This is a genomic window from Phenylobacterium conjunctum (assembly GCF_042679085.1).
GTDB lineage: Bacteria > Pseudomonadota > Alphaproteobacteria > Caulobacterales > Caulobacteraceae > Phenylobacterium > Phenylobacterium conjunctum.
On record NZ_JBHTLQ010000002.1, the window covers coordinates 1 to 111,519 of the forward strand.

A 111,519-nucleotide genomic window follows, 5' to 3' on the forward strand; every position below is an offset into this window, starting at 1 on the left:
GGCCGGGCCGGCGCCGGAGCCGCGACCTTGGCAGGGGGCGGCGCCGCGGCGGGCGTTTCCGGGGCCATCATCGGCGTGGGCTCAGCCTCAGCCACCGGGGCCGGGGTCGAGAGGGCGGCCGGCGGGGCCGCGGTCGAGGTCATCAGCTCGTCCTTGGGCTTGTCCATCATCGCCCAGGTGAGAACGCCGCCGGCCACCAGCACGGCCGGGACGATGGCCAGGATCAGCGGGTTCGGCCCGCGCTTGGCCTGCCGTTCGCGGGCATAGATCGGTGTGGGATTGAAGGCCGTGGTCTCCAGCTCAGGTTCGTCCCGGGCGAAGTCGGCGGAGGTAAACTTGGGGCTGCCAAAGCCAGTGTATTCAGCGGTCATGTTCAGACCCTCCAGGGTGGTGTCGCAGAGTTCAACGACCACACCGGGCCAACGTTCCAGCATACTTGCCGACAGAACGCGCTGACCTGCGCCAAGCCCAAGCTCTGTATGGGGTTGACGAGCGCGAAAAATTTCAGTCTTACTCAATACGCATTGAGTGTATTCGCCAGTATTCAGGCGAAATCTTGCCACGATGTCGCCGCGATTGCGGTCACGCTTGGGGCTTCAGCTCGGCGATGCTGCGGATGATCCGGTCCGGCCGGATGTCTGAGCCGGGCGGCAGGCCTTCGCCCAGGTGATCGTGCCAGATGGCGTAAAGGCCCAGACGCTGGGGCGCCGCCACCTCCCATTCCAGATTGTCGCCGACCATCCAGGTCTCGTGCGGGGCCACGTCCAGGGTCTGCATGGCGTGGACATAGGCGCGAGGGTCGGGCTTGCCGAAGCCGGCCTCGCCCTCGATCTGGACGTGGTCGAACAGCGGGGCGAGGGCGAACCGCTCGACCTTGGCCCGCTGCGGCGCGGCCGCGCCGTTGGTGACCAGGGCCAGGCGCACGCCGCGCTCGCGGAAGGCGCGGATCGTCTCCAGGGCGCCGGGGAAGAACCTGGCCTGGGCCTCGCGGTGGGCGTGGAAGCGCTCGCCGAACGCGCTGGCGAAATCCTCGGTCAGGGTCGGCGCGGCCAGCCGGGCGAAGCCTTCACGCACCGCCAGCACCCGGCCTTGTGACAGGTTCTGGCGCCAGATCGCCGCCCGCGCCTCGTCGGCCCAGAAGTCGCGGAAGGCGCCTTCCATCACCCCGGCCGCCTGCGCCGGATCCAGACCCTGGAAGGCGTCCGGATACATCTCGATCACCTCCTGCAGGATCAGGCGGCGCGAGCCGAAACCGATGATGGTCTCATCGAGATCGAACAGGATGGCGGCAGGTAGAGCGGTCATGGTTCCAGTCTATCAGGACCGCCCTTGAGTCGGGCGGTGCGGCGTTTGGGTCACTCAAACCCGGGCAGCGTCACGGCGTCGCTTGACCGGCGAACAACTCGCCCCTCAAGGTGTGTCTGCGGAGGGGTTGCATGCGTCTGAAGGCCCGGCTCGAGCGTGAGTGGAAGTTCTTAAAGGGGCTGAACCGCACGCTGACCCGCGTGAAGTCCATCGCGCCGGACAGCCCCAACCTGTTGTGCGACGACCTGGAGGCTGCGGTGGCCAAGCACCGCGATCGGCCCGCCATCACCTTTGAAGGCCGCACGGTCACCTATGGCGAGATGGACGCCATCGCCAACCGTTACGCGCACTGGGCCAAGAGCCTGAACCTGCGCCGCGGCCAGACGGTGGCGCTGTTCATGCCCAACCGGCTCGAATACTTCCCGATCTGGTATGGCCTGTCGAAGGTCGGGGTGGTCACCGCCCTGATCAACAACAATCTGGCCGGCGCGCCCCTGGTCCACTGCCTGAACATCTCCGGCGCCAGCCACGTGATCGTGGATTCCGAGACCTCGCCGATGTTCGAGGGCGTGCGGACCCAGACTGAGAAGCACTTCCAGCAGTGGGTGCTGGGCCCGGCCCACGGCGACCAGCGCGACCTGGTCCAGGCGCTCAAGAGCTGCAGCCAGCTCGCGCCCGACCGCTCGGCGCGGGAGGACATGACCGGCCGCGACACCGCGCTGTTCATCTACACCTCGGGCACCACCGGCCTGCCCAAGGCCGCGCGCATCACCCATGTGCGGGCCCAGCTCTATATGCGCGGCTTCGCCGGCGCGACGGGGGCGACCGAGACCGACCGCATCTATGTGGCCCTGCCGCTCTACCACGCCACTGGCGGGCTTTGCGGCCTGGGCGCGGCGCTGATGAACGGCGGCTCAGTGGTGATCCGCAAGAAGTTCTCGGCCAGCCACTTCTGGCAGGAGGTGACTGAAGAGGCCTGCACCATGTTCGTCTATATCGGCGAGCTGGGCCGCTATCTCGTGAACCAGGAACCGGGCGAGTTCGACACCGCCCACAAGATCAGGCTGGCCTTTGGCAACGGCCTGCGCGGCGACGTCTGGGCCGACCTGAAGACCCGCTTCGCCATTCCCGACGTGCTGGAGTTCTACGGCTCCACCGAAGGCAATGTGTCGATGTTTAACTTCGACGGCCAGGTGGGCGCCATCGGTCGGGCGCCCAAGTACCTGCGCAAGCGGTTCAACATCCGGCTGGTCCAGTTCGATGTGGAGGCCGAGGCGCCGATCCGCTCGCCCAGCGGCTTCTGCATCGAGGCGGGACCCGGACAGATCGGCGAGTGTATCGGCCAGATCGGCTTGGACGCCCGCAGCGAGTTCACCGGCTATGTGGACAAGGCCGCCTCGGACAAGAAGATCCTGCGCGACGTGTTCGAGAAGGGCGACGCCTGGTTCCGCACCGGCGACCTGATGCGGATCGACGCCGACGGCTACTTCTATTTCGTCGACCGGATCGGCGACACCTTCCGCTGGAAGGGCGAGAACGTCTCCACCGGCGAGGTGGCCCAGCAGCTGTCCGCCGCGCCGGGCGTGATCGAGGCCAATGTCTATGGGGTGAGCGTCCCCGGCGCCGACGGCCGCGCCGGCATGGCCGGGATCGTCGCCGAACCGGACTTCGACATCGCCGCCTTCGGCGCCTTCGTGGCCGCCGAACTGCCGACCTTCGCCCAGCCGGTGTTCATCCGCCTGCTGCCCGCCCTTGAGACCACCGGCACCTTCAAGCTGCGCAAGATCGACCTGGTGAACGACGGCTTCGACCCGGCCAAGGTCAAGACGCCCCTGTTCTACAAGGACCCGGCCAAGGGCTATGTGAAGCTGACCAAGGCCGCCTACGCCCGGATCGTCGAGGGCGGCGTCAAGCTTTGACGTCAACATGGACGAAGGGGTTTGGGGCAGGCGGCAAGCCTGGGCGCCGCGCCTTGGTCGGAGAATTTCCGGACGGGGCAACGGTTTGATCTGACTTGAGAAAGAGCGCGTTGGAGGCAGAATAGTTCATATTCTGTTCCGCGCAACGTGATCCTGCTGGTGCTCAGCGGAATAGATTTGGAACCACGAAAAACACGAAAAACACGAACGGGTTGGCGCTGATCCGCCACCCCAAACCCTCGTCATCCTCCGGTCGCCCGAAGGGCGATCCGGGGGACCCAAGGGGCGGCCGGAACATCAGTTTGGGTCCCCCGGATCCTTGCTGGCGCAAGGACCGGAGGATGACGGTGGGGGCCTACCGCGACCGGCCGCGGCCGCTCACCGGCCAGAGGGCGGTCAGGGTTTCGCCGTCGACGACGTGGTAGGTGTCATAGAGGTTCACCGTGGGGTCGCAGTGGGGGGCGGTCAGGGTGACGCGGGCGGCCAGGGCGGGAGCCTCGGCGCCCGGGGGCAGGACCACGGCGCCGTGTTCGTCGCCCATGAAGAAGTACTTTGAGCCCTCGGGGACGCCGGAGGCGATCACCGGCTTGTCGGCGTCGGTGGAGAAGGCCTTGAAGCCAGCATCCACCGTGACCATGGCCGGGGCGGCGTTGGCGCTGACCACGCGGGCGTCGATGTAGAGGCTGGTCTCGTAGGGGCCGATCTCGCCGCAGGCCAGGTACTGGGCGTCCATGAAGACGTAGGAGCCGACCTGGAGCTCGGTGAACAGGCCGAAGTCTGCGTCGATGCGGTGCGTGCCGGTGCCCGAGCCGGTGACGATCTCCGGCGCGCCGCCGGCTTGCGTCAGGGCGGCGATGACGGTGCGCAGATAGGCGGCGCGGTCCTCCATGGCGGCCTTGCGGGCGGCGACGTCTTCGAGGTGCTGCTGGGCGCCGCAATAGAACTGGACGCCTTTATAGGTCAGGCCGGGCTGGGCGCGGATGGCGGCCAGCAGGGCGACGGCGGCCTCGGCGGAGGCGACGCCGGTGCGGCGGATGCCGGGGTCGATGTCGATGACGACATTGAGCGGCTTGCCGGCGGCTTCGCAGGCCTCGCCCAGGGCCGCGGCGTTGTCGGGGTGATCGACCACGCACATCATCTCCTCGACCTTGAGGTTGAGGGCGGCTAGGCGGGCGATGGCTGGCGGCGAGACCACCGGCGAGGTGATGTGCAGGCCCTTGAGCACCCCGCCCTCGGCCAGGGCCTCGGCCTCGCCCAGCTTGGCGCAGCACAGGCCGACAGCGCCGGCCGCGATCTGCAGCTTGGCGATGTCGGCGCTCTTGTGGGTCTTGGCGTGGGGGCGGACCTGCAGGCCCTTGGACGCCGCGAACCGGGCCATTTCGGCGATGTTGCGCTTCAGAGCCGGGGCGTCGATGACCAGGACCGGGGTGTTGAGGTCGGCGCGGGAGCCCTGGCGGCCGATCAGGTGGGCGTGGAGATCTTGGTCGGTCATGTCGGGCTCCGGGTCGTTGGAGGAGTTATGGCCGGTCTCGCCCTGCGGGAGAAGCATTTGACGGCGCGTTCCCTCTCCCCGCCCGCGGGGAGAGGGGGCCGCCTAGTCCTTCAGCACTGCGCGCAGGATGAAGGTGGTGAGTTCGTCGTAGGTGCGGTCGAGGTCGGGGTCGCCGGGGCGGTCCCAGCGGGCGAAGGCGCTGAGCAGGCCCTGGATATTGGCGGTGGCCAGCGCGGTGTCGGCCAGGCCGAAGCGGCCTTCGGCCTTCAGGGCGTCGAGGGTGGAGCGGATCAGGTCGGTGAAGACCGCCTTGCGGGCCTCGACCTCGGCGCGCCTGTCCGGGCTGAGGCCGCTGGTCTCGGAGACCACCATGTGGACGGCGTTGCCTTTCGGCCCCGCGCCGCGGTGAATGTTGGCCAGCTGCAGGCGGATGAGGGTCTCCAGACGCGCGCGGGGATCGGCGATGGCCTGCGCCGGGGCGACCACGTCCTTGGCCGCCAGGTCCAGGCCCCAGGAGATCAGGGTGTAGAGCAGATCCTCCTTGTTCGGGACGAAGTGGTAGAGGCTGGCCTTGTTGATCCCGACCTTCTTGGCGATGTCGCCCATCGAGGTCCCGCCATAGCCGAACTCGGCGAACAGCCGGGCGGCGACGAGATAGATCTGCTCGCGGCGGCCCACCGGCGGCGTGTCCACGGAAAGGCGCTCCATCTGTCCTTGTGCCTGGCCTGAGGGTTTAGCCCGGTTCGCCGGCTTCTGGACAGGCCGGGGGGTGGCTGGTATCGACCTACCGATCGGTAGGGGCGTGCGCAAGCCCACCGACCCGGGAGGACAAGATGAGCCTGATCCGCCGCACACTGGGCCTGCCCCTGGCCTTCGCCGCCCTGGCGAGCCTCCTGATCTCCAGCTGCACCGTCCCGCCGCAGGGCAGGCTCGCATCGCGGCCGGCCTCGCCCAAGCGGCCGAATGTCATCGTCATCCTGGCCGATGACCTGGGCTATGCGGATGTCTCGGCCTATGGGGTCAAGCGCATCCACACCCCGCACATCGACGCCATCGGCGATCAAGGCGTGAAGTTCACCGACGCCTATGCGGCGGCCCCCGTGTGCTCGCCCTCGCGGGCGGGGCTGCAGACCGGGCGCAATCCCGACCGCTATGGGTTTGAGTACAACAACGGCCCGCCGGAGCGGGACGCGCGACTGAACCTGGGACTGGATATCGGCGAGATCACCATCGCCCAGGCCCTGAAGGACCAGGGCTATCACACCGCCCTGATCGGCAAGTGGCACCTGGGCGCCAATCCGGACTTCTATCCGACCAACCGTGGCTATGACGACTTCGTCGGCCTGCTGGCCGGGGCCACCAGCTATATCGACCCGAGCGTTCCGGGCGTGCACGTGGCTGATCCGCCGAACTCGTCCTATCCCAGCAAGGCGGCGCGCTCGCAGCATACGGCGATCTATGAGGGGGCCGAGCGCAAGCTGGTCCACAACGAGACGGAATACCTGACCGACTATTTCGCCCGCCGGGCGGTGGACTATGTCAGCGCGCGGGCCAAGTCGGACCAGCCCTACTTCCTGTACCTGGCGTTCAACGCCCCGCACGACCCGCTGATGGTCACGCAGAAATACTATGACCGCTTCCCGCATATCGCGTCCGAGCAGAACCGCATCTATGCCGGGATGATCTCGGCCCTGGACGATGCGGTGGGCCAGGTGATGGCGGCGGTGAAGGCCTCGGGCGAGGACCGCGACACGCTCGTCTACTTCATGTCGGACAATGGCTGCGCGGCCTATATCGGCGGCCTGTGCGCCTGCGAGCCGCTGCGGGGCGGTAAGCTCAGCCACTATGAGGGCGGCGTGCGGGTGCCGTTCATGGTCCGCTGGCCGGCGGCGATCAAGCCGGGCCAGGTGAACCGCAAGATGGTGTCGAACATGGACATCTTCCCTACCTCGCTGATCGCGGCCGGCGGCGCCCTGCCCAAGGACCGGATCTATGACGGGGTGGACCTGATGCCCTTCCTGTCGGGGCGCAACACGGGCTCGCCGCACGAGGCGCTGATGTGGCGGCGCACGCCCCACGCCTCCATCCGCAAGGGCGACTGGAAGATGTGGAAGAGCACGGATGGCAAGTTCACCCTGCTGTTCAACCTGAAGGCCGACCCGAACGAGACGACGAACCTGGCGACCCGGGAGCCGGCCAAGCTCAAGGAGCTGAACGACGCCTACGAGCAGTGGGCCAAGGATCTGCAGGACCCGAAGTGGCCGTCGCGCCCGGCGATCCAGTACAACGTCTGCGGGACGCCGTTCGAGCTGCCGATCTAGGGACCCTGGGCAGGTGAGCGGGACTTAGGCGCCCGCGCCGCTGCGGCGCCCAAGAGACGGGCGCTTGACCCTCGCGCGGGGCGGCCTACGTATTACGAATTGCTGCAATCGTAATACTGACGTCAGGTCGCCCACATGGAATCCGAAGCCCAGCCCCTGGCGCGTCTCAGCCTCAGCATGCCCGCCGAGCTGCTCGCCCAGCTTGACGCCATGGTGGCCGAGCGCGGCCTGCCCAGCCGCTCGCAGATGATCGCAGAGCTGATCCGGCACGAGCTGGCCGAGCACGGCGAGGACCAGCCGGGCGTGGTGCTGGCCGGCACCATCACCCTGACCTATCGCACCGAGAGCGGCCGGGTGCGCCAGGCCCTGGCCCAGGCCCAGCAGGCCTATCTGCGCGAGGTGATCTCGTCCCAGCACGTCTTCCTGGAGGACGACCAATCGCTGGAGGTGATGCTGGTGCAGGGGCCGTCGGAGCGGCTGCGCGCCCTGTGCGACCAGTTCCGCAAGATCCGCGGCGTGCAGCAGCTGCGCCTGGTGACCACCACCGCCCTCCTGCCGCCCCTGCACGCCCTGTCCCCGGAGCCGTCGCGATGACCACCAACACCGCCGATCCCTATGGCGCCCAGGCGCACGCCCGGGCCATGGCCGGAACCCGGGTGGAGTCCATGCCGACCCTGCCGGCCGGCGCCGCCGATCCCCTGCCGCCCGGTGTCGCGGCCGCCGACATGGTCTGGGAAGAGACGATCGCGCCGGGCGGCTATGCGGCTAAGTCACTGGACCGCGGCGCGCGGATCCGACTGGAGGACGTGGCCGGCGACGCCTGCGCCTCCATGCTGGTGTTCAACGCCGAGCGGCCCATCGAACGGCTGAACGTCGCCGATACGCTGAAGGTGCAGTGGCACGCCTATCTGGGCGCCGGCAAGCTGATCCTGTCCGACATGGGCAAGGTGATGCTGAGCATCCTGGACGACCAGGCCGGCGCCTCGGACGCCTTCTGCGGCGCCTCCAACCAGGCCACCAACGCCGCCCGCTATGGCGTGGGCGACAACTGGGGGCCGCACCCCAATGCGCGGGACCGCTTCAGCCTGGCGCTCGCCAAGTTCGGCCTGGGGCGGCGCGACATCCATCCCTGCATCAACTGGTTCAAGGGCGTGAAAATCGAGGAGGGCGGCGGCATCTCGCCCAAGCTTGGGCCGTTCCCGCCCGGCCGGTCGATCACCCTGCGGGCCGAGATGGACCTGATCGTGGTGTTCGCCAACTGCCCCCACGTGATGGACCCCAGGCCCGACTACACGGTCACGCCGTTGCGGGTCAGCGCCTGGCGCGGGCCGGTGACGCCCATGGACGATCCGATCCGCAATGCGACGCCGGAGGGCCTGCGCGCCTTCCAGAACGTCGAAGCCGACTACAGCCGGTGAGCCTGATGACCGACAAAGCCCTGGACGGCCTGAGCGGCCCGATCACCCTGGACCAGGTGGTCCCGGCCCGCGCGCCCTGGGACGCCATCGTGCGAAGGGGGCAGACCCTGCGCATCGTCGACCTGGAGGGCAACCAGGCGGTGGACTTCCTGATGTATGCGCTCGCCGACGACGCCGAGCGCTATTCGGCCCAGGACACCATGGCCGCGCAGGGGAACATCTTCCTGAAGACCGGCTCCGTTCTCTTGTCCAACGAGGGCCGGGCGATGGCGACGGTGACGGCGACGTCGGTGGCCTATCACGACACCATCGGCGGGGCCTGCTCCTGCGAGAGCAACACGCTGCGCTATGGCCACCACACCAAGAGCCAGCACGCCTGCGTCGAGAACTTCCTGCAGGCCAACGCCCGGCATGGGCGCGGCAAGCGGGACATGGTCTCCAACATCAACTGGTTCATGAACGTGCCGGTGGAGGCGGACGGGGCGCTCGGCATCGTCGACGGCATCTCGGCGCCGGGCCTGTTCGTGGACATGCGCGCGGAGATGGACCTGGTGGCCATCGTCTCCAACTGCCCGCAGATCAACAATCCCTGCAACGGCTTCAACCCGACGCCCGTGCGCATGATCATCGCGGGGTAGGGCGCGTGTTCAAGAAGCTCCTGATCGCCAACCGCGGCGCTATCGCCTGCCGGATCATCCGCACCCTGAAAGCCATGGGGGTGGGGTCGGTCGCGGTCTATTCCGACGCCGACGCCGGCTCGCTGCATGTGTCCCAGGCCGATGAGGCGGTGCGGATCGGGCCGGCGCCCGCGGCCCAGTCCTATCTGGACGTGGACGCCATCCTGGCGGCGGCCAAGGCGACGGGCGCTGAAGCCATCCATCCGGGCTATGGCTTCCTGTCGGAGAACGTGGCCTTCGCTGAGGCCTGCGCGGCGGCGGGGATCGCCTTCATCGGCCCGACCCCGGACAACATTCGCGCCTTCGGCCTGAAGCACACGGCCCGCGACCTGGCCCAGGCGCAGGGCGTGCCGCTCGCGCCTGGCACCGGCCTTTTGACCGACGCTGAAGCTGCGCGCGCGGCGGCGGTGGAGATCGGGTTTCCGGTGATCCTCAAGGCCACGGCCGGTGGCGGCGGAATCGGCATGCGGGTGTGCGAGGACGAGGCGGCGGTGGCCGAAGCCTTCGCGGCGGTGACCCGGCTGGGCGGCTCGAACTTCGCCGATACGGGCGTGTTCCTGGAGCGGTTCGTCCGCCGGGCCCGGCACATCGAGGTGCAGGTGTTCGGCGACGGGGCCGGCAAGGTGGTGGCCCTGGGCGAGCGGGACTGTTCGCTGCAGCGGCGCAATCAGAAGGTCATTGAGGAGACCCCGGCGCCCGGCCTGCCGGCGGCGACCCGCGCGGCCCTGATCGCGGCGGCGACGCGGCTGGCGGAAGCGGCCAGGTATCGCTCGGCCGGGACGGTGGAGTTCCTGTACGACGCCGAGCGCGACGACTTCTTCTTCCTGGAAGTGAACACCCGACTGCAGGTGGAGCACGGGGTGACCGAGCAGGTCACCGGCGTCGACCTTGTGGAATGGATGATCCGGGGCGCGGCGGGCGAGTTCGGCTTCCTGGACAGCTGGTCGGGCGAGGCCAAGGGCGCCTCGATCCAGGCGCGGCTCTATGCCGAGGACCCGGGGCAGGACTATCGGCCCTCGTCCGGCGTGCTGACCCAGGTGTCGTTTCCGAAGAGCGCGCGGGTGGACGGCTGGGTGGCCGATGGCTCGGAGGTCAGCGCCTATTATGACCCGCTGCTGGCCAAGCTGATCGTCACCGCGCCGGATCGGCCGGCGGCGGTGGCGGCCCTGCAGGCGGCGCTGGACGACACACGGCTGGCGGGTCTGGAGACCAATCTGGACTGGTTGCGCCAGGTGGCGCGGTCCGACGCCTTTGTCAGCGGCGAGGTCTCGACCCGGGCCCTGTCGGAGATCAGCTTCACGCCGAAGACCATCCGGGTGTTGAGCGGCGGGCCGTCGACCACGGTGCAGGACTATCCCGGACGGCTGGGCTACTGGGACGTGGGCGTGCCGCCGTCCGGGCCGATGGATGCGCTGGCCTTTCGGCTGGGCAACCGGTTGGTGGGCAATCCGGACGACGCGGCGGGGCTGGAGATCACGGCGCTCGGCCCCACGCTGGCCTTCAACCATGATGCGGTGATCTGCCTGACCGGCGCGGCCTTCGAGGCGCGGCTGGAGGGGGATCTGGTCCCCGCCTACGCCCCTGTCGAGGTGAAGGCCGGCCAGACCCTAAAGATCGGCCGGGTGAGCGGCGCGGGCCTGCGCGGCTATCTGGCGGTGCGCGGCGGGCTGGATGTGCCGGCCTATCTGGGCAGCCGGTCCAGCTTCACGCTGGGCGGGTTCGGTGGTCATGCGGGCCGGGCGCTGGCGGCGGGGGATGTCCTGCACCTGGGCGATGCGGCGGCGGGGCCTGTCGAGCCAGCCCTGGGCGCGGCGGCGCGGCCTAAGCTGTCCAAGGCCTGGCGGATCCGCGTGCTGGCCGGGCCGCACGGCGCGCCGGACTTCTTCACCCCCGACGACATCGCCATGATCGGCGCGGTCGAGTGGAAGGTGCACTACAATTCAAACCGCACCGGCGTGCGCCTGATCGGGCCGAAGCCGGAATGGGCGCGGCGGGATGGCGGCGAGGCGGGGCTGCACCCCTCCAACATCCACGACAACGCCTACGCCATCGGCGCGGTGGACTTCACCGGTGACATGCCGATCATCCTGGGCCCCGACGGCCCGTCCCTGGGCGGGTTTGTCTGCCCCTTCGTGGTGATCCAGGCCGACCTGTGGAAGGTGGGCCAACTCGCGCCGGGCGACACCCTGGTGTTCGAGGTGGTGGATGACGCCGCCGCCAACGCCGCCGAGCGTGACCAGGACGCCCTGGTGAAGACCCTGGCCGCGCCGGTCGCCGCGCCCGGGCTGCTGGACCTGGACCGCGCCAATCCTGTGCTGGGGGTAATCGAGGCCGAGGGCCATCGGCCCCGCGTGGTCTATCGCCGCCAGGGCGACCGGCACCTGCTGGTGGAGTACGGGCCCATCGTCCTGGACCTGGAGCTGCGCTTGAGGGTGCACGCCCTGATGCTGGAGCTGCAGCGGCTGGCCCTGCCGGGGATCCTCGACATCACGCCGGGCATCCGCTCGCTGCAGGTGCACTACGACGCCCGCGTCCTGTCGCAGGCCGAGCTGCTGGCCGCGCTCACCGCCGCCGAGGACCGGCTGGGCGGGCTGGATGATTTCGAGATCCCCAGCCGGGTGGTCTGGCTGCCGCTGTCCTGGAAGGACCCGGCGATCTACGAGACCATCGACAAGTACATGGCCAGCGTCCGCGACGACGCCCCCTGGTGCCCGGACAACATCGAGTTCATCCGCCGGATCAATGGTCTGGCGACCGAAGAGGACGTGCACCGCATCGTCTTCGACGCCCGCTACCTGGTGATGGGCTTAGGCGATGTCTATCTGGGCGCGCCGGTGGCGACGCCGGTCGATCCGCGCCACCGGCTGGTGACCACCAAGTACAACCCGGCCCGGACCTGGACCCCGCCCAACGTCGTGGGGATCGGCGGGGCCTATATGTGCGTCTATGGGATGGAGGGGCCGGGCGGCTATCAGCTGTTCGGACGGACGATCCAGGTGTGGAACACCTATCGCCAGACCGAGGCCTTCACCGACGGCAAGCCCTGGCTGCTGCGGTTCTTCGACCAGATCCGCTTCTTCCCCGTGAGCCACGAGGAGCTGACCGAATGGCGGCGGGACTTCCCGCTGGGCCGGCGGGCCTTGCGGATCGAGGAAGAGACCTTCCGGCTGTCGGACTATCGCAAGATGCTGGCCGACAACGCCGAGAGCATCGCGACCTTCCAGGCCACGCGACAGGCGGCCTTTGACGCCGAGCGCGCCGACTGGGAGGCCAAGGGCGAATTCGCCCGCGTCGAGGCCCTGAGCGCCGACAGCGCCGGGGCCGCCGAGACCGTGGCCATCGAGGCGCCTGAGGGCGCTGAACTCGTCGAAGCGCCCCTGGGCGGCAGCGTCTGGAAGATGTTGGTCCAGGTGGGTGACCGGGTCGAGAAGGGCGCGGTCATCGCCGTGATCGAGGCCATGAAGACCGAGTGCGACGTGGCCAGCCCCAGCGCCGGGGTGGTGCGCCAGGTCTACGCCCAGGAACGCCAGCCCATCGCGCCGGGCGCGCCGATGATCGCCGTGGAGCCCGCATGAGCCCGCGCCCCTCCGTCGTCCGCATCGCCGCCGAGGTCTCGTCCGGCGCCCGGTCCGCCGTCTCCTTCGCCGAGGAGGCCCTGGCGGCCATTGCGGCCTATGACGCCGTCCAGGCCCAGGCCTGGATCTGCCGGGCGGAGCCTGAGGCCGTCCTCGCCCAGGCTCGCGCGGTGGACGCCTGGATTGCGGCCGGAGAGGTGCTGCCCCTGGCCGGCGTGCCGTTCGCGGTGAAGGACAATATCGACGTGGCCGGCTTGCCGACCACGGCGGCCTGTCCGGCCTATGCCTATACGCCGGCGGTCTCGGCCGAGGTGGTGGCGCGGCTGATCGCTGCGGGCGCGATCCTGATGGGCAAGACCAACCTCGACCAGTTCGCCACCGGCCTGGTGGGGGCGCGAAGCCCCTATGGCCAGCCGCGCTGCGTCTACAATCTCGACTATGTCAGCGGCGGGTCGAGCTCGGGCTCGGGCGTCGCGGTGGGGGCGGGGCTGGTGGCCTTTGCGCTGGGCACCGACACAGCCGGCTCGGGCCGGGTGCCCGCAGCGTTCAACGGCCTGATCGGCCTGAAGCCCACCAAGGGCCGGTGGAGCACCAGCGGGGTGATCCCGGCCTGCCGCAGCCTGGACTGCGTGACGGTGATGACCAACGACGTGGCCGACGCGGCCCTGGTGGACCAGGTCGCCGCGGGCTTCGGCGCCGCCGATCCCTATTCTCGGCGGGCGCCGGCCACGCCGCCGGCGAGCCTGGGCGCGAGCTTCCGGTTCGCGGTCCCGCGGGCGGACCAGCTGGTGTTCATGGGCGACGGGGAGGCCGAGGTCTTTTTCGGACAGGCGGTCGAGCGCTTGAAGGCGATGGGCGGCGTGGCGGTGGAGATCGACGTCGAGCCACTCCTGGAGGCGGCCAAACTGCTCTATAGCGGCCCCTGGGTGGCTGAGCGGACGGCGGCCATCGAGGACCTGATCCGCGACAATCCCGGCGCCATCCATCCCACGGTGCGGGCCATCGTCCAGGGCGGGATAGGGGTGACCGGGGTGGAGGCCTTCAAGGGCCAGTACCAGCTGGCCGCCTATGCGCGGGCGGCCGAGGCGGTGTTCGACGCGGCCGAGGTGTTGCTGCTGCCCACTACGCCGACCATCTTCCGCCTGCGGGAGGTGAACGCCGAGCCCTTTGCGCTCAACGGGGCGCTGGGCCTCTACACCAACTTCGTCAACCTGCTGGACATGAGCGCCATCGCCGTGCCGGCGGGCTTCCGCGCCAATGACACCGGCTTTGGCGTCACCCTGATCGGGCCGGCCTGGGCGGACGCCGCCCTGCTCGAGCTCGCCCGCCGCTATGAGGAGATCGCCCCGATGCCCGAGGCCCCCGCGCTCGACACCACCGGCAAGCCGCAGACCGTGAAGCTGGCGGTGGTCGGCGCCCACCTGGCCGGCATGCCCCTGCACTGGCAACTGACCAGCCGTGACGCCCGGCTGGTGGCGCGGACCAAGACCGCTGCGGCCTACAAGCTGTTCGCTATGACCAACACCACGCCGTTCAAGCCGGCCCTGATCCATGTGGGCGAGGGCGGTGGGGCGCTGGAGGTCGAGGTCTATGAGCTCGGCGTCGAGCACTTCGGCAGCTTCGTGGTCGAGGTGCCGGCGCCCCTGGCCATCGGCACGGTGACCCTGGAGGACGGTTCGAGCGTCAAGGGGTTCGTGGCCGAACCGCGGGCCATGGACGGGGCTGAGGACATCACCCACCTGGGCGGCTGGCGGGCCTATATCGCAGGTCTTCCGAAATAGGATTATTGTGCGGCGCAGCATGGCGGGTCTAAGAGTGCGGACCTGACTCACCTGGAGCCGCGCAAATGTCTCTGAAATCAAAGACCGCCGTCGTCACCGGCTCCACCAGCGGCATCGGCCTGGCCTATGCGCGGGCCATGGCGGCGCAGGGCGCCAATGTGATGATCAATGGCTTTGGCGCAGCCGACGCCGTTGAGGCCGAGCGGGCGAAGATCGAGGCCGACTTCGGGGTGCGATGCGCCTATTCCCCCGCTGACATGACCAAGCCGGACGAGATCGCCGCGATGGTCGCCCTGGCCGAGCAGACCTTTGGCTCGGTGGACGTGCTGATCAACAACGCCGGAATCCAGCATGTGGACCCGGTGGAGAACTTCCCGCTGGAGAAGTGGGACCAGATCATCGCCATCAACCTGTCCTCGGCCTTCCACGCCATTCGCGCCGCCCTGCCGGGGATGAAGGCGCGCAAGTGGGGCCGGATCATCTCGACGGCCTCGGCCCACTCGTTGGTCGCCTCGCCGTTCAAGTCGGCCTATGTCACCGCCAAGCACGGCCTGGTCGGCCTGACCAAGACCGTGGCGCTGGAGGCCGCGGCGTTTGGCGTCACCGCCAACTGCATCAGCCCAGGCTATGTCTGGACGCCGCTGGTGGAGAACCAGATCCCCGACACCATGAAGGCTCGCGGCCTGAGCCGGGACGAGGTGATCAACAACGTCCTCCTGGCCGCCCAGCCCACCAAGCAGTTCGTCACCGTCGACCAGGTGGCGGCGATCGCGGTCTTCCTGTGCTCGGACGCGGCGTCCCAGATCACGGGGGCGAACCTGTCGGTGGACGGGGGTTGGACGGCGGCTTGATCGCCAAGCTGCTCCCCCTCTGGGGACGCGCTCAACAATGTCATCCCGGTTTTCGCATCAGCGAAAGACCGGGACCCATAGACACCGATCTAGCCGGAGAACCCTGCGCATATGGGTCCCGGATAAGCGCTACGCGCTTTCCGGGATGACACCCGCAATCTTGGCCACCTCGGGCGGGATCGCCGCGCGCTTCTTTTCGTCCAACGGAAAGTCGTAGACGGCGGTGGAGCCGTAGCGATTGGGGGCTTGCGGGTCGTGGCGGCGCTTGTCGAAGGCCACGACCCGGGAGCCGAGCTTGAAGGCTTCCTTGATGTCGTGGGTGACCATCAGGATGGTCAGCTTGTGTTCGCGCCAGAGCTCCAGGATCAGCTCGTGCATGTCCAGGCGCACGCCGGGGTCCAGGGCGCCGAAGGGCTCGTCCAGCAACAGGATGCGGGGGCGGGTGATCAGGGCCTGGGCGATGGCCAGGCGCTGCTGCATGCCGCCGGACAGGGCGGCGGGATAGGTCTTCAGATTGTGGCCCAGGCCCACCCGGTCGAGCAGGGCGCGGGCCTCGTCGCGGACCTGACGCTTGGCCTTGCCGGAGAGGCGGCCGGTGAGGCGCGCGCCTGAGCACTCTGGGCCGAACATCACGTTCTGCAGGGCGTTGAGGTGCGGGAAGACCGAGTAGCGCTGGAACACCACGCCGCGGTCAGGGCCAGGTTCGGGGGCGAGCGGCTCGCCATCCAGCAGGATGCGGCCGCGGCTGGGCGCCTCCTGACCGAGCGCCAGGCGCAGGAAGGTGGTCTTGCCGGCCCCCGACGGACCGATGATCGAGACGAAGGCGCCGTCCTCGATATCGAGATCGACCTTTTCGAGCACGATCTTGTCGCCGTACTCGACCCAGACATTGCGGAAGGACAGGGCCGACATCAGTGCGCCCTCCGGGGGTGAGCCCAGCCGTAGAAGCCGCGGCTCCAGGCGACGAGGGCGAGGTCCATGATCACCGCCAAGAGGGTGATCCAGACGACGTAGGGCAGGATGATGTCCATCGACAGATAGCGACGGACGAGGAAGATCCGGTAGCCCAGGCCGACATCGGCGGCGATGGCTTCGGCGGAGATCAGATAGACCCAGGCGGGGCAGAGGGAGAGCCGCAGGTTCTCGATCAGGCGGGGCAGGGCCTGGGGCAGGGCGACGCGGATCAGGGTCAGCCAAGCGCCGGCGCCCAGGGTCTGGGCCTTGACGATCTGCTCTTCGGGCAGGGCGCGGACGTGGCCGGCGAGGTCGCGGACCATGACCGGGGTCACGCCCACGAAGATCAGCACAATCTTCGAGACCTCGCCCAGGCCGAAGACGATGAACAGGATCGGCAGGACGGCGATGGGCGGGATCACCGAGATGGTGGCGGTGACGGGCCCAAGACCCGCGTTCACATAGGGAAACAGGCCGATCACCAGGCCGAGGACCAGGGTGGTGGCGGCGGCCAGACCCATGGCGATTCCCAGCCGGCGCAGGCTGGCCTTGGTGTCGGCGACGAGGGGCACCTCGCCGGTGCGCGGGTCGACCTCGAAAGCCATGGTCTGCACGGCTTCCGCCATGGCGGCGGGGATCGGGGTGATCTTGTCGCGGGGGTTTTCCGAGTGGCGGGCGCTGGCCACGCCCAGATAGAGGAGGGCCAGGGCCAGGATCGGCAGCAGGCCCAGGAGGAAGCGGGCGCCGCCCCCCGGCCGGGCGTTCAGCAATCGGCGCATGGGGCGGTCACCACTTCCAGTCTCTAGGGCAGTCTCAGGTTCAGGCTCAGAGCTTGCCGTCGGCGGCGAGCTGGACCCAGGTCGGGTCGTAGCGCAGCTTCACATTGGCCGGGTCGCCGAGGATCTTGCCGCCCGGGAACTCGATGCCGATGTCGTCCACCGACTTCGCGCCCTGGCCGAACAGGCCGATCTGGAAGCTGAACTTGCGCACCCGGTCATTGGCGGTGACCAGATCCGGGCTGGTGGTGGCCGCCAGCGCCATCTTCGGATCGTAGTAGAGGTGAGTGGTCTTCAGCTGGGCCTCGTAGCCGGCCAGGTCGGTGCCCGACAGCTTGGCCATGGCCTCGCGGGCCGCCTTGCCCTCGGCGTCCTGGCGATACATCAGCTGGGTGGTTTCGTACCAGATGCCGGTCAGGGCCTTGACCAGGTTGGGGTTGGCCTTGGCGACCTCGGTGGAGATGACCAGGGTGTCGAGGATCTCGCCCGGGATCTTGGAGGAGTTGAAGACCTCCTTGGCGCCGGCCATCTTCTTGATCTCGGATAGCTGCGGGTTCCAGGGCACGACGGCCTTGGTCTCAGGCGCGGAGAAGGCGGCGACGATGTCGGCGTCGGAGGTGTTGACCACCTTGACGTCGGTGAGCTTCAGGCCGGCGCTCTCCAGGCCGCGGGCCAGGAGGTAGTGCGACACCGAGTTTTCCACCAGGTTCACCGGCCGGCCCTTGATGTCAGCCAGGCTGGCGCCGTTCTTCAGGACGATCCCGTCATTGCCGTCGGAATAGTCGCCGATCATGACGACCGTGGTGTCCTTGCCAGAGGCGGCGGGGATGGTGAGGGCGTCCATGTTTGTGGAGGTCACGCCGTCCAGCTTGCCGGCGGTGAACTGGTTCAGGCTTTCGACGTAGTCGTTGATCTGGACGACCTTGATCTTGACCCCGTACTTGTCGGCCCACTTCTTCACGATGCCGCTCTGCTCGGCATAGGGCCAGGGCATCCAGCCGGCGTAGATGGTCCAGCCGATGGTGTATTCCTTGGCCGCGGCGGCGGCGGGCGCCTGCGCCTTGGTCTCGGCCTTCTGACCGCAGGCCGCCAGCGCCAGGCTGGCGGCGGCGACCGTCGCCGCGACGCGAATTCCGTTAAGCCACTTGGTCATGCTCGTTCCCTCGAAGCGGCGATCGGAGCCCAGCGCCGATCCTCGCGGGTATTACAGACTGTGGAGTTCGTAATATTCCAAGCCGCGCTGCGCCTCCTGGCGCGACACAGCGCGCGGCGCCGGAAAACTACGCACCGAGGCCGGCTGCTGATCGCGCAGGGGTCAATTTCCCGGCGAGGGGCGCGGGCGTGGAAAGGGCGCTTGGGTGTTACGAGCGCCGCCATCCGTAATAATCGCAGCCGTGAAGGAGCCAGGCATGCCCAAGGATTTTCAGGCCTTGCCGGTGGTGGACATCTCCGGCCTGTCCTCCGGCGATCCCGCCGCGCGCCAGGCCTGCGCCGAGGCGCTCGGCCGCGCCGCCCGTGAGGTGGGTTTTCTCTATGTGACCGGGCATGGCCTGGCAGAGGCGCTGTTCGACGACCTGCTGGGCCAGGCCAAGCGGTTCTTCGCCCGGCCGATGGCGGACAAGATGGCCTGCTATATCGGCGGCTCGGTCAATCACTCCGGCTATGTGCCGGAAGGCGAGGAGGTGTTCGCCGACGGCAAGATTGATCGCAAGGAAGCCTTCGACGTGGGCCAGGATCGGCCGGACGCCGACGGGTCCGAGCCGATGACGGGGCCGAACCTGTGGCCGGACGACCCGGCCTTCAAGGCGGCGGCCAGCGCCTATTATGCGGCGGTGGCGGGGCTGGCGCGGCGGCTGTTCGGAGGCTTTGCGCTCGCCCTGGGCCTGCCGCAGGATCACTTCGAGCCGCACCTGACGGCGCCGTCGGCTCAGTTGCGGCTGATCCACTATCCCTTCGACGCCGACGCTCCGCCGGACCAGCAGGGGATCGGGGCGCACACGGACTATGAGTTCTTCACCCTGCTGCGCGGCACCGCGCCGGGGTTGGAGGTGCTGAACGGCGAAGGCGCCTGGATCGACGCTCCGCCGGTGGCGGGCGCCTTCGTGGTCAATATCGGCGACATGCTGGAGGCCTGGACCAACGGGGTGTTCACCGCGACCACCCACCGGGTGCGACGGGTGGCGGAGGAACGCTACAGCTTCCCGTACTTCGCCGCGTGCGACTATGCGACGGTGGTGGAGCCGCAGGCCGCCTTCGTGACGCCGGAGCGTCCGGCGCGCTATCCGCGGCTGGTCTCCGGCGACCACCTGTTCGCCCAGACCGTGAAGACCTTCCAGTACCTGAAGCCCCTGCGCGAGACGGTGGGCCAGACCGCGGCGTTCGGGCGGGTGGAGGGGCGGTAGCTTCCTATACTGTCCGCCCCTCCAGCCAGGGCCAGGTGGACGCGGTGATGCGCCAGGCGCCGTCGGGCCCGATGACGCCGAAGCTTATGCGCATCGACAGGGCGTCGATGGCGGTGGCGCGGTCGCCGGCGGCCAGGGCGGCCTGCACGATCTCGGCCAGGGTGGCGCCGGGGGGCAGGGGGAACTCCCGCTCGGTGATGTCCATGAAATAGCCGCCGGCCCGCACGCGCAGACCGTCCTCGCGCCGCCAGGCCTGAAGGTCACCGCGGCTTTGCGGGTCGCGGCGCCAGATCTCCTGGTAAGGCGTGTGGATCCCGTCCTCGATCATCAGGTCGCCGTCGAGGCGGAAGGCGCCTTCGTCGGGGACGCCGGAGGGCGGCTGGTAGTCCAGGTCGCGGCGCCAGAAACAGACCCCGTCGCCGACGCTGAGCTCGCCCGCGAACCCCTGGACCGCGGCCAGGTCCAGGAGCTCGGCGTCGGAGTAGTCCGCGAAGCAGGTGGCGCCCGGCCGCGCCGGTCGGTCGGCAGGGACGCGGAGATCGGCGTACCAGCTGGAGGTCTGGAGCCACACGACGGTGGTGGTTTCGTCCCGGCCGCCGTCGGGCGTGGTGATCAGCTCGCGGCGCCAAAGGCCGGTGAGGTCGGCGGGGACGGACATCGGATCAGGGCCTCCAGGCGTGCAGCCGACCCTGGCACGCCGTCGCCGCGGCGATGAGCAAAACGGCGCCTGCGAGGCAGGCCTTCGCCTGAATCGCCGTCAGATCGAACAAATGCCAGGCGTCGGCGCTTTTGGGCGTCATTTCGTTTACAGGCGATGATTTGCGTGCACACTCATCCATGTGAAGCGAGATTTGGGCTTCATTTTTTGAAATTGGATTGAAAACCGGCGCGGTGGGCGGCCCAGGGTGGCGGCGGTGACGGGTTTCGGCGCTCTGCGGGGGAAGATGATGAAGATGAAGTCGAAAAGCTTGGCGGCCCTCCTGATGGCCGGGGCCATGGCCCTGCCGGCCGCGGTGGCGCACGCCGAGGCGACGCCGGCCATGCGCGAGGCGGCGACCGCGGGCGTGGACGCCCGGGCCAAGCTCGCCCAGCAGATGGTCGATCAGGTGTTCTCCTACGCCGAGCCGGGCTTCCAGGAGTTCAAGACCTCGGAATATCTGACCGGCATCCTGGAGAAGAACGGCTTCAAGATCACCCGCGGCGTCGCCGGTATCCCCACCGCCTGGACGGCGACCTGGGGCGAGGGCGGACCGCTGGTCTCCCTGGGCAGCGACATCGACGGCCTGCTGGGCCTGTCCCAGTATCCGGGCATCGGCGACATCAAGCCGATGGTCGAGGGCGCGCCGGGCCACGGCGAGGGCCACAATTCCGGCATGCCGCTGATGGTGGTCGCCGCCCTGGCCGCCAAGGACGTGATGGAGAAGAACAAGATCCCGGGCCGGCTGATGCTGTGGCCGGGGGTCGCCGAGGAACTGCTGGCCACCAAGGCCTTCTATGTGCGCGAAGGCATGTTCAAGGGCGTGGACGCCTCGATCTTCGTCCACGTCGGCCGTGATTTCTCCACCGGCTGGGGGCCCGGCGGCAACAATGGCATGGTCTCGGTGGAGTACACCTTCCACGGCAAGACGGCGCACGCGGCGGGCCAGCCCTGGGACGGTCGCAGCGCGCTCGACGCCGTCGAGATCATGGACACCGCCTGGAACTTCCGGCGCGAGCACCTGCCGATCACCCAGCGCTCGCACTATGTGATCACCAATGGCGGCGGCCAGCCGAACATCGTCCCCGGCGTGGCCTCGGTCTGGTATTACTTCCGCGAGAACGACTTCCAGTCGATCCGCAAGCTCTATGAACTCGGCAACAAGATCTCGGAAGCCGCCGCCATGGCGACCGACACGACGGTCGAGCACCACGTCCTGGGCTATGCGGCCCCGAACTATTCCAACCGGCCCCTGGCTGAGGCGGCGTTCAAGAACATCCAGGCGGTCGGCATGCCGCAGTGGAGCGACGCGGACAAGGCCTTCGCCGCCCGGGTGCAGAAGGCCAACGGTTTCAAGCCGACGCCGCTGTCCACAGAGGTGACGCCGCTGTCGACGCCAGAGACCCGCGGGCCGTCCACCGGCGGCGGCTCGGACGACATCGGCGACGTGATGTGGAACGTGCCCACCATCACCATCCGCTATCCGTCGAACATTCCGGGCGCCATCGGCCACAACGTGACCTCGGCCATGGCGATGGCGACGCCCATCGCCCACAAGGGCGTGGTGGTCGGCGCCAAGGCGGTCGCCCTGACCGTGCTGGACATCATGACCACGCCCAAGCTGGTGGCCGACGCGAAGGACTGGTTCCAGAACGTTCAGCTCAAGGACGACAAGTACGATCCGGTGCTGAGCGCGGCCGACAAGCCGGCCATCTGGCTGAACACCGACACGATGTCGAAGCTGCGTGCGAAGATGGAGCCCTTCTACTACAACCCCAAGAAGTACGACACCTATCTCGACCAGCTGGGCATCAAGTATCCAGACGGCACGGTCAAGTAACCGCTCGACCCACACCGTGCCCGGCGTCGACCTTGGTCGGCGCCCTACCGGGGAGGCGCAAGGCCCGCGCCTCCCCGGTTCGATTCCGGGCTCAGCCCGCCGGGTCCTGGAAGACGATGGGCGGCGGGTCCTGGCTCATCACCTGACGCATGACGAAGCTGGAGCGGATCTTGGCCACGTGAGGCAGGGTCGATAGCTCGCTGCGATAGACCCGGTCGTAGTCCTGGAACGACTTCACGTGCAGCATGATCAGGAAGTCGGTGTCGCCGGAGACGAAGCCGCAATAGGAGACCGAGGGGCACTTCACCACCTCGCGCTCGAACTCGATCAGCGCCTTCTCGTTCTGCGAGCTCAGCTCGATGGCGACGAACACCACCACACTGTAGCCGAGCAGCGGCATGTTCAGGTTCGCTGAATAGCTCAGCACCGCCTGACGCTCTTCCAGGCTCTTGCGCCGACGGGCCACTGCGGTGCTGGAAAGATTGATTTTCTCTCCCAACCAGACGTCAGAAGCCCGTCCGTCCGCGCAAAGCTCCTTTAGGATGCGATAATCCACGTCATCCAGGTCGAGCTGTTCCGATTTCGACATTGAACCTCCGTGTCCGTGCATAATTCAGTAGCACATCGGTCTTTTCGACGACGAATTTCCACATTTCGCAAGTCGTTTTCCGGGGCTCCCCTAGTCTTGGACTCGTGAAGGCCGGGAAACGGGCGTCGATCAAGGTCGTCGCCCGGCAGCCGGCCAAGGGGGGAACGCGCAAGACGGACCTGGGCGACGCGAACGCCGGGGTCTTCGGGGCGCGAGTTGGGGATGGCGTCGCTGAACGCGGAGCGGCGGAAAATCCCTTGTACTCAAGATGTTAAGCGACGCGTCGAGGTGAGCTCGGCGCGTGGGGGGTCGCTTAGTCTCTCACAGGACGACGCGGCGAAGAGTAACGGGCGGCCTGGTCCGCCCCTCAACTGAACTCGAGGCCGAGGACAATTATGAGCAACTCGACGAAATTGCAGTTCGCCAACAGCGTGCGGCGCTACGCCCTCGCCACGGCCAGTGTGACCGCCCTTTTGACCAGCGCGCCCCTGGCGCTTGCGGACGACGCGGCGGCCAAGGATCCGGAACTCGAAGAGGTGGTGGTCACCGGCTCGCGCGTGGTGCGCGACGGCTATGACGCGCCGACCCCGGTGAACGTTCTGGGAGCGGACGAAATCAAGGCGGCCGCGGCCCCGAACATCGCTGACTTCGTCAACACCCTGCCTTCGGTGGCGGGCTCGGCCACCGCCGCGAACTCCGCCGGCAGCCTGTCCAACGGCCAGGCCGGGATCAGCGCCCTGAACCTGCGCGCCCTGGGCACCGGCCGGACGCTGGTGCTGTTTGATGGCCAGCGCTCTGTGGTCTCGGCGGCGACGGGCCAGGTGGACACCAACACCTTCCCGCAGGCCCTGATCAGCCGGGTGGAAGTGGTGACCGGCGGCGCGTCCTCGGCCTACGGGTCCGACGCGGTCGGCGGGGTCGTCAACTTCATCCTCGACAAGGACTATACCGGGGTGAAGGCGACCGCCGAATACGGCGAGACCACCTACGGCGACAACGAGAACTGGAAGTTCAACCTGACCGCCGGCGCCAAGTTCGCCGGGGGCCGCGGCCATGTCCTGTTCAGCGGCGAGCGGGTGCGCCAGGACGGCGTGCACTATTACAGCCGCGACTGGAACAAGAGCGGCTACTTCGGGGTGCGCAATCCCGACACCTCGGCCGGCGCGCCCTGGTTCATTGTCTCCAAGAATGTCGGCATCTCGGCCTATACGCCGGGCGGCCTGATCACCAACACGGCGCTCAAGGGCACCTATTTCGGGGTCGGCGGTGCGGTCAACCAGCTGAACTATGGGGCGGTGACCGGCCAGTGGATGATCGGCGGCGACTGGAAGTATTCCTCCAGCGGCATGAATGGCACCAACAGCCTGGCTCCTGACGAGGAGCGCGACAGCCTGTTTGGTCGGGTGAGCTATGAGCTGACCGACCACCTCAGCGTCTTCGGTCAGGCCTCCTACGCCAAGTATTCTGGCCTGTCCTACTACATCAATCCGACCCAGACCGGGATCGTGATCCAGGCCGACAACGCCTACCTGCCGGCGTCGGTGAAGGCCCAGATGACGACCCTGGGCCTGAAGACCTTCACCATGGGGACCAGCAACGCCGACATGCCGGCCTCGGGCTCGAACAATGAGCGCGAGACCTGGCGCTATGTCGCCGGGATCAATGGTGACTTCGAGGCCTTCGGCCTGGCGGTCGACTGGGACGGCTACTACCAGCACGGCAAGACCGAGACCCTGGAGCTCGAGACCCCGACCTGGAACACGGCTCGCCTGACGCTGGCCACTGATGCAGTGGTCAATCCGGCCAACGGCCAGATCGTCTGCCGCTCGACCTTGACCAACCCGACCAACGGCTGCGTGCCGCTGAACCGCTTCGGGGTCGGCGTGGCCAGCCAGGCGGCGCTGAACTACGTGCTCGGCACCCCCTGGCGGACCCAGGAATTCAAGCAGGATGTTGCGGCGGTCAACTTCCGCACGAACAGCATCGAAGGCTGGGCGGGGCCGATCTCCCTGGCGGTGGGCGCCGAGTACCGCAAGGAGAGCATGGACGGCTATGTGCCGACCGAATACCAGGCCAGCGGCTGGAAGTACGGCAACTACAAGGTCACCAAGGGCGACCTGAACGTCAAGGAAGCCTATGTCGAGGTCCTGATCCCGCTGCTCAAGGGCCTGGATCTGAACAGCGCTGGTCGGTACACGGACTATTCCACCTCCGGCGGCGTGAAGACCTGGAAGATCGGCCTGACCTATTCGCCGATCGACGACATCACGTTCCGCGCGTCGCGGTCGCGCGACATCCGCGCCGCCAACATGAGCGAGCTCTATGACAGCGGCACCGCCCGCTCGAACTCGGTCAATATCAACGGCGCCTCGGTGGCCTTCGTGCAGAACCTGCAGGGCAATCCCGCGGCGGCGCCGGAAGTGGCCGACGGCTATGGGGTCGGGATCGTGGTGCAGCCGCGCTTCCTGCCGGGCTTCGCGGCCTCAGTGGACTACTACGACATCAAGGTCGACGGGGTGATCAGCTTCGTCACCGCGCAGCAGACGGCGGATTACTGCACGATCAACAAGATCGCCGCCTACTGCAACAACATGATCTATTCTGGCGGTGTGCTGCAGACGATCAACCTGTACTACGCCAACCTGAACAAGATGATCGCCCGCGGCCTCGACGTGGAGGCCTCCTACCGGGTCAACCTGGCGGATCTCTATGAGCCGCTGGCGGGTGACCTGGCCCTGCGTCTGCAGGCCACCCACTATATCGAGAACGTCACGGACGACGGTGTGACGGCGATCAACCTGGCGGGGGCCAACACCTCCAGCACGCCGGACTGGGTCTACCGCTTCTCGGCGTCCTACAAGCTGGACGACTGGAAGTTCGACCTCACCGCCCGCGGGGTGAGCGACGGTGTGGTCAGCAACGCCTACACCCAGTGCCTCTCGGCCTGCCCGGCCAGCGTCTCGCCCTACTTCACCATCAACGACAACCACGTTGATGGGGCCCTGACCTGGGACCTGGCGGTCAACAAGTCCTTCGAGATCAACAATATGGATCTCGAGACCTACTTCTCGATCAAGAACCTGTTCAACAGCGAACCGGTGCTGGTGGCCAACCCCGCCAACCTGGGGGCCGAGAACACGGTGGGCTATCTGCAGACCAACCGCACCCTCTATGACGTCATGGGCCGGACCTTCCGGTTCGGCGTGCGGATGGAGTTCTAGGCGATTGAAGAGCCGCCCCGGTTCGCCGGGGCGGCTATAGTTCGACCCCAAGCGTAACCCCGGGGGGATTCGATGAGACCAGGACTTCGCCGCGCCATGCTTCGTCCCGCCGTCCTGGCGCTGTTCGCCGCGACGGCGCTGTCGTCCACCGTGGCGGTCGGGGCGCCTGTGACGCCTGCAGCCCCGGCCCCCGCAACCCAAACCCTGTTCGGGGTGAAGTCGGATGCGGCGAGCGGCAAGATCCTCATCACGCTTCCGGCGCCCGGCGCTGACGGCGTGCTGGGTCGCTACATCTACGCCACGGGCCTGCGCACCGGCCTGGGCTCGCCCAATATCCGGCTGGATCGCGGCATGCAGGGGCCTGACCAGCTGGTCGTCTTCCGCCGCTATGGCAAGAAGATCGCGGTCCAGTTCGAGAACCCGACCTACCGCGCCACCGGCGCCAGCGCCGCCGAACAGGCCGCGGCCCGGGACTCCTTCGCCTTCACCACCGTGTGGATGACCGACATCGCCCAGACGGAGGCCGACGGGCGGATCACCATCGACATCGCGCCCTTCCTGACCAAGGACATGATCGGCGTCGCCCAGGAGTTGGCTCAAGGCGGGGCCAAGGGCTATCGGCTGGCGGAAAACCTCAGCACGCCGGATTTCAGCGCGACGGCGGCCTTCCCCGACAATGTCGAGTTCGAGGCCCTGCAGACCTTTCAGACCGACACGCCCGGCGGCGAGGTCGCGCGCCTGGTTCCCGATCCGCGCCAGCTGAGCCTGGTGACCCACCATTCCTTCGTACGCCTGCCAGAGCCTGGCTACACGCAGCGCCTGTTCGATCCGCGCACCGGCGGGTTTTCGACCCCGGTGGTCGATTTCGCCAAGCCGCTGGGGGAGAGCCTCGTCTACCAGCTGGCCAACCGCTTCCGGCTGGAGAAGGTCGATCCGAGCGCGCCGCGCTCCAAGGTCAAGAAGCCGATCATCTTCTATATCGACCCGGCCGCGCCCGAGCCGGTGCGCACCGCGGTGATTGAGGGCGTGGGCTGGTGGTCGCAGGCGTTTGACGCCGCGGGCTTCATCGACGGGTTCCAGGCCAAGCTGCTGCCGCCGGGCGTCGATCCGCGCGACGTGCGCTACAACATGGTCAACTGGAGCAACCGGGCGACGCGGGGCTGGTCCTACGGCCAGGTGATCACCGATCCGCGCACGGGCGAGATCATCAAGGGCAACGTGGTTCTCGGCTCGCTGCGCATGCGCCAGGACATGATCATCTTTGAAAGCCTGGTGGGGACGGATGGGGTCGGCAAGGGCGGACCCAATGATCCGGTGGAGGCGACCCTGGCGCGTCTGCGCCAACTGGGCGCCCACGAGGTCGGCCATGCCCTGGGCTTCATGCACAACTTCGCCGGATCCACCCAGGGCAAGACCTCGGTGATGGACTATCCGGGGCCGCAGATCGACCTGAAGGACGGCAAGCTCGACCTGAGCAACGCCTATGCGGTCGGGATCGGCAGCTGGGACAAGTTCACGGTGGACTGGCTGTATGGCCAGGCCGCGCCGGGTGTTGAGCCCGAGGGCGAGGCCCGCGCCAAGGTGGCCAGGATGGTGGCCGCTGGAACCCGCTACATCACCGATATCGACGGCCGCGCACCGGATACGCCCAATCCCTGGGGCAGCATGTGGGACAACGGCGATGATCCGTCTGCAGAATTAATCCGCATGCTGAGCGTCCGAGGGGTGGCCATCGCCGGCTTCGGCCAGAAAGCGCTCTTGCCCAATGAGCCGGTGGCGGCCCTGCGGCGTCGCTTCGTGCCGGTCTGGCTGCTGCATCGCTACCAGGTGGAGGCGGCGGCCAAGATGGTTGGCGGGATCGACTATGTCTATGCGGTGAAGGGGGATGGAACCCCGCCGGCCCGGCCGGTGGCGGCCGCGACCCAGCGCGCGGCCCTGGACGCCTTGCTCGCCACCCTGTCGGCGGAAATCCTTACGGTTCCGGATGTTCTGGTCGGCGAACTGTCGGCCGGGATCAATGGCGCGCCGGACCGGCAGAGCGATATCGAGGTGATGGACACCGCCAGCGCCGCGGCCTTTGACCCCCTGGTGGCGGCGGATGTGGGCGCGGAGGTGACATTGAACACCCTGCTGGCGCCGGCCCGCCTGACGCGGGTTTACGAGCAGCACCGCCGCGACCCGGCGAATCTTGGTCTGGACGAACTGGTCGATCAGCTGCTGACGAAAACCGTCAGTAGGCGGAATAGCGACCTCGAGCGACGGATCGCCTATCGCACGGTGTTGGCCCTGGCCAAGGCGGCGCATGATCCGGAGACGTCGCCCGACGTGGCCCTCGTGCTGACCGCGCGGCTCGACGCCTTGGCGGCGCAGCTCGCCAAGGGCGGCGACGCCTGGTCCCGCGGCCTTTCGCGCACCCTGTCCGATCCGGATCTCCTGGAGAAGGAACTGGCCAAGGCGCCCCGCGCGCCCTCCGTGCCGCCTGGCATGCCGATCGGCGCGGAGACTGGCTGGATGGACGACGTCATGTGAATTCCGGTCGGCGTTCGCAAACCCGCGGGCACGTCCCCGCCGACAGGAACAGCGGCCCTGGATGAGCTCCCATCCGGGGCCGCGTCTTATTCGGGCTTGCGGAACACCGTGTGGTCGATCCGCTCCAGGGCCAGATCCGCCCCCGCCATGGACTCCGAGTGGCCGACCACCAGGTAGCCCCCCGGCGCCAGGCGGTCGGCGAGCCGCCGTAGAACCCGCGCCTGGATGGCGTGATCGAAATAGATCAGCACGTTGCGACAGAAGATCAGATGGATCGGGTCGCCGACGGGATAGACCGGATCCATCAGGTTGAGCCGGGCGAAGGCCATCTTGGCCCGCAACTCCGGCGCGATCCGCACCAGGGGCCGCCCGTCGGTCGAGACCCGGACATATCGGCGCCGGATGTCAGCGGGAATGGTCTGGGTGAGGGGGGCTTCGAAGATGCCCTGCTGGGCCACCGCCAGGACACGGCTGCAGATGTCGGTGCCCAGCACATGATAGTCGAGGCCGGGCGTGCGGTCGGCGGCGGCCTGCAGCATCATGGCGATCGAATAGGGCTCGGGGCCGGTGGAGCAGGCGGCGCTCCAGGCGCGGATCTTGCGCACCCCGGCCTCCAGCAGGCTGGGCAGCATCTGCTGGCTCATCAACTCGAAGTGCCGGGGTTCGCGGAAGAAGTCGGTCTTGTTGACCGTCGCCGCGTCGATCAGTTCGACCGCCTCCGTCGCCAGGCCGCCCCCCTCCAGCACGAAGGCCAGATAGTCCTCGAGGCTTTTGAAGCCCGCAGTGATGCGCCGCCGCCGCAGGTTGGTCTCAAGCATGATGCGGCGGCTGGGCGGGGTGCGGATGCCGGCGCGCGCCTCGACGAATTGGGCGATCCGCGCAAAGGCGTCCGCGTCCAGCAGGTCAGACGCGGATGGGTCTTCGGCGAAGGGCGGGGTGAGCGCGCCCGTCTGTGGAGGCGTTGCGAATGCGAGCATGGCGTCCCGGCCGCGGATAGGCGGCCTTCCTTAGGCCTCTCTTTGAGGCCGCCGTGCTTAAGCGGAGGTAAGGGTGGGTCGTGGCGCAGCCCCGGGGCGACCCGCAACGGGGGGCGTATGGTTTCCCGGCCTTGTCAGGGCGCGAGGTCAGGCGTCGAAGGCCAGGCCCCGGACGCGGGCGACGTGAAAGTCGCCGCTGACTGACAGCACGATCCAGTCGCCCGGGCGGGCGACTTCCTGGCCCTGGGGTGTGGCCACCTGGATCAGGCCGCTGGGGTCGATCATGGCGCCGCACTCGCCCAGCCACATCTGCAGGGCGCTCCAGTTGCGCGCATCATCGGGCCCCGGCACGCGCAGCGCCGCTCCGTGATCGAATTTCGCCGCTCGTGAACGCCGCATGTCTCGCCTGCCGTAGTCGGGAGACCGATTCGCACCTGAGTCGGTATCGAGGGTCTTAATGGCCGTAAATGAGGTGCGCCGTCCGTCGGCCGCCCGCCGCCGGGATAGATTTTCTGGCGCCCCTGCCAAGTTTAATCCGATATGCCCGATAGGGATAAACGGATTATGTCCCCCTCATGTCCAATCTGGGAGGGGATGCCCACATGAACTCGACCACGAAATCCGCGCGACCCGCGCGCACCGCCTTCCTGGCCTTGCTGTTCGCCAGCGCCGCCTCGTCCGCCCTGGCCGACGCGGCGGCCGACGTCACCAATGTCGAGGAGGTGACCGTCACGGCCCGCCGCCGGGAGGAAACGGTGCAGGAGATCCCGCTGGCCGTGTCGGTGATCGGCGGCAAGCAGATCGATCAGGTTGGCGCCTTCAACGTCAATCGCCTGACCCAGCTCGCGCCGACCCTGCAGTTCTATTCGTCGAACCCGCGCAACACCTCGGTGAATATCCGTGGCCTGGGCGTGCCCTTCGGCCTGACCAGCGACGGCTTCGAGCAGGGCGTCGGGATCTATGTGGACGATGTCTATAACTCGCGGGTGGCCGCGGCGACCTTCGACTTCCTGGACGTGGCCCAGATCGAGGTGCTGCGCGGGCCCCAGGGCACGCTCTACGGCAAGAACACCACGGCCGGCGCCATCAACATCACCACCAACCAGCCGACCTTCGACTTCCAGGCCAAGGGCGAGGTGTCGGTGGGCGATCTGGACTATCGCCAGGTGAAGGCGGCGGTGTCCGGGCCGCTGTCGGAGACGGTCGCGGCCCGTCTGGTGGTCAGCTCCACCAGCCGCCGCGGCACGATCTACAATGTGGCCCGCAAGGTCTGGATCAACGAACAGGACAATCTGGGCGTCCGCGGCCAGCTGCTGTTCCAGCCCAATGACAATCTGAATATCACGCTCAGCGCCGACTACAGCGCCCAGGACGCCGAGTGCTGCGCCCAGATCTATGTGCGCACCGGAGCGACCCAGCGGCCGCTGGCCCGGCAGTACGCCGCCCTGACCACGGCCCTGAACTACGCCGTGCCCAGCACCAATCCCTTTGATCGCCTGACCGACACCGACGTTGACCTCAATGCCGGCAACAAGCTGGGCGGCGCCTCGGCCCGCGTGCTCTGGAACGTCGGACCCGGGACCCTGACCTCGGTCACGGCCTGGCGGTTCTGGGACTGGGAGCCGGTCAATGACCGCGACTTCCTGGGCCTGTCGATCGTCGCCAAGTCGCAGAACCCGTCGCAGCAGGACCAGTACACCCAGGAGCTCCGTTACAACTATACGGGCGAGCGCTTCGACTATGTGGTCGGCGCCTTCGCCTTCCACCAGCGGATCGACACCCAAGGCACCGAGGCCCAAGGCCCGTCCTCCAGCCGCTGGAACCTGACCGGGGCGCTGGCCAGCAATCCGGCGGTGCTGAACGGGCTCGTCGCCTACAACACCCAGTGGCTGAAGAGCACCAGCCTGGCCACCTATGGCCAGCTGAGCTGGAAGGTGACCGACGCCCTGACGATCCAGCCGGGCCTGCGGATCAATTACGACAAGAAGTCGGGCTACTATGAGCGCAAGGTCTTCGACGGCCAGGGCGCCCCGGTGCTCTATGGCCAGACCGACCCGATCAAGGTGGCCCAGCGCGGCATCCTGGCGCCTCAGGTCAGCGCGCCCAGCTTCAGCGACACCAATGTCAGCTACGACCTGACAGTCAGTTACAAGGCCGCGCCCGACGTGCTCGCCTATGCGACCTACGCCAAGACCTTCAAGACCGGCGGTATCAACCAGAACGGCCTGCCGGTGGACGCCGCGGGCAATCCGATCACAGCGGCCGGCGCGATCAAGCCGGAGTCGGTGCAGCACCTGGAAGCGGGCCTGAAGACCCAGTTCTTCGACCGCCGCGCCACCCTGAACGTCTCGCTGTTCCGCACGGAGATCGAGGATTTCCAGGTTACGGTGAGCAACGGGCAGTATGGCGTGCTGCGCGGCTATCTCGCCAACGCCGGCAAGGTGCGCAGCCAGGGCGTCGAGGCCGAGTTCAATGCTCAGCCTACGGAGCGATTCCGCGTTTACGCCAACGGCGCCTATACCGACGCCAAGTACCTTAAGTTCACCGATGCGCCGTGCCCGCCGGAACTGTCGGGCGGCACGACGGCGACCGCGGGCCAGACGCCGAGCGCGCCGGGCGTGGCCGGTGGGATCAGCCCGGGCAACTGCGACATCTCCGGCCAGCGTCTGCCGGGGATCTCCAAGTGGTCGGCGTCCTATGGGGCCGAAGCGAACCTGCCGGTGACCCTGGTCGGGCATGCGGGCGAGGCCTACCTGGCTTTTGACGGCAGCTATCGCTCGGACTTCTCGTCCAACCCGTCGCCCTCGGCCTACACCAATGTGAAGGGCTACGCCCTGGCCAACTTCCGGGCCGGCTTCCGCACGCCGGGCGGGTTCGATGTCTACGCCTGGGCGCGCAACGCCTTTGACGAGGAGTATTTCGAGTTCCTGGCCCTGGGCCCGTCCAACACCGGCCTGGTGGTCGGCCAGCCGGGGGATCCGCGCACCTTCGGGGTGACCCTGAAGGCGGCCTACTGACCCAAGGCGGCGAGGCGGGGAAACAGGCGTTCGGCGTTCTCGCGGGCCACGGCCCGCAGGTCGTCGGGCGTCAGCCCCGCCTCGAGCTGGGCGATGTTGCGGGCGACGCCCATCTCGGGAGTGAAGGGCCAGTCGCTGCCGAACAGGATGTGGTCGAGGGGAGCGAGCGCACGCAGGACCGCCAGGCTGACCGGATGGCCTGAGAGGGCGACGTCGTAGTAGAGCCCCTGCAGCGCCTCGAAGGCTTCCTGCTCGGACACCGGCCTTGGGGTGATGAAGGGCAGATTGGCGAAGGCGGCGATGCGGGCGGCCAGGGAGGGCAGGGCGCCGCCCGCGTGCGGCACGATCACCTTCAGGTCCGGGCAGGTCTGGAGGGTGCGGTTGTAGATCAGGTCGGTGACCGTCCGCGTCGTATCTAGCGGGAACTCCAGCAGCGGCGCGGGCCGGCCGAGGGCCACCGCGTCGAAACAGGCGGGGCTGGTGGGGTGGAGAAAGACGGTCGCCTTGCGCCGGTTGAGCTCGGCGAAGATGGGCGTGAAAAGTTCCGTACCCAGATAATGTCCGTCGACATTGGTCTCCAGGATCACGCCGTCGACGCCAAGCTTGTCGAAGGCGTAGGCGATCTCGGCCAGCGCGGCGTCGATGTCGGGCAAGGGCAGGGTGGCGAAGAAGCCGAACCGCACCGGGTGAGCGCGCACCAGAGCGGCGCCGGCCTCATTGATCTCCCGGACCAAGCCCGGCCGCTCGGCCAGGGGCAGGAAGTGGGCCGAGGGCGAGGACAGGGAGACCATGGCGGTCTCGATCCCCTGGCGGTCCATCATCTCCAGGGCCGCGGCCTCGCTCCAGGCCGGAACGGGCATGCCCCCGTCGACGGTGCGAAGGCCAGCCCGGTTGAGCGCCTCGGCGTAGACCGGCGGCAGGAAGTGCTGGTGGACGTCGATACGCCCGCAGGGGCAGACGCCCATCAGAAGGTGTCCAGGTCGCGGGCGAAGTGGGTCGGGCCTGAATACTCCGCCGCGATCTGGGCGGCCGCGCCAGGTATCTCGGCGTCACGCAGGGCGATGTGGGTGAGGACAAGGGCCTTGGCGCCGCAGCCCTTGGCCAGCTTGCCGACCTCTTCAGGGGCCATGTGCTCCTGGCGGAAGTGAGCCTCGACGATGGGCAGGGCGTAGGCGGGCACGTCCGGGCGCCGGCGGCGGATGTCCTCGATGGCCAGCTTGGGATCCATAATCTCGCTGACCAAAAGGTCAGAGCCCTGGCAGAGCTTGGCCACCTCGGCGCTCGGGCCGGTGTCGCCGGTGAACAGGATCGCGCGGCCCGGCGCCTCGAACCGGTAGGCCACGGACAGGGGACGGCCCTTGGCGGGCAGCGTGTCGTAGTGGCTGTTCTCGATGGCCTTCACCGTGATCTCGCCGACCGGGACACTGGCCCCGGAGGCCAGTTCCACGACGCTCAGGCCGAAGTCGGGGCCGCCTGTGCCCGGCGCCCGCATGGTGCTGACCGCCTGGGTTCCGGGGCCGATGGCGGCGATCAGGTGATCTACGGTCTCCTTCAGGCCGGGCGGGCCATAGAGGGTGAGCGGTGTAGTGTAGCCCGCCTGGTAGCGCAGGCTGAGCAGGCCGAAGAGCCCGCCGGTGTGGTCGAAGTGCAGGTGGCTGATGAAAACGGCCTTCAGGTCGCCAATGGCCACGCCGGCCCGAGCCAACTGGTCCGCGGCGCCGTCGCCGGCGTCGACCAGGATCGCGTCGCCGCCATAGCGGACCAGGCTGGAGGCCTCGAAGCGCTGCGGATTGGGGATCGGGCCGGAGTTGGTGCCAAGGGTGGTGAAGGTCAGCTTCGGCGCCTCCGCCGCGCCCGCCGCCATCGGCAGGGCCAGAGCCCCAGCCAGCATCATCCCCGCCAGGCGTGTCGCACGGCCCATGGTCGCCCCCCTTGGAACACGGGCGTTCGCGCCCTTGGTCCAAGGGGTATCAAAAATGACTAATCAGTCAATGTTTGATCGTCAGCCCTTGAGGATCAGGCCGGAGATGATGTTGCGCTGAACCTCGCTGGAGCCGGCGTAGATCGTCGCCGCGCGGTCGTTGAGGTAGAGCGCGGTGGCGGTCATGGCGTCCGTGGGGCCGACCCCGGACTGAAGGTCCAGGGCGTGCAGGGCGCCCGACTGGTCCGGGGCGGCATAGGCCCCGGCCATGTCCTGGGCGGCTTCATCGACCAGCTGCAAAAGCTCCGTGCCCTGAAGTTTCAGCATCGAGCTGGCCGCGCCAGGGTTTTCGCCCCGCGACAGCTTGGAGACGATGCTGTGCTCTGTGGCCTCCAGGGCGTCGATGGAGGCGGCGAGGCTGGCCAGCCGGGTGCGGACGGGATCTCCCGGGCGGTTGAGGCCGCGATCATCGGCCATCGTCCGCAGACGGGACCACCGGCGGCGCAGGCGCGGCGCGTACTGGCCGCCGCGCTCGTGGCTGAGCAGGAACTTGGCGACGCCCCAGCCCTCGTTCTCCTTGCCGACCAGGGCGGTGACCGGCACGCGAACCTGGTCGAAGAACACCTCGTTGACCTCGTGGTCGCCGGCCAGGGTGATGATCGGTCGGACCGTGATCCCGGGCAGGTCCATGTCGAAGACCAGGAAGCTGATCCCCGCCTGGGGCTTGCCCTCGGTGTTGGTGCGCACCAGGCAGAAGATGCGGTTCGACCAGTGGGCGTGGGTGGTCCAGATCTTCGAGCCGGTGATCACGTAGTGGTCGCCGTCGCGCACCGCCCGGCACTGCAGACTGGCGAGGTCCGAGCCGGAGCCCGGCTCGGAATAGCCCTGGGCCCACCAGTCCTCGCCGGTGGGGATGCGGGGCAGGTAGGCGGCCTTCTGCTCCGGCGTGCCGAAGGCGATCAGAACGGGCCCCAGCATACCGGTGGCGTTGGGAGTTACGGGCGGCGCGTCGGCGGCCACCAGTTCGCTGGCGAAGATGTAGCGCTGGACCACGCTCCAGTCGCAGCCGCCATACTCCACCGGCCAGTTCGGCACGGCCCAGCCGCGGCGGTTGAGGATCGAGAGCCACTTCTGGGCCGGGGGCCGGTCGCAATAGACCCCGGCGCACAGGCGGCCGGCCAAGCGCAGGTCCTCGGTCAATTCGGCGTCGAGAAAGGCGCGCACCTCGTCGCGGAAGGCGAGGTCGGCGGGGCTCAGGTCCAGGCTCATGGGTCAGCCCTTGCGCGCGGCGAAGGCGGCGATGCGGTCGCGCATGTCGGGGCCGACACCCTCGCCGCGATAGACCTCGTGCGCCAGGCCGGCGGGCAGGGGCAGGCCGTCCGTGTGGTCGAGCAGCCGCTTGTTGGCCGCGTGGCTGAAGCTGGAATTGGCGGCGATCTCGGCCACCCAGGCGTCGATCCCGGCCTCGAAGGCGTCGTCGGCGAAGCAGGTGTTGGCCAGGCCCATGGCCTCAGCCTCGCGGCCGGAATAGGTGCGGCAGGTGAACATCATCTCCCGGGCCTTGGCCGAGCCGACGCGGCGCGGCAGGCGCTGGGACAGGCCCCAGACGGGGGTCAGCGCCCACTTGGCGTGGGTGTCGGCGAACTTGGCGCTCTCGGCGGCCAGGATCAGGTCGCCGGAGAGGGCGAGTTCAAGCGCGCCGGTGTAGCAGTGGCCATGGACGGCGGTGATGACGGGCAGGGGCAGGTTTGTGATCCGCTCGATCACCTTGGACTGGTAGTTGGGCTCGGGCAGCTTCTCGCCGGCGGCGATATCGCCGAGGTCGTGGCCGGCCGAAAAGCAGCGCCCGGCGCCGCGCAGCACCACGACGGCGACGCCGGACGGATCGGCGGCGATAGCCTTCACATGGGCGTCGAGGGCCTCGAACACCGGCACGTTCAGGGAGTTCAGCTTGTCCGGCCGGTTGAGGATGAGATGCGCCGCGGCGCCCCGCTGTTCGCGCAAGACCAGGTCCGACATCGCATTCCTCCTATCGTTTGCGCGATAGGAGGACGCTCACCCAAAGGCAGTCAATCGGGGCTTGGCCTTAGGCCAGGTCCGCGTAGCCCGCATAGGAGTGCTTGAGCGAGGCGTGGTTGAGCAACATCTCGCCGACCAGTCGCGCGCCCGTAGCGTCGAAGATCGAGGTCTTCACCCAGTAGGATTCGGTGCGCTTGCTCTCAGCCAGGGCGACGATCTCGCGGCGCAGGACATAGTCCTCGCCCACGAACAGGGGGCCGTCGATCAGCCGGATCTGCTGGTCGGCGAACAGGCCGACGGCCGGACCCTTCACCGGGAACTGGGCCTCGCGGCTGGAGTATTCGGCCAGCACGCTGATCATCTCCAGCGGGATGATGGCCCGGCCCCAGGGCGAGGCCTTGGCGTCCGAGTACCAGGGGGAGTTTTCGGTGATCGCCGCCAGCTTCTGGTTCAGGCTGAAGGGATAGAGGGCGCCCATGTTCTGGTCCGGGTCCATGCGGACCCGCTCGTCCCTGGCGCCGGTCATGCCGACCTTGAGGTCCTCCAGGATCAACAGCTTGCCGGGCGGGCGCAGGGCGGCCATGCGCTGTTCGAGCAGGGTGGGGCCGTCCGCGTCGCCCAGGCTGACGCTGGCCTCCAGCACCGGAGTGCCGTCGGCCTTCTCGGCCCAGGCGCGGGTGGTGGTCGCGCCGTCCTTGGGCAGCTCGACAAAGGCGCGGACGCTTTCGCCCTCAACCACCATGTTCAGATAGTGCGAGGAGATGCAGCCACGCTCGTACCAGGCCTGGCCCCAGATCTTCTCCATCAGCGGCGGGAACAGGCTGAAGTGCGTGGGACCCTCGATGGGGCCGGCCCGGAAGCCCAGCTTCTCGGCCATGGCGTCGTCATGGATGGAGGCGTGGCCGCCGTACTCCTGCTCCTGCAGCATCTGGCGGGGCTGGCGCAGGGGGCCGCAGAGGGCAAGGGGCGTGTCGAAGCTCATCGGTGGGGTCCTATTGGAAGGTGGCCAGCTCAGGGTGCTTGGGCGTGCAGGTGCGATAGAAGGCGGCGAGCTTGGCCATGTCGGCCTCATAGTCGCCCGTGGGCATGACCGCCTCGGCGAGGCCCGCGACCTTGCGCTTGTAGTCCATCATCCCACAGACCATCGGCACGCCGGCGCCCAGGGCGATGTGGTAGAAGCCGGACTTCCATTCCCGGGCGCGGCCGCGGGTGCCTTCCGGCGCGATGGTCAGCATGAACTCGTCGCGGACGGCGAACTCATCGATCATCGCCTGGACCATGTTGTTGGCCTTGGAGCGGTCGATGGGCACCCCGCCCAGCTGGCGCATCATGCCGCCGAACGGCCAGCGGAACAGCGAGGCCTTGCCCATGAAGCTGAGATCCAGGCCCAGCGCCTTGGACGCCCCGATGAAATAGACGAAGTCCCAGTTGCTGGTGTGCGGCGCCGCGATCAGCACGAACTTGCGCGGATGGGGCGCTGAGCCCTCCACCTTCCAGCCTTGCAGCGCGAACCACGTGGACAGGGCCCAACGGACCGTGCCCGCGACCAGGCCCAACTTCGCCATGACGCCTCCACTCCCCAATGAACCGGATCATGGCCCGGCCCGGCGGGAAGGACAAATTGTCTATCACCCTCGTTGGGGAAAGCGCCGCTGCGGCATCTGGCCGGACCGGTCCCGAGGCCTATAGTGCGGCGCCTCAAGTACAGGCCGGAAAACGCCAGGAGTTCCCATGACACAGCGCCCCCTTCACCCCGAGACCCTTGTGCTGCACGCCGGCTGGCGGGCTGATCCGGGCACCGGCGCGGTGGCCCCGCCGATCTTCCAGACCACCTCGTACCAGTTCAATGACGCCGAGCACGCCGCCAACCTGTTCGCCCTGAAAGAAGGCGGCAACATCTATACCCGGCTGGGCAACCCCACGACCGGCATCCTGGAAGCCCGCATCGCGGCGCTGGAAGGCGGCGCGGCGGCGTTGGCCGTGGCCTCGGGCCAGGCGGCCTCGGCCTATTCGATCCAGAACCTGGCCCGGGCGGGCGACAACGTGGTGTCGTCCACCGACCTCTATGGCGGCACCTGGAACCTGTTCGCCAACACCCTGAAGGACATGGGGATCGAGGTCCGCTTCGTGGATCCGTCGGATCCTCAGGCCTTCCTGAAGGCCAGCGATGAGCGCACCCGGGCCTGGTACATGGAGACCCTGCCCAATCCGAAGCTGGTGGTCGCGCCGATGGCCGAGATCGCCGCGCTGGGCCGGCCCCTGGGCATCCCGCTGATCGTCGACAACACCGCGGCCCCGCTGCTCTGCCGGCCCTTCGAACACGGAGCGGCGATCGTGGTCTATTCGACCACCAAGTTCATCGGCGGCCACGGCACCTCGATCGGCGGCATGATCGTCGATGGCGGCAATTTCGACTGGGCCGCGCACCCGCAGCGCCAGCCGAACCTGAACACCCCCGACCCCAGCTATCACGGCGCGGTCTGGAGCGTGGCGGCGGCGCCCATGGGGCCGGTGGCCTATGTGCTGCGCGCCCGCACGGTGCTGCTGCGCGACCTGGGCGCGGCCCTGTCGCCCTTCAACGCCTTCCAGATCCTGCAGGGCCTGGAGACCCTGCCCCTGCGCATGGCCCGCCATTGCGAGAACGCGGTCAAGGTCGCGGCTTTCCTGAAAGGCCGCGATGACGTGACCGCCGTGATCCACCCCTCGGTGCAGACCGGCGTCCAGGCGGAGCGGGCGAACCGCTACCTGAAGGGCGGGCTTGGCGGCCTGCTGGGCTTTGAGCTGAAGGGCGGCCGCGAGGCGGGCCGGAAGTTCATCGACGCGCTCGAGCTATTCTACCACGTGGCCAATATCGGCGACGCGCGCAGCCTGGCGATCCACCCGGCCTCGACCACCCACTCGCAGCTGACGCCGGAAGAGCAGGCGCAGTCGGGCGTGTCGGAAGGCTATGTGCGCCTGTCCATTGGCCTGGAGCACATCGACGACATCCTGGCCGACCTGTCCCAGGCCCTCGACAAGGCCAAGGCCTGACACGAAGACGCCCGCCCCACGGTCTCGCGGGGCGGGCGTCCGGTCTTTGGCGTCGTGCCCGCCTAGACGAACATCTTGTCCAGGCGGCCGCGGACGATCTGCGTCGCCTCGGCGATGATCCGGTCCATCAGTTCCTGAACGGTGGGGATGTCGTGGACCAGGCCCGCGACCATGCCGCAGGACCAGGCGCCGGCGTCCATCGCGCCCTCGGTCATGATCTTCGGGTAGACCCCGGCGACCTCGGTGATGATGTCCTCGAACTTCAGCTGGTCGCCCAGCTCCCGTTCCTTCTGCAGCAGGCGCTCCACGCCGGCGTTGGTCAGCACGCGCTCGGTGTTGCGCAGGGGGCGCATGACCAGGCGGGTGTCGAGCTCGCTGGCGGCGACGATGGCCTGCTTCACGTTTTCATGCACCGGGGCTTCCTTGGTGGCGATGAAGCGGGTGCCCATGTTCATGCCGTCGGCGCCCAGCGACAGGGCCGCCACCAGGCTGCGGCCGTCGGCCATGCCGCCGGAGGCCAGGAAGGGGATCTTCAGTTCTTCGGCCGCACGCGGCAGCAGGATGAAGTTCGGCACGTCGTCCTCGCCCGGGTGACCGCCGCACTCGAAACCGTCCACGCTGACCGCGTCGCAGCCGATGGCCTCGGCCTTCAGAGCGTGGCGGACGCTGGTGCACTTGTGGATCACCTTGATCCCGTTCTCCTTCAGGATCGGCAGCCACTTGGCCGGATTGTTTCCGGCGGTCTCGACGATCTTCACGCCGCCCTTCACGATGGCCTCGACGTAGCCCGGATAGTCGGGCGGGGTGACCGAGGGCAGGAAGGTCAGGTTCACGCCGAAGGGCTTGGAGGTCATCTCCCGGCAGCGGGCGATTTCCTTGGCGAGGTCTTCCGGCGTGCGCTGGGTCAGGCCGGTGATGATGCCCACGCCGCCGGCGTTGGACACGGCTGCGGCCATCTCGGCGAAGCCGACATAGTGCATGCCGCCCTGCATGATCGGGTGCTCGATGCCGAGCATTTCGGTGATGCGGGTCTTGATGGCCATGTGTGCGCGCTCCCTGGTCGCCGCCCGTCGCGGCGGCTCTTGATCCTCTCGGCCTGAACGGCCGGCGGCGCGGATCATAGGGCTTCGCGACAGCGTGACCAGACGGGACGCGACGTCAGCTGCGCCATCGGGCCTGCAAAGGCGCCCGGAAACTGGGCGGCCGCGCGGAACCTCGCCGAGGCTCCAACTTAGGGCTGGACGCCCAATAATGTTATATCATTACGGTAGCGCGTCACTCCGAGGGAGACGTGCGCCCGCATGCTTGTCGAGGTCAGCGATCTTGAGCACAGGATTCGCGGGCGGACCGTGCTCAGCTGTCCCGGCTTCACGGTGGTCGAGGGGCGGCACACCCTGCTGCTGGGGCCCTCCGGCAGTGGCAAGTCGACCCTGCTCAACATCCTGACAGGACTGATCACGCCCACCTCCGGCGAGGTGAACATCGCGGGCGAGCGCTTGTCGGACCTTCGCCCGGGCGGCCGCGACCGGCTGCGCCGCCGCATGATCGGCATCGTGTTCCAGAACCTGAGGCTGATCTCCGCCCTGTCGGTGCGGCAGAACCTGAGCCTCGCCCAGCACATCGCCCTGGGCCGTGACGATCCCGACGCTGTCGGCGCCCTGATCGAGGGGGTCGGCCTGGCGCACCGGGCCGATGCGCGTCCGCGTGAACTGAGCCAGGGCGAGGCCCAGCGGGCGGCCATCGCCCGGGCCCTGTGCGTGCGCCCGAAGATCATTGTCGCCGACGAGCCGACCTCGGCCCTGGACGACGACAACGCCGTGGCCATGTGCGACCTGCTGACCGCGTCGGCCCAGACCACCGGCGCGACGCTGATCATCGCCACCCATGACCGGCGCCTGAAGGACCGCTTCGCCGAAGTGCTTACGCTCAAGCCTCCGGGAGCCGTCCGATGACCCTGGTCGGCCTCGCCTTCGCCTATCTCAGGGATCGGGCGCTCAACACCGCTCTCAACATCCTGCTGCTTACCCTGGGCGTCGGGACCATGGTGATCCTGGTGCTGTTCTCCAGCCAGCTGGGCGCCCGCTTCGAGCGCGACGCCCGCGGCGTCGACCTGGTGGTGGGGGCCAAGGGCTCGCCCCTGCAGCTGATCCTGTCGAGCCTGTACCAGGTGGACGTTCCGACCGGGAACATCCCCCTCTCAACCCTTGCGGCGCTGAGGCGGGATCCGACGGTGGGGCGGGTGATCCCCCTGGCCCAGGGCGACAGCTTTCGCGGCTACCGGATCATCGGCTCGGAGCCGGCCTATATCGACCTCTATGGCGGTCGCCTGGCGGCGGGAAGGATTTGGGCGGCGCCCTATGAGACGGTCATTGGGTCCGAGGTCGCCCGACGCACCGGCGCACGGGTCGGACAGAAGTTTGTCGGCTCACACGGGCTGTCCGAGGGCGGCGCCGAGCATGAGCACACTCCGTTCACGGTGACCGGGATCCTGACCCCCACGGGGACGGTGATGGATCGCCTGATCCTGACCTCGGTGGAGAGTGTCTGGGAGGTCCACGGCCTGGGCCACGCCGAGGGCTCGGCCGAGGCGGATCATGGCCCGGCGGCGCAGAACGCCTCGATCCGGGACCATCAGACCGAGCCCGAGGTGACGGCTCTGCTGGTGCGCTATCGCTCGCCTCTGGCGGCGGTGCGGCTGCCCCGGTTCATCAACGCCCAGACGCAATTGCAGGCCGCGGCGCCCGCTGTTGAGATCACTCGGTTGATGTCGCTGCTGGGCGTGGGGATCGAGGCGGCGCGGGGCTTCGCGGTGCTGCTGATTTTCACCAGCGGCCTATCCATCTTCGTGGCCCTTTACACGGCCCTGCGGCAGCGGGAGGGCGACCTGGCCATGTTGCGGGTCATGGGCGCCGCACCGGCCGCCATCTTCGCGCAGGTCATCCTGGAAGGCCTGGCCTTGGCCACCGCGGGAACAGGGCTTGGTCTCGCCCTGGGCCATGGCGCGCTGGCCCTGGCCGCGCGCGCCTTCAGTCAGCTGGGGGAGATGGGCCTGACCGGGCTCAGCTTCGATCCTGCCGAAATCTACATCGTCCTGGGCGCCCTGGCCCTGGGCGTTATCGCCGCCGCCATCCCGGCCGCGCGCGTCTTCGGCGTCGATATCGCCGACACCCTGCAGAAAGCCCGCTGATGGAGACCCTCTTGGCGCGTCCCCAAGTCTCACCCCTGTTCGCCGGCCTGGCCTTGGTCTTGGCGCTTCTGGCCGATCCGGCGGCCGCCCAGTCCCAGGCCAAGGCCCGCCCGGCCGCGCCGACAGAAAGCGTCTGGAAGCCCGCCGCCACGCCGCCGGGGGGCGTCGCCTGGAGTGTGCTGGAATCCACCAAGGAGATCACCCGCACCGGCAAGGACGGCTTCCTCTACTCCAAGCCGGCCTTCACGCCGGAGGTCCTGGCCCTGAGGGGCAAGTCGATCCGGGTCTCGGGCTATATGATGCCGCTGCAGAACGGGAAGACCCAGACCCACTTCATCCTGCTGGCCTATCCGCCGGACTGTCCGTTCCACCTCAATCCTGCCCCGATGCAGTTCATCGAGGTGAAAACCACCAAGCCGATCGCCTTCGATTATGGCGTCAAGACGATCGAGGGCGCCTTGCTGCTGTCGGGGGAAGACGAGGGCGGGGTGTTTTATCGTATCTATGACGGCAAGCCGTTGTGAGGCGGCGGATGCGAAGGGAGATCGGCATGCGACGCCTTCTTGTGGCGACCCTGGCTCTGGGGGCGACGGCCTATGCGGGCTCGGCCCTGGCCTGTGCGGACTGCGGCGACTACGAGTACGTCCCCGCCCGGGCCTATATGGACTACAGCAGCATGACCCCGGAGCAGCAGCGGCTGGCGGACATCAAGGCCCGCCAGGACGCGGAGACCAAGGCCATGGACGAGGCCCGTGCGACCCTGATGGCCCGCTTCTCCATCGTCCCGGACCCTGATCCTGCGCCGACGGCTGACGTGGCCGCGGCGGGACAGCCGGAATCGCCCGGCGCGCCCTAGGCGCGGCTCCTGGGCGGCTCCCGCCTCGCTACGCTGAGCAGAGCCGCGCCGCACAGGGCCGAGATCAGGGATCCTGCCAGCACGCCGACCTTCACCTCGTTTTGCAGAGCGGGGTTGGGGTAGGCCAGCAGGCCGATGAACAGGCTCATGGTGAAGCCAATGCCGCACAGGAGGGCCACGCCGTAGAGCTGAGCCCAGGATGCGGCGACGGGAAGGTTGGCGAGCCGCAGCTTGATCGCCAGGGCTGATGCGCCAAAGACGCCGACTTGCTTGCCAATGAAGAGACCAAGCGCCACCCCAAGGGTGATGGGCTCCACAAAGACGCTGGCGTTCATGCCGGCGAACGAGACGCCGGCGTTGGCGAAGCCGAACACCGGCACGATCAGGAAAGCCACCCAGGGGCTCAATCCGTGCTCCAGCTTGTGCAGGGGCGAAGTCATGTCGTCCGGGGCGGCCTTGGAGCGGCGCAGGGGGATGGTCATCGCGAGCACGACCCCGGCGACGGTGGCGTGAACGCCGGAGAGCAACACCAGCCACCACAGGGCCGCGCCCAGCACCAGATAGGGCGCAAGGCGGGCGATCCTTAGTCGGTTGAGGCCGATCAACAGCGCGGTGGCCAAGCCGGCGCCGCCGAGCGCCGCGACATTCAGATCCGCCGTGTAGAAGACGGCGATCACCAGCACGGCCACCAGGTCATCGACGATGGCCAGGGTGGCGAGGAAGACCTTCAGGCTTGTCGGCGCCCGCGAGCCCAGCAGAGACAGGACCCCCAAGGCGAAGGCGATGTCGGTGGCCGTCGGGATGGCCCAGCCGCGCAGCGTCTCGGCGTTGTGCGCGTTGACGGCGGCGAAGATCAGACCGGGGACGATCACCCCGCCAGCCGCGGCGATGCACGGCAGGGCCCGGTTGGCCCAGGTGGCGAGCTGCCCGTCCAGGAACTCGCGCTTTATCTCCAGGCCGACGAACAGGAAGAACAGGGCCATCAGCCCGTCATTGATCCAGTGCAAGACGTCGAGCCCGCCCAGGGGCGCGTGGAGTAGTTGGAAGTAGCTGCCGGCCAGCGGTGAGTTGGCGACGAACAGGGCCAGCACGGCTGCGCCCATCAGGAGAATCCCGCCGGCAGCTTCGCTTTCGAGAAACTCGCGCAGGACAGAGGTGCGACGGGGGGATGAGGTCATGGCGCGGGGCTCCGCGCTGGCGGCCCGACCAACGTAAAACCTGACCGGTCCCTGTGACCGAGCACCCTTGGACACCTATGGCATCAGCGGGGCCGGCTCATCAACTGAAACCGAACGCCTTCCAACGGGGCTCAGGATGCGCCATCACGGCGGCAGAACCCTGGGGAGGAACAGATGCGCAAGGTGGTCGGCGAGAGCCTGGAGTCCCTCGCGGCCTACAGAATTGTCGAGGTCGAGCGCCCGGCCTGCGCACCCGGTCAGGTGCTGATCCAGGTCGCCGCCTGCGGGCTGGGCTATGTGGACTCGCTCTTGGCGCTGGGGCGCTACCAGGTGAAGCCGCCGGTCCCGTTCACCCCCGGCCAGGAGGTGGCTGGCGTGATCGCCGAGGTTGGCGAGGGTGTCACGGGCCTGTCGGTCGGCGACCGGGTGATGGCGACCCTGATGGGCGGGCTGTCCGAGGTCGTCGCCGCGCCGGCGGCGGTGGTCAGCAAGACCCCCGACCGGCTGGGCTTTGCGGAGGCCGCGGCCCTGCGGCTGAACTACCTGACGGCCCTGCACGCCCTGACCGACCGCGGCGCGGTGCAGGCGGGCGAGTGGGTGGTGGTGATGGGCGCCGCGGGCGGCCTGGGCGCGGCGGGCGTGCAGCTGGCCAAGCTGTTGGGCGCCAAGGTGGTGGCGGTGGCCTCCAGTCCTGAGAAGCGCGCCTTCTGTGAGGCCCTGGGCGCCGACGCGGTGCTGGACACCGAGCCGGAGGGCTGGCGCGAGCGGCTGAAGGCGGCGTGCGGCGGCGTCGCGCCGGACGTGGTGTTCGATCCCGTGTGCGGGCCGCTGTTCGAGCCGGCCTTCCGGTCGCTGAACTGGCGCGGCCGGCACTTGGTGCTGGGCTTTGTTGGCGGGCCGATCCCGGCGCTCAAGTCCAACCTGACCCTGATGAAGGGCGCGGCCCTGATCGGCGTCGATGTCCGCCAGTTCCAGATCTTTGAGCCCAAGCGCACGGTCGAGCATGTGACCCGCCTGCTGGACTGGACCGCCACCGGCGAACTGGTCCCGCCGGTGGGCTCGCGCTACCCCTTCGAGGCCTTCGGCGAGGCGATGGATTTCGCCCTTACCGGCAAGTCGCTGGGCAAGATCGTGGTGGAGATCACGGGGCGCTCTGACTAGGCTCATCGCCATGTCAGAGGTTCAGAACGTCAGCTTCGGCCGGGTGTCGGTCTATTTCGGCGCCAAGAGCGGCAAGTATCCGGACGGCAACCAGGTGCTGGTGCGCGGCGCCGACACCCGCGTGGCCTTCGACACGCCCCTGGTCTCCAATCATATCGGCGAGGCCCTGACCTCCAGCGAGCTGGTGGTGATGGGCCATGTGCACGAGGACCACATGGCCGGTCTGCACCTGCTGCCCCACGCGCCGGTGCATGTGCACGAGGCCGACTTGCCGGCGGCGCGCAGCTGGGAGGGGTTTGTCGCCGCCATGGGTCTGGACGCGCAGACCAGCGCCTCAAGCCTGGCCATGTTCCAGCGCGACTTCCACTACGCCCCGCGGCCCGACGCGGTGGGCTATGCCGACGGGGCCAGCTGGGACCTGGGCGACGGCAAGATCACCGCCTTCCACATGCCGGGCCACACCGCCGGCCATTGCGTGCTGCTGGTCGAACCGGAGGGCGTCGCCTTCATCGGCGACATCGACCTGACCGGGTTCGGGCCCTACTATGGCGACGCGGGCTCCAGCCTGACCCAGTTCCGTAAGACCCTGGCGCGGCTGCCAGAGATCCCGGCCCAGGTCTGGGTCACCTCGCACCACCGGGGCGTCTATGACGACCGCGAGCGCTTCCTGGCCGACCTGGCGGCCTTTGTGGGCAAGCTGGACGCCCGGGACGAAAAGCTGCTGGGCATGCTGGCCGGGACGCCCAAGACCCTGGCCCAGCTTGTGCGGGAACGGCTGATCTATCCCCCGGGCCATGAGGGCGTCTGGGTGGACAAAGCCGAGGAACGGACCATCTCGCGGCACCTTGAGGAACTGGTCGCCGCCGGTCGCGTCAGGGAAGCCAAACCCGGCCTCTACCTAGCGGCCTGAGGCCTACCAGCGGTTCTCAACCTCCTCGGCGAAGCCGATCAGGTCGCGGACCTGCAGGGTCTCGCCGCCGTCCAGCACGACTGTTCCTGAGAACCGGCCGAACACCTGGTGCTGCACCGAGCGGATCAGCTTGAGGTCGGTGGCCGAGGCGCGGTCGACGATGGGCTCAAAGCTCATCTCGAAGCGGCCGTCATCGCTGGTGAACCGCCAGGGACCGCTGTCGTGCGCGCCCTTGGGCAGGTGGAAGGTGACCTCGCCCAGCTTGTGGGCGACGCCGTCGACGAAGACCATGTTCTCGGTGGCCGCCGCGGTGTCGCCGAAGCCATGGCCGATGTTGAAGCCGAAGCGGCGGCCCTCGTGCAGGCCGGAGGCCGAGCCCCAGTACCAGGTGTTGTCGTAGGTCCAGACGCCCCGGCCCCAGTCGAGCACGCCAAAGGCGCTGTCGGGGGAGAAGCGCTTCACCTGGCCGCCCAGGACCACCTCGCCCTCGGCCCTCAGGCAGTTGATTTTCTGGTTGTAGTAGAAGGCCTTGGGCGCGTTCGGGAAGGGCGTGGCGATGACCATGCGGTCGGTGGGCGTATCGGTCAGAACGATCTCACCCTTCAGGCCCTGTCCGCCACCGAAGCCCGGATCATCGACCACCAGGCGCCGGCCGCCCGCCTCATGGCGAAACGCCAGGGAGATCCCGCCGAAGGCCGCCTCCACGTCGCCCGCATCAGCGCTGGGCGGCAGGCCCATCCGGCCCATGGGAAAGCCCATCATGGCCGCGCCGTTGATCGCCGTCCCCGCTTGGAAATCCATCCAGGCGGTCCCCAAGAACCCCATATAGCCGTTGTCGGCGACGGTCAGGGCCAGGGCGAAATCCGGGGTGTTGACGCAGTAATAGTCCCATTCCTTCAGCCGCCACTTGGGCGCCTTCACGCCCGAACGGCTGTAGCGTTTGACCTCGGCGGTGGCGTAGCCCGGCTCGGCCAGCCGGCCGCGGGCGTCGTGCAGGGGGCCTGGGCTCATCTTGTGCTGCATCGGGGTCTCCCTCGGCGGTGTTGGTAGGCCGATTGGGCGATGGCCGAAAGCCGGTTCAGGCCGGCGGCCGCGTCGGCCGGACCCCGCGCCGCAACTGACTGCGCAGGAACCGGCTGGCGGCGCTGGCGTCGCCATAGCCCAGCCGCTGGGCGAGCTCCGTCAGGGCGGGGCGATGGGCGCCGCGCAGATAGTCCAGGGCTTCACGGCGGCGCACGGCGTCAAGAACGGCGGCGAAACAGAGGCCCTCGGCGGCCAGCCGCCTTTGCAGGGTGCGGGGCTCCACGCCCAGGCTGTGGGCCACCCGGTCCAGGCGCGCCTCGCCGGACCCGAGCAGAGCGGCGACAGCGCGCTCGGCAAGCTCTCCGGCGCCACGGCTCCAGGCCTGATCCATGGCCCAAAGCTGGGCCTCGATCGCTTTACGACCCTGCGGGTCGGCCACCCGCGAGGGGCGGCGGAGGTCTCGCGGCGCCATGACCACGGCGTGCCGCTCGGCGTTGAAGCGCAGGGCGCAGCGAAACAGCCGCCGGTGCGCCTTGAGGTCCGTCGGCGGGGCGTGGGCGAACTCGACCCGCAGCGGCGTCCAGAAGTCTCCCAGCATGCGCCGGACCACCCGGACCGACAGCATCAGGATGCTCTCGGCGAACTGGCTGCTGCCCTGACGGCTGTCGACCATGACCAGGCACCGCAGGACCGCCTCGTCCTCATCCTCCTGGATGTCGCTGGCCAGGGCGCCGTTCTCCAGGTGCATGAAGCGCAGGCCCGCCTCCACCACCTCGGCGACGGTGTCACAGTGGTCGGGCATGCGGCTGAGCGGGCCATAGCCGGCGACATCGGCCCAGGCGGCGAAGGCCGCGCCCAGGTCCGGACGGCCATGGGCGAGGGCGCAGGCCTGCATCAGGTCCACGATCATCCGCGCCGGGACGCGCTCGGCAGGCTGGTCGAGCGCGCGGACCAGGTCGGCGTCGAGATCCTGGGGCGTCCCCAGGCCAAGGCTCTCCATGAAGGCCCTGAACAGGCGAAGCGAACTGGAGTGGGCCAGGGGCTGCATGGGCGGAGACGTGTCGTGATCCGTCAAGAATTCCGCCAGGCATGCCGCCATAGTGGCCTCAGGACAAGCGGCCTCAGAGCCGCGGCGAGATGGGGGAGGGCGCATGAGCCGCCTGTTCGGACCGGCCCGGCAGAACGGGATCGTGGTGCGCGACCTGGACGCGGCCTTGGCCTACTGGACGCAAGTCCTGGGCGTCGGCCCCTTCTTTCGCTTCGATAACCTGCAGAACGCCAGCTTCTTCCAGCGCGAGACCGAACTGCCGGCGCCGGAGATGTCCATCGCGCTCGGCAACTGGGGCGACCTGCAGATCGAGCTGATCTGCCCGCACGGCGACGGCGGCTCCACCTGGCACAACTTCCTGCGCGAGCGGGGCGGCGGGCTGCATCACACCTCGGTCTGGACGCCCGACTTCGACGCCGTAATGGCCCAGGCCAAGGCTCAAGGCCTGGCGCTGGAGGCCCGCGGCCAGGTGCTGGGCGGCGGGCGCTACGCCTACTTGCAGTCCGGGAGCGCCGACCAGCCCCTGCTGGAGGTGGCCGAGGTGACCGAGCCGGTCCGCCAGACCTTCGACTTCATTCGCCAGTGCGCCGTCGATTGGGACGGCGCCGACCCCGTACGCACCCTCGGCTGAGCCGGGGGCGGAGGAGACCAACACATGCTCTTGGACCTGAAGCTGCTGACCCTGGCCGCCGACACCGCCATGGCCAGCCTCGACAATCCCCGCCATCGGGCCATCGCCGCCAACTATCGCCTGCACGCCATGCTGGAGGTGTCTGGGCGTTGGGAGGAGATCTTTACGCCGCAGATGACCGTGGAGCGGCCCTTCTACCGGATCGCCAGCGGCGAGGGGGTGATGGACCTGGACGGGACCGAGGCGGTCCAGAGCTTCTACAAGGGCCTGCACGCCACCGACACGACGGTAATGATCCTGGAGCATGAGCACCTGATCATCGACGACAACGGCTTCGCCTCCGAGGCGCTCTACCACACCTTCATGACCGGGGCGGCGGCCCAGGCTCGCGGCCATGCCGACGCCGATCCGGCCGGGACCTATGTCGAGCAACGCTGGGTCTGCATGATCTGGCCATATGACGACAAGGGCCGGATGATCGGCGAGCGGGTCTATCCCGCGCCCACCGCGACGCTGGTGGAGTGCCCGCGCGCCGATTTCCTGTCCATCGCCGACGCCCGGCGTGTGTTTGATCCGCTGATCGCGCAGGCCCAGGCCCAGCTGGCCGGAGGCTGACCCAGCCCTTTGGAGCGCGATAGCTGAAGGCGATTTCCCTCTTGGCTGACGCGGCGCCAAGGCGCGCATCCTGCTCCCATAACGGGAGGACGCCGGGATGAACCTTGAAGCCACCGCGCAGGACGAGGCTTTCCGCGCCATGGTGCGCGCGTACTTCGCCACTGAGTACCCGCAGGACATCCTGGCCAAGCTCGCCAATGGCCAGACCCTGACCAAGGCCGACCTTCTGGCCTCGCAGCGCGCCCTGGCGGCCAAGGGCTGGATCGCGCCGGGCTGGCCTGAGGCCTACGGCGGGACGGGTTGGACGGTGTCCGAGCGCTTCATCTTCGACGAGGAGCTGGAGCGGGCCGGCGCCCCCAGCGTCTCGCCCATGGGCCTGCTCTATGTGGCGCCGGTGATCTACACCTTCGGGACCCAGGCCCAGAAGGATCGCTGGCTGGACGATATCCTCAGTTCCCGGACGTTCTGGGCCCAGGGCTATTCGGAGCCTGAAGCCGGCTCGGACCTGGCGTCCTTGCGCACCCGCGCCGTGCGTGACGGCGATCATTACATCGTCGACGGGGTGAAGACCTGGACCAGCGACGGGCACTATGCCGACTGGATCTTCTGCCTGGTGCGCACCTCGGACGAGGGCCGCAAGCAGCAGGGCATCACCTTCCTGTGCATGGACATGAAGACGCCGGGCATCGAGGTGAAGCCGATCATCACCATCGACGGCGGCCATCACCTGAACACGGTGACCTTCACGAATGTCCGCGTGCCGGTGGAGAACCGCATCGGCGACGAGGGCCTGGGCTGGACCTATGCCCGCCACCTGTTGGCCCATGAGCGCACCTCCTACGCCCACATCGCCGGTAAGCGTCGCCAGCTGGAAGCCGTGCGGCGCGCCTCAGCCGAGGCGCCCTGGGGCGATGAGCTGACGGAGGCCGGCTCGGCCCTGCGCCGTCGCATCGCCGAGACCGAGATCGACATCCTGTGCCTGGAGATGACGACGCTCAGGGCGCTGGCTCCGCTGTCCAACGGCGAGGCGCCCGGCGACGAGGCCTCGATCATCAAGATCGCCGCGACAGAGACGGCCCAGCAGGTGACCGAGCGCGGCCTGGAGCTGGCCGGCCCCTACGCCCAGCCCTTCTTCGCGGATCGTCACGACGCGGACTGGCGCGCGGGGCTGGAGGATATCCCGGCCTTCGCGGCGCCGGAGACGGCGACCTACTTCTTCACCCGCGCCCAGACCATCTATGGCGGGGCGACGGAGATCCAGAAGACCATCATCGCCCGCCAGCTGGGGCTGTAGCCGCACGGCTGTTGCGGGCCGTCGGTTCGCGGACTACTGCCAACCCATGATCGAGTCGCATCCGTCCGGCGGTTACATCCTGGAAGAGCTCGTCGTCGGCATGACGGCGGAGAAGCGCGTCACCGTGACGGAGGCGCGGATCCAGGCCTTTGCGGAGGCCTCCGACGACTTCAACCCTGTGCATGTGGACGAGGCCTTCGCGGCCAAGACGGCCTATCGGGGTCGGATCGCGCACGGCCTGTTGTCGGCCTCGTTCGGCTCTGCGGTGGTCGGCACCATCCTGCCGGGGGCCGGCGCCATCTATCTGGGCCAGACCCTGAACTTCCATCGGCCGGTGCGGATCGGTGACGAGGTCCTGGCCCAGGTGACCGTCGTCGCCATCGACGAGACCGCCGCCCGGGTCGTCCTGCGCTGCGACGTCTTTTGCGGCGAGCACCTGGTGATGGACGGCGAGGCCACCGTCCGCGTCCCCCGCCGCCGCCGTCCCGCCAAGTCCGCCTGAGCGGTCAGAGACGTCCAAGAGGGCTGTCGCATTTTCGAAGGTTGGGTATAGTCCGCCGGCCCAAACCGGAGGAAGACCATGCCGCGTTCACCTGATTTCCTTGGCGCTGTCGGGATCGGCGTGTCTGACCTTGAAGCCTCGGCGGTGTTCTACGAGACCGCCCTGGGCATGAAACGGGTCCAGACCTTCAAGCTGCCCTATATGGACGAGATCGTGCTCAGCCATGAGGGACGCACGGCGGTGGTGCTGATGCATTGGACCGACGGCTCGGCCCGCAACTATCGCGACGTCCCCGTGAAGCTGGTCTTCTACGTCACCGATCCCACCGCCCGTGCCGCCGCCATCCGCGCCGCCGGCGGCACGACCCAGCTTGAGCCCGCGCCCCAGGCCAGCCTGGGCGGCGCTGTGGTCGGCCTGTGCAAGGACCTCGACGGCTATGTGGTCGAGCTGCTGCAGGCGCCTGCGGCCTAGAGCAGCCCCGGAAACTGGCCGCCATCGAGCAGGATGTTCTGGCCGGTGATGAACCCGGCGTTGGCCCCGCAGAGGAAGGCGGCCATGTCGCCGAACTCCTGGGGTTCGCCGAACCGGCGCGCGGGGATTTGGCTCTTAGCGCGGTCCCGGAAGGCTTCGACATCGCCGCCCTGGGCGAAGCGGGCGTGGTTGGACTTCAGTCGGTCGGTGTCGAACTGACCGGGCAGGACGCTGTTCAGGGTCACGTTGTGGCGGGCCACCTCCCGCGACAGGCCGCCGACGAAGCCGGTCAGGCCCGCGCGGGCGCCGTTTGACAGGCCCAGGATGTGGGCGGGGGCCTTGACCATGTGGCTGGTGATGTTGACCACCCGGCCGAACCGGCGGTCGATCATCCCGTCGATGGTGGCCTGGATCAGGAAGATCGCCGACAGCATGTTGCCGTCTATGGCCTTCAGCCAGTCGTCGCGGGTCCAACTGCGGAAGTCACCGGGCGGCGGGCCGCCGGCGTTGTTGATCAGGATGTCCGGCGCGGGGCAGGCGTCCAGGACCGCGGCCCGGCCAGCCTCGGTGGTCACGTCGGCGACGACGCCGCGCACCTCCGCGCCGGTCTCGGCCGCGATGTCGGAGGCGGCCTTGGCCAGCCGCTCTGGATCGCGGGCCGCGATCACGACGCTCACGCCCTCCCGCGCCAGCGCGACCGCCGTGGCGCGGCCAAGTCCGGCGCTGCCGCCGCAGACGATGGCCTTACGGCCCCTGATGCCCAGGTCCATATGCGTCTCTCCTGATCCCGTTCGTCGTCAGTGCGCGGGGCGCTTGTGGCCCCAGCTGGAGGTTTTGTCGTGGCGGGCGACCCGCCAGGTGGCCTCGTCCACCTCGATGGCGCCCTGGCCGAACTCGACTTCGAACCCCGCCGGGGTCTGCGAATAGAAGGACACCATCTGGTCGTTGGTGTGTCGGCCGAGGCTGGCGGTGATGGGGACGCCGGCCGCGGTGGCTCGCTCCAGAGCGAAGCCGACCGCATCCAGGGTCGGAACCTGGACCATCAGGTGGTGCAACCGCTTGGGCAGCGGGACCGGCATCAGCGCCAGGGTATGGTGGCGCGCATTGCAGTGGAAGAATTCCATGTCGAAGGCGAAGTCCGGGCCTGCCCTCAGGCGGATGATGTCGGACAGCCGAAAGCCCAGCAGGTCCTGGTAAAAGCGCCGGGTGGCCGCCATGTCCTTGGTGGAGAGCACGATATGGCCCAGGCCCTGGTCGCCGGTGACAAAGGCCGGGACGCCCGCCGGGGAGACGAAGGGCGTCTCGGTGCGACAGGTCGGACCGTAGAAGATCTCGACCCCCAGGCCGTCGGGATCGCGGCACGCGACAAGGCCCAGCACACCGCGCGCGGCCAGAAGGGCGGGGTCGGCGGCGTCGATGGTCACGCCGCCCTCAAGCAGCCGCGCGCGAACAGCCTCCAACTCCGCCGGCCCGGCGACCTCGAAGCCGACATAGGCCAGGTCGTCAGCGTCGCCGGTCTCCACAGCGATGCGCCAGTCCAGGTCGTCCAGGCGGTAGCGCCCCGCCGCCTCGCCCGGCATCAGGCCGAGCACGCCGGTGAGAAAGTTGTGGAACGCGGCCGGGTCCTTGACCCGAAGTCCCAGGTAGCCGAGCGAGCCGATGGTCATGGGACCTGCCCTTGTTGGTGTGCGGTGACGGGGGATTGGCCGGCGTCGCGGCCTTCGCGGGCCCGGCGCCAGCGGGCCGGGGTCTCGCCGAACTCGCGCTGGAAGGCGCGCACGAAGGCGGCGGCCGAACTGTAGCCGGCCTCCTCGGCCGCCGCCTCAACGCTGAGGCCGCTCGAGGCCATGCGCCGGGCGATGGCGGTCAGGCGCAGGCGCGAGAAGACGCGGGCGGGCGTTTCGCCGGTCACCAGCTTGAATTCCTCGGCGAAGCGGGTGCGGGACATCCCGGCGGCCTTGGCGATATCCGCCAGGCTCCAGGGCTGGTGCGGCGTCTGCAGGAAGGCGTTGATCGCCCGGATCAGCCGTGGGTGCGGCGGCTCCGCCAGAGGTTCATCCGGGGTGCGGCGGTCGGCGAAGGCGCTGCGGCTGAAGTTGATGGCCATGGTCTCCGCCAGCCGGCGGATCACCAGGCTGCGGTCAATCTGGGCCTCGTCGGCGTACTCGTCCTCCAGCATCTCCACAGTCCGCCAAAGGCGCCGCGAGAGGTCCGGCTGCTCAGCGGCGCTGACGAAAGTCGGACCCCAGACCAGGGACCCGAGGGCCAGGAACTCACTGGGGGCGACCCCCAGGAAGAGATCGACCTCGCAGCCGGGATCGGCGTCGGACACGGCGCGCAGCTCGAAGCCGCTCACCGGCTGGTCGGCCGCCGCGCCTGGGGTGCGGAAGGTGTGGGGGGCGAAGCCGCTCATCGCCACCGCATCGCCGGGCCCCAGCTCGAAGGCGCGGTTCACGGGGAAGTCGGTCTCGAGGCGCAGGCGCCCGCGCCGCACCATGACGCAGTAGGATAGAGCGCCGGCGGCCAGGGCCTTCACCTCGCCGGCCTGGGCGGCGGCGCGGACGAAATAGACGCCGTCCATGCGCACGTCATTTCGGCCGACATCGGAGGTGAGGGCGGCGCTCATCAGGCCCTGTACTTCTCGGCCAGACCGCCGCCCGCGCCGGGCCGGCCGATGCCACGCACGGCGATCCCCGCATCCAGCTTCAGAACCCCGCCGGTGGCCGGCCGACTGTCGCGGCGCGAGGCGAGGAACACATAGCCGCCGGCATAGTCCGCGGCGGCCGGCACAAAGCCGATGGGCATGGCCGCGCCCGCTGTTCCTGGCAGGTCAATGCTGTTGATCGAGGTGTCGGCGAGCCCCAGGGCCGCGGGTCCGCGCAGGTCGGTGTCGATAGGACCAGGCGCCACCCCGTTGACCCGCACGGCGGGGGCGAACTCATAGGCGAGCTGGCGGATCAGACCGACGACGGCGTGCTTGGAGGCGGTGTAGAGCGGCCCCCCGCCGCCAGGATCGAACCCGGCGTTGGAGACCGTGAACACCAAGGCGCCGGACGAGCGCACCAGGGCCGGCAGGGCGGCCTTGGCGAGGTTCAGATAGCCCTTCACGTTGATGTGGAAGAGCTCGTCAAAGGCCGCGTCGATCCGCTCCGGCGGCAGGGCGTCCAGGGCGGTGGAATAGTCCCAGATGCCGGCGTTGCCGATGGCGCAGTCCAGCTTGCCGAACCGCGCCAGGCAGGCGTCGACGGCCCGCTGGTTGTCGCCGATGGCGCGGACGTCGCCGCCGATGGCCTCGATCCGGTCGCCCAGGTCACCCAGCCGCTCGGGCGTGCGGTCCAGGACGGCGACGGAGGCCCCTTCCTCAAGGCAGCGCACGACGATCGCCCGGCCCAGGCCCGAGGCGCCGCCGGTGATCAGGATGACCTGGCCCTGCAACGCGCCCATCTAGAAGATCGTGCTCAGATTGGTGGACTGAATCACCGTGTGGTCCAGGAACAGATGGCGTCGCACCAGGCGGAAGCTGTCGCCGACCCGGCGCAACACGTCCTCACGCCGGCCGATCCAGCTGTCCTGGTCCCGCTCGAGCCGGGTGCGATGGACGTGGAAGGAGGCCTCGAGCGTGATCTCGTCCCCGGCCACCTCCAGGATCCGCACATTGCTGACGAAGTGCCGCGACCGCGAGGGCGGGTCCTCCGACCAGGCCGAGCCCGCCTCCAGCTTCTTCACCCGCATTTCCAGATAGGCCCAGTCGTCGTCGAAATAGGCGACCTCGCCGGGCTTGGTGAATTCGCGGTCGAGATCGGCCGACGTCACCGTGCGGCGCACCGGCATCCAGTAGGTGACATCCTCAGCCATCAAGGCCAGCCAGTCGCGGTAGCGGCGCGCATCGAGCAAGGCCGCCTCGGCGTACAGAAATTGCTCCACCTCGTATTGCAGCAGGGCCCGTTCGGAGAGCGGCGTTTGCGCCCAGCCGGCGGCGGCGTGATCCAGGACGCCCATCAGACCCTCCCCGTCGGCGGCGCCGAATGGTTGGCCTTCAGCTCAGCCCAGTCGCGCGCGCTCATCCATTCGGTCCAGGCGCGGTAGAGCCAGCGCTGGCCGTGCTCGCTGATCAGGCCTTCGATGTAGTGTTCCCCTCCAGCGCCCACCTTGGCCTCGTCGTGGCCCAGGCCCATCTGCAGATTGTGACCAAGGGTGCGACTGGCGACGCCGCGGGACGAGCGGGTGCTCTGGCTCCAGTTCTCGCCGTCGTCCTGTTCCAGGAGGCCGGCGGGACCGAACACGTGGTTCATGCGCCGGATGATCTCGCGCTTGGCCTCCGGCGGCGCGGCCTTGGGAACCAGGGTGTACCACCACAGCTCGGTGTGCGACGGGCCGCGCGGCAGCCGCAGGCACATCTGGGTTCCGCTGATGGTGACCCAAAGGTTCGGGAAGATGTTGGGGTGGCCCTCGCTGCGGACGCCCTCGGGACCCATCAGGTCCGTCGCCGCCCTGGGGCGGATGCGCGGAGCCATGTCGGCCTGGGCGTGGGACAGCTCCATCCGCTGCGCGTCGGTCAGGGCGTTGATCTGGTCCTGGGCGGCGCGGGGGATGCCCGGGCCGCCGATGGCGTGCCCGTACTCGCCCAGCATCACCATCTGGTCCTTCGGAAACTGGATGCGGGCGATGTCCAGGAAGCCGGCCGTATTGGCCGAGGCGTGGCTGTAGGGCACGTGGTACCAGTCGAAGAGGTTGTCGACGGCGATCTTCCAGTTGCAGTCGATGATGTTCTTCTGGACCCCCTCGGCGACCTCGATCTCGCCATGGGCGCAGATCATCCCCAGCCCGGCGCGCCCGGTGACCCCCAGATAGTCGTGCAGGGACGGCGCGTCCTCCGCCAAGGTGGCGAAATAGAAGCCCAGATGGCTTTCAATCCGCGCCTTGGCCAGGCTCAGACGGCTCTTGTCGAGTTCGCCGTGATAGAAGGTGCTCTGGCCCGGCACGCCGATCAGCTCGCCGTCCAGGGCGTAGTTCCAGCCGTGATAGCTGCACACAAATGACTTGGCCCGACCCTGCTCGGCCCGGCACAGGGCGTTGCCGCGATGACGGCATGTGTTCAGCAGCGCGCGGATCTCGCCGTCGGCGCCGCGCACCACGATGACCTGGTCCTCGCCGATGTAGCTGATCAGGTAGTCGCCGGGCGCCTTCAGCTGGCTCTCGTGGCACATGAAGTTCCAGCCGCGGGCGAAAATGCGTTCCAGTTCAAGCTGGTAGAGGCTCTCGTCTGACAGGACCCGGCGATCCAGCCAGCCGGTTTCCGGGTCGAACAGGGCCGTCAGCGTCGCCCTGTCCCACGCCGCAGCGTGTTGCGTTCCATCCGCCATGGCGGCCTCCCGTTCCTGGAAGTCTTGGCGCTTCCGATCGCAAGGAGGCTAGCTCAGCTCCGGGCGGGGGATGAGCCCCGATCGTCCGCGAGAATTGATAATCCGTCCGCCGGGGACGGCCTGATCCTCGGGTTGAGACCGGGCAGGGCCGCTTCCAGGTGAAGGGCGAGGCGCCCCGCCTAGACGGCTACCTGCTTGCGCTGGCGACGAGATCGCCTGTGATATCCGGGATATCAGGGCCGACCAGCCCGGGGTACAGGGCATGGGCTGGCAGGAACATGGCGCACCCGCGCTTGGCCCGGACCGTGTCCAGCGCCTTCTTCTGCTGGTCCTGCGGAAGCCCCTGAAAACGCGCCAGATCGAGGATGCACAAGCCGTGATTGGCGGCGAACTTCACGGCCGGCCTTTTCGGCGGCGGAGCCTTCATGTCCATCTGGACCGCCCGGCCCGCCACCTCGGCCGTGATATCCGGAACGCCCCTCATCCCGAACGTGGCGACGCCACAGTTGCGGGCGTTGAAGGTCTCGATGACCGCAGACTTCAGCATCGCGTCGTAGGCCGGCGCCTGGGTCAAGGCAGGCTTCATGCGGTAGATGGCGTTGTCGGCGTCTTCCATGCTCAGCTGACACACGGTGCGCTTCGCCTCGGCCAGCGGGTCAGAGCCCTGCGCAGCAGGTTTGGACGCCGCGGCCGGTTGCAGGGCCGCGATCACGGCCTCGGTCGCATCCGGCACATCCGGCCCCACAAAGCCGGTCACGAGGGTTTGCTGAGGGATCGCGCTGACGCATCCCACCTTCGACAGGGCGGGCGTCATGGCGGCCTGCAGATCGGACTGAGCCTTGCCGAGCTGTCCGAGGCGCTGATAGTCGAGCCGGCACAGGCCGCGGTTCGCGGCGAACCTGATCTCCGGGGCGTCCAACGGCATGCCGAATTCCTGGACGTTCATCGCCACCATGCGCTTGACGACATCGTCCGTCAGGTCACGGTCGGGAACCTGGGTGGTCCCCTCGAACAGGACGCCGCAGCCGCGCGCGTTGAAGGACGCCTTCAGAGCCGCCGCCACATATTCGCGGAGATAGATCGCGTTGGTGCGCACGCCCGCCGACTGCAAGCGTGACACAAGGCGCGGATCTATGGCGCAGACCGTCCGGGTCGCCTGGATTGGGGTCATGGGCGGCAGGCGCAGTTCGGCCCAGGCGCGGGGTGAAACTGAGAGCGCGGCCAACAGGATCAGCACGGGCATTGCGAGCGATCCGCCCAAAACCTTGGCGCGCGACATTCTGAGATCCCCCCAAACTTCCGCGGAAGCTAGGTGACTGGTTCCGCCCTGTCGAGGCGGGCGGGGCCCGTTGCGGGTTCCAGGGCCGCGTCCGTGACTGGCCGACGGCGTGCAAGCCGCCTAAGCTGCCGTCCGACGCCACGCGCAGGATAGCCGCGGGCCCAAGGGAGGACACCATGACCTACGCGCCCGCGACGCGCGCCTTTTATGACGCCGACAGCCACATCATGGAGCTTCCCGACTTCCTGAAGAAGTACGCGGACCCGGCGCTGAGGGACGAGATTCCGGAAGTCAGCTACTCGGCCTCGATCGTGACCGACGAGGAGGTCGCGGTGATCGTGGGCCAGGGCAGCCGCCACAGCGACGCCCACCGCGCCGAGCAGATCGCGATGGGCGACGAGCTGATCGCCAAGTCCAAGGAAATCCAGGCGCTGGGCGCCTTCGACAGCGAGGATCGGTCCAAGGCGCTCGACCTGTTGGGGTTCACCAAGCAGCTGGTGTTCGCCACCCACAGCCTGCGGATGCCCTTCTCCCCCAGCTCCAAGCTGGAGCCGCGGCTGCGCTATGGCGCGACCCGCGCGCACAACCGGCACATGGCTGACTTCTGCAAGGCCGACAGTCGGATGATCGGCGTCGCCGCGATCCCGCTGGATGAGCCGGAGCTGGCGCTGGCGGAGCTCGACTGGGTGCTGGCCCAGGGGCTCGGCGCCGTCTGGGTGCCGCACCGCGCGCCGCTGGGCCGCTCGCCCGGCCACGTCGATTTCGAGCCCTTCTGGGCGCGCTTGGCCGAGGCCCGGGTTCCGTTTGTGATGCACGTCGGGGGCGCGCCCCTGCAGCAGTCGAAGGCCTGGGAGAACAACGGCCGGGCGCCGGTGAAGGACTGGCTGGGCGGCGGCGAGAACGTGCGGACCAAGGACGCGGCCCTGCAGCATCAGGTGCCGGAAGCCTTCATTAGCATGCTCGTGCTCGACGGCGTGCTGGACCGTCACCCGAACCTGAGGGGCGCGGCGATTGAGCTCGGCGCCGGCTGGGCGCCCGAAATGCTGCGCCGCCTGGACTGGGTCGCGCGCACCTGGGGCCGCAACGACGCGAACCTCCAGGTTCAGAAGCGCAGCCCCTCGCAGCAGATCATCGAGCAGATGGCGTTCACGCCGTTCCCGCTCGAGGACCTGGGCATGATGCTCCAGCAGTCCAGCCCGGATCTCTACCTGTTCTCCAGCGACTACCCGCATATCGAGGGCGGCCGCGATCCGATCGGCAAGTTCGAGCGGCATCTTGAGGGGCAGGACGAGGCGGTGAAGGCGAAGTTCTACACGGAGAACTTCCTGCGCATCGTGCCGGCGGCGGTTTGAGCGGGCGGCTGATTGCGGCGAGTGGTCTCCGAGAGAGCGGAAAAGCCTAGTTCCACGTTTGTTCTTGACGCCTTTTGCGAGCTTTAGAAGAGTATGTCCCGCACAGGATGTGGGGGGCTGCTGTGGGACTATCGATCTCGTGGGTTGCGTCGCGGTGTCTGGATCTGACGGAAATGCTGGACGCCCTTGGTCTCGCGGCGTCTGGCGAGCCCGAGCAGCTATGTCCCGTGCCTGCGCCGGCGCGGTTCGCTGCGTTTGAGCTGGACGGCTGGTGGTTTGTCGTCTCGGAGGACAACAGGTTCGCGAGCCGCGAGCGGGTGGTCGCGGTGTCCCGGGGCGGGGACGCGGTCGGGGCCTATCTGGAAGAACACGTGATGTTCAGCGGCGCCTTCGGCGCTTCTGACGGCGTTCTGGTCTGGTCCGCCCAGCACCACTGCACCTACGGGCTTGAGCATCTGGACGTCTGGGGAGATCCACCCCCGGCGCTGGAGGGCATCCACAAGGGCCTGCTGGAGGAACTGCAGAACAACGGCGGCGCCGACTACGTGTTCGATGCGCCCATCGATCTTGCGGCGAGCCTCTGCGGCTTCAATCCCAACACCTTCGACCGCGATGTCGAGGTGACAGGCCTGAAGGTGGTCCGGAAGGATCTGATGAAGCTGGTCGATCAGCCGCTTTCGGAAGGGGCCGGTCCGCCGCCGGTGGCGAGCGCTGGCGGGACGCGGAAGCGAGGCTTCCTGGCGCGGTTGTTGGGGCGGGGGTGAGGCGGAGCTGAGTCGAGCGCCCACGAAGCGGGTTTGAGACCCATCTCAAACGAGAAACGCCGGAAGTATCGAAGGGGGGTAGGTTGGGTCGTTCCGGGCCGGCTCAAAGGTCTGCCGACTAAGTGGCGGTGGTTGCAGTCGCGCTATAGTTCGTCTCCAACAAACTCCCATGGCCCCCCATGCGTGGTCCGATCGGTTCAGCTAAAGCTCGGGCGGCTCACCGTCCTTGAGCCGACGGTCTTGAGCGTGGAGCAAGCTGTGCAACGCGGGCTCGGGCAGGGCGGCCTGCGCCCGGCTTGAGTTAACTTATCAGCTCCGTCCCCAACCAGGACTATACAATTGCTAGGGCCGAGGTCGGATGCGTATCGGTGCGCTTCGACGTCCTTGCCGAGGCCCGACCAGGCTTCAAGGTGCTTCAGCGCCGCGAGGCTTCTACGCCTCAAATCGTATCCAACGGGATCTTCAGATATCGCCGCCCGTTCCCCTCCGGCTCCGGCAGGTGTCCGGCGCGAATATTGACTTGGATGGACGGCAAGATCAGGCGCGGCGGCGCGAGCTGCTGGTCGCGGCCTTGGCGCAGGGTCACGAATGCGGCCTGGCTCACACCGGCATGGACGTGGACGTTGCCGGCCTTCTGCGCCGCGATGCTGGTCTCCCAGGCATAGGTGTCGCGGCCCGGCGCCTTGTAGTCGTGGCAAAGGAACACGCGGGCCTCGTCCGGCAGGGACAGGATACGCTGTACGGATTGGTAGAGCTGAGCCGCATCGCCGCCCGGAAAGTCGCAGCGGGCGGTGCCGTAGTCCGGCATGAACAGGGTGTCGCCGACAAAGACCGCATCGCCGATCACATAGGTCATGCAGGCCGGCGTATGGCCCGGCGTATGGAGTGCGATCGCCTCTAAGCCGCCGATGCGGAAGGCCTCGCCATCCCCAAACAGGTGATCGAACTGGCTCCCGTCGCGGGCGAAGGTGTCGTCAGCGTTGAACAGGGCGCCGAAGGTCTCCTGGATGCGGGTGATGTCGGCCCCGATGGCGACCTGGCCGCCCAGCGCCGCGCGCAGATACTGCGCGGCCGACAGGTGGTCGGCGTGGGCGTGGGTCTCAAGTTGCCACACCACCTCCAGGCCCTCTCGCCGGACGTAGTCCAGAATACGGTCGGCAGAGGCGTGGGACGTGCGGCCCGCGGCAGGGTCATAATCGAGCACGCTATCGATGATCGCGCAGGCGGACGAGCCTGGATCGCGGACCACGTAGGACACCGTGAAGGTGGCTTCGTCGAAGAAGGCCGCAACCGCCGGCTTGGTCCCTTGCGTCACCGCGATGGCGCGCGTCAGGGCGGGATCGGCATGAGGCATCGGATAGCTCCTAGACTTGCGTACTACATATATCTATATATGCGCAAATACGTATATGCAAGGTGCGCCGATGCTCGACCTTACCAACCCCCTCGTCCTCACCGCCGTGAGCAGCGGCGTCCTGGTGGGCGCCCTCCTGGGCCTGTTTGGCGGTGGTGGCTCCGTGCTGGCGACACCGCTTTTGCTTTATTGGGTGGGGATCAGCGACCCGCATGTCGCCATCGGCACCTCGGCCGCGGCGGTGGCGGTCAATGCGGCCCTGAACCTCGCCGGCCACGCCAAGGGCGGGCGAGTGAAGTGGCCCTGCGCCAGCGTCTTCGCCGTGGCGGGCCTGGCCGGCTCGTTCGCCGGCTCCAGCGTCGCCAAGCTGGTGGGCGGCCAGCAACTCCTGCTGTTCTTCGCCGTCGCCATGGCGGCCATCGCCGTCTCCATGCTGCGCAAGCCCCGCTCGGACGGCGATCCGGGCGTCCACCTCACCCGCGCCCTGACCCTGAAGCTCGCCCCCATGGGGGTCGTGACCGGTTTCGCCGCGGGCTTCTTCGGCATCGGCGGCGGCTTCCTCATCGTCCCAGGACTGATGGCGGCCACAGGCATGACCCTGGCCAACGCCATGGCCTCGTCCCTGGTCTCGGTCTCGTTGTTCGGGGCCTCGACCTCACTCAACTATGCCCTATCGGGACAGGTGAACTGGACGGTGGCGGCCCTGTTCATCGCCGGAGGTTTTGTCGGCGGGCAGGCCGGTGTGCGCGGCGCCGCCTTGCTGGCCGACCGGGCGACCCTGGCGCGACGCGCCTTTGCTGTCCTGGTCTTGGTGGTCGCGGCCTATGTCGCGTGGCGGGCGAGCCACCCGGGCTGAAGCGTGATCTCTTGGGTCGCCAGCGCGCGCATCCCAGGACGGTGACTGGCCAGGATCAATCCTTGTCCCGTCCGGTCCAGATGTGCGCCCAAGGCCGCCACCAGCGCCGCCTCGGTCGCCGGATCCAGCCCCTCGCTGGGCTCATCCAGCACTAGCCAGGGGGCGTCCCGCAGCAGGGCGCGGGCGATCGCCAGGCGCCGGCGCTCGCCGCCAGACAGCAGGTCGCCGCCATCGCCCACCCACGCGCCAAGTCCGCCCGGCGCGCGCCTGACCCGATCCGCCAGTTGGGCGGTCTCCAGAGCCGCCCAGAGCGCCTCGTCAGAAAGCTTAGGCGCCGCCAGCCTCAGATTATCCGCCACGCTGCCGCTGATCGCGCGGCTATCCTGGGCCGCCCAGGCGAACAGGTCCCGGGCCGCGCCCTCGGCCAGGTGTTCAAGGGGCTGGCCGCCCACTGTGATCACCCCAGGTGGCGGGGCGCGAAGGCCGACCATGGCCTCGATCAAGGTGGATTTTCCGCCGCCGGACGGCGCCTGGAGCACAAGTCTGGTCCCCGGCTGCAGCACCTGGCCGAACAGGGCGAGCTGGTCGCCCGCGCGACCCGGCGGCGCTGAGGCCTTAAGCGGGGCCGCCCATTCGTCCAGCCGCGCAAGACCGGCCTTGAGGCCCGGCGCCTGCTCGGCCGCGCGGGTCAGGCCGCCCGCCGTCTCCAGTCCGGCCAAGGCGCCGAGCACGGCGAGCGCTGCGAGCGGCGGGGCGGCGTTCTGAACCGCCAGGGCCACGCTCAAGACGGTCAGAGCGGTCAGCAGAGCCTGCGCCAAGCCCAAAGCGGCCTCGGCCTCGGCGGTCTTCAAAGCAGCCTCCCCGGCTTGGGCGTCGCGCGCCCGGATCGCGGCCCGGGCCGGCTCTGTCAGCCCGAAGCTGCGCAGCTCGGCGGACGCCGCCGCATAGGCCGAGACGGCGTCCTTGAGCGCGCCCACCGCCTCTTGCCGGACCTTGACCGGCCCGGCCAGCCAGCGCGGCGACAACCATCTTGAGGCCGCCAGCAGACCTGCATACCCGGCGCAAAAGGCCAAGGCGGCCAGCGCAGACACCAGGCCGGTCGTCGCCAAGCCGGCCCCAAGGCCGGCTGCGGCCGCCCAGGGGGCCGGGCGGCGGACGATCGCGGTCTCCAGCAGATCAACATCTTGCACCACCCGCGCCGAGGCCTCGCCGGAGGAGAGCCCCAAGGCCTGGCGCGACGGCGCCGCGGCGATCAGCCGAAACAGGGCGGGGCGCAGGCCGGCCAACACCTTGAGGGCCGCCTCATGCGACCAGATCCGCTCGCCGTACCGGCCCGCCGTGCGCACGATCGCCAGGGCGCGGAACCCAGCGCTGGGCAGCAGGTAGTTGAAGGCCTGGACGGCGAGCGGGCCCGCAGCGCCTGCAAACCCGGCCCCGGCCAAGAACCAGCCCGAGACCCCCAATAGCAGGGTGGCCGCCGTGGCCGCCAAGGCGGCGCTGGCGGCGGCGAAGGCGAGGGCGCCGGCGTGGCGGCGAATGAGGGGGCGCAGCAGAGCCTGAGCCTGGCTCATAGGCGCACCAAGGTGTCAGCGGCGGCGGCGAGGTCGGGCGAGTGGGTCGCCACCACCACAGTGCGTGTGCGCGCCGCCTCGCGCAGCAGGGCGATGACGGCGGCTTCGCATTCGGCGTCCAGCTCCGCGGTCGGCTCGTCCAGCACCAGGAGGCCCGAGGGCTTCAGCAGCGCCCGGGCCAGCGCCAGCCGCCGCCGCTCCCCCCCGGAGAGGCCCGAGCCGCGCTCGTCGAGCGGGGTGTCGAGGCCCATTGGCCAGCGCGACAGCGCCTCTGTCAGGCCGACCCGATTGAGCATCGCCAGGGCTTGCTGGCGCTCGAGGGTCGGATCGGCGGCCCGCAGATTGTCGAGGATCGAGCCGGGTGCAAACACTGGCGCTTGGCCGGACCAGGCGATCCGCCCGTCCAGGTCAGGCGAGGCGGCGACCCCGTTGAGCCTGATCTCTCCCGCCGACAGGGGCTCGGCGCCGATCATGGCGCCAAGGAGGGTCGTCTTGCCTGAGCCGCTAGGGCCTAAAATCACGGCCAGGCTCTGGGGCGCGATCTCAGCGTCTACGGGGCCGATCTGCTCTGGGCCAAAGGCGCGGATAGCCCCGGTCATGATGATGTGCGGGGCGGGTAGGGGGGCTCGCGCCTTGGCCACGGGCCTCGCCGGCTCGCCCTCGACCAACCGATGTAGGCGCTCTGCCGCCGCCTCGCCCAACTGCTTTTCGTGATAGGCGGCCGCCAGCCGGCGCAGGGGAGCGTAGAACTCCGGCGCCAGCGCCAAGGCGTAGAGCGCCGCCGCCAAATCGAGCCGCTCCGGCGGTTTGAAGGGCAGCAGGCCCAGAAGGGCGAAGCCGCAATAGACCGCCGTCAGGGCGACGGCGACCGCAGCGAAGAACTCCAGCGCCGCCGACGAGATCAGCGCCACGCGCAGCACCCTCATGGTCCGATGGGCGACGCCGTCCGCGGCCTGGGCCACCTGATCGGCGACCTGGTCCTGTGCGTCGAAGGCCAGGATGATCGGCAGGGCTCGGATGCGATCGACGAACAGGCCAGATAATCGCGCCAGCACCTCCAACTGGTTGGCCGCCGCCTGGCCGGCCGCCCCCCCAGCTAGGGCGAGAACCGCCACCAGCGGCAGGAGCGTCGCGACCAGGATCGCGGCCGAGATCGGGCTGCGGAGGAGGACCGCCAGGGCTATGGCGACGGGAACCAGTCGCGCCTCCAAGGCCGCGGGCGCGAAGCGAGCGTAATAGCCCTGCAGGGCCTCCACCTCGTCGACGCAGGCGGCGATGTCGACGCCGATGGTCTCCTGGGCGCCGCGTCGACGATCCAGCACGCGGGTCACCGCACGGTCGCGGACCGCGGCGCAAATGCGCCTCGCGCGCCGCCCCGCCACCCGCGCCTGACCCCAGGCGGCGACCCCGCGCAGGCCGAGCGCCGCCGCCAGGCCAAGGGCCGCCAAAGCGCCGCCGTTTTCGACCACCAGGCTCGACAGCGCCCAGGCGAAGCCGGTCGAACCGACCACGCCCAGCAGCATGAGCGCGACCAGGGCGGCGGGCCCTTGCGGAGCCGCCCGCGTCCAGTCGTTCAAGGTCTGCGCGCTGGTGGCCACGACGCCCTCATCCATTATATTCGTACTTGCGCAAATTATAATGGAGGAGTAGTCCGGCTATCCTCACCTGTCCATGGGGCGGGTGAATTCCGGAGGACAGGCCATGGAGCTGGGAGTCGTAGAGCTCTCGCGACTGCAGTTCGCTCTGACTGCAATGTATCACTTTCTGTTCGTCCCCCTGACGCTCGGTCTCTCGTTCATGCTCGTCATCATGGAGAGCATCTACGTCATGACCGGGCGCCCGATCTGGCGAACCATCACACGATTCTGGGGCTCGATCTTTGGGATCAACTTCGTGCTGGGGGTCGCGACCGGCCTCACCATGGAGTTCGAGTTCGGGACCAACTGGTCCTACTACTCCCACTATGTCGGCGACATTTTTGGCGCGCCGCTGGCCATTGAAGGCCTGATGGCCTTCTTCCTTGAAGCGACCTTCGTCGGTTTGATGTTCTTTGGCTGGGAACGCCTGTCCCGGCATGGGCACCTGGCCGTGACCTTCTGCGTCGCCCTGGGCTCCAACCTGTCCGCCCTGTGGATCCTGATCGCCAATGGCTGGATGCAAAATCCGGTCGGCGCGGTGTTCAACCCCGACACCATGCGCATGGAGGTCTCGAACTTCCGCGACGTGCTCTTCAATCCGGTCGCCCAGGCCAAGTTCGTCCACACGGTCAGCGCCGGCTACGTCACGGCGGCGGCCTTCGTCATGGGCGTCTCGGCGATCATGTTGCTCAACAAGCGCTGGCCCCGGGTGGCGCGGCGATCGTTCACCGTGGCGGCGGCCTTTGGTCTGGCCTCGGCGCTGTCGGTGGTCGTGCTCGGCGACGAGAGCGGCTACGCCTTGACCGAAAACCAGAAAATGAAGCTCGCTGCGCTCGAGGCCATGTGGGAGACCGAGCCTGCCCCGGCCGGCCTGACGGCGTTCGGCTTCCCGAATCTGCAGACCCACACCACTGAGCACGCGATCCGGATTCCCTATGTCCTGGGCCTGATCGCCACCCGTAGCCTGGACGGCCAGGTGCAGGGGATCATCCCGCTGGTCGCAGACTCCCGGCTGCGCATCGCGAACGGGGTGAAGGCCTATGACGCGCTTGAGCGGATCAAGGCCAACCCAAAGGATGCCGCCGCCCGCGCTGAGTTCGATCTGCGCGCTCGCGACCTCGGCTATGGTCTGCTGCTCAAGCGTTATGTGGCGGATCCCCGCAAGGCCGATGCCGCCCTGATCGACAAGGCGGCCTGGGATACGGTCCCCAACGTGCCGGTGATGTTCTGGATCTTCCGCATCATGGCGGGGATCGGCTTCCTGCAGATCGCCGTGTTCGCCGCCGCCTTCCTGCTGACCACCCTGCGCCGGTGCGAGACCAAATGGATCCTCTATGCGGCGGTGGCGATCATGCCGCTGCCGTGGATCGCGGCCGAATCCGGCTGGCTGCTGGCTGAACTGGGCCGCCAGCCCTGGGCGGTGGACGGCGTGCTGCCCACCTTCCTGGGCGTGTCCAGCCTGACCGTGCCCCAGCTGTGGACCACGATCATCGGCTTCACCCTGCTCTACGGCATCCTCGCCATTGTTGAGGTGGGCCTGATCATCCGCACCATCCGCCGCGGGCCCTACGCCCACCATGAACATCCGGACGCCGCCCCCGCCGCGCCCGCCCTTGCGCCGGCCGAATAGGAGACCCGGTCATGGAACTTCCCCTCGACTATCCAACCTTGCGGGTCATCTGGTGGGCCCTGATGGGGGTCCTGCTCATCGGCTTCGCCATCACGGATGGCTTCGACCTGGGCGTCGCGTCCCTACTGCCCTTCGTCGCCCGCACCGACGCCGAACGTCGGATGGTGATCAACACCATCGGCCCGACCTGGGAGGGCAACCAGGTCTGGTTCATTCTGGGCGGTGGGGCGATCTTCGCGGCCTGGCCCTTTGTCTACGCGGTCAGCTTCTCGGGATTTTACCTGGCGATGTTCGCGGTCCTGGCCTCGCTGATCCTGCGGCCGGTGGGCTTCAAGTACCGCTCGAAGCGCCCCGCGCGGGCCTGGCGGTCCACCTGGGACTGGGCGCTGTTCGTCGGCGGCTTCGCCCCGGCCCTGGTGTTCGGGGTAGCTGTCGGCAACGTGCTGCAAGGCGTGCCCTTCAAGCTCGATGACACCCTGCGCGCCACCTATGAGGGGACCTTCTTCGGCCTCTTCACCCCCTTCACCTTGCTCACGGGCTTGCTGTCGGTGGCCATGCTGGTGACCCACGGCGCCGCCTGGCTGACCCTGAAGGCCGAGATCGGGCCTGTGCGCGACCGGGCGCGGACGATCGGAACCTTGGCCGCGGCAGCGTCGATCGTGCTGTTCCTGGCCGGCGGGGCGTTCGTGGCCTTCGCTGGCCTGGGCTATACGGTCCAGGGTGACAGCCTGGATCTCGCCGGGCCCTCGAATCCGCTGCGGGCGGTCGCAGAGCCCTCCGCTGGGGCGTGGTTGGCCAACTACGGCCGCTTCCCCTGGATGGGGGCGGCGCCCGTCCTGGGCCTCGCCGGGGCGCTCGTCGCCCTGATTGGGATCCGAGCGGGGCGTGAAGCGCCGGCCTTTCTGGGCTCGTCGATCTCCGCCCTGGGCGTCATCTCCACCGTGGGCCTGTCGATGTTCCCCTTCATCCTGCCCAGCAGCATCGATCCGCGCTCGAGCCTGCTGGTCTGGAACGCGTCTTCCAGCCACATGACCCTGTTCATCATGCTGCTGGTGACCTTGGTCTTCCTGCCGATCGTGCTCGCCTACACCGCCTGGGCTTTCAAGGTGATGTGGGGCCGATCCACGACCGGCGCCTTGAACGTCAATCCCGACCTGTACTGAGGAGCTGCTGCGATGTGGTACTTCACCTGGGTTCTCGGTCTCGGCCTCGCGGTCGCCTTCGGCATCCTCAATGGGATGTGGCACGAGTTCTTTCTCTTGGGCGAGGGCGATGACGGCGCGGATGATCCGGACGGCGCATGAGGCCCTAGGCAGGGTCTAGAAGCCTGCTCCGATGGTCGGATCAACAGTTGCAGGGATGTCTAAATCAGGCTCGAAGCCAGAGCCGCCCACCCCGGACCCTGCGGGGCGGGCGCTTCTATTTGCTGGGCTAAGGCCAGGGCGCCTCAGGCGGCGACGAGAGATCCACGGTGAATCTGGGCAAGGGTGTTGAGGACGTTCATCGCGTCCTTGTCGGTGATGCGATAGTAGATGGTTTGCGCGTCGCGCCGGGTGGCGATCAGGCCTTCGGCCCTCATCTTGTACAAGTGTTGGGAGGCGGCGGACTGGGCCAGGCCCGAATGCTCGGCGAGATCCTCTACAGAGGCTTCCCCGTCGACCAGCCGGCACAGGAGCAAGAGGCGTTGCTCGGTGGCAGGTAGCTTCAGGAGCCGGATGGCCTGGCCCACACAAGCTTGCAGCTCGGAAACCACGTCAGAGCACACGTGCTTAGGGGAAGGCGCAGGGATTTACATATTCGCTATGTGGAATATGCGCGCGCGAGGACAAGGCGCCGCCGCCCAAGACCGCGTTCAGACCAGAATCACGAGGTGCTGGGCAGCTATCCCGGCTTGGAGATTAGGTCCTGGCATTCCTCAGAGGCTAGGTCGAGGCGCTATGCGAACTGGTTTGCGCACTCGCGCTTGAGGCGCCTAAGGATCACAGCGACGGCTGTTGAGGCGTCGGCGAACGCCGATCCAGCCCCTAGCATCTGCTCCGCCCGCCCATAGTCTTTCCGGTTGATCATTGTCGCGACGCCGCCGGCCTCACGGTGGAACGTAGCGTGGGCTTCCACGCATGTGCCGAAACTCGTTGACCGGTCGCACTGCTTGCGCCCTTCGCCGTGAAGCCAACGCCCCAGATCACAGTTCCTGTCGGAGCAGATGCTGTCTGCGTCGAGCGTAGTTCGATTGTCGAGCGCGACCCGCAGCTTGACCTTCCAATCCGCGTGCGCGGCCATCGCCTTATCGAAGTCCATCCCAAGCATCCCTGTTGTCTTCCCGGGAAAGATCGCATGCCCCAGCTAAGAATTTGCCCCATGGATATGGCTAAGGCGCGTTCATGGAAGCTTGACCCCTGCCGCGTTGGGGCTCTTGGCCATTGCGTACGCAGAACCGCAACAACTGGTTGCGCCCCCTCGGAAAGGCTTCGATCGCTACGCGCCATGGGGCTAGCGGTTGGATTGCTCGCGCCACGGATCAGAGAATCTCGGATCCGTCAGCAAACCCTGGTCAGTCAGCGCGTTCAGAAAGGCGATCAGCTCCTTTCGCTCCTGCGGCGTCAAGGTGAAGCCCGACAGGAACGAGCTCTTCAGGGGATTTGCCGCCCCGACGCCGGCGTAGGGACCAGATGCGATAGTTCGGCCGCCGGCGGCATAGTGGTCGATGGCCTCGTCCAGCGTCGCGATCGATCCGTCGTGCATGTAGGGCGCGGTCACGGCGACGTTTCTTAGGCTGGGCGTCCGGAAGCGGCCCATGTCCTGTGACCGCCCCGTGATCTCCGCCACGCCCGTGTTGTCCGCCGGATAGGCGCCTTTACCGTCCAGATTGTAGAGGCCGGTGTTGTGGTAGGCGACCTCGCCCACCGGGTTCCTCGTGTGCATGACGGAGTCCGTCATGTGAAGGCCGCTGTGGCAGTGGTGGCACTCCAGTCGTTCGCTGAAGAACAGGGCTTCGCCACGCTGAGCCTCTGCCGACAGGGCGGATGTCTCACCCGCCCGATACCGGTCATAGGGCGAGTTTACCGAGATCACCGTGCGCTCGAAGGCGGCTATGGCGCGGGTGATGGTGCCGAGCGAAACCTCGCCCCGAGCCTCCGGGAAGGCCTTGCGGAACAGCGGCGGATAGCGGGGCTCGGCCATCAGGCGCGCTTGCACCTCGTCGTCCCGTCCGGCGATCCCCAGCTCTACCGGCGCGGCGCCCAGGAGCGGGACGAGGGTCTGGCGCTCCAGGGAAGTCAGCGAGGGATTGGCCCAGGTCAGCACCGGCAGGTAGCCGACGTTGGCGATGGACATGGCGTTGCGGGGTGTGTGTTGGCCCGTCACGCCCACAGACGTGGCTCGACCATCGGTAAATGCCCGCGCCTGTTCGTGGCAGGAGGCGCAGGACATGGTCCCGTCCCGCGACAGCCGCTTATCATAGAACAAGAGCCGGCCGAGCTCGACCTTGGCGTTGGTGGTTGGATTGCCCTTGGGCTCCAGCGGCGCTGGGATCCAGGCCGGCAGGCTATAGTCAAAGCGGCCAGCAACGTAGTCGCCCAACGCCGCTACACCGCCCTGGGCCAGGGAGCCCAGGGCGGCGAAGGCCACAGCGCCGGCCGCGGCGCCGACGATCAGCTGACGCAGCCTCACTCTACCCGGGCCCAGCTTTGGTCCTTAGGCGTCAGGTCGCGGAACGGGACCCCCAGGGCGGGCATGATCGCCGCGCAGTCATCATCGGTCTGCCCCGACATGCACCCGGCCGCCGTGTTGGGGGCGTTGGTGGTGACGTCGGTCGCTTTCAGCAGCTCGGCCAGGTCGAACACCACGGACTGCCGCGCAGGGTCGAAAGCGGCGAACCTGTAGGTTGGCCGGTTCTGGCGGGCGCAGGGCGAGGTGGGGGGCGCGGTGAGCGGCCCGCTAGGGCAATCGGTGCTGCCCAGGTGAATCGAGAAGCCCGATGCGTTCGGGCGTCCGGGAGCGCTGGTCTCGATGTCGATCGTCAAGAACTTGTATCCCGCGCGCCAGGGCCAGGAGAGGGCCGAGAAGTTGAGTGGCGGACCAGCCCGTGTGGTGTCCTGGTGGTTTCGGTCCGCCGGCACGCCGAGGTCGAAGACCAGGCCGACATATCGACCCGGCGCCGCCTTGCCGCGGACTTCGCGGTTGACCGCAGCGTTGCCGTTGCAGTTGCCGGTGGCGTCCTCGAAGTCGAGGAGGGCCGTCTTGTCATCCTGCCAGCGGCCGTCGGAGGCGATGCGCACCGGCGTCTCGCCGCCCTTGGCGTCCACGAGGCGCAGGTTTGACACATAGACCCGGAAGTCCTGAAGAGTGATCGCGGCGCCGGTGGCGCCGATTCCGGAATAGGTCTTCCCGCAGGCGAGAGGTGCAGCGCCCACCTTGGCGGCGAAGCGGACCACGACGTCCTGCTCGGCGGCCGCGGCGGGCGCCGCGGCCAGGGCGAGGCCCAGGGCCGCGCCGGCCGGGAACATGAAGGTTCGAAGGCTCATGGTGCGCTCCCTAGAAGTGGCGGCTGACGCCGAGGCGGAAATTGCGCCCCTGCTCGTAGACATTGGGGTAGGCGGTGGACTGCTTGTAGGCGGCGTACCGCTTGTCAAAGAGGTTGGTCACCCCGGCGTCGAGACGCCACGTCCGGCCCTGAGGCGCCCAGGTGACGAACAGGTCGTGGGTCTCATAGGCGGGGCGACGTCGCAGCAGGGTGGAGTCGTAGTCCTGGGCCTCGACCCACATGGAGCTCCACCGCAGGTCCACGGACGGGCTGAAAGCGTAGGCCAGGGACAAGGTCCACTTGTCCGGCGGCGCGAAGAGGTTGGCGCCGGTCAGCTTGTCGCGCACGCGGATCTGGCTGTAGGCGAGTTGGCCCGAAAAGGCGCCCTGGCTCAGCCCGGCCTGCAATTCGAAGCCTTCCCGCTCAGCCTTTGAGACGTTCTGGTACTGCTGGATGGGGCGGCGACCCAGCACCGGGTTGGTGTAGAAGCCCACCACCACGACGGTGATCAGGTTCTCCACGTCGGCCTTGTAGTAGTCGCCCTGCAGGGTCAGGCGACCCAGGCTCAGGGGCGCGTCGCCGCTCCAGCGCGCGCCGGCGTCCCATTCCTCGGAGATCTCGGGCTTGAGGGCCGGGTTGGGGCGGAAGTTGGCGAAGGCCGTGGGCGTCGAGAGCGATTGATAGAGCTCGTTCACGGCCGGGGCCCGGAAGCCGGAGCCGCGGCTCAGATAGACCATGGCGCCGGAGATCGGCTTCACAGTCACCGCCAGCGACGGCGACATTCGATCGTCGGAGGTGGTCGGCGAGGCGCCGCTCTTCAGCTCGGTTTCGAAGTGGTCATACCGAACCGCGGGCGTCAGCGAGAGCCAGGGGGTCAGGGTGATCTCGTCGCGCAGGAAGCCGCCTAGCGAGGTCTGCTTGCCGTCCGGCGACACCGTGCCTGGCAGGCCGTCGGTCCGCGACTCGATCTGGTCGCGATAGCCGTCAGCCCCCACTGTGACACGATGGCCGAGCGGGCCGGTGGAGAAACGCCAGCTGTCGGCGCCCGAGAAGCCCAGGGTGTCAGTCAGGGTTGAGGTGGACGTCAGGACCGGCGTGACCTTCAGGTTCGGATCCGCGCCGGTCTCCAGGCGCGTGACATAGACGGACAGGTCGAGGGTCTTTTGGCCGTCACTATCAGCGCCGCTGAGGTTCAGCACGGTCTGGCGTTGGGTCGCCCAGTTGTTCTGGAAGTAGGGGAAGGACGCGTCGGCCTGCGGGTTGTTCGGCTGGAAGTCCTCCATGTCGTAGTAGAGGTGGGACAGTTCCGCCCGCAGGTGATCCGTCGCCTGCCATCCGGCCTTCGCCAGCAGGCTCACCGCCTGGCCATCGCCGGGCCGCAGGGTCGTGCCGCCGCCCTGGCGGATCGGACCCCAATCGCCGGTGGTCAGCCCCAGGAAGCCATCGAAGGCGCCCTGGCGGCCGTAGGCTCGGGCCAGGAGCCGGCGCCCCTCGTTGGCTGACTGGCTCTCCGCGCGCAGGTCGGCGCCGAGCTGGTCGCCTTCGGACAACAGGTTTCCGGCATCCAGGGTGGTGAAGGTCAGGGCCCCGCCGATGCCGCCCCCGCCATAGACGGCCGAGGACACGCCTTTCAGCACCTCTGCGCGTGACAGGAAGAACGGCTCCAGGAACAGGGGGGAGGACAGGCCGGGAGAGGCGTTCTGGCGGGCGCCGTCGATCACGGCGACGATCTGGCGGCCTGTGGCGCCTCGGATCGAAGGCATCTCGCCCTGGACCCGCGGGCCGCCGAAGAAGTCGACCCCGGGCAGGCGCTCCAGCACCTCGGGATAGGACACCGCCTGGCGGTCGGCGATGTCACCGGCCGTGATGACGGACACAGGGGCCGGAAGGTCAGCAAGGGGCGTGGGCGCACGGACGGCGGTGACGATCACCCCTTCAAGGTCGACCGGTGCGTCGGCGGCGAGCGCCGCGCCAGCGGAGAGCGCGGCGACGGCGGCGCCGGCCAGCAAACGGGAGGACCAGGTGAAAACACGATCAGACATGATTTAAGCCTTTGAATATACGCTAAATATTCTTTCCGGCCGGGTGGCCGTGAGCGCCCCCGGCGGTGTGACAGCCGCAGGCCGAGGCCTGCGACGCGATGGGATGGGCGATCGGCATCGGGGCCTGCATCGCCAGAAGGGCCCCAACGGCCGCGGCGACGACGATGGTCATCAGACGAAGCATTCTCATCACCGGCCTCCCGCGGCGCCGAAGTTGGACAGGGGCGCGGACGGCGCCTCCCAGGCGGCGCGTCCGCCGCGGCGGGCGCGGGCCAGGGCGTCCGCCATGGCCAGGCCAAAGGCCGCGCGCTCTGCGGGGGACAGCATCTGGGCGATGGGCGTCGTCCTGCGGCGGTGGTGCAGGCTCAAGGACAGGCACCCGTAGTCCGGGTGGTCCTCCCGGGCCAAGCTGGTCCAGGCGGTGGGCAGGGTGTCCTCGCAGATATCCGCGCCCCCGTCGGAGCGGCGGATGGTGATGCCTTCGGGCCGCACGATGACGTCCTCGAAGGCCCGGGCCCGCCGCCGGACCACCAGGAAGGCGAAGGCCAGGATGGCCAGGTCAAGCAGGATGAAAGGGGCCACGGGCCAGAAGCCTCGGGAGACGAAGACAAGGCTGGTGGTCAGGGAGACGAGGGCGAAGGTGGTCAGCGCGGCCGTCTGACCGGCGTCGGTCAGGGAATGGTTTGGTTTCAGGCGCGCATGGAGAAGGACGGGCTCTTGGGCTGAGCCGAGGGCATCGGACATGGAAAAGGCTCCGAACGACGAGGGGACAGGGGCGCAGCCATGCGGCGGCGCCGTTGGGATCGACGTCAGATCAGGAGCGGGGGACCGGTAGCTGGAGGCGGCGGGGCGGCGAGGCCCTGGCCGGGCCGGACCGCGGTGCTATGGAGTCTGGGCGCCGCGACGACCACGAAACGGGCCGGCGCGGGCGGAGCGGCGGAGGCCAGGGGCGGAGCCGCGCCCAGGCCCGCGAAGGCGCAGGGCGCCGGCTTGTGCGCGCCGTGGGCCGGCGCGTTGGGTTGTGGAAGCTTGCTGGCGTCTAGCGCTACGGCCCCCTGCGCGGTGCAGATGACGAGCGCGAACGGCAGGTCGTTCCTGTGGTCGGCCATGTAGCCTTGCGGAACCAGGACGCGCAGGGCGACGGCGAGCAACGCAGCGATCAGCCACGCGCCCCCATTTCGCCCCGAGCTTCTCAGATCGGTCCGCATGCGCCTCCCCTAGGCCTCCTTCGTCATGCTGTCGCTTCAGGGAAATTACGAGGGTCGAACATCAGGGCGCCTTCAGCTGCGAGGCCCGGGCGACGAAGCCTGAAAACATGCCGCGCAGGGGCTCGGCGATCGCTGGGTCGGTGGTGTCGAAGGAGCCGCCCTTAAAGGGGGGTTCCGGATGGTACTCGGCCTGCAGCATCAGGGCCTCGGCGTAGGGGCGGCCGCGCAGGCGCTCCACCACGGCTAAGGCGAAGTCCAACCCGGCCGAGACCCCGGCGCCTGTGATCAGCTTGCCGTCGGTGACAACGCGGGCGTCGACCGGTGTCGCGCCGAAATGACCCAGCATGTCGCGCGCCACCCAGTGAGAGGTAGCCTTGCGCCCACGCAGAAGGCCCGCCGCGCCGAGCACCAGCGAACCGGTGCAGACGCTGGTGACGCAGGTCGCGCGCTGGGCGCGATCGGCCAGGAAGGCCAGGACTGCGGGGTCCTGCGCCACCTGTAAGGTCCCGGTGGTTCCGCCGGGGACGAACAACAGCGTCAGATCGCGCGGACAGTCGGCCATTGTCGTGGTGGGTGCGATGGCCAGGCCAAGGTCGCTAGGGACCGGCGACAGGTCGGAGGTCGAGGTGACGAGGTGGACCCTGGCCCCCATCATGGAGGCGAAGAAATAATGCGGCCCGACCAGGTCCAGGGCGGTGAAGCCCGGATAGAGCAGCATGGCGACCTCCTCGTCACCATGCATGTTCAGCCCCGGCACGGCCATCAGCCGCATGTGCGCCTCGGCGGCGGCGCCGTCGATGTCGCGCAGGTTCGGGGGCGCGGTGGCGGCCATGGCGCGCTCCAGCGACAGGAAGGGGGCCATGGCCGCCAGGGCGGTCATGCCTCCGATGAGGGTCCTACGGTCGGCGGTCATGGGCGTCTCCCGGGTCAGGGTAGGGCGAAGGGATCGGAGCTCGGATCCTCGCTCCACTGATATTCGAGGCTCTTGGCCAGCAGGCGGGCGCGGTCCTTGCCGTACAGCCTGGCGACCACGCCGAGCGCCATGTCGGTTCCGGCCGAGACGCCGGAGGAGGTAACGTACTTGCCATCCTCCACCCAGCGGGCCTTGCGCACCCAGGTGACGCCGGGGTCCTGGTCGGTCGCCAGCTTGAAGAAGGCCTTGTTGGAGGTGGCCTTGTGGCCATGCAGCAAGCCGGCCTTGGCCAGGATGGCCGAGCCGGTGCAGACCGAGGTCATCAGGTCGACGGATTTGTCCTGGGCCCGCAGGAAGTCGAGCAGCCGAGGGTTTTCAAGGGCTTCATAGGTGCCAATGCCGCCCGGGGTCATCAGGATGTCGATCTTGGGCGTAGACGCGAAATCCCGGGTGGCGATGACCTCGACGCCCTGGGCCGAGCGAACGGGCCCAGCCTTCTCGGCGATCATGACGACCTCGAACTCGGGAACATTGGCCCACATCTCCACAGGCCCGAACACGTCCAGCAGCTCGAAGCCGGGATAGAGCACGACCCCCACCACCTTGCGCGCAGGCTGAACCGGAATGGCCAGGGCCGTCGCGGCGCCCGGCCCGGGCTTCACCGCCGGATCGAGGGCGGCGCGCACATAGGCCGCGCGACCCTGGCCGATGAAGGCGGCGTACTCGTCGCGGTTGGAGACGCCGTCCCCGTCCGCATCACCCTCGGCGGCGAAATAGCGGGCCAGGGCCAAGGCCTGGCTGTAGTCGGACTTCAGAGGCGCGCCGAAGGCGGCGGACATGCGGCTGAAGGCCTCGAGGGAGCCATGGCCCAGCATGGCGTAGCCGGCGGCGACCGTGTGCGCCTGGGGATAGGCCTTGGCGAGCTTGGCCATGTCGGCCGTGGCGCTGGCGTCGGCCTGCCGCCATGCGGCCTTCACCGCCGCTCGATCCGGCCCGGCCTTGGCCTGGCCGTCGAGGACCGCGGAGACCAGGGCCATCTCGTCGGCGTCGATCAGGCCGTTGGGCTTGGCCTTGGCGTCGGCGTTGGCGTCGACGCTCTCTGGCTTGAACTTCAGCGACGCCATAGCGGCGTCGAAATCGACCGCCCCGGGCGGCGGGGCCGACCATGCCGCCCGGGGCGATCCCGCGAGCGCCAAGACCGCCACGAGGACGGCGATCCCGCCGGCGCGGACGGATGGGCACGGTACCGCCTTGCCGGGTCTCTGGATGGGAACTTGACGCATCACGGATCTCCTTCCGAAGCGGGCTTCAGAACGCCTTTGAGAGGGTCAGGTAGGCCGACCGGGGTTGCAGGGGGACGACGACCGCACGGGCCAGGTACTGATAGGGCGCATAGCCGTCCTCGCCGGTCAGGTTGACCACCGAGACGGAGACCTTGGCGTAGCCGAAGTCGTAGGAGGCCTGAGCGTCGACCAGGACCGAGCCGTCGGCGACGACGGTGTTCGGCAGGGTCAGTTCGCGATCCGAAACCGCCGTCAGGCCGCCGCCGATCTCCAGGCCCTTCAAGTCGCCGGACTGGAACCGATAGCGGGCCGCCAGGCGCAAGCTGTGCTCCGGTGTGCGGGTCGGACGGTCGCCGACCGGCAAGGTGTTGTCCTTGGTGACCTTGGCGTCGGTGTAGGCGTAGGCCGCCAGGACCGACAGCGCCGGGCTGGGCTCATAGACCATGTCGGCCTCGACCCCGCGGGCGCGCTGCTCGCCGGCCTGGATCGAGGCGAAGGGGTTGGAGGGGTCGGCGGTGATCACATTACGGCGGGTGATCTCATAGGCCGCGACCGTGCCGGTCAGGCCCTTGATCGGCGCCGTCAGCTTCAGCCCGGCTTCATAGGACCGAGACGTCTCGGGCTTGGGATCGGCGACACCAAAGGCGGCCACCAGGCCCTTGAAGCCCTCTGAATAGCCCGCGAAGGCCGATACGCCCTTGGCCAGGCGATAGGTCGCCCCGACCCGCGGCGTCCAGCGGCTCTCCGAGCGCGAGGTGTTCACGAACGGGAAGCCGCCGCTGACATAGAGGCTGCTGATATCGACATTGGTCCAGCGCAGGCCCGCTGTGATGTCCAGGCGTTCGCCGACGGCGATCTGGTCCTGGACGAAGACGGCGGTCGACTTCATGCGGTCGGTCTGGACGTCGCTCAGCACCGGCGGCGCCCCGAACTTCACGTTGGTCGCAGGTGTGGCGTAGTCCACGAAGCCGATGAATCCGAAGCCCAAGGACGCCTGGTACTTGGTCTGGTCGTAATCCACGCCGGCAAGCAGGTTGTGGCGAACCGCGCCCTCGCCAATCTTGCCGTTGATCGTCGCGGAGATGCTGGTCTGACGGACCTGCGACGGCAGATAGGCCGAGGCGAAGGCGTAGGTCGTTCCCGCCAGTGGAATCCCCGTGAAGGGGAAGGAGCCGTATTCGTCGAAGTCGTTGCGGAACCGCCGCACGCTCACCTCGCCGCTCCAGGCGTCGGAGAAGGCATGGGCCAGGGTGGCGGTGACCATGCGGTTTTCGACCGTGGTCTGCGGCGCATCAGGGGCGCCGGCAAAGGTCTCCTTGTCCACCTTGGCGCCCAGCGGACCGGTGAGGGCGTAGGGCAGACCAGAGTATTCCAGCTGCTCCACGCGGGAGTACTGGCCCCGGAGCGTCAGGCGCGTGGCGTCAGTGAAGTCGATCACCGCGGTGGGGTAGATCGAGGTCCGGGTGCTGTTGACCTGTTCCAGGTAGCTGTCGGCGGTCTCGTAGTCGGCCGCCAGGCGCAGGCGGATGCGGCCGCCATTGGCCGGCGCATCGACGGAACCCTGGACGCCTCGGGTGTTGAAGCTGCCCGCGCGCAAGGCGAGGGTGGCTCCGAAGTCAGGCGCCGGATCGACCGAGACGAGGTTGATCAGGCCGGACAGGGGCGCGCCCACGCCGCCGCCATAGAGAGTGCTGGTCGGGCCCTTGGCGACTTCCACGCGGGCCACGTTGACCAGGGTGCCGCTGTCGCTGGCGCTGGCCGGCAGGTTGTAGGTCAGCATGCCGTCGACCAGGTAGGCGGCGTCGAAGCCGCGGATCTTGGGCGACTGCAGGACCAGCTCCATCTGACCCTGGGGCGCGACGCCGGAGACGTTGATCAGGGCGTCGCCGACATTGCGCAGGTCCTGGTCCTCGATGAGGGTCCGGTTGATCGCCTGGATCGACTGCGGGATTTCCTCAATTGGGGTCGCCGTGCGGGTGGCGGACCCGGCGGTGGTGACGGTCACGCCGCGATTGGCGGTGACAACGAGTTCGCTCACCCAGGCGCCGGTGTCTTCGGCGTGGGCGGGAAGCGCGGAAAGCGCGAGCAAGGCGCTGCTGGCCAGCAGTTGAAGCTTCATGTGGAAATCCCCCGGACCCTGTGGGCCGCCGTCTCGGGCTGGTCACGCGCAGGGCGATGTGTCTGTCGGGACGCGCGGTCGTCGAACTTCCGCACGCAAGGCAATGGAAGCCTTCACACGCGTGCGAAGGCTTAGCCCCGGCCGAAAGGCGGGACTCAGACCGACAGAGTAGGGGGACCGGTTGCGGGCGGCGGCGGGGCCGCGAGCCCCTGCCCCGGACGCATTGAGGCCGGCCGGGCGGCAGGGGCCGTAGGGAGGACGAACGGTACGTGGGCCAGCACCGCTGACGGTTCGGGCGGCGCGGTAGCGACACCAAGGCCAGCGAAAGCGCATGGCGCGTGGCCTTGGGGCGCACTGTGATCCTGGTGCGACGGATCCGACTTGACCTTGAGGGCGCCCTCGCCCGTGCAAATCACCAGCGCGAAGGGCTGGTCAGGCGTCGTCATATAGCCTGCGGGGGCGAGAATGCGCAGGCACACAGCCAACATCGCCAGGACGAGCCAGAGCCCCCCAGCCTCGCTGTTGCTGTCTGCAGATCTCCGCATGGCCGAGTCTCTAGCCTAGTTGATAGGCAATGTCTTGGCCCTGCTTCGCCAGCGTCCTGGATCGGGAAACTGCCTACGAGCACAAAGGAAGTGGCGCAGCATCAAAAGGCTAACGGCCCACATCGCTATACCAAGCGTGGTTGGTCGGGACTTGACTGCCTTCGACTCTGCTGGGCGCTAGTACCGTTCTGCAGGCCACTGGCCCCTTCGACTTCCGGCAATGCATATTAGGCGAGGATGACGGGCGTCAGATTTGCGGCCAGAACGGACATTGCCTCTGTGCCGCCAAGTGGACCTAGGGGAGCGATCCGCGCATCTGGGATCACCCGTTGAAGAGCCTCGCCGTGCGGGGTCCAGAAGGACGCCTACAGGCGGAGTGAATGCATTGAGGCAGCCTGCATCTCGCACAGGACTTTGGAGGTGACTGGGTCGCCAGTGCTGCTCCCGCTGCTGTGAGAACGCAGACCAATTTACGGCAGCCACCAGCCTTTGGTCTTGGAAGCCGCCTCATCCGCAATTCTGATCGCCGCCCTGGCGTTAGCTCTGGCGATGCCAACGGCGGCTTCGATGTCCTCAAACGCCCAGGCGTCGAAATACTTGGTGGCGATCTTTGTAAGGTGGTCGGCGTATGTCTCGCGTTTGGCTTTCGTGACCAGCTCGTCCATGACCGCCCGCGCACCCCTAAGCTGGCGGCGAGTTTCGATGGCAAGGAGGAGCATCGGGCCGTCTGGAAGCTCAGGTGCTTTTAGAGCTCGCGACTGCTCAATGAGATCGTCGAAGCGATAGATATCGAAGTCCGCCAGATCCCGAACAAGCTCGTGCCTATGCGCGAAGCTGGCCTACCTGGCGCCTGATCTGCAAGCCGCGATCGTGAACGGCACGCTGCCGCCCGGGGTTACGCTCCAGGGCTTGCTGGCCAAGCCGCTGCCGGTCAGCTGGGCGCGGCAGCGTGTGTTGATCCTGGGGTAGGGGGCCGCAGAGGGGCGTTTCGGCCTTAAAGGCCGAGGTTTCTATAGGGCGACCTGAGGCGAGTTTAATGCAGTTTAGCGCCTCCTATAACTGCGCTCAGGTCGAGTATAATGAGATCTCGCTGGCGTTTAATGGGGCTGGGCCGCGGCGCGCCGTGCAAGCGACCTGTTCCGGTCCTGTTGAGCGCCTGTTCGGTGCGAATTTGCCACCTGTTCTGAGCCTGTTATCGCTCCTGATGTGCGCCTGTTCCTGAGCGGCCGATCAGTCAGCTAAGTCACAGATTAGGCGTGGGAAATCCCGCCTTGGGCGCCATCAGCGCCTGTTCCAAGAAAATGCAAACCGGAGTTTCTGCATACGCTGCAGAGACAGCCGGCTTTTGTCGCCGCGGCAGCCGCGAGAATTGGCGCGCAAATGCGCGGCGCGACACGGATTGGCGTCGACTTTGATGCGGGAATTCAGGGGGTTGGTTGAGGGCTACTAGATCGGAGACAAATTCTGCCGACTAAGTGGCGGTGAGAGAGGGATTCGAACCCTCGATAGAGTTTCCCCTATACACGCGTTCCAGGCGTGCGCCTTCAACCACTCGGCCACCTCACCACACTCCGAAAGGGGGCGGGCCCCTCGCGGAAGGCGCGCAATATACTCAGGGAGCCCGGCGGAGCAAGCGCGCATCTGGGCCTTGGCGGCAGACGGTGCAAAAGGCCGCGCGGGACCCTATATTGGGGCTCGATCCAATCTCGCGTGAAAGGCGGCCGCCCATGCTGTTCGGCAAGAAGTCCCTCGACATGCCCACCCCTGAAGCCGCGCTGAAGGGCCGCCCGATGGCCCTGCCGACCGCGGAGACGCACTTCCTGAACGACCGCCCGCTGAAGGGGCCCTATCCGGAGGGCCTGGAGCTGGCCCAGTTCGCCATGGGCTGCTTCTGGGGCGTCGAGCGCAAGTTCTGGCAGGTCCCGGGCGTGTGGGTGACCGCCGTCGGCTATGTGAACGGCTATACGCCCAACCCGACCTATGAAGAGGTCTGCAGCGGCCGCACCGGCCATACCGAGGCGGTGCTGGTGGTCTATGACCCGGCCCAGGTCACCTACGCCGACCTCTTGAAGGTGTTCTGGGAGAACCATGACCCGACCCAGGGCATGCGCCAGGGCAACGATATCGGCACCCAGTACCGCTCGGGCATCTACGCCTATTCGCCGGAGCAGAAGGCCGCCGCCGAGGCCTCGCGCGACGCCTTCCAGGCGGCGCTGAAGGCGCGCGGCTATGGCGCCATCACCACCGAGATCGGCGATGCGCCCGAGTTCTATTTCGCCGAGGACTATCACCAGCAGTACCTGGCCAAGAACCCGGGCGGCTATTGCGGCATCGGCGGCACCGGCGTGACCTGCCCGATCGGGGTCGGCGTCGAGGCGTGACGCCGCAGGCCTTCAAGGCGGCCGCCCTGGCCCTGCCCGCCGCCACCCACGTGGTGCAGTGGGGTGGGGCCGATGTGTTCAAGGTGGGCGGCAAGATCTTCGCCATCCTGGGCCTGGGCGGCGCCTTCTCAATCAAGGTCAGCGATCTCGCCTACGAGATCCTGATCGAGACGGGGCAGGCGCGCCCGGCGCCCTATCTGGCGCGGGCTAAATGGGTCGCGTTTGAAGACATGGATGATCTCGACGCCGCCGAGGTGGAGGGCTGGCTGGCCAACGCCCACGCCCTGATCGCCGCCAAGCTGACCCGCGCGGCGCGACGGGAGTTGGGGCTCTAGCCCTTGGCCTGGCCTTCCAGCAGGCGGCGGATGTCGGCGATGGCGCCGGCCGCCTTTGACTTGCGCTGCCGGCTGAGCAGCAGGGCCACGGCGCCCAGGGTGGCGGCGATGAAGGCCCAAGGGCCGAACAGCCAGGCCGCCGCGGCCAGGGAGAAGTAGTAGCCGCGCACCCCGGCGTTGAACGAGGACAGGGCCGGGTTGATCAGGCGCGACGCCGCCTCGCCATAGGCCGCCTCGAACGCGGGATCCTGGCTGTCGGGCGCCGCGCCGACGGCGGCGATGCAGTAGTTCATCTGGCGGATCGACCAGATGAAATCCAGCAGGCCCCGGGCCAGGGCGACCAGCACCAGGGCGATCTGGCCCTCGAACAGCAGGCGCGAGGAGGTCTTGATCACCAAGAGGCTGGAGGCCGAGCGGAAGGTCTGCTCGCCGCCGAACAGGGCGCCCGCCGCCGCCGCGATCAGGATCAGGTTGGACGAGGCGAAGAACGAGGCCGAGTTGAGGGCGTGGCCCAGCAGCTGGCCGTCCATGAACCGGTTCTCGCGCACCGCCATGTTGCGCATCCAGGCGCCCCGGATCACCGTCATGTCGGTGTTGATGTGGCCCTTGCCCCGCGAGGCCGCCTTCAGGAGCGGCTCATAGGCCAGCCACACCGCCAGGAACAGGATCAGGGCGGTGAGGTCGAGGGCCGACAGGGGCAGGTGTCCGAGGCGCAAGGCGGTCAGTCCTCCGCGATCAGGCTGTGCCGGTTGGTGTTCTTGAGCGTCAGGGTGATCAGGAAGGCGATCGCCATCACCGCCGCCACATAGATGTAGAAGCCGCTCTCATGGCCGGCCTGCTTGAACTTCAGGGCCGCGAACTCCGCCGAGCCGCCGAAGATGGAGTTGGCGAGCGCGTAGGGCAGGGCGACGCCGAGGGCGCGGATATGGGCCGGGAACAACTCGGCCTTCAGGACCGCGTTGACCGCGGTGTAGCCCGACAGGATGGCCAGCAGCAGGATGATCAGCATGGCGGCGGCGACCGCGTCATGGGTCACGGCGATCTGGCTCATCACCGGATAGGTGGCCAGGGCCCCGGCCGCGAAGGCGAACATCAGGGTGGTCTTGCGCCCGATCCGGTCGGACAGGGCGCCATAGAGCGGCTGGATCAGCATATAGGCGACCAGGGAGGCGGCGCTGATCCCGGTGGCCGCGTCCTTGGTGAAGCCGGCGGTGTTGACCAGGAACTTCTGCATGTAGGTCGTGTAGGCGTAGAAGGCCAAGGAGCCGGCCGAGGTCAGGCCGAAGATGGTCCAGGTCTCGCGCGGATAGGTCAGGAACAGGGACAGGGTCGGCGGATGCTTCTCCGTCGCCGCGCCGGCCTTCTGAACGGCCAGGAATGAAGCGCTCTCGTGCAGGCCGCGGCGGATCCAGAACACCACGATGGCCAGGGCGCCGCCGATGACGAAGGGGATGCGCCAGGCCCAGGCCTCCAGCGCTTCCTTGGGCAAGAGGGCCTGCAGCACGATCAACACCGCCAGGGCGGTGAGCTGGCCCATGATCAGGGTCATGAACTGGAAGCTCGACCAGAAGCCACGGTTCTGCTTGCCCGCCACCTCGGACATGTAGGTGGCGCTGGCGCCGTACTCGCCGCCCAGGGACAGGCCCTGGACCAGGCGCGCGGCCAAGAGGGCGAAGGGCGCGGCGGCGCCGATGACGCTGTAGTCGGGCATGATGGCGATGGCGAAGGAGCCCGCGCACATCATGGCCACCGACAGGGACAATGCCGCGCGCCGGCCGGCCCGGTCGGCGTAGAGGCCCATCAGCCAGGCGCCGATGGGCCGGGCCAGGAAGCCGGCCCAGAACACCCCCGCCGTGCCCAGCAGCTGGGCCGTGCGGTCCCCGGCGGGGAAGAAGTGCTTGGCGAAATAGAGGGCGAAGGACGAGTAGGCGAACCAGTCGTACCACTCGACCAGATTGCCCGCCGAGCCGCCCAGGATGGCCTTGGCCCGCTGGACGGGGGTCAGGCCCGGAGCCTGAGCCTCGATAGGCAGTTCGCCGCCCGCTTCTGTCGCCGTCATCCTGTCCCCCCGGTTTGAGGCGCAAACCTAGACCGGGCCGGGCGTCGGGCGAAAGGGCCGGGCGCCTATATCCGCCCCATCAGCACGAGGATGAGCACAATCACCAGCACCAGGCCGACGCCGCCGGACGGGAAATAGCCCCAGGACCGGGAATAGCCCCAGCTGGGCAGGGCCCCGACAAGGGCCAGGACGAGGATGATGAGCAGGATGGTCCCGAGCGACATGGCGTTCCTCCGCGCCGGGCGACGGGCCCGGCTTCGGACGACTGAACGGCGACCGCCTCGGGGCGGTTCCGCTTGCTACTCGGCGACGTCGGCGGTGTGCAGGGTCTGGTCGGCGGCGCGCACGCCCATGCCGTACATGAAGCCGATGAAGGCGCCCTTGACCCGCGGCAGCAGCAGCAGGGTCGCCGTGGCCAGGGGGATCAGGGCGGCCGGGACCATGATGACCGGCGGCGTCTGCCAGATCACCGGGAACAGCAGCACCGGCGCGACCAGCAGGTGCCCGACGATCAGGATGGTGAAATAGGCCGGGCCGTCATCGGCCGGATACTGGGCCAGAGCATGCCGACAAGATGGGCAGGTCGGCTCGACCTTGAGGTAGCGCCAGAACAGCTTGGCCTCGCCGCAATTGGGGCAGCGACCCTTGAATCCGCGGGTCATGGCCTTGGAGAGGCTGGGTTTTTCGGAACTCGACATGGCGGCTATATGCTCATTCCTGGAGACGGGCGGAAGGGTGACCCGCCGTCGCATGCGCGGAAATTGCGGCCTTACCTAGCGCGACCGCTGTGCGAACAACTGTAGAACGAAACCGACGTCGGTTCTATCCCCAACCGGGCGAGCCCGAGTTCAGCGCTTGGCGTCCTCGGCGGTGCCGGTGACGGCGCGGCCGGCGGCCGTGATGTCCCGGCCGACCCCGGCCACGGTGTTGCAGGCGCTGGTCAGAAGCCCCAGGGCGGCGACGGTGAGGATCACGAGCTTGCGCATCAAAGGCTCCCGAACGGGTTGAGAATGACCTGACCTAAGGTCGAGCTTGGGGCGCTTTTTTGGCGCCCTTCCGCGCGGCCGGCAATCCTCGAACCGGTCTCAGGCCGCCGCCTTGCGGGACGCGGGGTTCGAGAACTCCATGACCCCGTCTTCGACCTTGGAGTACTTCAGGTTCATCAGGTCGAGCGCGTAGTTCTGGTCCAGCCGCCAGGGCGCCTTGGTCCCCTGCTTGGGGAAGCTGGCCATGGCCCGCTGCACATAGCCCGAGGAGAAGTCGAGCCACGGCTCCTCGCCGATGGTCGGGTCGGTGTTGCGCGGGGTGGCCTGGCGCAGGCCGGTGCGGTCCATGTGATTGAGCAGCCGGCAGACATAGCCGCAGGTCAGGTCACATTTCAGGGTCCAGGAGGCGTTGGTGTAGCCGAAGGACGAGGCGAGGTTCGGCACGTCGGAATACATCATGCCCTTGTAGGACAGGGTCCGGGCCGGCTCGACCGCCTTGCCGTCGACGCTGAGCGCCAGGCCGTTCAGCGGCTTCAGCACCAGGCCGGTGGCGGTGACGATGACGTCGGCCTCAAGGCTCTCGCCCGACTTCAGCCGTATGCCCTCGGGGCCGAAGCTCTCGATGTGGTCGGTGACCACGCTGGCCGCGCCCGACTTCAGCGCCTGGAACATGTCGGCGTCCGGCACCAGGCACAGGCGCTGGTCCCAGGGATTGTAGTTGGGGGTGAAGTGGGTCCCGACGTCGAAGTCCGGGCCGAGTTGTTCGCGGACCATGTCCAGCAGGCGCTTCTTGACCACCTCGGGCTTCTTGCGGGCGGTGTTGTAGAAGTAGAGGCCGAACAGCACGTTGCGCCAGCGGATGATCGAATAGGCCAGCTTGGCCGGCAGCTTGGCGCGCAGCCAGTTGGCGAAGGCGTCCTCGGCCGGGCGCGACACCACATAGGTCGGCGAGCGCTGCAGCATGGTGACGTGGGCGGCGGTCTTGGCCATCTCCGGCACCAGGGTCACCGCCGTGGCGCCCGAGCCGATCACCACCACCTTCTTGCCGGTGTAGTCCAGGTCGCTGGGCCAGTTCTGCGGGTGGACGATGCGGCCCTTGAAGGTCTCGGCGCCCGGGAAGTCCGGGGTGTAGCCGCCGTCATAGGAATAGTAGCCGCCACACAGGAACAGGAAGTTGCAGGTGAAGGTCCGGGTCTGGCCGTCCTGTTCGGCGGTCACCGTCCAGGCGGCGTCCGGGGTGGACCAGGCGGCTGACAGCACCTTGTGGCCATAGCGGATGTGCGGATCGATCCCGTGTTCGCGGGCGGTCTCGCGCACATAGTTCAGGATCGAGGGGCCGTCGGCGATGGCCTTGGCCTGGGTCCACGGCTTGAACGCATAGCCCAGGGTGTACATGTCGCTGTCCGAGCGGATGCCGGGATAGCGGAACAGATCCCAGGTGCCGCCGATGGCGTCGCGGCCTTCCAGGATCGCATAGGTCTTGCCTGGGCACTGGGTCTGCAGGTGCACCGCCGCGCCGATGCCCGACAGGCCCGCGCCGACGATGACCACGTCGAAGTGTTCCATGTTTCCGTCCCCCTGTCGGCGTCTCACGAACGCCGTCTCCTACCCATGACGTAAGGTCGGGCGGGGGGCAAGGCCTGGGTTATCAGCGATCAGGTGCGACACATCTTCCAGTTTACCAATTCCTGCGAGGCGCCGAGCTAGGCTGTAGGACATGCAACGCCGCTCCCAGCCCCTGCAGCCCAAGATCCAGGCCCTCGACGCCACGGCGTTCGAAACCATGGTGCGCCTGCACGAAGCCTTCCTGGCCGGACGGCCCGGCGCCATGCGCGCCCTGCCGCGCTATGTCGTGGCGCACAAGATGCGCTGCGAGGGGCGGCTGTTGATGGAGGCGGACTTCACCGGCGCCGACCTGACCGGCTCGATCTTCATCGGCGGCGACCTCAGCCGGGCGGCCTTCTATTGCGCGACCCTGGCCAAGTGCGACTTCCGCAACGCCCGGCTCACCCGCGCCGACCTGCGCGGCTCCAGCTTCGCTGGCGCCAAGCTGGGGGGCGCGGTGCTGGACGAGGCCGACCTGCGCGCCGCCGAGCTGTGCGTCGTCGACGACAGCGGCGGCCTGCGCCGGCTGGGCGCGGGGGCCAGCTTCACCGGCGCCAGTCTGAACGGCGCGCGCCTGGACGAGGTGGTCGGCCACGCGGTGGACTTCTCCAACTGCTCCCTGCGCGGCGCGCGGCTGCGCAACGCCAACCTGAAGAACGCCAACTTCGCCGACGCTAACCTGGCCGGCGCCGACCTGATGGGCGCCAAGCTGGCCGGCGCCAACCTCAGCGGCGCGATCCTGAGCGGTGTGGACGTGACCCGGCTGGGCCTTTCGGCCCAGGCCCTGGCGGCGTGCGTGGTCGATCCGACCCCGGCGGCGATCGCCCGGGTGGCCGAGATCCGCGAGGAGCTGAACCAGGGCGAACTCTGGGCCAAGACCGACGGCGCCAAGGGCCGTCCCGCCCGGCTCGACGGCGCCGACCTGCGCCCGGCCGAGGGCTGCTTCCGCAAGCGGGTGCTGGCCGGCTTCACGGCCAAGAACCTGATGGCCATCGGGGTCGACTTTTCGTTGGCCCAACTTCAGGGCGCGAACTTCGACGGCGCGGACCTGCGGGGCGCGGACTTCACCGGCGCCGACCTGCGCGGCGCAAGCTTCAAGGGCGCCAAACTCTCCCACGCCCGGTTCGTGAACGCCGACCTTGGGGCTCTGCCCCTTTCCGGCGGCGCCTCGCGGGCGATCAGCTTCGAAGGCGCGAGCCTCGACGGCACCGGCCTGATCCGCAAGCGTCCCGTGGCCGACGCGGACCGGCTGGAAATCTAGACGGGCGGTCTAGATCAGGCGGCCGGCGACAGGCTGTCGGCGGACATCAGCTGCTCGATCTGGTCGGCGGTGACTGGCCGGCTGAACAGGTAGCCCTGGATCTCCGAGCATCCCGCGGCCGCCAGGCGTTCGCGCTGGTCCGTGGTCTCGACGCCCTCGGCGATGACCGCCAGCTTCAGAGCCCGCGCCAGCTTGACGATCGCGCCGACCACGGCCTCGGACTCCAGGTCCACGCCCAGGTTGGCGATGAAGGAGCGGTCGATCTTGATCTTGCTGATCGGGTAGCGCTGCAGATAGCTCAGGCTGGAATAGCCGGTACCGAAGTCGTCCAGGGCCAGGGAGAAGCCCATCTGGCGCAGCCGGCGCAGGGTGTCGTGGGTGGAGGGATCGTCGCCCAGCAGGATCCCCTCGGTGATCTCCAGCTCGAACTGACGCGGATCGACGCCGTATTCTTCCACCAGCTCACCCAGGCGCAGCACGAAGTCGGCCAGGCGCAGCTGGTTGGCTGAGACGTTGATCGCGATCTTCAGCCCGGTCCAGCGGCGGCTGTCCTCGAAGGCGCGGCGCAGGGTGAACATGCCGAGTTCGACGATCAGGCCGCACTCCTCGGCGATCGGCACGAAGAAGGCCGGCGAGACGTCGCCGCGCAGCGGGTGGCGCCAGCGCACCAGGGCCTCGACCCCGGTCATGACGCCGTGACGATTGACCTGGGGCTGATAGGCCATCTCCAGGGCGTCGCGGGCCAGGGCTTCCCGCAGGTCGGACTCCAGGGCGCGGCGGGTCTTGATGGCCGCGTCCATCTCGATCTCGAAGAAGCAGTACTGGGACTTGCCGTTCTCCTTGGCGCGATAGAGCGCCAGGTCGGCGTGGCGCAGGGCCTCGGCCGGGTCGGTGTCCGGGTCGGTGCAGACGGTCACGCCGATGGAGCAGCCGGTGAACACCCGCATGCCTTCCAGGTCGAAGGGCTCGGACAGGGCTTCCAGCAGTCGGGCGGCCAGGGCCGAGGCGTGGGCGGCGCCCGCGTCGGTCTGGACGATGGCGAACTCGTCCCCGCCCAGGCGGGCGAAGGTGTCGGTCCCGCGGCACTGGGCGGCGAGGCGCTTGGCGGCCTCCTGGATCAGCTGGTCGCCGACATGGTGGCCGAAGGTGTCATTGACCTCCTTGAACCGGTCCAGGTCGATGCAGTGCACGGCGACCGGCGGGGCGTGCCGGCGCAGCTGGTCGAGGGCGCGGCCCAGGCGGTCAAAGAACAGCACCCGGTTCGGCAGGCCGGTGAGGGAGTCGTAGTAGGCCAGGTGGGCGGCGCGCGCCTCGCTGGCCACCAGGCCTTGCGCGGCGGTGCGGGCCCGGCGGTAGAGGAACAGCGCTCCGGCGGCCAGGGCGAAGACTACGGCCAGGATCGGGGCCACCAGTTCGCGCAACAGGTTGAAGCCGGGTGTCTGGGGCTTCCAGTCCAAGGTGGCGACGGCCTGCCCGCGGTCATTGCGCAGGGGCATGTGCGCCTCATCCGGTTCCGCCGAGGCGTCGCCGTTGTGGACATGCAGGTCGTCCAGCATGAAGCGGCGGGCGAAGGCGGCCACGAAAGCCTGGTCCAGCGGCATGCCCGAGATCAGGATCGGCGCCTTGTCGTCAGGCAGGGCGGAGCCGAAGTCGGGCTGCACCAGGGTGGCGGTGAGGATGAAGGGGCCATAGTCGTTGGCCGAGATGGCGCTGGCCTGGATCGGCTCGCCAAGGATGTGGCCATGGCTCGCGGCTTCGCCGGCGCGGACCTTGGCGGCCAGACGGTCGGCGTCGATCTTGAACTGCCTGTACACACCGAGCTGGTGTTGCTTGCCCCGGATCGCCGCGAACACCGGGTGATCCTCGTCGTCCAGGATGAAGGCCGCGCTGAAGCCGTTGGACTTGTACAGGTACTCGCCGATGTTCTCCCTGGCCCACTGCTGATCCAGGCTGTGGTCGAGGTGGATGATCGCCTCGTCCCAGACGACCTGGGGCAGGACCTGCTTGGCGACTTCCTCGATGCGGCCGGCGAGGCCGTTGCGGACCACGGCCTCTTCACGCGCCTTGGCGGAGAGGTCGAACTCCTTGACCAGGCTGAACACGGCCACGACCAGCAGCGCCATGGCCAGGAAGGCCAGGCACACCAGGGGCCAGAACATGTCGCCCTTGAGGAGTTTACGGGTCATTGCAGCGTCCGGGGGAGTCCTGTCGTCCCCGCGGACATACCGTCGCCACGCTTAAGCCTTCCTGGCCTGACGTGGTTGAAATCAGATGAATCTCAATAGATCGCCCAGATTGGGCAGGTTCGAATCTGGTCTTGTTGAGCAAGCGACGGAGAAACGCGCCGTTTACTCAACTTGAACTCAGACTGAGTGCAGCGAAATCAATCGCTGTCCATCTTCAGGGCGGCGATGAAGGCTTCCTGCGGGATCTCCACCTTGCCGAACTGCCGCATGCGCTTCTTGCCTTCCTTCTGCTTGTCCAGAAGCTTGCGCTTGCGGCTGGCGTCGCCGCCATAGCACTTGGCGGTCACGTCCTTGCGCAGGGCCCGCACGGTTTCCCGGGCGACGATCCGGCCGCCGATGGCCGCCTGGATCGGGATCTGGAACATGTGCGGCGGGATCAGCTCCTTCATCTTCTCGACCATGCCGCGGCCGCGGGCTTCGGCCCGGGTGCGGTGGACCAGCATGGAGAGCGCATCCACGGGCTCGGCGTTGACCAGGATCGACATCTTCACGAGGTCGCCCTCGCGGTACTCCTCGATCTGGTAGTCGAAGCTCGCATAGCCCTTCGAGATCGACTTCAGACGATCATAGAAGTCGAAGACGACTTCATTGAGCGGCAGGTCGTAGACCACCATGGCGCGGCTGCCGACATAGGACAGCTCGCGCTGGTCGCCGCGGCGGTCCTGGCACAGCTTGATGATCGAGCCGAGATATTCGTCCGGGGTGAAGATGGTGGCCTTGATCCAGGGCTCGGAGATGCTCTCGATCTTCACCGGGTCGGGCAGGTCGGCCGGGTTGTGCAGCTCGATCTCGTCGCCGTTGGTCAGCTTGATCTTGTAGACGACCGAAGGCGCCGTCGCGATCAGGTCCAGGTCGAACTCGCGGCTCAGCCGCTCCTGGATGATCTCCAGGTGCAGCAGGCCCAGGAACCCGCAGCGGAAGCCGAAGCCGAGCGCCGCGCTGGTCTCCATCTCGTAGCTGAACGAGGCGTCGTTCAGGCGCAGGCGGCCGATGGCGGCGCGCAGGTCCTCGAAGTCGGCGGCGTCCACCGGGAACAGGCCGCAGAACACAACCGGCTGCACGTCGCGGAAGCCGGTCAGGGGCGCGTCGGTGGGGCGGCGCTCGTCGGTGATGGTGTCGCCGACTGCGGCGTGGGCCACTTCCTTGATCGAGGCGGTGATGAAGCCGACCTCGCCGGGACCCAGCTCGGCCACCTCGGTCTGCTTGGGCCGGAACACCCCCAGACGGTCAATCTGGTACTGGGCGCCGGTCTGCATCATCTTGACCTTCTGGCCCACCTTCAGGACCCCGTCGAAGACGCGGACCAGCACGACCACGCCCAGGTACTGGTCGTACCAGGCGTCGACCAGCAGGGCCTTGAGCGGCGCATTGGGGTCGCCCTTGGGCGCCGGGAGACGCTTGACGATGGCCTCGAGCACTTCGTGGATGCCGATGCCGGACTTGGCGGAGCACTCCACCGCCTCCGAGGCGTCCAGGCCGATGACATCCTCGATCTGCTGGCGCACCCGGTCGGGTTCGGCGGCCGGCAGGTCGATCTTGTTCAGGACCGGCACGATCTCGTGGTTGTTGTCGATGGCCTGGTAGACATTGGCCAGGGTCTGGGCCTCGACCCCCTGGCTGGCGTCCACCACCAGGATCGACCCCTCGCAGGCGGCCAGCGACCGGCTGACCTCATAGGCGAAGTCCACGTGGCCGGGGGTGTCCATCAGGTTCAGGACATAGGTCTCGCCATCGTCGGCCTTGTAGTCCAGGCGGACCGTCTGGGCCTTGATGGTGATCCCGCGCTCACGCTCGATGTCCATGTTGTCGAGGACCTGTTCGGTCATCTCGCGCTTGGTCAGGCCGCCGGTCTCCTGGATCAGGCGATCAGACAGGGTCGACTTGCCGTGGTCGATGTGAGCCACGATCGAGAAGTTGCGGATGTGGGAGAGAGGCGTCGTCATGCTGGCCTGCCTCTAGCACATTCCCACCGTTTCGCGAGCCGCCTCGCCTTGAAAGGCGCGCTAGGTCGCATTAGAACAAATGTGGAACAAATGATGGTGTGGTCCATGAGGCCGAAGCGGGCGCTTGCGAAGCGTATGCGGCGTGGCCCCACGAGCCAGGAAGCTCGGCTTTGGGACCTGCTTCGCGACCGTAGGCTTGCCGGCCTGAAGTTCCGACGCCAGGTCCCGCTTGGGCCATACGTCGTCGACTTCCTCTCCTTCCACCGCCGCCTCGTTGTGGAGGTCAACGGTCCCTTCCACGGAGACGATTCCGCCCGCGACGCCTGGCTTGGCAGCCAAGGCTTCCGGGTCCTGAGATTCGCCACCCGCCAAGTGGCCGAGGCGACGGAGACGGTGCTTGAGGCCATTCGCACAGCCGCTGAAGCGCCGCTCCTCGTCCCTTCTCCCCTTATGGGAGAAGGTGGCGGCGAAGCTGACGGATGAGGGGTCGCACAGCCCAGTTCAGGCTTGGTTTGAGATGGTCGGCGAGGTTTGAGAAACCCCTCATCCGACCTGGCTCCGCCAGGCCACCTTCTCCCACAAGGGGAGAAGGACCCTCGCGCGGAGAAGTCATGGTTAAGCCGCCGTTAAGCTGAGCGCCGCAATGAAGTCCAGAAGGGATGGGACGTATTCGCCCAAGCTTCCAGGAGTCTTCGCCATGGACCGCCGCACCCTGATCCTGTCCGGTATCGCGACCCTCGGCGCCGCGGGCGCCGCCAGCGCCCAGCCCGCGCCTTCCGGCCAGACCAACATGCCGATCGCCGGGCCGACCCCGCCGCCGGTGACGCCCACCCCGGCCTATGCCGCCAATCCGCCGGCCGAGACCTTCAGCCGCGAGGAGATCGTCAACAACGTCTCCGACTTCCTGGGCGTCACCGCCGAGACCGCGGGCGGCGCCGTGGAGCGGGTGTTCAAGGACAATGGCCGGCCCACCGCCTACATCGCCGGCGAAGAGGCCTCGGGCGCCGTCGCGCTTGGTCTGCGCTATGGCCGCGGCCTGCTCTACATGAAGGGCAAGCCGCCGGTGGAGATCTGGTGGCAGGGCCCTTCGGTGGGCTGGGACGTGGGCGGCAACGCCAGCCGGGTCTTCACCCTCTGCTATAACCTCCAATACCCGGACGCGATCTTCCAGCGGTTCCCGGGCGTGGACGGCTCGGCCTATTTCATCGGCGGCCTGGGCGTGAACTACCAGCGCGCCAACGACATCATCCTGGCCCCGATCCGCGCCGGCGTCGGCATGCGCCTGGGCGCCAATGTGGGCTACCTGTCCTACAGCCGCCAGCGTCACTGGTGGCCCTTCTAGGGCCTGTCAGTGCTTCTCGGTCTTGGAGGCGAGCAGGTCCATCAGGGCCATCAGCACGCCTGAAACCACGAAGGTCAGGTGGATGCCGACCAGCCAGGCCAGGTGGACATTGTCCACGGCCTCGCCCTCGGCGGTCTTCATGAAGGCCTTGAGCAGGGCGATGGCCGAGATCGCCACGATGGAGGCGATCAGCTTCATCTTCAGACCGGCGAAATCCACCGTGCCCATCCAGCTCGGCCGGTCCTCATGGTCGCCGGTGTCGATCTTGGAGACGAAGTTCTCGTAGCCCGAGAAGATGACGATCAGCAGCAGGTTACCGGCCAGGGACAGGTCGATCAGGGTCAGGGCCATCAGGATGGCCTCGTCCGGGCTCATCGAGGCCGCATGGCTGAACTCGGTCCAGGCCTCGCGGGCGAAGACCATGACCATGACCACCAGAGCGGCCACCAGTCCCAGATAGAAGGGCGCCATCAGCCAGCGGGACCGGAACAGCAGGGTCTCGAAGTGCCGTTCCAGGGCGGGCTTGTGGGCGTGGGCGGCGGAAGCGGGGGGCTTGGTCATGCCCCCCACTGTTGTCGAGCTCAATCAGCCGATCAAGCCAAGCTTTCTTAGCGCGGCGCCATGCGGATGGCGCCGTCCAGGCGGACGTCTTCGCCGTTGAAGTAGCCGTTGGTGATCATGGTCTCGGCCAGCTGGGCGTATTCTTCCGGCTGACCCAGGCGCTTGGGATGCGGCACCTGGGCGCCGAGGGCCGCCTTCACCGCTTCGGGCGCGCGGGCCAAGAGCGGGGTGTCGAAGATGCCGGGCAGGATGGTGTTGACCCGGATCGCTTCGCTGGACAGGTCGCGGGCGACGGTCAGGGTCAGGCCGACGATGCCGGCCTTGGAGGCCGTATAGGCCGCCTGGCCGATCTGGCCGTCTTCAGCGGCCACTGAGGCGGTGTTGACGATGGCGCCGCGGTCGCCGTCCGGCAGGACGTCCAGGGTCAGCATGCCCGCCGCCGACTTGGTGATGCAGCGGAAGGTGCCGATCAGGTTGACCTGGATGATCCGCTCGAAGTTCTCCAGCGGATATTCCTTGATCTCGCGGGTCTCCTTGTCGCGGCTGACGGTCTTCACCGAGCCGCCGACGCCGGCGCAGTTGACCAGGATGCGCTCCTGGCCGTTGGCGGCGCGGGCCTTGGCGAAGGCGGCGTCGACCTCGTCGCTGGAGGTGACATTGACCTTGCAGAAGACCCCGCCCAGTTCCTTGGCCAGGGCCTCGCCCAGCTCTTCATTGAGGTCGAACAGGGCGACCTTGACGCCATGGCTGGCCAGCCTGCGGGCCGTGGCCGCGCCGAGGCCGGAGGCGCCGCCGGTGATGACAGCGGAGATGGAGGAGTCGAGTTTCATGGGGCCGCTCGCTTGAGTGTGACTGGCGCGGGACCAAACACGCTTTCGGTCCCGCGCCAAGATTCACGCAGCGGCAGCAGGTCTAGCCCCGCAGCTTGCCGCCGACGGTCTTCTCCACGGCGGCGACGATCTTGGCGGACAGGGCCTCGATCTCGGCGTCAGTGAGGGTCTTGTCCTTGGGCTGCAGCACCACCTCGACGGCCAGGGACTTGAAGCCCTCCGGCACGCCTTGGCCCTTGTAGACGTCGAACACCCGGGCCTCGCGGATCAGGGCCTTGTCGACGCCCAGGATCGGGCGCGACAGGTCGCCGGCCGCCACCTTGTCCTCGACCAGGAAGGCGAAGTCGCGGGAAAGCGGCATCAGGGCCGAAAGCTCCAGCGCCGGCTTGGTCTTGGTGGCCTTGCGCTTGGGCTCGGGCAGGACGTCGAGATTGATCTCGAACCCATAGACCGGACCCTCGACGTCCAGCGCCTTGAGGATGCGCGGGTGCAGTTCGCCGAACTCGGCCACCACGGTCTTGGGGCCAAGCTGCAGGCGGGCCGAACGGCCCGGATGCCACCAGTCGGCGTTGGAGCCTTGCGCGGTCTGAAGCGGCGGGGCGCCCAGTTCGTCCAGCAGGGCGACGAGGTCGGCCTTCAGCTCGAAGAGGGCGTCAGACCCCGCGCCCGCCCAGTGCCGCGGCGGATGCGGCGCCAGGATGGCGGCGATGGTGGTCACCTGGTCCTCGGGCTGGTCGCCGCGATAGAGCGGGCCGATCTCGAACAGGGCCACGTCGGCGAAGCCGCGGCGGGCGTTGCGGCCAGCCGCCTCGATCAGGTTCGGCAGGGCCGAGGGCCGCATGCAGTCCAGGTCCGAGGCGATCGGGTTGGTGATCACCAGCTGCGGCTGGCCGCCGCCGAACAGGGCCGCCTTGGCCTGGCTGGTGAAGCTCCAGGTGATGGTCTCGCCATAGCCGCGCGCGGCCAGGGCCCGGCGGGCGGTGCGCACGCGGGTCTGGCGGACGGTCAGCACGCCGCCGGCGGGGCGGGCGATCTCCGGAAGCGCGGTGGCGGGCAGGGCGCCATAGCCCTCGATGCGCGCCACTTCCTCCACCAGGTCGGCCTTGCCTTCCACGTCGCGGCGCCAGGACGGCGGCGTGACCTGGGCGGCCTCCACCTTGAAGCCGAGGTCGGCCAGGATCTGGTCGATCCGCTCAGGCCCGATCTCCAGGCCCGACAGCTGACGCACGTAAGCTCGGTCGAAGGCGATGGGGCCGGGGGCTTCCGGCGCCTGGCCCACATAGACCAGCTCGGAAGGCTCGCCGCCGCAGAGCTCCAGGATCAGCTTGGTGGCCAGCTCGACGCCGGGCTCCAGGCTGTCCGGATCGACCGTGCGGGCGAAGCGGTACTGGGCGTCGGAGGTGATGCCGGTGGCGCGGCCGGTCTGGGCCGTGCGGATCGGGTCGAACCAGGCGCTTTCCACGAAGACGTCGGTGGTCGCGTCCGAGCAGCCGGTGGACTCGCCGCCCATCACGCCGCCCAGGCCGATGGCGCCCGAGCCGTCGGCGATGACGCAGATCTCCGGGGTGATCTCGTAGGTCTTGCCGTCGAGGGCGAGCACACTTTCGCCCTCGCGGCCCAGGCGGGCCTCCAGGAAACCGCCGGTCAGCTTGGCGGCGTCATAGACGTGCAGCGGCCGGGCGCGGTCGTAGGAGATCAGGTTGGTGACGTCGACCAGGGCGTTGATCGAGCGCAGGCCGACGCTCTGCAGGCGCTGCTGCAGCCAGGCCGGCGACGGCCCGTTCTTCACGCCCTTGATCAGCCGGCCGGCGAAGGCCGGGCAGGCGCCGCTGTCGTCCAGCTTGACCGAGACGGGCGAGGCGAACTTGCCGGGCACGGGCGCGACCGAGATGTCCTTCAGCTTGCCCAGGCCCGCCGCGGCCAGGTCGCGGGCGATGCCCACGACGCCCAGCCAGTCGGGACGGTTCGGGGTGACCTCGAAGTCGATGACGGCTTCCAGGCCCAGCGCGTCGGCGACCGAGGTCCCGACCGCCAGGGTGTCCGGCAGCTCCATGATGCCGTCGCTTTCGGTGGCGACTTCCAGCTCGGAGGCCGAGCAGAGCATGCCGTTGGACACGACGCCGCGCACCGGCTTCTCCACCAGGGTCACGCCCAGGCCGGGCACGAAGGCGCCGATGGGGGCGTAGATCGTGGTCAGGCCGGCCCGCGCATTCGGGGCGCCGCAGACGATTTCCTTGCGGCCGTCGCGGGTGTCGACCTGGCAGACGCGCAGGCGGTCGGCGTTGGGGTGCTGGACGGCCTCGACGATCTTGGCGACCGAGAAGGCGGCGAGCTTGGAGGCGGGATCCTCCACATGCTCGACCTCAAGGCCGGCCATGGTCATGGCGTCGACCACTTGTTGAACGGTGGCGGTGGTGTCCAGGTGCTCGCGGAGCCAGGAGAGGGTGAACTTCATGATCTCGTCTCCGCTCAGCTCAGGCCCGAGGCCTGGTTGGGGGCCTGGAAGGCCGAGAAGCCGTAGTGGTCCAGCCAGCGGACGTCGGAGGCGAACATGTCGCGCAGGTCCGGCATGCCGTACTTCAGGACACCGAGCCGATCCACGCCGCAGCCGAAGGCGAAGCCCTGCCAGACGTCAGGGTCCAGGCCGCAGTTGCGCAGCACGTTGGGGTGCACCATCCCGCAGCCCAGGATCTCCAGCCAGTCCTCGCCCTGGCCGATCTTCACCTCGCCGCCGGAGCGGTCGCACTTCACGTCCATCTCGGCGCTGGGCTCGGTGAACGGGAAGTGGTGGGGGCGGAAGCGGGTCTCGACCGCGTCGGTCTCGAAGAACCGGGCGATGAAGGTCTCCAGCGTCCACTTCAGGTGACCCATGTGGATGTTCTTGTCGATCACCAGGCCTTCGATCTGGTGGAACATCGGGGTGTGGGTCTGGTCCGAGTCCTTGCGGAAGGTGCGGCCCGGCACGATGACGCGGATCGGCGGCTCCTGGCCGGCGGCGATCCAGGAGGGCAGCTTCTCGTTGGTCTTGTGCATCACCCGCACTTGCACAGGGCTGGTGTGGGTGCGCAGCACCTTGCGCTCGCCGCTCTCGTCGGCGGGCAGGAAGAAGGTGTCGTGCATCTCCCGCGCCGGGTGCTTGGGCGGGAAGTTCAGCGCGGTGAAGTTGTTGAAGTCGGTCTCGATGTCCGGGCCTTCGGCGACGGAGAAGCCCATCTCGGCGAAGACCGCGATCATCTCGTCCATCACCTGCATGGTGGGATGGACACCGCCCTTGCGGCGGGGGGCGGCGGGCAGGGTCAGGTCGACCCGCTCGGCGGCCAGGCGGGCGTCGAGCTCGGCGGTCTCCAGGTCCGCCTTGCGGGCCGCAATGGCGCCCTGCAGGCGGTCGCGCAGGCCGTTGATCCTGGGGCCTTGTTCGCGGCGCTCGTCGGGGCTCATGCCGCCCAGGGACTTGAGCAGCTCGGAGATGGAGCCGGACTTGCCCAGGGCCGCGACGCGCACGGCCTCCAGGGCGGTGAGATCAGCGGCGCCGGCGACGGCGGCCGAGAGGTCGGCTTCGAGTTTGGTCAGATCGGTCATGGCCGGTGTCGTTTAGAGGGGTGAAACGGGCGCGGAAAGAGGACAGCAAAAAGCCCTCCGGCGGTTCGGCCGGAGGGCTCTGCAAAGCGAGGGAGCTGGAGGCTCCCGCGACCTTTAGGCCAGCGCGGCGCGAACCTTGTCGGCGATGGCCTTGAAAGCGGTCGGATCGGCGCCGGCGATGTCGGCGAGGACCTTGCGGTCCATTTCGATCCCGGCCTTATCAAGGCCGAAGATAAACTGCGAATAGGTGAAGCCTTCCAGACGGGCGGCCGCGTTGATCCGCTGGATCCACAGCGAGCGGAAGTTCCGCTTGCGGACCTTGCGGTCGCGGTACGCGTATTGGCCGGCCTTATCGACGGCGGCCTTGGCGGTCCGGATGGTGTTCTTGCGGCGGCCATAGAAACCCTTGGCCTGCTCCAGAACCTTCTTGTGCTTGGCGTGGGCGACGACGCCCCGTTTCACGCGAGCCATGTGTCAGTACTCCCGGTTCAGAGGCCGTAGGGCAGGTAGGTCTTGATGATCTTGGCGTCAGCCTCGCTCATCACCTTCGTGCCGCGGTTTTGGCGGATGTACTTGGCGTTGTGGCTGATCAGGCGGTGGCGCTTGCCGGCGACGCCGGCCTTCAGCTTGCCCGTAGCCGTCATCTTGAAGCGCTTCTTGGCGCCAGACTTCGTCTTCAGTTTCGGCATTTCACGTCGGAGCGGTTAGGCCCCGTCCTCTGGAGTATTGATGAGCCGCCCTGGCATGCCTTTGGCCAGACGGCTCCGAAGGGGCGGGTGCTTACGCGAAACACCCGCCGATGGCAAGGCTGCTCGCCTAATGTCCCATGGCCATGGGCGGTGGCGCGTCGTCCCGCTGTGGCGCCCGCCGGACAGCGGACAGGGCCAGCAGGATGGCCGGCGCCACCACCAGGGCCCCCAGGATGAAGGGCCCGTCGCGGACCACCGGCACCACCAGCCCGGCGCAGGTCGGTCCCACCACGCGGGCCAGGGCTCCCATGGCGTTGTTCAGACCCAGGATCTGACCCTGCCGATGCGGGTCGGCGGTGCGCGAGATGATCGCGCCCACGTTCGGGAAGGCCACCGACTGGGCGGCGGCGGTGACGCACATCAGGGCGATGGTCATCGGGCCGCCCACCGAGACCACCTGCAGGGCGGCGGCGATCGCCGTCACCCCCATGCCGATGGCCAGCATCGTGCCCTCGCCATAGCGTTCGGACAGCCGACCGGTGACCATGGTCTGGAAGAAGAAGGCCGTCGCCCCGGTGAAGGCGAAGCAGATGGCGATGTCGCGCGGACCCCAGCCGAAGCGGGCCTGGGACCACAGGCCGAACTGGCTTTCGATGCCGGTGAACGCAAAGCCCACCAGGAAGGTCAGCAGCATCATGCGGCCGATCACCGGATGGCTGGTGGCCTCGCCGATGGCGGCCCAGCGGCTGGGGCGGTGGCTGATGCCCTCTTCCCGGACCCGGCTTTCCTTGATGATCAAGGTGATGGCGATGACGCACAGCAGGGCCAGGCCCGAGGCGATGAACAGGGGGATTCGGAAGCCCGCCGGCCCCATGTTCTCGTGAGCGAAGAAACCGCCGACCGAGGGGCCGATGATCAGGCCCACGTTCCAGGCCGCGCCCTGGTAGGACATCTGGCGCGCGCGCTTCTCCGGCGGGGTCACGTCGGCGATATAGCCCTGGACCACGGCCCCGTTGCCGGCGGCGAGGCCCCCGACCAGCCGAATGAAGAAGGCCACCCAGATATTGGGCGCAAAGGCCAGCGCCAGGTAGCAGAGGCAGTTGCCCATGATGGTCGAGATCAGGAGCGGCTTGCGGCCATAGCGGTCGGAAAGCCGGCCCCAGAAGGGCTCGCCAAAGAAGGCCCCCACGGAATAGGCGCCGAAGATCAGGCCGATCTGCCAGGGCTGGGCGTTGAAGGATTTGGCGTAGAAGGGCAGCAGCGGGACAATGATCCCGAAGCCCAACATATTGATAAAAATGACGGCGATCAGCGACGCCGCCGCAAAGCGGGGCGCTGGGGCCTTATACGGCTCGGAGTCAGACATAATACCCCCGGTGTTAAGCGCGGCCGGGGGGCAGGGCAAGCGATGGTTGCGCCCGGATCGTGCGACCCGGGCGCGCGCCGAAGACCCTTAGAAGCGCTGGGCGCCGTCCAGGCGGATGGTCGTGCCGTTCAGGAAGTCGTTCTCGACGATATGAGCGGCCAGGATGCCGTACTCGTCGGGATCGCCCATGCGGCGCGGGTTGGGGACCATGGGGCCCCAGTGGGCCTGGGCCTGTTCGTCCGTCATCCGCGAGGAATAGGCGAAGGTCAGGAAGGTGCCGGGGGCGATGGCCATGGCGCGGATGCCCAGCGGCGCCAGGTCGCGGGCGACGGTCAGGGTCATGCCGATGATCCCGCCCTTGGCCGCCGAATAGGCCGCCTGGCCCGGCTGGCCCTCATAGCCGGCGATGGAGGCGGTGTTGATCACCACACCGCGCTGGTTCGAGGCCAGCGGCTCGTTCTGGGCCATGGCCTCGGCGGCGATGCTGGTCACCGCGAAGGCGCTGTTGAGGTAGACGTTCACGGTGTGGGCGAACTGCGACAGGGGCAGGCGCTTGCCTTCCCGGTTCACGGTGCGCTGCGGGCCGGTGGCGCCGGGCGCGGGCGGGCCGCCATGCACGACGACGGCGGCGCGCAGCGGGGCCAGGGCGACGGCGGCGGCGACGGCCTCGGCGATGGAGTCCTCGCTCATGATGTCGGTCTTTACGAACACCGAGCCGTTGCCGATGTCCTTGGCCAGGGCCTCGCCGCGGTCGGCGTGAACGTCGGCGATCACGACGCGGGCGCCCTTCTGGGCCAGGCGCCGGGCGGTGGCGGAGCCGAAGCCGCCGGCGCCGCCGGTGACCAGGGCCGAGGCGTTGCTGAGATCCATGATGGTTTCCTTCCCCGATTAGAGTTTGGAGCCGATCATGAAAGGGCGCCGCAAGGGACGCCAAGCCCTACAAACGGAAACGGCCGCCCGAGGGCGGCCGTCTGAAGTCGTCGGATGAGGTCGTGGTCCTAGCGCGGGGCGAGGATCATGATCATCTGGCGGCCTTCCATCCGGGGTTCGTACTCAACCTTGGCCACCGGTTCGAAGTCAGCCTTCACCTGCTGCAGCAGCTTCATGCCCAGTTCCGGGTGGGCCAGCTCGCGACCGCGGAAGCGCAGGGTGACCTTCACCTTGTCGCCTTCTTCGAAGAAGCGGTGCATCGCCTTGGCTTTGACTTCGTAGTCATGCGTATCGATGTTGGGACGGAGCTTGATCTCCTTGATCTCCACCACCTTCTGCCGCTTGCGCGCCTCGTTCTTCTTCTTCTGCTCCTGGAACTTGAACTTGCCGTAGTCCAGGATCTTGCAAACGGGCGGATCCGCGTTGGGAACGATCTCCACGAGATCGAGGCCGGCCTCTTCGGCGGCTTCAAGCGCGGAGGAAGTCGGCATGACGCCTTGCTTCTCACCGTTCTGGTCGATCAGGAGAACGCGGGGAACGCGGATGTCTTCATTGATGCGCGGCCCGTCCTTGACGGGAGGCGCCTGCATGGGGCGGCGAATAGGCTTTTGCTCCGTGAGCTGTTCCAACAAACGACATAGCCGGCGACGCTGGGCGTCCCGGGGAGTCGCTTAAGTATATGACCGCGGGTTACCGGCTTATCAAGCCGCGCCGGGCGTTCTGGCCAAAGCATTCGACGCCTGTGCGACCGTGGCCACATCCAGGTCGGCCAGTTCGTCGGCGCGCAGGATCATGACATGGCCCCGCGGGGCGGCCAGATCGGGGTTCGAAGCCTTGGAAAAGAAGACGATGGTCGGCGCACCGGTGGCGGCGGCCAGGTGCACCGGGCCGGTGTCGTTGCCGATCACCAGGGCCGACTTGGCGGCGATCATGGCGAGCCGGGCGAAGTCGGTGCGGCCGGTCAGGTCGCGGGCCTTGCCCACATAGCGCTGGATCTGGCGGGCCAGGGCGCTTTCCTGCGGGCCGCCGACCACCACGATGTCGAAGCCGCGCGCATAGAGCTGCTGGCCGAGCTCGCCGTACTTCTCCACCGGCCAGCGCTTGTCGAGGCGCTTTTCCGAGCTGCCGGGGATGAAGATCACATAGGGACGCGGCTGCACCCCGCCGGCCACGGGGCGCTCGGCGGGCGCCTTGCGCAGGATCCAGGACAGGTCCGGCGGCGGCGCCTGGCCAGGTTCGATCGGCGCGTCGGGCCAGATGCCGGCGTACTTCAGCTGGTCGGCGTGCCGCTCCAGCGTGTGCATGTGGTCCCGGTTCTTATTGCGATGAGGCAGGCTGCAGCCCCAGGCGTTGCCCGACCATTCGGGCGGGAAGGGGCGCAGCAGGTTGAAGATCCGCGCCGAGGCCGCCGAGGTCTGCAGGTCATAGACCCGGTCATAGCGCGCCTTCTTGATCCGGCCGCGCAGCTCCATCCAGCCGCCGAAGCTCTCCGGCTTGCCGTCCACCTCCACCGCGTTGAAGTAGGGGCAGGACTTGGCCAGCGCCTCGAAGGGCGGCGTGGTCAGGAGGGTGATGTGCGCCTTCTTGTGCGCCTCCCGGATCTTCTTCATGGCCGCCAGGGCCAGGACGAAGTCGCCCAGGGCCGACAGCTTGATCACCAGGATCTTCTTGATCTCACGGGCCATCAGCGTCCCTCCCGGGCGCTCAGCACCCGCTCATAAGCGGCGAGGGTGGCCGCGCACATCGCATCGTTGGAATAGAGTTGGCGGGCGCGCTTGGCGGCCTGGACGCCCATGGCGGCGCGCTTCTCGGCGCCCACATCGATCGCCTTGGCCATGGCCTGGGCCCAGGCGTCGGCGTCGCCCACCTTGACCAGCCAGCCGGTCTTGCCCGGCAGCACCGTCTCGGTGACGCCGCCGTGGTTGGAGGCCAGGACCGGGCGGCCCATGGCCTGGGGCTCGACGGCGGCGCGGCCGAAGCTTTCGGGGACAAGGGTGGGCAACATGGCGATATCCGCCAGGAGATAGGCCGCCGGCATGTCATCACAATGGCCGACCGCCTTGATCGCCTCGCTCAGCCCTGCGGCCGAGATCGCGGCCTCCACCTCCTGGCGGTAGTCCGTGCGGCCCTGATCATCGCCGGCGAACAGGATCAGGAAGTCGTCGCGGCCCTTGGCCTTCAGCTTGGCGGCGGCCTCGATGATCGACAGGTGGCCCTTGATGCGGGTCAGGCGGCCGCCCAGCAGGAAGACCGTGCGCGCATCGCCGGCCTTCAGGCCCCAGGCCTCGCGCAGGGCCGCGATACGCTCCGGCGCCACCAGGGCCGGGTCGAAGCGGCTGAAGTCCACGCCGCGGGGGATGGAGACGATCTTGTCCCGATCGATCTCGTGCTCGGCCAGGACGTGGTCGCGAGTATAGTCGGAATTGGCGATGACCAGGTCGCCGCGGGTCATGACGGCGTTGTACCAGCGCTTCAGGCCGGACTTGGCCTTGTAGACCCCGTGATAGGTGGCCACGAACGGCGTGTGGGTCGCATGCGCCGCCCACAGGGCCGAGAAGGCCGGGGCGCGCGAGCGGGCGTGGACCAGGCTGACCTTCTCCTTGCGGATCATGTCGGCCAGCCGCGCGGCGTTGCCCAGCATCACCAGCGGGTTCTTGGAATGCACCGGCATCAGCACGGGCTTGCCGCCGTCAGCCTCCAGCCGGGCGATCATCCGGCCGCCCTTGGTGGCGACCAGGGCCTTGCCGCCCGCGCGCACCACCGCCTGGGCCACATCCAGGGTGGTCTGTTCGGCGCCGCCGGTCTCGAGTTCCGGCACGACCTGGAGCAGGGTGAAATTCGCGGGCAGGGTCACGGATGCTTGCATAAACGACCCACCGGTGAGGTAAAGCGGGCCAATGCGCGAAGACACGGGATTCCTGGACCGCCCCGACGGCGAACGCCTGGCGTGGCGTAAGATCGAGGGCGCGGGGCCGACCGTGGTCTGGCTGGGCGGGTTCAAGTCGGACATGGCCGGCAGCAAGGCTCAGACCCTGGCGGATTGGGCGATGGCGAACGGCCGGGCCTATGTCCGCTTCGACTATCTGGGCCATGGGGAATCCAGCGGCGACTTCGTGAAGGGGACCATCAGCCGCTGGCGCGAAGACGCCCTGGCGGTGATCGACCAACTGACCGCGGGGCCGCTGGTGCTGGTGGGCTCCTCCATGGGCGGCTGGCTGGCCTGCCTGGTCGCCGCGGTCCGGGCGGAGCGGATCGCCGGCATGGTGCTGGTCGCCCCCGCCGCCGACTTCACTGAGAAACTGATGGTCCCGGAAATGACCGCCGCGGACCGGCTGGCCATGGATCGGGACGGGGTCTGGATGCGACCTTCGGACTATGGCGATCCCTATCCCATCGCCCGCGAGCTGATCGAGGACGGCGCCCGCTGGTCGATCCTGCCAGGCCCCGTGCCCGTGGAGGCGCCGGTTCGCATCCTGCAGGGCGGGGTCGATCCGGACGTGCCGTGGCGCCACGCCCTGGCCCTGGCCCAGGCGCTCAAGACCGAGGACCTGGTGTTCTCGCTGATCAAGGATGGCGACCACCGGCTGTCACGGCCCCAGGACCTGCAGCGACTGGTCGCCGCGGTGGCGGAACTCGCGCCCTGACTTCAGCAGCGGCCGGCTCAGCCACCGGTAGGGCCTGGCTAGCTGATCGCATACCTGGGGTATACTCTCCGGGGTTCTGACGTACTTAATCAATGTTTTCCGACGCCTAGTCCCGCCTGTGGCAAATTGGCGGGTTAGAAATCCGTTATCCAGTTTCGCGTGAAACCGGTTTCAGTTGGGCCGGCGTCTCTGGCCGGTCATGGGGGTGTTGGCGATGAGAAGCGCTGGAACCGTCTCGCGTCTTCCCTACGGCATGACCGGCGACGAGCCGGCGTTCGAACGCGCCGCCGCCCTGGCCTCCGCCCTGTTCGGCAAGGTCTATGTCAGCATCGTCATCGTCTCAGACGGCGCTGTCTGGCGAAACATCGATCCGGATGGCCAGCTGATCCTTGGGACGCCGTTTGCGGATCCGGTCACCGAGTCCGGCGTCGCCCAATGGTGGGCGGACACCACCCAGGCCCCGGAGCTGGCGGCCAGCGTGCTTGTCACTGGCCCACCCTTTATCCGCTTCGCCGCCGCCGCCCCGGTCCGTCTGCCCGGCGGCGACCTTCAGGGGGCGATCGCCGTCGCCGGTCTGGAGCCGCGCCCCTACGACGCCGACCTCCTGGCCAACCTCGAACGGCTGGCCGCCATGATCGCCGACGAGTGCGATCGCGCCAGGACCCGTGAGCGCCTCAGCGCCCGAGAGGCCGAGGCGGAGCGCTCCGCTTGGCGGGAGCGCGTGTTCGCCGCCGTCGCCCCGGCGTCGATCGTCATGACCGATCTCGAGCTGAGGGTCATCAAGGCTAGCCAGCGGTTCCTGAATGCGGCCGGCTACACCGAGAACCAGGTGCTCGGCCGGACGCTCCCCGAGGTGATCCCGGAATATGACCGGCGCTTCGGGACGTTCATCCAACGTTGCCTTGAGGGGGAGACGGTGGCGGCGGAACGGGTCGCCGTCCGCTTGCCGGGCCGCGGCGTCCTCTGGCTGCGGGTGGAGATGAGCCCCTGGCGGGACAGCGAGGGGCGGATCGCTGGCGTCATCAGCGCGACCACCGACATCAGCGACCTCGTTGAGGCCCTGGAGCGGACTGAGCGCTCGGAACAGCGCCTCAGCCTGGCGGCCCAGATCGCCGACCTGCACGTCTGGGAGCTGGACTATGCGCGCGGCGAGCTGATCCAGTCCGGCGCCCCGACCGCGGTCTTTGACCAGGAGTGGACGTACGAGCAACTGGCGCTTGACAGCAATCGCACCATTCACCCCGACGACCGCGCCCTGATCGGCGACGAATGGGTCCAGGCGGTGAACGAGGATCGCCCCTTCTTTCCGGAGTACCGGGTCGTGCGCCTGGACAACCGGGAGGTCTGGGCCAAGAGCGCCGTCAAGCTGGTCCGCGGCGAGACCGGCGAGCCCCTGCGCCTGGTCGGCGCCTTGTTGAACATCACCGACCGCAAGCAGACCGAGGTCGCCCTGCGACAGGCCAAGGAGGCGGCCGAGGCGGCCAACAAGGCCAAGTCCGCCTTCCTGGCCACGATGAGCCATGAGATCCGCACGCCGTTGAACGGGGTGTTGGGCATGGCCCAGGTGATGGCGGCGGATGCGCTTTCCGACACCCAGCGCGAGCGGCTGGAGGTGGTCCGCCGGTCGGGGGAATCGCTGCTGGCCATCCTCAACGACGTGCTGGACCTGTCGAAGATCGAGGCGGGCAAGCTTGAGCTCGAGGCCGCCGAGTTCGACATCGCCGAGGTGGTCGTGGGCGTGTTTGCGACCTTCGAGCCCCTGGCCCGCGGCAAGGGCCTGGACCTGTCGGTGGAGATCGCCGAGCCAGCCCGAGGCGTCTACCTGGCCGACAGCGTGCGCGTGCGCCAGGTGTTGCTGAACCTGGTGTCCAATGCGCTGAAGTTCACCGACGACGGGGCGGTGCGCATCCGCGTGGCCCGCGAGGCCGGGCTGCTCAGCCTGGAGGTGGCGGACACCGGCATCGGCCTGACCCCGGAACAGGCGGCTCGGCTGTTCGACAAGTTCGAGCAGGCCGACGTCTCAACCACCCGGCGCTATGGCGGCACCGGCCTGGGCCTCTCGATCTGCCGCGAGCTGGTGGAGCTGATGGGCGGGAGCATTGCGGTGCGCAGCGCCCCGGGTGAGGGCGCCTGCTTTACTGTCCGACTTCCCCTGCCTTGGATCGGGCCCGCCGCGGATGCTCCTGCGACGCCGACCGAGACCGCCCAGGCAAGCGCGCCGCCGCCAGTGCGGGTTCTGGCGGCCGAGGACAATCCGGTGAACCGCATGGTGCTCACCGCCATGCTGGAGCAGGCCGGGCTGGAGCCTGAGGTGGTGGGCGACGGCGCCGAGGCCGTGGCGCGCTGGCGCGCCGAGCCCTGGGACCTGATCCTCATGGATGTCCAGATGCCGGGCATGGATGGCCCCGAGGCCACCCGGATCATCCGCGCCGAGGAGGCCGCGACCGGTCGGCCGCGCACGCCGATCATCGCCCTGACCGCCAACGCCATGTCGCATCAGGTGGCCGACTACCTGGCTGGGGGCATGGATGACTTCGTGGCCAAGCCGCTGGAGATCGCCCTGTTGTTCGCGGCGATGGAACGGGTGCTGGAGCCGGCCTAGCCGCCGGCGGCCAGGATCGCGGCCAAGCCCTCGCGATAGGTGGGATAGGCCGGGCGCCAGCCAAGCTCGGCCTTGGCCCGCGCGTTAGAGACCCGTTTGGTCTCGGCGTAGAACCGCCGCGCCTGGGGCGTCATGGATTGCAGATCGAGCGGCGTCTCCGGCGGCGGCGTCCTGCCCAGCAGGCCGGCCGCGTGGGCGATCACCTCGCTGTTCGGCGCCGGCTCGTCGTCGCACAGATTGTAGATCCCGCCGGGCCGCGGCCGGGCGATGGAGGCCTCCAGCCCGGCGGCCAGGTCGTCCACATGGATGCGGCTGAACACCTGGCCGGGGGCGGCGATCCGCTTGGCGCGGCCCTCGCGCAGGCGGTCAAGGGCTGAGCGGCCGGGGCCATAGATGCCCGGCAGGCGGAAGACGGTGACGGTCAGCCCCATGCCCAGGCCGACGTCCAGCCAGTCCCGCTCCGCCCGCACCCGGCGCGCGCCCTCCAGCGACTGGGCGGCCAGGCGGCTGTCCTCGAACACCCAGCGGCCGCCACGGTCGCCATAGACCCCGGTGGTGGACAGATAGCCGATCCAGTCGGGAAAGGCGCCGGACCGGGCCAGGGCCGGGACCAGCGCGGGCAGGGCGGGGCAGCCCTCGGCGTCGGGCGGGGCGGTCAACAGGATGGCGTTGGACGCCTTCAGCGCCGCATCCAGCGCGGCGGCGTCGTCCAGGGGAACCGGAATGACGCCCTGGGCCTCCAGGGCCGCGGGATCACGCCCTGGGCGCAGGCTGGCGGCGATGGTCCAGCCCTTCGGCTTCAGGCGTCTGGCGAGCGCCTGGGCGCTGAATCCGTAGCCGAAGACGAAGAGCTGCATGGCGAGGCTCTGTCAGAGCAGCTCCTGGATCGCCGCGCGGGCCGCGTCGGCCAGGTCCGGGCGAGCCAGGGCGAAGGCGACATTGGCCCGCAGGAGGCCGATCTTGTCGCCGCAGTCGTAGGTGATCCCGTCATATTCCAGGGCGTGGAAGGTCTGGGCCTTCATCAGCTCGACCATGGAGTCGGTCAGCTGGATCTCGCCGCCGGCGCCCTTGCCCTGGTTTTCCAGCAGGTCGAAGATTTCCGGCTGCAGGATGTAGCGGCCCGAGATGAACAGGTTCGACGGCTCGGTCCCCAGCGGCGGCTTCTCCACCATGCCGGTCATGCGGTTCAGGCGGCCGTCGCGGCCGTCCAGGGCGACGATGCCGTACTTGTAGGTCTCGCCTTCCGGCGCGGGCTCCACGGCGATGATGTTGCCGCCGACCTGCTCATAGGCCGCCACGCACTGGGACAGGGCGCCCGGCTTGGCCATCATCAGCATGTCCGGCAGCATGACCGCGAAGGGCTCATCGCCGATGATGTCGCGGGCGCACCAGACCGCGTGGCCCAGGCCCAGGGGCGCCATCTGGCGCACGAAACTCATCTGGCCGGGCTTGGGCAGGTCGCGGCGGACATCGGCCAGGATGTCGGCCTTGCCCTTGGCCTCCAACGCGCCCTCGATCTCGGGGTTGGCGTCGAAATAGTCCTCGATCGCGCCCTGGCCGCGGCCGGTGATGAAGACGATGTGCTCGATGCCGGCGGCGCGCGCCTCCTCGACCACATAGGACAGGATCGGACGGTCGACGACGTTCAGCAGGTTCTTCGGGGTGGTCTTGGCCCCCGGCAACACACGGGTCCCCAGGCCCGCCACCGGCAGCACCGCCTTGCGCACGCGTTTGGTCATCGTTTCCTCCGAGTGATTCCTGCCTAGAGAAGGCGGCAGTGGAAATCCACCGGGGACTTGTGGCGTTCCGAAAAAGAGCCGGCCGCTGTTCGCCTATTCGACGGTGACGGACTTGGCGAGATTGCGCGGCTGGTCCACGTCCGCGCCCTTCAGCACGGCGACGTGATAGGCCAGGAGCTGGATCGGCGCCGACATCACGAGGGCCGAGATCAGCGGGTCGGAGGACGGGGCGGTCACCACCACCTTGGCGCCGGCCGGCGCGTGCTTGGCGCCCTCGGTGTCGGTGATGAACACCACCTGGCCGCCGCGGGCCATGACCTCGCTCATGTTCGAGGCCGACTTCTCGAACCAGGCGTCGAAGGGCGCCAGGATGATGATCGGGGTCTGGTCGTCCACCAGGGCGATGGGGCCGTGCTTCAGCTCGCCGGCGGCGTAACCCTCGGCGTGGATGTAGCTGATCTCCTTCAGCTTCAGCGCGCCTTCCAGGGCCAGGGCCGACATGGGGCCGCGGCCCAGATAGAGCACGTCCTTAGCCTTGGAGACCTCGACGGCGATGTCGCGGATGGCGTCTTCAAGGCCGATGGCCTCGGCGATCAGGCGCGGGGCTTCCAGCAGCACCTTCACCAGCCGCTGCTCCTCGGCCTCGGACAGCCGGCCGCGGGCCTTGGCGGCGGCGATTGCGATGGAGATCAGCACGCTGACCTGGGCGGTGAAGGCCTTGGTGGAGGCCACCCCGATCTCCGGGCCGCAATGGATCGGCCAGACCACGTCCACCTCGCGGGCGATGGTGGACTCC

General features: G+C 68.2%; 103 protein-coding genes, 1 tRNA gene and 1 pseudogene (1 of these 105 only partly in view). 38 read left to right on the forward strand and 67 right to left on the reverse strand.

Annotation, left to right across the window (positions count from 1 at the left end; all coding sequences use genetic code 11):
• Both ACFQ27_RS00800 and ACFQ27_RS00805 read right to left on the reverse strand, forming a co-directional pair.
• Positions 1-371, reverse strand: a pseudogene (locus ACFQ27_RS00800) (hypothetical protein); the annotation flags it as partial.
• 211 nt (positions 372-582) lie between these two features.
• Complete coding sequence (locus ACFQ27_RS00805) at positions 583-1,305, reverse strand: HAD family hydrolase (protein ID WP_374345502.1); 723 nt, start codon at positions 1,303-1,305, stop codon at positions 583-585.
• 131 nt (positions 1,306-1,436) lie between these two features.
• Here ACFQ27_RS00805 and ACFQ27_RS00810 point away from each other — a divergent pair, with 131 nt between their 5' ends.
• Positions 1,437-3,224: a long-chain-acyl-CoA synthetase gene (locus tag ACFQ27_RS00810; protein ID WP_377352029.1), complete on the forward strand. Its 1,788-nt coding sequence runs from the start codon at positions 1,437-1,439 to the stop codon at positions 3,222-3,224.
• Positions 3,225-3,579: 355 nt separating this feature from the next.
• On the opposite strand, the gene ACFQ27_RS00815 is transcribed toward ACFQ27_RS00810, so the two are convergent.
• Together ACFQ27_RS00815 and ACFQ27_RS00820 are read right to left on the reverse strand one after the other, a co-directional pair.
• Positions 3,580-4,716 carry a DSD1 family PLP-dependent enzyme gene (locus ACFQ27_RS00815; RefSeq protein WP_377352030.1) on the reverse strand — a complete coding sequence of 379 codons (1,137 nt, stop codon included), beginning with the start codon at positions 4,714-4,716 and terminating at the stop codon, positions 3,580-3,582.
• 102 nt (positions 4,717-4,818) lie between these two features.
• Positions 4,819-5,424 carry a TetR/AcrR family transcriptional regulator gene (locus ACFQ27_RS00820; protein WP_374345499.1) on the reverse strand — a complete coding sequence of 202 codons (606 nt, stop codon included), beginning with the start codon at positions 5,422-5,424 and terminating at the stop codon, positions 4,819-4,821.
• Between the two features lie 125 nt (positions 5,425-5,549).
• Here ACFQ27_RS00820 and ACFQ27_RS00825 point away from each other — a divergent pair, with 125 nt between their 5' ends.
• From ACFQ27_RS00825 to ACFQ27_RS00855, 7 genes are all read left to right on the forward strand, one after another.
• Positions 5,550-7,037, forward strand: coding sequence for a sulfatase-like hydrolase/transferase (locus ACFQ27_RS00825; RefSeq protein ID WP_377352031.1), 1,488 nt, complete (start codon positions 5,550-5,552; stop codon positions 7,035-7,037).
• 135 nt (positions 7,038-7,172) lie between these two features.
• Positions 7,173-7,631, forward strand: a complete 459-nt coding sequence (locus ACFQ27_RS00830; RefSeq protein WP_374345496.1) for a CopG family ribbon-helix-helix protein — start codon at positions 7,173-7,175, stop codon at positions 7,629-7,631.
• Positions 7,628-8,455, forward strand: coding sequence for an urea amidolyase associated protein UAAP1 (locus ACFQ27_RS00835; RefSeq protein WP_377352032.1), 828 nt, complete (start codon positions 7,628-7,630; stop codon positions 8,453-8,455). The genes ACFQ27_RS00830 and ACFQ27_RS00835 overlap by 4 nt, the downstream gene beginning before the upstream one ends.
• 5 nt (positions 8,456-8,460) lie before the next feature.
• On the forward strand, positions 8,461-9,093 hold the full coding sequence (locus ACFQ27_RS00840) for an urea amidolyase associated protein UAAP2 (protein ID WP_377352033.1): 633 nt from the start codon (positions 8,461-8,463) through the stop codon (positions 9,091-9,093).
• Between the two features lie 5 nt (positions 9,094-9,098).
• On the forward strand, positions 9,099-12,707 hold the full coding sequence (gene uca, locus ACFQ27_RS00845) for an urea carboxylase (protein ID WP_377352034.1): 3,609 nt from the start codon (positions 9,099-9,101) through the stop codon (positions 12,705-12,707).
• Positions 12,704-14,488, forward strand: a complete 1,785-nt coding sequence (gene atzF / locus ACFQ27_RS00850; RefSeq protein WP_377352035.1) for an allophanate hydrolase — start codon at positions 12,704-12,706, stop codon at positions 14,486-14,488. The genes uca and atzF overlap by 4 nt, the downstream gene beginning before the upstream one ends.
• 65 nt (positions 14,489-14,553) lie before the next feature.
• A complete protein-coding gene (locus tag ACFQ27_RS00855) occupies positions 14,554-15,339 on the forward strand; it encodes a 3-hydroxybutyrate dehydrogenase (RefSeq protein ID WP_374345490.1) in 786 nt (261 codons plus the stop codon).
• A gap of 129 nt (positions 15,340-15,468) precedes the next feature.
• Here ACFQ27_RS00855 and ACFQ27_RS00860 read toward each other — a convergent pair whose 3' ends face one another.
• From ACFQ27_RS00860 to ACFQ27_RS00870, 3 genes are read right to left on the reverse strand one after another with little or no spacing between them, the layout of a single operon-like run.
• Positions 15,469-16,251: an ABC transporter ATP-binding protein gene (locus ACFQ27_RS00860; RefSeq protein WP_374345489.1), complete on the reverse strand. Its 783-nt coding sequence runs from the start codon at positions 16,249-16,251 to the stop codon at positions 15,469-15,471.
• Positions 16,251-17,072, reverse strand: a complete 822-nt coding sequence (locus ACFQ27_RS00865; RefSeq protein WP_377352036.1) for an ABC transporter permease — start codon at positions 17,070-17,072, stop codon at positions 16,251-16,253. The genes ACFQ27_RS00860 and ACFQ27_RS00865 overlap by 1 nt, the downstream gene beginning before the upstream one ends.
• Positions 17,073-17,118: 46 nt before the next feature.
• A complete protein-coding gene (locus ACFQ27_RS00870) occupies positions 17,119-18,222 on the reverse strand; it encodes a putative urea ABC transporter substrate-binding protein (RefSeq protein WP_377352037.1) in 1,104 nt (367 codons plus the stop codon).
• A 256-nt stretch (positions 18,223-18,478) separates the two neighbouring features.
• On the opposite strand from ACFQ27_RS00870, the gene ACFQ27_RS00875 reads away from it, so the two are divergent.
• On the forward strand, positions 18,479-19,471 hold the full coding sequence (locus ACFQ27_RS00875) for an isopenicillin N synthase family dioxygenase (RefSeq protein ID WP_377352038.1): 993 nt from the start codon (positions 18,479-18,481) through the stop codon (positions 19,469-19,471).
• Positions 19,472-19,475: 4 nt separating this feature from the next.
• On the opposite strand, the gene ACFQ27_RS00880 is transcribed toward ACFQ27_RS00875, so the two are convergent.
• Entirely contained in the window at positions 19,476-20,129 is a 654-nt protein-coding gene (locus ACFQ27_RS00880) for a hypothetical protein (protein ID WP_377352039.1), read from the reverse strand.
• A 295-nt stretch (positions 20,130-20,424) separates the two neighbouring features.
• Here ACFQ27_RS00880 and ACFQ27_RS00885 point away from each other — a divergent pair, with 295 nt between their 5' ends.
• A complete protein-coding gene (locus tag ACFQ27_RS00885) occupies positions 20,425-22,008 on the forward strand; it encodes an amidohydrolase (RefSeq protein ID WP_377352040.1) in 1,584 nt (527 codons plus the stop codon).
• Between the two features lie 91 nt (positions 22,009-22,099).
• On the opposite strand, the gene ACFQ27_RS00890 is transcribed toward ACFQ27_RS00885, so the two are convergent.
• Positions 22,100-22,597 (reverse strand): Lrp/AsnC family transcriptional regulator, encoded by a 498-nt coding sequence (locus ACFQ27_RS00890; protein WP_374345483.1) that lies wholly within the window; start codon positions 22,595-22,597, stop codon positions 22,100-22,102.
• Between the two features lie 395 nt (positions 22,598-22,992).
• Between ACFQ27_RS00890 and ACFQ27_RS00895 the strand changes: the two genes are divergently transcribed.
• Together ACFQ27_RS00895 and ACFQ27_RS00900 are read left to right on the forward strand one after the other, a co-directional pair.
• Entirely contained in the window at positions 22,993-25,818 is a 2,826-nt protein-coding gene (locus ACFQ27_RS00895) for a TonB-dependent receptor plug domain-containing protein (protein ID WP_377352041.1), read from the forward strand.
• A 96-nt stretch (positions 25,819-25,914) separates the two neighbouring features.
• The gene (locus tag ACFQ27_RS00900; RefSeq protein ID WP_377352042.1) at positions 25,915-28,347 is read left to right on the forward strand and encodes a zinc-dependent metalloprotease; all 2,433 of its coding nucleotides are present in this window, start codon (positions 25,915-25,917) and stop codon (positions 28,345-28,347) included.
• An 86-nt stretch (positions 28,348-28,433) separates the two neighbouring features.
• Here the strand turns inward: ACFQ27_RS00900 and ACFQ27_RS00905 are convergent, their stop codons facing one another.
• Together ACFQ27_RS00905 and ACFQ27_RS00910 are read right to left on the reverse strand one after the other, a co-directional pair.
• Positions 28,434-29,324 carry a CheR family methyltransferase gene (locus tag ACFQ27_RS00905; RefSeq protein ID WP_377352043.1) on the reverse strand — a complete coding sequence of 297 codons (891 nt, stop codon included), beginning with the start codon at positions 29,322-29,324 and terminating at the stop codon, positions 28,434-28,436.
• A gap of 147 nt (positions 29,325-29,471) precedes the next feature.
• Positions 29,472-29,675 (reverse strand): hypothetical protein, encoded by a 204-nt coding sequence (locus tag ACFQ27_RS00910; RefSeq protein WP_374345479.1) that lies wholly within the window; start codon positions 29,673-29,675, stop codon positions 29,472-29,474.
• 251 nt (positions 29,676-29,926) lie between these two features.
• Between ACFQ27_RS00910 and ACFQ27_RS00915 the strand changes: the two genes are divergently transcribed.
• On the forward strand, positions 29,927-32,341 hold the full coding sequence (locus ACFQ27_RS00915; protein ID WP_377352044.1) for a TonB-dependent receptor: 2,415 nt from the start codon (positions 29,927-29,929) through the stop codon (positions 32,339-32,341).
• On the opposite strand, the gene ACFQ27_RS00920 is transcribed toward ACFQ27_RS00915, so the two are convergent.
• The 6 genes from ACFQ27_RS00920 to ACFQ27_RS00945 all read right to left on the reverse strand — a co-directional run bounded on the left by ACFQ27_RS00920 (position 32,335) and on the right by ACFQ27_RS00945 (position 37,846).
• Positions 32,335-33,306 carry an amidohydrolase family protein gene (locus ACFQ27_RS00920; protein WP_377352045.1) on the reverse strand — a complete coding sequence of 324 codons (972 nt, stop codon included), beginning with the start codon at positions 33,304-33,306 and terminating at the stop codon, positions 32,335-32,337. The two genes, ACFQ27_RS00915 and ACFQ27_RS00920, sit on opposite strands and share 7 nt — an antisense overlap.
• Complete coding sequence (locus tag ACFQ27_RS00925) at positions 33,306-34,262, reverse strand: MBL fold metallo-hydrolase (protein WP_377352046.1); 957 nt, start codon at positions 34,260-34,262, stop codon at positions 33,306-33,308. The genes ACFQ27_RS00920 and ACFQ27_RS00925 overlap by 1 nt, the downstream gene beginning before the upstream one ends.
• 81 nt (positions 34,263-34,343) lie before the next feature.
• Positions 34,344-35,531, reverse strand: a complete 1,188-nt coding sequence (locus tag ACFQ27_RS00930; protein WP_377352047.1) for an acyl-CoA dehydrogenase family protein — start codon at positions 35,529-35,531, stop codon at positions 34,344-34,346.
• Between the two features lie 3 nt (positions 35,532-35,534).
• On the reverse strand, positions 35,535-36,281 hold the full coding sequence (locus ACFQ27_RS00935; protein WP_374345474.1) for an enoyl-CoA hydratase/isomerase family protein: 747 nt from the start codon (positions 36,279-36,281) through the stop codon (positions 35,535-35,537).
• 67 nt (positions 36,282-36,348) lie between these two features.
• The gene (locus tag ACFQ27_RS00940) at positions 36,349-37,263 is read right to left on the reverse strand and encodes a hypothetical protein (protein WP_377352048.1); all 915 of its coding nucleotides are present in this window, start codon (positions 37,261-37,263) and stop codon (positions 36,349-36,351) included.
• Between the two features lie 10 nt (positions 37,264-37,273).
• Positions 37,274-37,846, reverse strand: a complete 573-nt coding sequence (locus tag ACFQ27_RS00945; RefSeq protein WP_374345472.1) for a lysophospholipid acyltransferase family protein — start codon at positions 37,844-37,846, stop codon at positions 37,274-37,276.
• Positions 37,847-38,012: 166 nt separating this feature from the next.
• Here ACFQ27_RS00945 and ACFQ27_RS00950 point away from each other — a divergent pair, with 166 nt between their 5' ends.
• Positions 38,013-39,311, forward strand: coding sequence for an O-acetylhomoserine aminocarboxypropyltransferase/cysteine synthase family protein (locus tag ACFQ27_RS00950; protein WP_374345470.1), 1,299 nt, complete (start codon positions 38,013-38,015; stop codon positions 39,309-39,311).
• Positions 39,312-39,373: 62 nt separating this feature from the next.
• Here the strand turns inward: ACFQ27_RS00950 and ACFQ27_RS00955 are convergent, their stop codons facing one another.
• Complete coding sequence (locus tag ACFQ27_RS00955; RefSeq protein WP_374345469.1) at positions 39,374-40,354, reverse strand: NAD(P)H-dependent flavin oxidoreductase; 981 nt, start codon at positions 40,352-40,354, stop codon at positions 39,374-39,376.
• Positions 40,355-40,612: 258 nt separating this feature from the next.
• Here ACFQ27_RS00955 and ACFQ27_RS00960 point away from each other — a divergent pair, with 258 nt between their 5' ends.
• Genes ACFQ27_RS00960 through ACFQ27_RS00975 form a run of 4 tightly spaced genes read left to right on the forward strand, consistent with a single transcriptional unit; the run spans position 40,613 to position 43,354 of the window.
• Positions 40,613-41,263 carry an ABC transporter ATP-binding protein gene (locus ACFQ27_RS00960; protein WP_377352049.1) on the forward strand — a complete coding sequence of 217 codons (651 nt, stop codon included), beginning with the start codon at positions 40,613-40,615 and terminating at the stop codon, positions 41,261-41,263.
• Positions 41,260-42,498, forward strand: coding sequence for an ABC transporter permease (locus ACFQ27_RS00965; protein WP_377352050.1), 1,239 nt, complete (start codon positions 41,260-41,262; stop codon positions 42,496-42,498). The genes ACFQ27_RS00960 and ACFQ27_RS00965 overlap by 4 nt, the downstream gene beginning before the upstream one ends.
• An 11-nt stretch (positions 42,499-42,509) precedes the next feature.
• Positions 42,510-43,022 carry a DUF3299 domain-containing protein gene (locus tag ACFQ27_RS00970; RefSeq protein WP_377352051.1) on the forward strand — a complete coding sequence of 171 codons (513 nt, stop codon included), beginning with the start codon at positions 42,510-42,512 and terminating at the stop codon, positions 43,020-43,022.
• Positions 43,023-43,048: 26 nt separating this feature from the next.
• Positions 43,049-43,354, forward strand: a complete 306-nt coding sequence (locus ACFQ27_RS00975; protein ID WP_374345465.1) for a hypothetical protein — start codon at positions 43,049-43,051, stop codon at positions 43,352-43,354.
• Here ACFQ27_RS00975 and nhaA read toward each other — a convergent pair.
• Positions 43,351-44,532, reverse strand: a complete 1,182-nt coding sequence (gene nhaA, locus ACFQ27_RS00980; protein ID WP_374345464.1) for a Na+/H+ antiporter NhaA — start codon at positions 44,530-44,532, stop codon at positions 43,351-43,353. The two genes, ACFQ27_RS00975 and nhaA, sit on opposite strands and share 4 nt — an antisense overlap.
• A 174-nt stretch (positions 44,533-44,706) precedes the next feature.
• Between nhaA and ACFQ27_RS00985 the strand changes: the two genes are divergently transcribed.
• Together ACFQ27_RS00985 and ACFQ27_RS00990 are read left to right on the forward strand one after the other, a co-directional pair.
• The gene (locus ACFQ27_RS00985; RefSeq protein WP_374345463.1) at positions 44,707-45,693 is read left to right on the forward strand and encodes an NADPH:quinone oxidoreductase family protein; all 987 of its coding nucleotides are present in this window, start codon (positions 44,707-44,709) and stop codon (positions 45,691-45,693) included.
• Between the two features lie 10 nt (positions 45,694-45,703).
• Positions 45,704-46,603 carry an MBL fold metallo-hydrolase gene (locus ACFQ27_RS00990; RefSeq protein ID WP_377352052.1) on the forward strand — a complete coding sequence of 300 codons (900 nt, stop codon included), beginning with the start codon at positions 45,704-45,706 and terminating at the stop codon, positions 46,601-46,603.
• 3 nt (positions 46,604-46,606) lie between these two features.
• On the opposite strand, the gene ACFQ27_RS00995 is transcribed toward ACFQ27_RS00990, so the two are convergent.
• Together ACFQ27_RS00995 and ACFQ27_RS01000 are read right to left on the reverse strand one after the other, a co-directional pair.
• Positions 46,607-47,626, reverse strand: coding sequence for a DUF2804 domain-containing protein (locus tag ACFQ27_RS00995; RefSeq protein ID WP_377352053.1), 1,020 nt, complete (start codon positions 47,624-47,626; stop codon positions 46,607-46,609).
• A gap of 55 nt (positions 47,627-47,681) precedes the next feature.
• On the reverse strand, positions 47,682-48,701 hold the full coding sequence (locus ACFQ27_RS01000) for an AraC family transcriptional regulator ligand-binding domain-containing protein (protein WP_374345460.1): 1,020 nt from the start codon (positions 48,699-48,701) through the stop codon (positions 47,682-47,684).
• A 76-nt stretch (positions 48,702-48,777) separates the two neighbouring features.
• Here ACFQ27_RS01000 and ACFQ27_RS01005 point away from each other — a divergent pair, with 76 nt between their 5' ends.
• The 5 genes from ACFQ27_RS01005 (at position 48,778) to ACFQ27_RS01025 (ending at position 52,187) form a co-directional block, all read left to right on the forward strand.
• A complete protein-coding gene (locus tag ACFQ27_RS01005) occupies positions 48,778-49,305 on the forward strand; it encodes a VOC family protein (protein WP_374345459.1) in 528 nt (175 codons plus the stop codon).
• Between the two features lie 24 nt (positions 49,306-49,329).
• The gene (locus ACFQ27_RS01010; protein WP_377352054.1) at positions 49,330-49,920 is read left to right on the forward strand and encodes a hypothetical protein; all 591 of its coding nucleotides are present in this window, start codon (positions 49,330-49,332) and stop codon (positions 49,918-49,920) included.
• Between the two features lie 97 nt (positions 49,921-50,017).
• A complete protein-coding gene (locus tag ACFQ27_RS01015) occupies positions 50,018-51,214 on the forward strand; it encodes an acyl-CoA dehydrogenase family protein (RefSeq protein WP_377352055.1) in 1,197 nt (398 codons plus the stop codon).
• Positions 51,215-51,260: 46 nt separating this feature from the next.
• Complete coding sequence (locus ACFQ27_RS01020) at positions 51,261-51,716, forward strand: MaoC family dehydratase (protein WP_377352056.1); 456 nt, start codon at positions 51,261-51,263, stop codon at positions 51,714-51,716.
• 78 nt (positions 51,717-51,794) lie between these two features.
• Entirely contained in the window at positions 51,795-52,187 is a 393-nt protein-coding gene (locus ACFQ27_RS01025) for a VOC family protein (protein WP_374345454.1), read from the forward strand.
• Here the strand turns inward: ACFQ27_RS01025 and ACFQ27_RS01030 are convergent.
• From ACFQ27_RS01030 to ACFQ27_RS01060, 7 genes are all read right to left on the reverse strand, one after another.
• Positions 52,184-52,957 (reverse strand): SDR family oxidoreductase, encoded by a 774-nt coding sequence (locus ACFQ27_RS01030; protein ID WP_374345452.1) that lies wholly within the window; start codon positions 52,955-52,957, stop codon positions 52,184-52,186. The genes ACFQ27_RS01025 and ACFQ27_RS01030 overlap by 4 nt on opposite strands.
• Before the next feature lie 27 nt (positions 52,958-52,984).
• Positions 52,985-53,854, reverse strand: a complete 870-nt coding sequence (locus tag ACFQ27_RS01035) for a VOC family protein (protein WP_377352057.1) — start codon at positions 53,852-53,854, stop codon at positions 52,985-52,987.
• Positions 53,851-54,813, reverse strand: a complete 963-nt coding sequence (locus tag ACFQ27_RS01040; protein ID WP_377352058.1) for a helix-turn-helix domain-containing protein — start codon at positions 54,811-54,813, stop codon at positions 53,851-53,853. Before ACFQ27_RS01040 ends, ACFQ27_RS01035 begins: the two co-directional genes overlap by 4 nt.
• On the reverse strand, positions 54,813-55,631 hold the full coding sequence (gene hcaB / locus ACFQ27_RS01045) for a 3-(cis-5,6-dihydroxycyclohexa-1,3-dien-1-yl)propanoate dehydrogenase (RefSeq protein WP_374345448.1): 819 nt from the start codon (positions 55,629-55,631) through the stop codon (positions 54,813-54,815). The genes ACFQ27_RS01040 and hcaB overlap by 1 nt, the downstream gene beginning before the upstream one ends.
• Positions 55,632-56,186, reverse strand: coding sequence for an aromatic-ring-hydroxylating dioxygenase subunit beta (locus ACFQ27_RS01050; RefSeq protein WP_374345447.1), 555 nt, complete (start codon positions 56,184-56,186; stop codon positions 55,632-55,634).
• Positions 56,186-57,550 carry an aromatic ring-hydroxylating oxygenase subunit alpha gene (locus tag ACFQ27_RS01055; RefSeq protein WP_374345446.1) on the reverse strand — a complete coding sequence of 455 codons (1,365 nt, stop codon included), beginning with the start codon at positions 57,548-57,550 and terminating at the stop codon, positions 56,186-56,188. Before ACFQ27_RS01055 ends, ACFQ27_RS01050 begins: the two co-directional genes overlap by 1 nt.
• 187 nt (positions 57,551-57,737) lie before the next feature.
• Positions 57,738-58,829, reverse strand: a complete 1,092-nt coding sequence (locus ACFQ27_RS01060; RefSeq protein WP_377352059.1) for a hypothetical protein — start codon at positions 58,827-58,829, stop codon at positions 57,738-57,740.
• 176 nt (positions 58,830-59,005) lie between these two features.
• Here ACFQ27_RS01060 and ACFQ27_RS01065 point away from each other — a divergent pair, with 176 nt between their 5' ends.
• Positions 59,006-60,181: an amidohydrolase family protein gene (locus tag ACFQ27_RS01065; RefSeq protein WP_377352060.1), complete on the forward strand. Its 1,176-nt coding sequence runs from the start codon at positions 59,006-59,008 to the stop codon at positions 60,179-60,181.
• Positions 60,182-60,354: 173 nt separating this feature from the next.
• A complete protein-coding gene (locus tag ACFQ27_RS01070) occupies positions 60,355-60,945 on the forward strand; it encodes a hypothetical protein (RefSeq protein ID WP_377352061.1) in 591 nt (196 codons plus the stop codon).
• 439 nt (positions 60,946-61,384) lie between these two features.
• On the opposite strand, the gene ACFQ27_RS01075 is transcribed toward ACFQ27_RS01070, so the two are convergent.
• Positions 61,385-62,299 (reverse strand): MBL fold metallo-hydrolase, encoded by a 915-nt coding sequence (locus tag ACFQ27_RS01075; protein ID WP_377352062.1) that lies wholly within the window; start codon positions 62,297-62,299, stop codon positions 61,385-61,387.
• A 70-nt stretch (positions 62,300-62,369) separates the two neighbouring features.
• On the opposite strand from ACFQ27_RS01075, the gene ACFQ27_RS01080 reads away from it, so the two are divergent.
• Positions 62,370-63,155: a sulfite exporter TauE/SafE family protein gene (locus ACFQ27_RS01080; RefSeq protein WP_374345442.1), complete on the forward strand. Its 786-nt coding sequence runs from the start codon at positions 62,370-62,372 to the stop codon at positions 63,153-63,155.
• On the opposite strand, the gene ACFQ27_RS01085 is transcribed toward ACFQ27_RS01080, so the two are convergent.
• Both ACFQ27_RS01085 and ACFQ27_RS01090 read right to left on the reverse strand, forming a co-directional pair.
• A complete protein-coding gene (locus ACFQ27_RS01085) occupies positions 63,122-64,726 on the reverse strand; it encodes an ATP-binding cassette domain-containing protein (RefSeq protein WP_377352063.1) in 1,605 nt (534 codons plus the stop codon). The genes ACFQ27_RS01080 and ACFQ27_RS01085 overlap by 34 nt on opposite strands.
• Complete coding sequence (locus tag ACFQ27_RS01090) at positions 64,723-66,324, reverse strand: ATP-binding cassette domain-containing protein (RefSeq protein WP_377352064.1); 1,602 nt, start codon at positions 66,322-66,324, stop codon at positions 64,723-64,725. The genes ACFQ27_RS01085 and ACFQ27_RS01090 overlap by 4 nt, the downstream gene beginning before the upstream one ends.
• Before the next feature lie 103 nt (positions 66,325-66,427).
• Between ACFQ27_RS01090 and ACFQ27_RS01095 the strand changes: the two genes are divergently transcribed.
• Genes ACFQ27_RS01095 through cydX form a run of 3 tightly spaced genes read left to right on the forward strand, consistent with a single transcriptional unit; the run spans position 66,428 to position 69,297 of the window.
• Positions 66,428-67,993 carry a cytochrome ubiquinol oxidase subunit I gene (locus tag ACFQ27_RS01095; protein WP_377352065.1) on the forward strand — a complete coding sequence of 522 codons (1,566 nt, stop codon included), beginning with the start codon at positions 66,428-66,430 and terminating at the stop codon, positions 67,991-67,993.
• 11 nt (positions 67,994-68,004) lie between these two features.
• Positions 68,005-69,156, forward strand: a complete 1,152-nt coding sequence (cydB, locus tag ACFQ27_RS01100; protein WP_374345437.1) for a cytochrome d ubiquinol oxidase subunit II — start codon at positions 68,005-68,007, stop codon at positions 69,154-69,156.
• A 12-nt stretch (positions 69,157-69,168) separates the two neighbouring features.
• The gene (cydX, locus tag ACFQ27_RS01105; protein WP_374345436.1) at positions 69,169-69,297 is read left to right on the forward strand and encodes a cytochrome bd-I oxidase subunit CydX; all 129 of its coding nucleotides are present in this window, start codon (positions 69,169-69,171) and stop codon (positions 69,295-69,297) included.
• Positions 69,298-69,440: 143 nt separating this feature from the next.
• Here the strand turns inward: cydX and ACFQ27_RS01110 are convergent, their stop codons facing one another.
• The 14 genes from ACFQ27_RS01110 to ACFQ27_RS01175 form a co-directional block, all read right to left on the reverse strand.
• Positions 69,441-69,746, reverse strand: a complete 306-nt coding sequence (locus ACFQ27_RS01110) for an ArsR/SmtB family transcription factor (RefSeq protein ID WP_377352066.1) — start codon at positions 69,744-69,746, stop codon at positions 69,441-69,443.
• Between the two features lie 182 nt (positions 69,747-69,928).
• Positions 69,929-70,291 (reverse strand): CZB domain-containing protein, encoded by a 363-nt coding sequence (locus ACFQ27_RS01115; RefSeq protein WP_374345434.1) that lies wholly within the window; start codon positions 70,289-70,291, stop codon positions 69,929-69,931.
• Between the two features lie 192 nt (positions 70,292-70,483).
• Complete coding sequence (locus ACFQ27_RS01120; protein ID WP_377352067.1) at positions 70,484-71,662, reverse strand: MbnH family di-heme enzyme; 1,179 nt, start codon at positions 71,660-71,662, stop codon at positions 70,484-70,486.
• Entirely contained in the window at positions 71,659-72,516 is an 858-nt protein-coding gene (locus ACFQ27_RS01125; RefSeq protein ID WP_374345431.1) for an MbnP family copper-binding protein, read from the reverse strand. Before ACFQ27_RS01125 ends, ACFQ27_RS01120 begins: the two co-directional genes overlap by 4 nt.
• Before the next feature lie 10 nt (positions 72,517-72,526).
• A complete protein-coding gene (locus ACFQ27_RS01130; protein WP_377352068.1) occupies positions 72,527-74,557 on the reverse strand; it encodes a TonB-dependent receptor domain-containing protein in 2,031 nt (676 codons plus the stop codon).
• Between the two features lie 22 nt (positions 74,558-74,579).
• Positions 74,580-74,747: a hypothetical protein gene (locus ACFQ27_RS01135; RefSeq protein ID WP_377352069.1), complete on the reverse strand. Its 168-nt coding sequence runs from the start codon at positions 74,745-74,747 to the stop codon at positions 74,580-74,582.
• Positions 74,747-75,301 carry a DUF2244 domain-containing protein gene (locus tag ACFQ27_RS01140; protein ID WP_374345428.1) on the reverse strand — a complete coding sequence of 185 codons (555 nt, stop codon included), beginning with the start codon at positions 75,299-75,301 and terminating at the stop codon, positions 74,747-74,749. Before ACFQ27_RS01140 ends, ACFQ27_RS01135 begins: the two co-directional genes overlap by 1 nt.
• A 65-nt stretch (positions 75,302-75,366) precedes the next feature.
• Positions 75,367-75,765 carry a hypothetical protein gene (locus tag ACFQ27_RS01145; protein WP_377352070.1) on the reverse strand — a complete coding sequence of 133 codons (399 nt, stop codon included), beginning with the start codon at positions 75,763-75,765 and terminating at the stop codon, positions 75,367-75,369.
• Between the two features lie 61 nt (positions 75,766-75,826).
• Positions 75,827-76,678, reverse strand: coding sequence for a DJ-1/PfpI family protein (locus tag ACFQ27_RS01150; RefSeq protein WP_377352071.1), 852 nt, complete (start codon positions 76,676-76,678; stop codon positions 75,827-75,829).
• Between the two features lie 14 nt (positions 76,679-76,692).
• Positions 76,693-77,961 carry a DJ-1/PfpI family protein gene (locus ACFQ27_RS01155; protein WP_377352072.1) on the reverse strand — a complete coding sequence of 423 codons (1,269 nt, stop codon included), beginning with the start codon at positions 77,959-77,961 and terminating at the stop codon, positions 76,693-76,695.
• A gap of 25 nt (positions 77,962-77,986) precedes the next feature.
• A complete protein-coding gene (locus tag ACFQ27_RS01160; protein WP_377352073.1) occupies positions 77,987-80,080 on the reverse strand; it encodes a TonB-dependent siderophore receptor in 2,094 nt (697 codons plus the stop codon).
• A 155-nt stretch (positions 80,081-80,235) separates the two neighbouring features.
• Positions 80,236-80,625, reverse strand: coding sequence for a DUF2946 family protein (locus ACFQ27_RS01165; protein WP_377352074.1), 390 nt, complete (start codon positions 80,623-80,625; stop codon positions 80,236-80,238).
• A gap of 470 nt (positions 80,626-81,095) precedes the next feature.
• Positions 81,096-81,290 (reverse strand): hypothetical protein, encoded by a 195-nt coding sequence (locus tag ACFQ27_RS01170; protein WP_377352075.1) that lies wholly within the window; start codon positions 81,288-81,290, stop codon positions 81,096-81,098.
• Between the two features lie 811 nt (positions 81,291-82,101).
• Positions 82,102-82,191: transfer RNA gene (locus ACFQ27_RS01175), tRNA-Ser, on the reverse strand.
• 161 nt (positions 82,192-82,352) lie between these two features.
• On the opposite strand from ACFQ27_RS01175, the gene msrA reads away from it, so the two are divergent.
• Together msrA and ACFQ27_RS01185 are read left to right on the forward strand one after the other, a co-directional pair.
• Positions 82,353-83,006, forward strand: a complete 654-nt coding sequence (gene msrA / locus ACFQ27_RS01180) for a peptide-methionine (S)-S-oxide reductase MsrA (protein ID WP_374345379.1) — start codon at positions 82,353-82,355, stop codon at positions 83,004-83,006.
• Positions 83,003-83,341, forward strand: a complete 339-nt coding sequence (locus tag ACFQ27_RS01185; protein WP_374345378.1) for an MmcQ/YjbR family DNA-binding protein — start codon at positions 83,003-83,005, stop codon at positions 83,339-83,341. Before msrA ends, ACFQ27_RS01185 begins: the two co-directional genes overlap by 4 nt.
• Here ACFQ27_RS01185 and ACFQ27_RS01190 read toward each other — a convergent pair.
• From ACFQ27_RS01190 to ACFQ27_RS01215, 6 genes are all read right to left on the reverse strand, one after another.
• On the reverse strand, positions 83,338-84,036 hold the full coding sequence (locus ACFQ27_RS01190) for a DUF599 domain-containing protein (protein WP_377352119.1): 699 nt from the start codon (positions 84,034-84,036) through the stop codon (positions 83,338-83,340). The two genes, ACFQ27_RS01185 and ACFQ27_RS01190, sit on opposite strands and share 4 nt — an antisense overlap.
• Positions 84,037-84,062: 26 nt before the next feature.
• A complete protein-coding gene (locus tag ACFQ27_RS01195) occupies positions 84,063-85,400 on the reverse strand; it encodes an MFS transporter (protein ID WP_374345377.1) in 1,338 nt (445 codons plus the stop codon).
• Positions 85,401-85,465: 65 nt separating this feature from the next.
• The gene (locus ACFQ27_RS01200) at positions 85,466-85,624 is read right to left on the reverse strand and encodes a DUF3309 family protein (protein ID WP_374345375.1); all 159 of its coding nucleotides are present in this window, start codon (positions 85,622-85,624) and stop codon (positions 85,466-85,468) included.
• 75 nt (positions 85,625-85,699) lie between these two features.
• A complete protein-coding gene (locus ACFQ27_RS01205) occupies positions 85,700-86,098 on the reverse strand; it encodes a DUF983 domain-containing protein (protein WP_377352076.1) in 399 nt (132 codons plus the stop codon).
• Between the two features lie 150 nt (positions 86,099-86,248).
• A complete protein-coding gene (locus tag ACFQ27_RS01210) occupies positions 86,249-86,386 on the reverse strand; it encodes an entericidin A/B family lipoprotein (RefSeq protein ID WP_377352077.1) in 138 nt (45 codons plus the stop codon).
• Positions 86,387-86,485: 99 nt separating this feature from the next.
• Positions 86,486-87,952: a flavin-containing monooxygenase gene (locus ACFQ27_RS01215; RefSeq protein ID WP_377352078.1), complete on the reverse strand. Its 1,467-nt coding sequence runs from the start codon at positions 87,950-87,952 to the stop codon at positions 86,486-86,488.
• Positions 87,953-88,103: 151 nt separating this feature from the next.
• On the opposite strand from ACFQ27_RS01215, the gene ACFQ27_RS01220 reads away from it, so the two are divergent.
• Positions 88,104-89,252 (forward strand): pentapeptide repeat-containing protein, encoded by a 1,149-nt coding sequence (locus ACFQ27_RS01220; protein WP_377352079.1) that lies wholly within the window; start codon positions 88,104-88,106, stop codon positions 89,250-89,252.
• A gap of 14 nt (positions 89,253-89,266) precedes the next feature.
• On the opposite strand, the gene ACFQ27_RS01225 is transcribed toward ACFQ27_RS01220, so the two are convergent.
• Positions 89,267-91,438, reverse strand: coding sequence for a putative bifunctional diguanylate cyclase/phosphodiesterase (locus ACFQ27_RS01225; protein ID WP_377352080.1), 2,172 nt, complete (start codon positions 91,436-91,438; stop codon positions 89,267-89,269).
• A gap of 197 nt (positions 91,439-91,635) precedes the next feature.
• The gene (lepA, locus tag ACFQ27_RS01230; protein WP_374345369.1) at positions 91,636-93,441 is read right to left on the reverse strand and encodes a translation elongation factor 4; all 1,806 of its coding nucleotides are present in this window, start codon (positions 93,439-93,441) and stop codon (positions 91,636-91,638) included.
• Positions 93,442-93,546: 105 nt separating this feature from the next.
• On the opposite strand from lepA, the gene ACFQ27_RS01235 reads away from it, so the two are divergent.
• Together ACFQ27_RS01235 and ACFQ27_RS01240 are read left to right on the forward strand one after the other, a co-directional pair.
• Positions 93,547-93,924, forward strand: a complete 378-nt coding sequence (locus ACFQ27_RS01235; protein WP_377352081.1) for an endonuclease domain-containing protein — start codon at positions 93,547-93,549, stop codon at positions 93,922-93,924.
• Between the two features lie 214 nt (positions 93,925-94,138).
• Positions 94,139-94,783: a DUF1134 domain-containing protein gene (locus ACFQ27_RS01240; protein WP_374345368.1), complete on the forward strand. Its 645-nt coding sequence runs from the start codon at positions 94,139-94,141 to the stop codon at positions 94,781-94,783.
• A 6-nt stretch (positions 94,784-94,789) separates the two neighbouring features.
• Here ACFQ27_RS01240 and ACFQ27_RS01245 read toward each other — a convergent pair whose 3' ends face one another.
• The 11 genes from ACFQ27_RS01245 to ACFQ27_RS01295 form a co-directional block, all read right to left on the reverse strand.
• Positions 94,790-95,344: a TIGR00645 family protein gene (locus tag ACFQ27_RS01245; RefSeq protein WP_374345367.1), complete on the reverse strand. Its 555-nt coding sequence runs from the start codon at positions 95,342-95,344 to the stop codon at positions 94,790-94,792.
• Between the two features lie 47 nt (positions 95,345-95,391).
• On the reverse strand, positions 95,392-96,174 hold the full coding sequence (locus ACFQ27_RS01250) for an SDR family NAD(P)-dependent oxidoreductase (protein WP_377352082.1): 783 nt from the start codon (positions 96,172-96,174) through the stop codon (positions 95,392-95,394).
• An 82-nt stretch (positions 96,175-96,256) separates the two neighbouring features.
• On the reverse strand, positions 96,257-98,629 hold the full coding sequence (gene pheT / locus ACFQ27_RS01255) for a phenylalanine--tRNA ligase subunit beta (RefSeq protein WP_377352083.1): 2,373 nt from the start codon (positions 98,627-98,629) through the stop codon (positions 96,257-96,259).
• A 14-nt stretch (positions 98,630-98,643) separates the two neighbouring features.
• Positions 98,644-99,753: a phenylalanine--tRNA ligase subunit alpha gene (pheS, locus tag ACFQ27_RS01260; protein WP_377352084.1), complete on the reverse strand. Its 1,110-nt coding sequence runs from the start codon at positions 99,751-99,753 to the stop codon at positions 98,644-98,646.
• Positions 99,754-99,867: 114 nt separating this feature from the next.
• On the reverse strand, positions 99,868-100,224 hold the full coding sequence (gene rplT, locus ACFQ27_RS01265; protein WP_374345362.1) for a 50S ribosomal protein L20: 357 nt from the start codon (positions 100,222-100,224) through the stop codon (positions 99,868-99,870).
• A gap of 17 nt (positions 100,225-100,241) precedes the next feature.
• Complete coding sequence (gene rpmI, locus ACFQ27_RS01270; RefSeq protein ID WP_374345361.1) at positions 100,242-100,442, reverse strand: 50S ribosomal protein L35; 201 nt, start codon at positions 100,440-100,442, stop codon at positions 100,242-100,244.
• A gap of 127 nt (positions 100,443-100,569) precedes the next feature.
• Positions 100,570-101,808 carry an MFS transporter gene (locus tag ACFQ27_RS01275; RefSeq protein WP_374345360.1) on the reverse strand — a complete coding sequence of 413 codons (1,239 nt, stop codon included), beginning with the start codon at positions 101,806-101,808 and terminating at the stop codon, positions 100,570-100,572.
• 87 nt (positions 101,809-101,895) lie between these two features.
• Positions 101,896-102,678: an SDR family NAD(P)-dependent oxidoreductase gene (locus ACFQ27_RS01280; protein ID WP_374345359.1), complete on the reverse strand. Its 783-nt coding sequence runs from the start codon at positions 102,676-102,678 to the stop codon at positions 101,896-101,898.
• A gap of 128 nt (positions 102,679-102,806) precedes the next feature.
• Positions 102,807-103,328 (reverse strand): translation initiation factor IF-3, encoded by a 522-nt coding sequence (gene infC / locus ACFQ27_RS01285; protein ID WP_374345358.1) that lies wholly within the window; start codon positions 103,326-103,328, stop codon positions 102,807-102,809.
• Positions 103,329-103,439: 111 nt separating this feature from the next.
• A complete protein-coding gene (locus tag ACFQ27_RS01290; RefSeq protein ID WP_374345357.1) occupies positions 103,440-104,423 on the reverse strand; it encodes a glycosyltransferase family 9 protein in 984 nt (327 codons plus the stop codon).
• The gene (locus ACFQ27_RS01295) at positions 104,423-105,604 is read right to left on the reverse strand and encodes a glycosyltransferase family 4 protein (RefSeq protein WP_377352085.1); all 1,182 of its coding nucleotides are present in this window, start codon (positions 105,602-105,604) and stop codon (positions 104,423-104,425) included. Before ACFQ27_RS01295 ends, ACFQ27_RS01290 begins: the two co-directional genes overlap by 1 nt.
• 31 nt (positions 105,605-105,635) lie before the next feature.
• Here ACFQ27_RS01295 and ACFQ27_RS01300 point away from each other — a divergent pair, with 31 nt between their 5' ends.
• Both ACFQ27_RS01300 and ACFQ27_RS01305 read left to right on the forward strand, forming a co-directional pair.
• The gene (locus tag ACFQ27_RS01300) at positions 105,636-106,382 is read left to right on the forward strand and encodes an alpha/beta hydrolase (RefSeq protein WP_377352086.1); all 747 of its coding nucleotides are present in this window, start codon (positions 105,636-105,638) and stop codon (positions 106,380-106,382) included.
• 214 nt (positions 106,383-106,596) lie between these two features.
• Entirely contained in the window at positions 106,597-108,984 is a 2,388-nt protein-coding gene (locus tag ACFQ27_RS01305) for an ATP-binding protein (RefSeq protein WP_377352087.1), read from the forward strand.
• Here ACFQ27_RS01305 and ACFQ27_RS01310 read toward each other — a convergent pair.
• The 3 genes from ACFQ27_RS01310 to glmS all read right to left on the reverse strand — a co-directional run.
• Positions 108,981-109,841, reverse strand: coding sequence for an SDR family oxidoreductase (locus ACFQ27_RS01310; protein ID WP_374345353.1), 861 nt, complete (start codon positions 109,839-109,841; stop codon positions 108,981-108,983). The two genes, ACFQ27_RS01305 and ACFQ27_RS01310, sit on opposite strands and share 4 nt — an antisense overlap.
• A 12-nt stretch (positions 109,842-109,853) precedes the next feature.
• Entirely contained in the window at positions 109,854-110,723 is an 870-nt protein-coding gene (locus ACFQ27_RS01315; protein WP_377352088.1) for a UTP--glucose-1-phosphate uridylyltransferase, read from the reverse strand.
• 93 nt (positions 110,724-110,816) lie between these two features.
• Positions 110,817-111,519: the 3' portion of a glutamine--fructose-6-phosphate transaminase (isomerizing) gene (glmS, locus tag ACFQ27_RS01320; RefSeq protein ID WP_377352089.1), read on the reverse strand. The gene runs 1,118 nt beyond the window's last position; 703 of the gene's 1,821 nt are visible here — the last part of the coding sequence; its start codon lies off the right edge, out of view; its stop codon occupies positions 110,817-110,819.

Bases quoted from the DNA above. Each gene is read 5' to 3' on its own strand.
- ACFQ27_RS00995 (WP_377352053.1), bottom strand. From the start codon at position 47,626: ATGCAGCACAAGATGAGCCCAGGCCCCCTGCACGACGCCCGCGGCCGG.
- ACFQ27_RS00900 (WP_377352042.1), top strand. From the start codon at position 25,915: ATGCTTCGTCCCGCCGTCCTGGCGCTGTTCGCCGCGACGGCGCTGTCG.
- ACFQ27_RS01015 (WP_377352055.1), top strand. From the start codon at position 50,018: ATGAACCTTGAAGCCACCGCGCAGGACGAGGCTTTCCGCGCCATGGTG.
- ACFQ27_RS01240 (WP_374345368.1), top strand. From the start codon at position 94,139: ATGGACCGCCGCACCCTGATCCTGTCCGGTATCGCGACCCTCGGCGCC.
- ACFQ27_RS00920 (WP_377352045.1), bottom strand. From the start codon at position 33,306: ATGGGCGTCTGCCCCTGCGGGCGTATCGACGTCCACCAGCACTTCCTG.
- ACFQ27_RS00960 (WP_377352049.1), top strand. From the start codon at position 40,613: ATGCTTGTCGAGGTCAGCGATCTTGAGCACAGGATTCGCGGGCGGACC.
- ACFQ27_RS00805 (WP_374345502.1), bottom strand. From the start codon at position 1,305: ATGACCGCTCTACCTGCCGCCATCCTGTTCGATCTCGATGAGACCATC.
- atzF (WP_377352035.1), top strand. From the start codon at position 12,704: ATGAGCCCGCGCCCCTCCGTCGTCCGCATCGCCGCCGAGGTCTCGTCC.
- ACFQ27_RS00825 (WP_377352031.1), top strand. From the start codon at position 5,550: ATGAGCCTGATCCGCCGCACACTGGGCCTGCCCCTGGCCTTCGCCGCC.
- hcaB (WP_374345448.1), bottom strand. From the start codon at position 55,631: ATGGGCGCGTTGCAGGGCCAGGTCATCCTGATCACCGGCGGCGCCTCG.
- ACFQ27_RS01235 (WP_377352081.1), top strand. From the start codon at position 93,547: ATGAGGCCGAAGCGGGCGCTTGCGAAGCGTATGCGGCGTGGCCCCACG.
- ACFQ27_RS01125 (WP_374345431.1), bottom strand. From the start codon at position 72,516: ATGAGCCTTCGAACCTTCATGTTCCCGGCCGGCGCGGCCCTGGGCCTC.
- ACFQ27_RS01135 (WP_377352069.1), bottom strand. From the start codon at position 74,747: ATGAGAATGCTTCGTCTGATGACCATCGTCGTCGCCGCGGCCGTTGGG.
- ACFQ27_RS01250 (WP_377352082.1), bottom strand. From the start codon at position 96,174: ATGAAACTCGACTCCTCCATCTCCGCTGTCATCACCGGCGGCGCCTCC.
- ACFQ27_RS01005 (WP_374345459.1), top strand. From the start codon at position 48,778: ATGAGCCGCCTGTTCGGACCGGCCCGGCAGAACGGGATCGTGGTGCGC.
- cydX (WP_374345436.1), top strand. From the start codon at position 69,169: ATGTGGTACTTCACCTGGGTTCTCGGTCTCGGCCTCGCGGTCGCCTTC.
- ACFQ27_RS01115 (WP_374345434.1), bottom strand. From the start codon at position 70,291: ATGGACTTCGATAAGGCGATGGCCGCGCACGCGGATTGGAAGGTCAAG.
- ACFQ27_RS01010 (WP_377352054.1), top strand. From the start codon at position 49,330: ATGCTCTTGGACCTGAAGCTGCTGACCCTGGCCGCCGACACCGCCATG.
- ACFQ27_RS00915 (WP_377352044.1), top strand. From the start codon at position 29,927: ATGAACTCGACCACGAAATCCGCGCGACCCGCGCGCACCGCCTTCCTG.
- ACFQ27_RS01025 (WP_374345454.1), top strand. From the start codon at position 51,795: ATGCCGCGTTCACCTGATTTCCTTGGCGCTGTCGGGATCGGCGTGTCT.
- ACFQ27_RS00940 (WP_377352048.1), bottom strand. From the start codon at position 37,263: ATGAGCTTCGACACGCCCCTTGCCCTCTGCGGCCCCCTGCGCCAGCCC.
- ACFQ27_RS01275 (WP_374345360.1), bottom strand. From the start codon at position 101,808: ATGTCTGACTCCGAGCCGTATAAGGCCCCAGCGCCCCGCTTTGCGGCG.
- ACFQ27_RS00865 (WP_377352036.1), bottom strand. From the start codon at position 17,072: ATGCGCCGATTGCTGAACGCCCGGCCGGGGGGCGGCGCCCGCTTCCTC.
- ACFQ27_RS01160 (WP_377352073.1), bottom strand. From the start codon at position 80,080: ATGAAGCTTCAACTGCTGGCCAGCAGCGCCTTGCTCGCGCTTTCCGCG.
- ACFQ27_RS01215 (WP_377352078.1), bottom strand. From the start codon at position 87,952: ATGGAACACTTCGACGTGGTCATCGTCGGCGCGGGCCTGTCGGGCATC.
- ACFQ27_RS01065 (WP_377352060.1), top strand. From the start codon at position 59,006: ATGACCTACGCGCCCGCGACGCGCGCCTTTTATGACGCCGACAGCCAC.
- ACFQ27_RS01035 (WP_377352057.1), bottom strand. From the start codon at position 53,854: ATGACCATCGGCTCGCTCGGCTACCTGGGACTTCGGGTCAAGGACCCG.
- ACFQ27_RS01150 (WP_377352071.1), bottom strand. From the start codon at position 76,678: ATGACCGCCGACCGTAGGACCCTCATCGGAGGCATGACCGCCCTGGCG.
- ACFQ27_RS01140 (WP_374345428.1), bottom strand. From the start codon at position 75,301: ATGTCCGATGCCCTCGGCTCAGCCCAAGAGCCCGTCCTTCTCCATGCG.
- ACFQ27_RS01155 (WP_377352072.1), bottom strand. From the start codon at position 77,961: ATGCGTCAAGTTCCCATCCAGAGACCCGGCAAGGCGGTACCGTGCCCA.
- ACFQ27_RS00990 (WP_377352052.1), top strand. From the start codon at position 45,704: ATGTCAGAGGTTCAGAACGTCAGCTTCGGCCGGGTGTCGGTCTATTTC.
- ACFQ27_RS00810 (WP_377352029.1), top strand. From the start codon at position 1,437: ATGCGTCTGAAGGCCCGGCTCGAGCGTGAGTGGAAGTTCTTAAAGGGG.
- cydB (WP_374345437.1), top strand. From the start codon at position 68,005: ATGGAACTTCCCCTCGACTATCCAACCTTGCGGGTCATCTGGTGGGCC.
- ACFQ27_RS01225 (WP_377352080.1), bottom strand. From the start codon at position 91,438: ATGACCCGTAAACTCCTCAAGGGCGACATGTTCTGGCCCCTGGTGTGC.
- ACFQ27_RS01070 (WP_377352061.1), top strand. From the start codon at position 60,355: ATGCTGGACGCCCTTGGTCTCGCGGCGTCTGGCGAGCCCGAGCAGCTA.
- ACFQ27_RS00870 (WP_377352037.1), bottom strand. From the start codon at position 18,222: ATGACCAAGTGGCTTAACGGAATTCGCGTCGCGGCGACGGTCGCCGCC.
- ACFQ27_RS01195 (WP_374345377.1), bottom strand. From the start codon at position 85,400: ATGACGGCGACAGAAGCGGGCGGCGAACTGCCTATCGAGGCTCAGGCT.
- ACFQ27_RS01310 (WP_374345353.1), bottom strand. From the start codon at position 109,841: ATGCAGCTCTTCGTCTTCGGCTACGGATTCAGCGCCCAGGCGCTCGCC.
- ACFQ27_RS00840 (WP_377352033.1), top strand. From the start codon at position 8,461: ATGACCGACAAAGCCCTGGACGGCCTGAGCGGCCCGATCACCCTGGAC.
- ACFQ27_RS00985 (WP_374345463.1), top strand. From the start codon at position 44,707: ATGCGCAAGGTGGTCGGCGAGAGCCTGGAGTCCCTCGCGGCCTACAGA.
- ACFQ27_RS00875 (WP_377352038.1), top strand. From the start codon at position 18,479: ATGCCCAAGGATTTTCAGGCCTTGCCGGTGGTGGACATCTCCGGCCTG.
- ACFQ27_RS01305 (WP_377352087.1), top strand. From the start codon at position 106,597: ATGAGAAGCGCTGGAACCGTCTCGCGTCTTCCCTACGGCATGACCGGC.
- ACFQ27_RS01055 (WP_374345446.1), bottom strand. From the start codon at position 57,550: ATGGCGGATGGAACGCAACACGCTGCGGCGTGGGACAGGGCGACGCTG.
- infC (WP_374345358.1), bottom strand. From the start codon at position 103,328: ATGCAGGCGCCTCCCGTCAAGGACGGGCCGCGCATCAATGAAGACATC.
- ACFQ27_RS01245 (WP_374345367.1), bottom strand. From the start codon at position 95,344: ATGACCAAGCCCCCCGCTTCCGCCGCCCACGCCCACAAGCCCGCCCTG.
- pheS (WP_377352084.1), bottom strand. From the start codon at position 99,753: ATGACCGATCTGACCAAACTCGAAGCCGACCTCTCGGCCGCCGTCGCC.
- ACFQ27_RS01020 (WP_377352056.1), top strand. From the start codon at position 51,261: ATGATCGAGTCGCATCCGTCCGGCGGTTACATCCTGGAAGAGCTCGTC.
- ACFQ27_RS01290 (WP_374345357.1), bottom strand. From the start codon at position 104,423: ATGGCCCGTGAGATCAAGAAGATCCTGGTGATCAAGCTGTCGGCCCTG.
- ACFQ27_RS00965 (WP_377352050.1), top strand. From the start codon at position 41,260: ATGACCCTGGTCGGCCTCGCCTTCGCCTATCTCAGGGATCGGGCGCTC.
- ACFQ27_RS00860 (WP_374345489.1), bottom strand. From the start codon at position 16,251: ATGTCGGCCCTGTCCTTCCGCAATGTCTGGGTCGAGTACGGCGACAAG.
- ACFQ27_RS00930 (WP_377352047.1), bottom strand. From the start codon at position 35,531: ATGAGCCTGGACCTGAGCCCCGCCGACCTCGCCTTCCGCGACGAGGTG.
- ACFQ27_RS01075 (WP_377352062.1), bottom strand. From the start codon at position 62,299: ATGCCTCATGCCGATCCCGCCCTGACGCGCGCCATCGCGGTGACGCAA.
- ACFQ27_RS01165 (WP_377352074.1), bottom strand. From the start codon at position 80,625: ATGCGGAGATCTGCAGACAGCAACAGCGAGGCTGGGGGGCTCTGGCTC.
- ACFQ27_RS00820 (WP_374345499.1), bottom strand. From the start codon at position 5,424: ATGGAGCGCCTTTCCGTGGACACGCCGCCGGTGGGCCGCCGCGAGCAG.
- ACFQ27_RS00880 (WP_377352039.1), bottom strand. From the start codon at position 20,129: ATGTCCGTCCCCGCCGACCTCACCGGCCTTTGGCGCCGCGAGCTGATC.
- ACFQ27_RS00945 (WP_374345472.1), bottom strand. From the start codon at position 37,846: ATGGCGAAGTTGGGCCTGGTCGCGGGCACGGTCCGTTGGGCCCTGTCC.
- ACFQ27_RS00975 (WP_374345465.1), top strand. From the start codon at position 43,049: ATGCGACGCCTTCTTGTGGCGACCCTGGCTCTGGGGGCGACGGCCTAT.
- ACFQ27_RS00890 (WP_374345483.1), bottom strand. From the start codon at position 22,597: ATGTCGAAATCGGAACAGCTCGACCTGGATGACGTGGATTATCGCATC.
- ACFQ27_RS01145 (WP_377352070.1), bottom strand. From the start codon at position 75,765: ATGCGGACCGATCTGAGAAGCTCGGGGCGAAATGGGGGCGCGTGGCTG.
- ACFQ27_RS01060 (WP_377352059.1), bottom strand. From the start codon at position 58,829: ATGTCGCGCGCCAAGGTTTTGGGCGGATCGCTCGCAATGCCCGTGCTG.
- ACFQ27_RS00905 (WP_377352043.1), bottom strand. From the start codon at position 29,324: ATGCTCGCATTCGCAACGCCTCCACAGACGGGCGCGCTCACCCCGCCC.
- lepA (WP_374345369.1), bottom strand. From the start codon at position 93,441: ATGACGACGCCTCTCTCCCACATCCGCAACTTCTCGATCGTGGCTCAC.
- ACFQ27_RS00925 (WP_377352046.1), bottom strand. From the start codon at position 34,262: ATGGGCCGTGCGACACGCCTGGCGGGGATGATGCTGGCTGGGGCTCTG.
- ACFQ27_RS01130 (WP_377352068.1), bottom strand. From the start codon at position 74,557: ATGTCTGATCGTGTTTTCACCTGGTCCTCCCGTTTGCTGGCCGGCGCC.
- rplT (WP_374345362.1), bottom strand. From the start codon at position 100,224: ATGGCTCGCGTGAAACGGGGCGTCGTCGCCCACGCCAAGCACAAGAAG.
- ACFQ27_RS00835 (WP_377352032.1), top strand. From the start codon at position 7,628: ATGACCACCAACACCGCCGATCCCTATGGCGCCCAGGCGCACGCCCGG.
- ACFQ27_RS01095 (WP_377352065.1), top strand. From the start codon at position 66,428: ATGGAGCTGGGAGTCGTAGAGCTCTCGCGACTGCAGTTCGCTCTGACT.
- ACFQ27_RS01170 (WP_377352075.1), bottom strand. From the start codon at position 81,290: ATGGACGAGCTGGTCACGAAAGCCAAACGCGAGACATACGCCGACCAC.
- ACFQ27_RS01280 (WP_374345359.1), bottom strand. From the start codon at position 102,678: ATGGATCTCAGCAACGCCTCGGCCCTGGTCACCGGCGGCGCCGGCGGC.
- rpmI (WP_374345361.1), bottom strand. From the start codon at position 100,442: ATGCCGAAACTGAAGACGAAGTCTGGCGCCAAGAAGCGCTTCAAGATG.
- ACFQ27_RS01315 (WP_377352088.1), bottom strand. From the start codon at position 110,723: ATGACCAAACGCGTGCGCAAGGCGGTGCTGCCGGTGGCGGGCCTGGGG.
- ACFQ27_RS00950 (WP_374345470.1), top strand. From the start codon at position 38,013: ATGACACAGCGCCCCCTTCACCCCGAGACCCTTGTGCTGCACGCCGGC.
- ACFQ27_RS01050 (WP_374345447.1), bottom strand. From the start codon at position 56,186: ATGGGCGTCCTGGATCACGCCGCCGCCGGCTGGGCGCAAACGCCGCTC.
- ACFQ27_RS00895 (WP_377352041.1), top strand. From the start codon at position 22,993: ATGAGCAACTCGACGAAATTGCAGTTCGCCAACAGCGTGCGGCGCTAC.
- ACFQ27_RS01030 (WP_374345452.1), bottom strand. From the start codon at position 52,957: ATGGACCTGGGCATCAGGGGCCGTAAGGCCATCGTCTGCGGCGGCAGC.
- pheT (WP_377352083.1), bottom strand. From the start codon at position 98,629: ATGAAGTTCACCCTCTCCTGGCTCCGCGAGCACCTGGACACCACCGCC.
- ACFQ27_RS01210 (WP_377352077.1), bottom strand. From the start codon at position 86,386: ATGCGCAAGCTCGTGATCCTCACCGTCGCCGCCCTGGGGCTTCTGACC.
- ACFQ27_RS01040 (WP_377352058.1), bottom strand. From the start codon at position 54,813: ATGAGCGCCGCCCTCACCTCCGATGTCGGCCGAAATGACGTGCGCATG.
- ACFQ27_RS01220 (WP_377352079.1), top strand. From the start codon at position 88,104: ATGCAACGCCGCTCCCAGCCCCTGCAGCCCAAGATCCAGGCCCTCGAC.
- ACFQ27_RS00885 (WP_377352040.1), top strand. From the start codon at position 20,425: ATGAAGTCGAAAAGCTTGGCGGCCCTCCTGATGGCCGGGGCCATGGCC.
- ACFQ27_RS00815 (WP_377352030.1), bottom strand. From the start codon at position 4,716: ATGACCGACCAAGATCTCCACGCCCACCTGATCGGCCGCCAGGGCTCC.
- ACFQ27_RS01205 (WP_377352076.1), bottom strand. From the start codon at position 86,098: ATGTCGAGTTCCGAAAAACCCAGCCTCTCCAAGGCCATGACCCGCGGA.
- msrA (WP_374345379.1), top strand. From the start codon at position 82,353: ATGCTGTTCGGCAAGAAGTCCCTCGACATGCCCACCCCTGAAGCCGCG.
- ACFQ27_RS00955 (WP_374345469.1), bottom strand. From the start codon at position 40,354: ATGGCCATCAAGACCCGCATCACCGAAATGCTCGGCATCGAGCACCCG.
- ACFQ27_RS00855 (WP_374345490.1), top strand. From the start codon at position 14,554: ATGTCTCTGAAATCAAAGACCGCCGTCGTCACCGGCTCCACCAGCGGC.
- nhaA (WP_374345464.1), bottom strand. From the start codon at position 44,532: ATGACCTCATCCCCCCGTCGCACCTCTGTCCTGCGCGAGTTTCTCGAA.
- ACFQ27_RS00830 (WP_374345496.1), top strand. From the start codon at position 7,173: ATGGAATCCGAAGCCCAGCCCCTGGCGCGTCTCAGCCTCAGCATGCCC.
- ACFQ27_RS01200 (WP_374345375.1), bottom strand. From the start codon at position 85,624: ATGTCGCTCGGGACCATCCTGCTCATCATCCTCGTCCTGGCCCTTGTC.
- ACFQ27_RS01080 (WP_374345442.1), top strand. From the start codon at position 62,370: ATGCTCGACCTTACCAACCCCCTCGTCCTCACCGCCGTGAGCAGCGGC.
- ACFQ27_RS01300 (WP_377352086.1), top strand. From the start codon at position 105,636: ATGCGCGAAGACACGGGATTCCTGGACCGCCCCGACGGCGAACGCCTG.
- ACFQ27_RS01085 (WP_377352063.1), bottom strand. From the start codon at position 64,726: ATGAGCCAGGCTCAGGCTCTGCTGCGCCCCCTCATTCGCCGCCACGCC.
- ACFQ27_RS01295 (WP_377352085.1), bottom strand. From the start codon at position 105,604: ATGCAAGCATCCGTGACCCTGCCCGCGAATTTCACCCTGCTCCAGGTC.
- ACFQ27_RS00935 (WP_374345474.1), bottom strand. From the start codon at position 36,281: ATGTCGGACCTGGTCTTGCGCGAACAGCGGGGCGCCGCGGCGCATCTC.